At 67.6% G+C, this 114,584-nt stretch carries 106 protein-coding genes and 1 tRNA gene (1 of these 107 only partly in view); 55 read left to right on the forward strand and 52 right to left on the reverse strand.

Annotated elements, in window-relative coordinates; all coding sequences use genetic code 11:
- Nucleotides 1-241: 241 nt before the first annotated feature.
- Complete coding sequence (locus ACWGID_RS15845) at nt 242-1,978, reverse strand: ABC transporter ATP-binding protein (protein ID WP_452197197.1); 1,737 nt, start codon at nt 1,976-1,978, stop codon at nt 242-244.
- Nucleotides 1,979-2,196: 218 nt separating this feature from the next.
- Between ACWGID_RS15845 and ACWGID_RS15850 the strand changes: the two genes are divergently transcribed.
- Nucleotides 2,197-2,817, forward strand: a complete 621-nt coding sequence (locus ACWGID_RS15850; protein WP_452197198.1) for a response regulator — start codon at nt 2,197-2,199, stop codon at nt 2,815-2,817.
- A 7-nt stretch (nt 2,818-2,824) separates the two neighbouring features.
- Here ACWGID_RS15850 and ACWGID_RS15855 read toward each other — a convergent pair whose 3' ends face one another.
- The 3 genes from ACWGID_RS15855 to ACWGID_RS15865 form a co-directional block, all read right to left on the reverse strand.
- Nucleotides 2,825-3,466 (reverse strand): TMEM175 family protein, encoded by a 642-nt coding sequence (locus tag ACWGID_RS15855; protein WP_452197199.1) that lies wholly within the window; start codon nt 3,464-3,466, stop codon nt 2,825-2,827.
- A 25-nt stretch (nt 3,467-3,491) separates the two neighbouring features.
- Nucleotides 3,492-4,991: an arabinosylfuranosidase ArfA gene (gene arfA / locus ACWGID_RS15860; RefSeq protein ID WP_452197200.1), complete on the reverse strand. Its 1,500-nt coding sequence runs from the start codon at nt 4,989-4,991 to the stop codon at nt 3,492-3,494.
- 69 nt (nt 4,992-5,060) lie between these two features.
- Entirely contained in the window at nt 5,061-6,062 is a 1,002-nt protein-coding gene (locus tag ACWGID_RS15865; RefSeq protein ID WP_452197201.1) for a LacI family DNA-binding transcriptional regulator, read from the reverse strand.
- A 162-nt stretch (nt 6,063-6,224) separates the two neighbouring features.
- Here ACWGID_RS15865 and ACWGID_RS15870 point away from each other — a divergent pair, with 162 nt between their 5' ends.
- Nucleotides 6,225-6,914 carry a glycoside hydrolase family 75 protein gene (locus tag ACWGID_RS15870; protein WP_452197202.1) on the forward strand — a complete coding sequence of 230 codons (690 nt, stop codon included), beginning with the start codon at nt 6,225-6,227 and terminating at the stop codon, nt 6,912-6,914.
- A gap of 4 nt (nt 6,915-6,918) precedes the next feature.
- Here ACWGID_RS15870 and ACWGID_RS15875 read toward each other — a convergent pair whose 3' ends face one another.
- The gene (locus ACWGID_RS15875) at nt 6,919-7,959 is read right to left on the reverse strand and encodes an aldo/keto reductase (protein WP_452197203.1); all 1,041 of its coding nucleotides are present in this window, start codon (nt 7,957-7,959) and stop codon (nt 6,919-6,921) included.
- A 125-nt stretch (nt 7,960-8,084) separates the two neighbouring features.
- On the opposite strand from ACWGID_RS15875, the gene ACWGID_RS15880 reads away from it, so the two are divergent.
- Nucleotides 8,085-9,134, forward strand: coding sequence for an aminotransferase class V-fold PLP-dependent enzyme (locus tag ACWGID_RS15880; RefSeq protein ID WP_452197204.1), 1,050 nt, complete (start codon nt 8,085-8,087; stop codon nt 9,132-9,134).
- 41 nt (nt 9,135-9,175) lie between these two features.
- Nucleotides 9,176-9,604 (forward strand): MerR family transcriptional regulator, encoded by a 429-nt coding sequence (locus ACWGID_RS15885; RefSeq protein ID WP_452197205.1) that lies wholly within the window; start codon nt 9,176-9,178, stop codon nt 9,602-9,604.
- Nucleotides 9,605-9,617: 13 nt separating this feature from the next.
- Here the strand turns inward: ACWGID_RS15885 and ACWGID_RS15890 are convergent, their stop codons facing one another.
- The 12 genes from ACWGID_RS15890 to ACWGID_RS15945 form a co-directional block, all read right to left on the reverse strand.
- Nucleotides 9,618-10,112 carry an SRPBCC family protein gene (locus ACWGID_RS15890; RefSeq protein ID WP_452197206.1) on the reverse strand — a complete coding sequence of 165 codons (495 nt, stop codon included), beginning with the start codon at nt 10,110-10,112 and terminating at the stop codon, nt 9,618-9,620.
- Complete coding sequence (fdhD, locus tag ACWGID_RS15895; protein WP_452197207.1) at nt 10,109-10,966, reverse strand: formate dehydrogenase accessory sulfurtransferase FdhD; 858 nt, start codon at nt 10,964-10,966, stop codon at nt 10,109-10,111. Before fdhD ends, ACWGID_RS15890 begins: the two co-directional genes overlap by 4 nt.
- The gene (locus tag ACWGID_RS15900) at nt 10,954-12,348 is read right to left on the reverse strand and encodes a molybdopterin molybdotransferase MoeA (protein WP_452197208.1); all 1,395 of its coding nucleotides are present in this window, start codon (nt 12,346-12,348) and stop codon (nt 10,954-10,956) included. Before ACWGID_RS15900 ends, fdhD begins: the two co-directional genes overlap by 13 nt.
- A gap of 89 nt (nt 12,349-12,437) precedes the next feature.
- On the reverse strand, nt 12,438-12,659 hold the full coding sequence (locus ACWGID_RS15905) for a formate dehydrogenase subunit delta (RefSeq protein WP_452197209.1): 222 nt from the start codon (nt 12,657-12,659) through the stop codon (nt 12,438-12,440).
- Nucleotides 12,656-15,496, reverse strand: a complete 2,841-nt coding sequence (gene fdhF / locus ACWGID_RS15910; protein ID WP_452197210.1) for a formate dehydrogenase subunit alpha — start codon at nt 15,494-15,496, stop codon at nt 12,656-12,658. Before fdhF ends, ACWGID_RS15905 begins: the two co-directional genes overlap by 4 nt.
- Complete coding sequence (locus tag ACWGID_RS15915; protein ID WP_452197211.1) at nt 15,493-17,001, reverse strand: formate dehydrogenase beta subunit; 1,509 nt, start codon at nt 16,999-17,001, stop codon at nt 15,493-15,495. The genes fdhF and ACWGID_RS15915 overlap by 4 nt, the downstream gene beginning before the upstream one ends.
- Nucleotides 16,998-17,492 carry an NAD(P)H-dependent oxidoreductase subunit E gene (locus ACWGID_RS15920; RefSeq protein WP_452197212.1) on the reverse strand — a complete coding sequence of 165 codons (495 nt, stop codon included), beginning with the start codon at nt 17,490-17,492 and terminating at the stop codon, nt 16,998-17,000. The genes ACWGID_RS15915 and ACWGID_RS15920 overlap by 4 nt, the downstream gene beginning before the upstream one ends.
- Nucleotides 17,493-17,563: 71 nt before the next feature.
- The gene (locus ACWGID_RS15925) at nt 17,564-18,184 is read right to left on the reverse strand and encodes a M15 family metallopeptidase (protein ID WP_452197213.1); all 621 of its coding nucleotides are present in this window, start codon (nt 18,182-18,184) and stop codon (nt 17,564-17,566) included.
- Complete coding sequence (locus tag ACWGID_RS15930; RefSeq protein WP_452197214.1) at nt 18,181-19,146, reverse strand: D-alanine--D-alanine ligase family protein; 966 nt, start codon at nt 19,144-19,146, stop codon at nt 18,181-18,183. Before ACWGID_RS15930 ends, ACWGID_RS15925 begins: the two co-directional genes overlap by 4 nt.
- The gene (gene alr / locus ACWGID_RS15935; RefSeq protein WP_452197215.1) at nt 19,143-20,279 is read right to left on the reverse strand and encodes an alanine racemase; all 1,137 of its coding nucleotides are present in this window, start codon (nt 20,277-20,279) and stop codon (nt 19,143-19,145) included. The genes ACWGID_RS15930 and alr overlap by 4 nt, the downstream gene beginning before the upstream one ends.
- A 159-nt stretch (nt 20,280-20,438) precedes the next feature.
- Nucleotides 20,439-21,584, reverse strand: coding sequence for an ROK family transcriptional regulator (locus ACWGID_RS15940; RefSeq protein WP_452197216.1), 1,146 nt, complete (start codon nt 21,582-21,584; stop codon nt 20,439-20,441).
- Nucleotides 21,585-21,734: 150 nt separating this feature from the next.
- Nucleotides 21,735-22,433 carry a GAF and ANTAR domain-containing protein gene (locus ACWGID_RS15945; protein WP_452197217.1) on the reverse strand — a complete coding sequence of 233 codons (699 nt, stop codon included), beginning with the start codon at nt 22,431-22,433 and terminating at the stop codon, nt 21,735-21,737.
- 113 nt (nt 22,434-22,546) lie between these two features.
- Between ACWGID_RS15945 and nhaA the strand changes: the two genes are divergently transcribed.
- The 3 genes from nhaA (at nt 22,547) to ACWGID_RS15960 (ending at nt 25,933) form a co-directional block, all read left to right on the forward strand.
- Nucleotides 22,547-24,433: a Na+/H+ antiporter NhaA gene (gene nhaA, locus ACWGID_RS15950; RefSeq protein WP_452197218.1), complete on the forward strand. Its 1,887-nt coding sequence runs from the start codon at nt 22,547-22,549 to the stop codon at nt 24,431-24,433.
- Nucleotides 24,434-24,521: 88 nt separating this feature from the next.
- Nucleotides 24,522-24,983 (forward strand): rhodanese-like domain-containing protein, encoded by a 462-nt coding sequence (locus tag ACWGID_RS15955; protein ID WP_452197219.1) that lies wholly within the window; start codon nt 24,522-24,524, stop codon nt 24,981-24,983.
- Between the two features lie 107 nt (nt 24,984-25,090).
- On the forward strand, nt 25,091-25,933 hold the full coding sequence (locus tag ACWGID_RS15960) for an SAM-dependent methyltransferase (protein WP_452197220.1): 843 nt from the start codon (nt 25,091-25,093) through the stop codon (nt 25,931-25,933).
- Here ACWGID_RS15960 and ACWGID_RS15965 read toward each other — a convergent pair.
- Genes ACWGID_RS15965 through ACWGID_RS15980 form a run of 4 tightly spaced genes read right to left on the reverse strand, consistent with a single transcriptional unit; the run spans nt 25,930 to nt 28,117 of the window.
- On the reverse strand, nt 25,930-26,433 hold the full coding sequence (locus ACWGID_RS15965; RefSeq protein WP_452197221.1) for a tetratricopeptide repeat protein: 504 nt from the start codon (nt 26,431-26,433) through the stop codon (nt 25,930-25,932). The genes ACWGID_RS15960 and ACWGID_RS15965 overlap by 4 nt on opposite strands.
- Nucleotides 26,434-26,440: 7 nt before the next feature.
- Nucleotides 26,441-26,800: a DUF1622 domain-containing protein gene (locus tag ACWGID_RS15970; protein ID WP_452197222.1), complete on the reverse strand. Its 360-nt coding sequence runs from the start codon at nt 26,798-26,800 to the stop codon at nt 26,441-26,443.
- A 16-nt stretch (nt 26,801-26,816) separates the two neighbouring features.
- Entirely contained in the window at nt 26,817-26,972 is a 156-nt protein-coding gene (locus ACWGID_RS15975) for a BBE domain-containing protein (protein WP_452197223.1), read from the reverse strand.
- Nucleotides 26,969-28,117: an FAD-binding oxidoreductase gene (locus ACWGID_RS15980; protein WP_452197224.1), complete on the reverse strand. Its 1,149-nt coding sequence runs from the start codon at nt 28,115-28,117 to the stop codon at nt 26,969-26,971. Before ACWGID_RS15980 ends, ACWGID_RS15975 begins: the two co-directional genes overlap by 4 nt.
- 81 nt (nt 28,118-28,198) lie before the next feature.
- Here ACWGID_RS15980 and pdxR point away from each other — a divergent pair, with 81 nt between their 5' ends.
- Together pdxR and ACWGID_RS15990 are read left to right on the forward strand one after the other, a co-directional pair.
- Complete coding sequence (pdxR, locus tag ACWGID_RS15985) at nt 28,199-29,596, forward strand: MocR-like pyridoxine biosynthesis transcription factor PdxR (RefSeq protein ID WP_452197225.1); 1,398 nt, start codon at nt 28,199-28,201, stop codon at nt 29,594-29,596.
- Nucleotides 29,597-29,651: 55 nt separating this feature from the next.
- Nucleotides 29,652-30,395 carry a GNAT family N-acetyltransferase gene (locus tag ACWGID_RS15990; protein ID WP_452197226.1) on the forward strand — a complete coding sequence of 248 codons (744 nt, stop codon included), beginning with the start codon at nt 29,652-29,654 and terminating at the stop codon, nt 30,393-30,395.
- Here ACWGID_RS15990 and ACWGID_RS15995 read toward each other — a convergent pair.
- Entirely contained in the window at nt 30,385-31,293 is a 909-nt protein-coding gene (locus tag ACWGID_RS15995) for an MBL fold metallo-hydrolase (protein ID WP_452197227.1), read from the reverse strand. The genes ACWGID_RS15990 and ACWGID_RS15995 overlap by 11 nt on opposite strands.
- Nucleotides 31,294-31,432: 139 nt before the next feature.
- Between ACWGID_RS15995 and ACWGID_RS16000 the strand changes: the two genes are divergently transcribed.
- Together ACWGID_RS16000 and ACWGID_RS16005 are read left to right on the forward strand one after the other, a co-directional pair.
- Nucleotides 31,433-32,308: a LysR family transcriptional regulator gene (locus tag ACWGID_RS16000; RefSeq protein ID WP_452197228.1), complete on the forward strand. Its 876-nt coding sequence runs from the start codon at nt 31,433-31,435 to the stop codon at nt 32,306-32,308.
- Entirely contained in the window at nt 32,305-33,177 is an 873-nt protein-coding gene (locus ACWGID_RS16005; protein WP_452197229.1) for a serine hydrolase, read from the forward strand. Before ACWGID_RS16000 ends, ACWGID_RS16005 begins: the two co-directional genes overlap by 4 nt.
- 9 nt (nt 33,178-33,186) lie before the next feature.
- Here the strand turns inward: ACWGID_RS16005 and ACWGID_RS16010 are convergent, their stop codons facing one another.
- Nucleotides 33,187-33,573 carry a RidA family protein gene (locus ACWGID_RS16010; RefSeq protein WP_452197230.1) on the reverse strand — a complete coding sequence of 129 codons (387 nt, stop codon included), beginning with the start codon at nt 33,571-33,573 and terminating at the stop codon, nt 33,187-33,189.
- A 61-nt stretch (nt 33,574-33,634) separates the two neighbouring features.
- Here ACWGID_RS16010 and ACWGID_RS16015 point away from each other — a divergent pair, with 61 nt between their 5' ends.
- Nucleotides 33,635-35,500, forward strand: coding sequence for a DUF6807 family protein (locus ACWGID_RS16015; protein ID WP_452197231.1), 1,866 nt, complete (start codon nt 33,635-33,637; stop codon nt 35,498-35,500).
- Here ACWGID_RS16015 and ACWGID_RS16020 read toward each other — a convergent pair.
- Nucleotides 35,475-36,248, reverse strand: a complete 774-nt coding sequence (locus tag ACWGID_RS16020) for a thiazole synthase (RefSeq protein WP_387766253.1) — start codon at nt 36,246-36,248, stop codon at nt 35,475-35,477. The two genes, ACWGID_RS16015 and ACWGID_RS16020, sit on opposite strands and share 26 nt — an antisense overlap.
- 1 nt (nt 36,249) lies before the next feature.
- Complete coding sequence (thiS, locus tag ACWGID_RS16025) at nt 36,250-36,453, reverse strand: sulfur carrier protein ThiS (protein WP_452197232.1); 204 nt, start codon at nt 36,451-36,453, stop codon at nt 36,250-36,252.
- Between the two features lie 169 nt (nt 36,454-36,622).
- Here thiS and ACWGID_RS16030 point away from each other — a divergent pair, with 169 nt between their 5' ends.
- Nucleotides 36,623-37,630 (forward strand): LacI family DNA-binding transcriptional regulator, encoded by a 1,008-nt coding sequence (locus ACWGID_RS16030; protein ID WP_452197233.1) that lies wholly within the window; start codon nt 36,623-36,625, stop codon nt 37,628-37,630.
- On the opposite strand, the gene ACWGID_RS16035 is transcribed toward ACWGID_RS16030, so the two are convergent.
- Together ACWGID_RS16035 and ACWGID_RS16040 are read right to left on the reverse strand one after the other, a co-directional pair.
- Complete coding sequence (locus ACWGID_RS16035) at nt 37,627-40,173, reverse strand: glycosyl hydrolase (RefSeq protein WP_452197234.1); 2,547 nt, start codon at nt 40,171-40,173, stop codon at nt 37,627-37,629. The two genes, ACWGID_RS16030 and ACWGID_RS16035, sit on opposite strands and share 4 nt — an antisense overlap.
- 101 nt (nt 40,174-40,274) lie before the next feature.
- Entirely contained in the window at nt 40,275-41,219 is a 945-nt protein-coding gene (locus ACWGID_RS16040; protein ID WP_452197235.1) for a DUF5937 family protein, read from the reverse strand.
- A 78-nt stretch (nt 41,220-41,297) separates the two neighbouring features.
- On the opposite strand from ACWGID_RS16040, the gene ACWGID_RS16045 reads away from it, so the two are divergent.
- Both ACWGID_RS16045 and ACWGID_RS16050 read left to right on the forward strand, forming a co-directional pair.
- A complete protein-coding gene (locus tag ACWGID_RS16045) occupies nt 41,298-41,702 on the forward strand; it encodes a pyridoxamine 5'-phosphate oxidase family protein (RefSeq protein ID WP_452197236.1) in 405 nt (134 codons plus the stop codon).
- Nucleotides 41,703-41,733: 31 nt separating this feature from the next.
- The gene (locus ACWGID_RS16050) at nt 41,734-42,243 is read left to right on the forward strand and encodes a YceI family protein (RefSeq protein ID WP_452197237.1); all 510 of its coding nucleotides are present in this window, start codon (nt 41,734-41,736) and stop codon (nt 42,241-42,243) included.
- A gap of 21 nt (nt 42,244-42,264) precedes the next feature.
- On the opposite strand, the gene ACWGID_RS16055 is transcribed toward ACWGID_RS16050, so the two are convergent.
- The gene (locus ACWGID_RS16055) at nt 42,265-42,948 is read right to left on the reverse strand and encodes a G5 domain-containing protein (RefSeq protein ID WP_452197238.1); all 684 of its coding nucleotides are present in this window, start codon (nt 42,946-42,948) and stop codon (nt 42,265-42,267) included.
- Between the two features lie 109 nt (nt 42,949-43,057).
- Nucleotides 43,058-44,041, reverse strand: a complete 984-nt coding sequence (locus ACWGID_RS16060; RefSeq protein WP_452197239.1) for an ArsR/SmtB family transcription factor — start codon at nt 44,039-44,041, stop codon at nt 43,058-43,060.
- Between the two features lie 166 nt (nt 44,042-44,207).
- On the opposite strand from ACWGID_RS16060, the gene ACWGID_RS16065 reads away from it, so the two are divergent.
- Nucleotides 44,208-44,280, forward strand: a tRNA-Lys gene (locus tag ACWGID_RS16065).
- A gap of 55 nt (nt 44,281-44,335) precedes the next feature.
- Here ACWGID_RS16065 and ACWGID_RS16070 read toward each other — a convergent pair.
- From ACWGID_RS16070 to ACWGID_RS16085, 4 genes are all read right to left on the reverse strand, one after another.
- Nucleotides 44,336-45,202, reverse strand: a complete 867-nt coding sequence (locus ACWGID_RS16070) for a tyrosine-type recombinase/integrase (RefSeq protein ID WP_452197240.1) — start codon at nt 45,200-45,202, stop codon at nt 44,336-44,338.
- 642 nt (nt 45,203-45,844) lie between these two features.
- On the reverse strand, nt 45,845-46,504 hold the full coding sequence (locus ACWGID_RS16075; protein ID WP_452197241.1) for a hypothetical protein: 660 nt from the start codon (nt 46,502-46,504) through the stop codon (nt 45,845-45,847).
- The gene (locus tag ACWGID_RS16080; protein ID WP_452197242.1) at nt 46,470-47,204 is read right to left on the reverse strand and encodes a hypothetical protein; all 735 of its coding nucleotides are present in this window, start codon (nt 47,202-47,204) and stop codon (nt 46,470-46,472) included. Before ACWGID_RS16080 ends, ACWGID_RS16075 begins: the two co-directional genes overlap by 35 nt.
- A gap of 502 nt (nt 47,205-47,706) precedes the next feature.
- Nucleotides 47,707-48,543 carry a hypothetical protein gene (locus tag ACWGID_RS16085; protein ID WP_452197243.1) on the reverse strand — a complete coding sequence of 279 codons (837 nt, stop codon included), beginning with the start codon at nt 48,541-48,543 and terminating at the stop codon, nt 47,707-47,709.
- 692 nt (nt 48,544-49,235) lie between these two features.
- Here ACWGID_RS16085 and ACWGID_RS16090 point away from each other — a divergent pair.
- Complete coding sequence (locus ACWGID_RS16090) at nt 49,236-51,044, forward strand: ATP-dependent nuclease (protein ID WP_452197244.1); 1,809 nt, start codon at nt 49,236-49,238, stop codon at nt 51,042-51,044.
- A gap of 454 nt (nt 51,045-51,498) precedes the next feature.
- Entirely contained in the window at nt 51,499-53,100 is a 1,602-nt protein-coding gene (locus tag ACWGID_RS16095; RefSeq protein ID WP_452197245.1) for a helix-turn-helix domain-containing protein, read from the forward strand.
- Here the strand turns inward: ACWGID_RS16095 and ACWGID_RS16100 are convergent.
- Nucleotides 53,016-53,234, reverse strand: coding sequence for a DUF3024 domain-containing protein (locus tag ACWGID_RS16100; RefSeq protein WP_452197246.1), 219 nt, complete (start codon nt 53,232-53,234; stop codon nt 53,016-53,018). The genes ACWGID_RS16095 and ACWGID_RS16100 overlap by 85 nt on opposite strands.
- Nucleotides 53,149-53,355 (reverse strand): DUF3024 domain-containing protein, encoded by a 207-nt coding sequence (locus ACWGID_RS16105; RefSeq protein WP_452197247.1) that lies wholly within the window; start codon nt 53,353-53,355, stop codon nt 53,149-53,151. The genes ACWGID_RS16100 and ACWGID_RS16105 overlap by 86 nt, the downstream gene beginning before the upstream one ends.
- Before the next feature lie 261 nt (nt 53,356-53,616).
- Between ACWGID_RS16105 and ACWGID_RS16110 the strand changes: the two genes are divergently transcribed.
- The 3 genes from ACWGID_RS16110 to ACWGID_RS16120 are packed head-to-tail and all read left to right on the forward strand — an operon-like array spanning nt 53,617 to nt 55,646.
- A complete protein-coding gene (locus tag ACWGID_RS16110; RefSeq protein WP_452197248.1) occupies nt 53,617-54,564 on the forward strand; it encodes a type IV toxin-antitoxin system AbiEi family antitoxin domain-containing protein in 948 nt (315 codons plus the stop codon).
- Nucleotides 54,467-55,165 carry a nucleotidyl transferase AbiEii/AbiGii toxin family protein gene (locus tag ACWGID_RS16115; RefSeq protein ID WP_452197249.1) on the forward strand — a complete coding sequence of 233 codons (699 nt, stop codon included), beginning with the start codon at nt 54,467-54,469 and terminating at the stop codon, nt 55,163-55,165. The genes ACWGID_RS16110 and ACWGID_RS16115 overlap by 98 nt, the downstream gene beginning before the upstream one ends.
- Complete coding sequence (locus ACWGID_RS16120) at nt 55,113-55,646, forward strand: DUF5753 domain-containing protein (protein WP_452197366.1); 534 nt, start codon at nt 55,113-55,115, stop codon at nt 55,644-55,646. Before ACWGID_RS16115 ends, ACWGID_RS16120 begins: the two co-directional genes overlap by 53 nt.
- An 11-nt stretch (nt 55,647-55,657) precedes the next feature.
- Here ACWGID_RS16120 and ACWGID_RS16125 read toward each other — a convergent pair whose 3' ends face one another.
- On the reverse strand, nt 55,658-56,185 hold the full coding sequence (locus ACWGID_RS16125) for an SAM-dependent methyltransferase (RefSeq protein ID WP_452197250.1): 528 nt from the start codon (nt 56,183-56,185) through the stop codon (nt 55,658-55,660).
- The gene (locus ACWGID_RS16130; protein ID WP_452197251.1) at nt 56,182-57,594 is read right to left on the reverse strand and encodes a hypothetical protein; all 1,413 of its coding nucleotides are present in this window, start codon (nt 57,592-57,594) and stop codon (nt 56,182-56,184) included. The genes ACWGID_RS16125 and ACWGID_RS16130 overlap by 4 nt, the downstream gene beginning before the upstream one ends.
- Nucleotides 57,595-57,691: 97 nt before the next feature.
- On the opposite strand from ACWGID_RS16130, the gene ACWGID_RS16135 reads away from it, so the two are divergent.
- The 11 genes from ACWGID_RS16135 (at nt 57,692) to ACWGID_RS16185 (ending at nt 70,838) form a co-directional block, all read left to right on the forward strand.
- Nucleotides 57,692-59,080, forward strand: coding sequence for a hypothetical protein (locus tag ACWGID_RS16135; RefSeq protein ID WP_452197252.1), 1,389 nt, complete (start codon nt 57,692-57,694; stop codon nt 59,078-59,080).
- A 10-nt stretch (nt 59,081-59,090) separates the two neighbouring features.
- Nucleotides 59,091-60,044, forward strand: coding sequence for a phosphotransferase (locus ACWGID_RS16140; protein WP_452197253.1), 954 nt, complete (start codon nt 59,091-59,093; stop codon nt 60,042-60,044).
- Nucleotides 60,045-60,329: 285 nt separating this feature from the next.
- The gene (locus tag ACWGID_RS16145) at nt 60,330-60,527 is read left to right on the forward strand and encodes a hypothetical protein (RefSeq protein WP_452197254.1); all 198 of its coding nucleotides are present in this window, start codon (nt 60,330-60,332) and stop codon (nt 60,525-60,527) included.
- A 568-nt stretch (nt 60,528-61,095) separates the two neighbouring features.
- Nucleotides 61,096-61,305 carry a DUF397 domain-containing protein gene (locus ACWGID_RS16150; RefSeq protein WP_452197255.1) on the forward strand — a complete coding sequence of 70 codons (210 nt, stop codon included), beginning with the start codon at nt 61,096-61,098 and terminating at the stop codon, nt 61,303-61,305.
- A gap of 123 nt (nt 61,306-61,428) precedes the next feature.
- The gene (locus ACWGID_RS16155; protein WP_452197256.1) at nt 61,429-63,057 is read left to right on the forward strand and encodes a hypothetical protein; all 1,629 of its coding nucleotides are present in this window, start codon (nt 61,429-61,431) and stop codon (nt 63,055-63,057) included.
- Nucleotides 63,057-63,641 carry a hypothetical protein gene (locus tag ACWGID_RS16160; protein WP_452197257.1) on the forward strand — a complete coding sequence of 195 codons (585 nt, stop codon included), beginning with the start codon at nt 63,057-63,059 and terminating at the stop codon, nt 63,639-63,641. Before ACWGID_RS16155 ends, ACWGID_RS16160 begins: the two co-directional genes overlap by 1 nt.
- A gap of 119 nt (nt 63,642-63,760) precedes the next feature.
- Nucleotides 63,761-64,510, forward strand: coding sequence for a hypothetical protein (locus ACWGID_RS16165; protein WP_452197258.1), 750 nt, complete (start codon nt 63,761-63,763; stop codon nt 64,508-64,510).
- 76 nt (nt 64,511-64,586) lie between these two features.
- A complete protein-coding gene (locus ACWGID_RS16170) occupies nt 64,587-64,946 on the forward strand; it encodes a hypothetical protein (protein WP_452197259.1) in 360 nt (119 codons plus the stop codon).
- 118 nt (nt 64,947-65,064) lie between these two features.
- Nucleotides 65,065-66,570 (forward strand): N-6 DNA methylase, encoded by a 1,506-nt coding sequence (locus ACWGID_RS16175; protein WP_452197260.1) that lies wholly within the window; start codon nt 65,065-65,067, stop codon nt 66,568-66,570.
- A gap of 43 nt (nt 66,571-66,613) precedes the next feature.
- On the forward strand, nt 66,614-67,762 hold the full coding sequence (locus ACWGID_RS16180) for a restriction endonuclease subunit S (RefSeq protein ID WP_452197261.1): 1,149 nt from the start codon (nt 66,614-66,616) through the stop codon (nt 67,760-67,762).
- A gap of 1 nt (nt 67,763) precedes the next feature.
- Nucleotides 67,764-70,838, forward strand: a complete 3,075-nt coding sequence (locus ACWGID_RS16185; protein WP_452197262.1) for a type I restriction endonuclease subunit R — start codon at nt 67,764-67,766, stop codon at nt 70,836-70,838.
- Between the two features lie 261 nt (nt 70,839-71,099).
- Here the strand turns inward: ACWGID_RS16185 and ACWGID_RS16190 are convergent, their stop codons facing one another.
- Nucleotides 71,100-71,273 (reverse strand): hypothetical protein, encoded by a 174-nt coding sequence (locus tag ACWGID_RS16190; protein ID WP_452197263.1) that lies wholly within the window; start codon nt 71,271-71,273, stop codon nt 71,100-71,102.
- 1,059 nt (nt 71,274-72,332) lie between these two features.
- Here ACWGID_RS16190 and ACWGID_RS16195 point away from each other — a divergent pair.
- Complete coding sequence (locus ACWGID_RS16195; RefSeq protein WP_452197264.1) at nt 72,333-72,467, forward strand: hypothetical protein; 135 nt, start codon at nt 72,333-72,335, stop codon at nt 72,465-72,467.
- A gap of 4 nt (nt 72,468-72,471) precedes the next feature.
- On the opposite strand, the gene ACWGID_RS16200 is transcribed toward ACWGID_RS16195, so the two are convergent.
- A complete protein-coding gene (locus ACWGID_RS16200; RefSeq protein ID WP_452197265.1) occupies nt 72,472-72,885 on the reverse strand; it encodes a hypothetical protein in 414 nt (137 codons plus the stop codon).
- Nucleotides 72,886-73,199: 314 nt separating this feature from the next.
- Between ACWGID_RS16200 and ACWGID_RS16205 the strand changes: the two genes are divergently transcribed.
- Nucleotides 73,200-73,724, forward strand: a complete 525-nt coding sequence (locus ACWGID_RS16205) for a hypothetical protein (protein ID WP_452197266.1) — start codon at nt 73,200-73,202, stop codon at nt 73,722-73,724.
- Between the two features lie 52 nt (nt 73,725-73,776).
- Here ACWGID_RS16205 and ACWGID_RS16210 read toward each other — a convergent pair whose 3' ends face one another.
- Entirely contained in the window at nt 73,777-74,505 is a 729-nt protein-coding gene (locus tag ACWGID_RS16210; protein ID WP_452197267.1) for an IclR family transcriptional regulator, read from the reverse strand.
- Between the two features lie 181 nt (nt 74,506-74,686).
- On the opposite strand from ACWGID_RS16210, the gene ACWGID_RS16215 reads away from it, so the two are divergent.
- The 6 genes from ACWGID_RS16215 to ACWGID_RS16240 are packed head-to-tail and all read left to right on the forward strand — an operon-like array spanning nt 74,687 to nt 79,207.
- Nucleotides 74,687-75,226, forward strand: a complete 540-nt coding sequence (locus tag ACWGID_RS16215) for a tripartite tricarboxylate transporter TctB family protein (RefSeq protein WP_452197268.1) — start codon at nt 74,687-74,689, stop codon at nt 75,224-75,226.
- Nucleotides 75,227-75,229: 3 nt separating this feature from the next.
- Nucleotides 75,230-76,732 carry a tripartite tricarboxylate transporter permease gene (locus ACWGID_RS16220; protein ID WP_452197269.1) on the forward strand — a complete coding sequence of 501 codons (1,503 nt, stop codon included), beginning with the start codon at nt 75,230-75,232 and terminating at the stop codon, nt 76,730-76,732.
- Between the two features lie 29 nt (nt 76,733-76,761).
- Nucleotides 76,762-77,469 carry a Bug family tripartite tricarboxylate transporter substrate binding protein gene (locus ACWGID_RS16225; RefSeq protein ID WP_452197270.1) on the forward strand — a complete coding sequence of 236 codons (708 nt, stop codon included), beginning with the start codon at nt 76,762-76,764 and terminating at the stop codon, nt 77,467-77,469.
- Nucleotides 77,370-77,762, forward strand: coding sequence for a tripartite tricarboxylate transporter substrate-binding protein (locus ACWGID_RS16230; RefSeq protein WP_452197271.1), 393 nt, complete (start codon nt 77,370-77,372; stop codon nt 77,760-77,762). Before ACWGID_RS16225 ends, ACWGID_RS16230 begins: the two co-directional genes overlap by 100 nt.
- Before the next feature lie 10 nt (nt 77,763-77,772).
- The gene (locus tag ACWGID_RS16235; protein ID WP_452197272.1) at nt 77,773-78,408 is read left to right on the forward strand and encodes an RraA family protein; all 636 of its coding nucleotides are present in this window, start codon (nt 77,773-77,775) and stop codon (nt 78,406-78,408) included.
- A 25-nt stretch (nt 78,409-78,433) separates the two neighbouring features.
- Entirely contained in the window at nt 78,434-79,207 is a 774-nt protein-coding gene (locus tag ACWGID_RS16240; protein ID WP_452197273.1) for a DUF1932 domain-containing protein, read from the forward strand.
- Between the two features lie 15 nt (nt 79,208-79,222).
- Here ACWGID_RS16240 and ACWGID_RS16245 read toward each other — a convergent pair whose 3' ends face one another.
- Nucleotides 79,223-79,735, reverse strand: coding sequence for a peptidoglycan-binding domain-containing protein (locus ACWGID_RS16245; protein ID WP_452197274.1), 513 nt, complete (start codon nt 79,733-79,735; stop codon nt 79,223-79,225).
- A 351-nt stretch (nt 79,736-80,086) separates the two neighbouring features.
- Between ACWGID_RS16245 and ACWGID_RS16250 the strand changes: the two genes are divergently transcribed.
- A complete protein-coding gene (locus tag ACWGID_RS16250; RefSeq protein ID WP_452197275.1) occupies nt 80,087-83,350 on the forward strand; it encodes an NACHT domain-containing protein in 3,264 nt (1,087 codons plus the stop codon).
- A gap of 27 nt (nt 83,351-83,377) precedes the next feature.
- Here ACWGID_RS16250 and ACWGID_RS16255 read toward each other — a convergent pair whose 3' ends face one another.
- Nucleotides 83,378-85,009, reverse strand: a complete 1,632-nt coding sequence (locus ACWGID_RS16255) for a glycosyltransferase family 4 protein (RefSeq protein ID WP_452197276.1) — start codon at nt 85,007-85,009, stop codon at nt 83,378-83,380.
- Between the two features lie 718 nt (nt 85,010-85,727).
- The gene (locus tag ACWGID_RS16260) at nt 85,728-86,336 is read right to left on the reverse strand and encodes a dihydrofolate reductase family protein (protein WP_452197277.1); all 609 of its coding nucleotides are present in this window, start codon (nt 86,334-86,336) and stop codon (nt 85,728-85,730) included.
- Nucleotides 86,337-86,585: 249 nt separating this feature from the next.
- Here ACWGID_RS16260 and ACWGID_RS16265 point away from each other — a divergent pair, with 249 nt between their 5' ends.
- The 5 genes from ACWGID_RS16265 (at nt 86,586) to ACWGID_RS16285 (ending at nt 94,538) form a co-directional block, all read left to right on the forward strand.
- Nucleotides 86,586-87,947: a BTAD domain-containing putative transcriptional regulator gene (locus ACWGID_RS16265; RefSeq protein ID WP_452197278.1), complete on the forward strand. Its 1,362-nt coding sequence runs from the start codon at nt 86,586-86,588 to the stop codon at nt 87,945-87,947.
- Nucleotides 87,948-88,037: 90 nt separating this feature from the next.
- Nucleotides 88,038-90,380 (forward strand): fibronectin type III domain-containing protein, encoded by a 2,343-nt coding sequence (locus tag ACWGID_RS16270; protein WP_452197279.1) that lies wholly within the window; start codon nt 88,038-88,040, stop codon nt 90,378-90,380.
- The gene (locus tag ACWGID_RS16275; RefSeq protein WP_452197280.1) at nt 90,380-91,378 is read left to right on the forward strand and encodes an AAA family ATPase; all 999 of its coding nucleotides are present in this window, start codon (nt 90,380-90,382) and stop codon (nt 91,376-91,378) included. The genes ACWGID_RS16270 and ACWGID_RS16275 overlap by 1 nt, the downstream gene beginning before the upstream one ends.
- Nucleotides 91,375-92,502 carry a DUF58 domain-containing protein gene (locus ACWGID_RS16280; RefSeq protein WP_452197281.1) on the forward strand — a complete coding sequence of 376 codons (1,128 nt, stop codon included), beginning with the start codon at nt 91,375-91,377 and terminating at the stop codon, nt 92,500-92,502. Before ACWGID_RS16275 ends, ACWGID_RS16280 begins: the two co-directional genes overlap by 4 nt.
- Complete coding sequence (locus ACWGID_RS16285) at nt 92,499-94,538, forward strand: transglutaminase family protein (RefSeq protein ID WP_452197282.1); 2,040 nt, start codon at nt 92,499-92,501, stop codon at nt 94,536-94,538. Before ACWGID_RS16280 ends, ACWGID_RS16285 begins: the two co-directional genes overlap by 4 nt.
- Before the next feature lies 1 nt (nt 94,539).
- Here the strand turns inward: ACWGID_RS16285 and ACWGID_RS16290 are convergent, their stop codons facing one another.
- Complete coding sequence (locus ACWGID_RS16290) at nt 94,540-96,204, reverse strand: protein kinase domain-containing protein (RefSeq protein WP_452197283.1); 1,665 nt, start codon at nt 96,202-96,204, stop codon at nt 94,540-94,542.
- A 118-nt stretch (nt 96,205-96,322) separates the two neighbouring features.
- Here ACWGID_RS16290 and ACWGID_RS16295 point away from each other — a divergent pair, with 118 nt between their 5' ends.
- Both ACWGID_RS16295 and ACWGID_RS16300 read left to right on the forward strand, forming a co-directional pair.
- Entirely contained in the window at nt 96,323-96,910 is a 588-nt protein-coding gene (locus tag ACWGID_RS16295; protein WP_452197284.1) for a hypothetical protein, read from the forward strand.
- Nucleotides 96,907-97,473: a hypothetical protein gene (locus ACWGID_RS16300; protein WP_452197285.1), complete on the forward strand. Its 567-nt coding sequence runs from the start codon at nt 96,907-96,909 to the stop codon at nt 97,471-97,473. The genes ACWGID_RS16295 and ACWGID_RS16300 overlap by 4 nt, the downstream gene beginning before the upstream one ends.
- A 36-nt stretch (nt 97,474-97,509) precedes the next feature.
- Here the strand turns inward: ACWGID_RS16300 and ACWGID_RS16305 are convergent, their stop codons facing one another.
- From ACWGID_RS16305 to eccD, 7 genes are all read right to left on the reverse strand, one after another.
- On the reverse strand, nt 97,510-99,159 hold the full coding sequence (locus tag ACWGID_RS16305; protein WP_452197286.1) for a right-handed parallel beta-helix repeat-containing protein: 1,650 nt from the start codon (nt 99,157-99,159) through the stop codon (nt 97,510-97,512).
- Entirely contained in the window at nt 99,156-100,187 is a 1,032-nt protein-coding gene (locus tag ACWGID_RS16310; RefSeq protein WP_452197287.1) for a LuxR C-terminal-related transcriptional regulator, read from the reverse strand. Before ACWGID_RS16310 ends, ACWGID_RS16305 begins: the two co-directional genes overlap by 4 nt.
- A 277-nt stretch (nt 100,188-100,464) precedes the next feature.
- The gene (locus tag ACWGID_RS16315; RefSeq protein ID WP_452197288.1) at nt 100,465-101,202 is read right to left on the reverse strand and encodes a type VII secretion protein EccE; all 738 of its coding nucleotides are present in this window, start codon (nt 101,200-101,202) and stop codon (nt 100,465-100,467) included.
- A gap of 290 nt (nt 101,203-101,492) precedes the next feature.
- Nucleotides 101,493-102,728 (reverse strand): hypothetical protein, encoded by a 1,236-nt coding sequence (locus ACWGID_RS16320; protein ID WP_452197289.1) that lies wholly within the window; start codon nt 102,726-102,728, stop codon nt 101,493-101,495.
- A gap of 14 nt (nt 102,729-102,742) precedes the next feature.
- Nucleotides 102,743-103,069 carry a hypothetical protein gene (locus ACWGID_RS16325; RefSeq protein ID WP_452197290.1) on the reverse strand — a complete coding sequence of 109 codons (327 nt, stop codon included), beginning with the start codon at nt 103,067-103,069 and terminating at the stop codon, nt 102,743-102,745.
- An 87-nt stretch (nt 103,070-103,156) separates the two neighbouring features.
- Nucleotides 103,157-104,572 carry a type VII secretion protein EccB gene (gene eccB / locus ACWGID_RS16330; protein WP_452197291.1) on the reverse strand — a complete coding sequence of 472 codons (1,416 nt, stop codon included), beginning with the start codon at nt 104,570-104,572 and terminating at the stop codon, nt 103,157-103,159.
- A 3-nt stretch (nt 104,573-104,575) separates the two neighbouring features.
- The gene (gene eccD, locus ACWGID_RS16335) at nt 104,576-105,916 is read right to left on the reverse strand and encodes a type VII secretion integral membrane protein EccD (protein WP_452197292.1); all 1,341 of its coding nucleotides are present in this window, start codon (nt 105,914-105,916) and stop codon (nt 104,576-104,578) included.
- A 115-nt stretch (nt 105,917-106,031) separates the two neighbouring features.
- Between eccD and eccCa the strand changes: the two genes are divergently transcribed.
- From eccCa to ACWGID_RS16360, 5 genes are all read left to right on the forward strand, one after another.
- Entirely contained in the window at nt 106,032-109,916 is a 3,885-nt protein-coding gene (eccCa, locus tag ACWGID_RS16340; protein WP_452197293.1) for a type VII secretion protein EccCa, read from the forward strand.
- A gap of 12 nt (nt 109,917-109,928) precedes the next feature.
- Nucleotides 109,929-110,309, forward strand: coding sequence for a hypothetical protein (locus ACWGID_RS16345; RefSeq protein WP_452197294.1), 381 nt, complete (start codon nt 109,929-109,931; stop codon nt 110,307-110,309).
- Between the two features lie 9 nt (nt 110,310-110,318).
- The gene (locus ACWGID_RS16350) at nt 110,319-111,773 is read left to right on the forward strand and encodes a hypothetical protein (RefSeq protein WP_452197295.1); all 1,455 of its coding nucleotides are present in this window, start codon (nt 110,319-110,321) and stop codon (nt 111,771-111,773) included.
- A 128-nt stretch (nt 111,774-111,901) separates the two neighbouring features.
- Nucleotides 111,902-112,216, forward strand: coding sequence for a WXG100 family type VII secretion target (locus ACWGID_RS16355; RefSeq protein WP_452197296.1), 315 nt, complete (start codon nt 111,902-111,904; stop codon nt 112,214-112,216).
- A 15-nt stretch (nt 112,217-112,231) separates the two neighbouring features.
- Nucleotides 112,232-112,531 carry a WXG100 family type VII secretion target gene (locus tag ACWGID_RS16360; protein WP_452197297.1) on the forward strand — a complete coding sequence of 100 codons (300 nt, stop codon included), beginning with the start codon at nt 112,232-112,234 and terminating at the stop codon, nt 112,529-112,531.
- Nucleotides 112,532-112,587: 56 nt separating this feature from the next.
- Here the strand turns inward: ACWGID_RS16360 and mycP are convergent, their stop codons facing one another.
- A complete protein-coding gene (gene mycP / locus ACWGID_RS16365; RefSeq protein WP_452197367.1) occupies nt 112,588-113,778 on the reverse strand; it encodes a type VII secretion-associated serine protease mycosin in 1,191 nt (396 codons plus the stop codon).
- Nucleotides 113,779-113,893: 115 nt separating this feature from the next.
- Between mycP and ACWGID_RS16370 the strand changes: the two genes are divergently transcribed.
- Nucleotides 113,894-114,244: a YbaB/EbfC family nucleoid-associated protein gene (locus ACWGID_RS16370; protein ID WP_452197298.1), complete on the forward strand. Its 351-nt coding sequence runs from the start codon at nt 113,894-113,896 to the stop codon at nt 114,242-114,244.
- Nucleotides 114,237-114,584, forward strand: the 5' portion of a protein-coding gene (locus ACWGID_RS16375) for a hypothetical protein (RefSeq protein WP_452197299.1). The gene runs 30 nt beyond the window's last position; 348 of the gene's 378 nt are visible here — the first part of the coding sequence; its start codon is at nt 114,237-114,239; the stop codon falls past the right edge of the window. Before ACWGID_RS16370 ends, ACWGID_RS16375 begins: the two co-directional genes overlap by 8 nt.

The following is a 114,584-nucleotide window of genomic DNA, read 5'->3' on the forward strand; positions in this document are numbered from 1 at the left end:
TCCCACCTCGCCACCCCGTCGTCCGGGTCCAACAACTGCTCCATCCATCCTCCTGGGGCGAGGGTGTGCGGCGGTGGCCGGCGGGGTAACCCGGACGCCCGCGGGTCACCTGGTCAGCAGCGGCTGCGACTACGGCTCCTACTGCGGCTTCTGCTGCGAGAGCGGCTGTGCTTCCGATGCTTCCTGTGGCATCGGTTGGACATCAGCGGTTCGATGCGTGCCATGGTGTTCACCCCCCTTCTCATCCTGGTCTGTGCTCCAGGTCTGTGACGATTGACGACGGCCGGTGCTGGTCGGGGCGGGTCAGGGTGACCACCCGGTCGGCGATGCTCGCCAGCTCGCGGTCATGGGTGACGATCAGGACAGTGCGATGCGCGGTGGCGCTCTGGATCGCCTGCACCACACCTGTGGCGGACCGTGGATCGAGCGATGCCGTCGGCTCGTCGAGCAGGACCATTGGCGCGTGCGAGACCACCGCCCTGGCGATCGCGATCCGTCGGCGCTGGCCGCCGGACAACCGGACGCCGTTCTCGCCGAGCGAGGTGTCGTAGCCGCGTGGTAGTCGGCCGATGAACTCGTCGACCAGTGCGGTCCGGCCGGCTTCGAGGACATCGGCCCGGGTGGCCGCAGGATTGCCGAAGGCAATGTTCTGCGCCACCGTCGCGTCGAGCAGCCAGGGGTCCTGCGGGACGTAGGCGAACCGGTTCCGCACGGTGAGCTGCTGGCAGTAGCGCACGTTCACGCCGTCGATCAGGACGCGGCCGGCGTCGACGTCGTACAGCCGGAGCAGCAGGTGCAACACGGTGCTCTTGCCGACGCCGCTCGGCCCGATCAGGCAGACCGTCTCGCCGGCCGCGATCCGGAGGTCGAAGTCGTCGAGGACGGATTGACCGGACTCGTACTGGAACCCGACCCTCTCGAAGCGCACGCCTCTGACCAGCGGCGGCGCGACCCACGCGCCGGGCCGATCGTTGACGGCCTCGGTGCAGTCCAGCACCTCGCGCACCCGGCCGGCGCTCGCACCGGCCTTGGCCATGACCGCCGACAGCCTGGTCAGCCCGCGGATCGGGGAGTACAGGTCGCGCAGGTACGCGGTCACCACCAACAGCCCACCGACGGTCAGTCCGCCGTGCAGGACGGACAGCCCGCCCACCACGAGCACGAGCGCGGAGCCGACCGAGAGCAGGATGTCGGCCACCGGGGCCCAGCGCGCGTCCACTCTGACCGCGCGCAGTTCGACGTCCAGGACCGCGCGGTTGCGCCGCTCGAACTCACCGGTGGCGTGATCGATCCGTCCGAACGCCTGTACGGCGCGCACGTTGCGCAACAGGTCGACCGTCGACGCGGTCATCCGCCCGGACTCGGCCCGCGCATCCAGTTGCGCCGCTCGGATCCGGGCCCGTTGCCGGACCGCCAGCCCACCGAGCACCGGCACGACGGTCAGTCCGATCAGGAGGAGACCCGGGTCGAACGCCAGCAGCAGAGCGAGTACGCCGACCAGCATCACCGCGTCGGGCAGGAACGACGTGGTGATCGCGACCACGCCGTCCAGGATCCGGCCCACGTCGGTGGTCAGCCGGGACACGAGTTCGCCGCTGCGCATCCGGTCGTGCCACCGTAAGGAACGTGTCATCGCGCGCTCGAACATCAGCGCCCGGAGTGCCGCGCCGATGCGTTCGGCCGCGCCCTCGGCGGTCCGCATACTCGCCATCTCGAGGAGTCCGTCGACGGTCACGAGGACGACCGTGGCGGCGCCGGCCAGGACGAGCAGCTGCGCCGGCGACAACCCGTCCAGGGCTGCGAACCGCCCGGTGAGCGGCTTCGACCCGAGCGCGTGGTCGACCGCCAGCGCCAGGGGCCAGGGGCGGAGCAGCGCGACCCCGACCTGAAGGATGACGAGGAACGCTGCGCCGGCCAGGGCCAGGGAGTGCGAGCGGACCGCGGGGGCCGCCACGCTGAGGCTCAGCGGCGCTTTCATCATTCAACAATCGCGGCCACGACAGCCCCGCCGCTATTGCACTTTTGGGCTAGCACTCCCCGGTCGCTGGCCGTCAAACGTTTGTCGCAGTCGATGACGAAAAGCGGTTGAGACCTGCTCACGCAGTGCAGATCGACCTATCATCCACAGTGGGGGGGACTACAGATGTGGGGCTACGGGGATCTGCGTCGAAACAAGCGGGGACAGCGGGCGACCGGATGATCCGGGTGCTGGTGGTCGACGATCATGACATCGTGCGGACCGGGCTGTGTCAGCTGCTGGCAGCCACCACCGATCTGGTCCCGGTGGGCAGCGCGGCCAATGGCGCAGAGGGAGTGACGCTGGCCGCGCGATTGCTCCCGGACGTCGTGCTGATGGACCTGTCGATGCCGGTCCTGGACGGGATCGCCGCCACCGAACGCATCGTCGCGGCGAATCCCCGGGCCCACGTCCTGGTACTGACGTCGTTCAGCGACCGCAACCGCATCGTGGCCGCACTGGACGCCGGCGCGGAGGGGTACCTGCTCAAGAACAGTCCGACCGAGGCGATCCTGACGGGCATCCGGCAGGTGGCCGCCGGCGGCTCGCCGCTCGATCCGCTGGTGGCCCGGGAGTTCCTCACCAGCCGACGACTGTCACCGCGGGACATCACCTTCACGAGTCGCGAGCTGGAGGTTCTGGAGATGCTCAGCGGCGGCCTACCGAATCGAGCGATCGCACAGCGGCTAGGGATCAGCGAACGGACTGTGAAGGCCCATCTGACCAGCATCTTCCACCGGTTGGGCGTCGCCGACCGGACGCAGGCCGCGCTCTGGGCCCAGCGGCACGCCAATCACTGAGCGCCATTCACTGGGCGCCGGGCACCGGTGTGGAACCGCGGGTTCTGACCTGCTCGAACGCGTAGTACACGGCAAGCAGGAACACCACGAGCAGCGTCAACTGCGCGGAGATGAACGAGATGCCGATCGTCGCGCCGTAGATCACCGTGCCCATCGAGTAGCGGATCACCGACCTGCGGGCCTGGCGCTTGGTCATGTCGTGCTCGACCAGGTGGTTGCGCAGGACGTACCACCAGATCAGGCTGAACGCGATCGCCGCCAGGGTCAGGTTCGCGCTGTAGACGGCGGCCGCGACGTTCGCGTTGATCGAGTCGTCCTCGAGGTGCTCCGCGAACAGGCTCGTCGGGAACGGCAGCAGCGTCGCCCAGAGCAGCAGCAACAGGTTCAGGAACATCAGCCCGCGGTCGGCGCGCTTGATCTGCCGGAACATCGAGTGGTGGTTGACCCACATGATGCCGAGGATCGCGAAGCTGGTCAGGTACGCCGCGAACTGCGGCCACTCGTCCAGCAACGCCGGCCACAGGCGTTCACCATCCTCGAGCTTCGGGCTGTGCAGTTCGAGGACGAGGAGGGTGATCGCGATCGCGAAGACGCCGTCACTGAAGGCTTCCAGGCGCGCGGTCTCGGCAAGGTCGGACGAATTACTCACGGCCACATAGTCTGAGCCAGCGCTGTCAATCCGTCGACAGAGAAACCGCTGTCCAGCTGATCGCCGGGAGCGTAATCGTCAGCTTGCCGTCCCGCAGCCGGGCGTCCGCCGGCTGCGGGGTGACGCGGTCGGGCTGCGTGGCTGTGTTGGTCGCGAGCGGGTCGGCGTCGTGGATGAGGACGGCCTCGTCGATCGTGGTGACGCCGGCGCGGCTGACGTCGACGGTGACCTCGACCGGGCCTTCGGTCGAACGGTTGACCGCGAAGACGGACAGACGGCCCTCGTCGTACGTCGCCACGGCGTCGACCGCCGCCACGTCGCCGTACGCCGCGGTGGTGACCGTCGGCGAATCGGTCTGCAGGTGCAGTACGTCGCCGGCGGCGAGCCGCGAGGTGATCGCGAACGGGTGGAACGTCGGCTGCTTCCACGCCGCGCCGCCGGGCTCGGTCATGATCGGCGCGATCACGTTCGCCAGTTGGGCCAGGCAGGCGACCGCGACCCGGTCGCTGTGCCGCAGCAGCGAGATCAGAAGGTTGCCGACGACAACGGCATCGGTGACGTTGTACTGGTCCTCGATCCGCCGCGGCGCCACCTCCCACTGGTCGCCCGGACCGTCGGTGCTGCGCGAGCGGTCGGAGTACCAGACGTTCCACTCGTCGAACGAGATGCCGATCTTCTTGCTGCTCTTGAGCTCCGCGCCGACGTGGTCCGCGGTGGCGACGACTGAGTCGATGAAGTGGTCCATGTTCACCGCCGACGCCAGGAACGAGGCCGTGTCGCCGTCCTCGTTGCCGTAGTACGCGTGGCAGGAGATGTAGTCGACGAACTCGTAGGTCTCCCGCAGTACGTCGCGTTCCCAGGTCCCGAACAGCGGCATCTTCGATGACGACGAGCCACACGCGACCAGTTGCAGACCGGGCTCGATCATCCGCATCGCCCGCGCCGTCTCGGCCGCGAGCCGCCCGTACTCCGTCGGCGTCTTGTGCCCGACCTGCCACGGACCGTCGAGTTCGTTGCCGAGGCACCACAGCTTGATCCCGTACGGCGACGCGCCGTGCTGCTCGCGCAGATCGGACAGGGCCGTGCCGCCCGGGTGGTTGGTGTACTCGAGCAGGTCGAGCGCCTCCTGGACGCCCCGGGTGCCGAGGTTGATCGCCATCATCGGCTCGACGCCGGCCTTCGCGCACCAGCGGCTGAACTCGTCCAGACCGAACTCGTTGGTCTCGATGCTGTGCCAGGCCAGGTCCAGCCGCCGCGGCCGCGACTCGCGCGGGCCGACGCCGTCCTCCCAGCGATAGCCGGAAACGAAGTTTCCGCCGGGGTAGCGGACCACGGAAACGCCCAGCTCACGGGTCAGTTCGAGGACGTCCTTGCGGAAACCGTCCTCGTCCGCGGTGGCGTGGCCGGGCTCGTAGATGCCGGTGTAGACACACCGGCCCATGTGCTCGACGAAGGTGCCGAACGTCCGCCGGTTGACCGGCGCGATCCGGAAAGTGGGGTCCAGGGTGATGGTGGCAGCGGTCACGGGGGAGACCCTTCTACATCGGTGTAGTACATCGATGTAGAAGATCATGGGGGCCGGAGCGGTGGTCGGTCAAGAGGTCGATTCGCGAACGTGCAACTCGTACGGCGCGACGATTTCCTCCGGGGTGGAGTCGTCACCACTCATCCGGCGGACCAGCAGGTCGACCGAGGTCCGCGCGATCTGCACCCGCCCGGCGTCGACCGTGGTGAGCGTCGGACTGCTGAACGCCGACTCGTCGATGTTGTCGAAGCCGGCCACCGCGACGTCCTCCGGAACACGGATTCCGCGCCCGGCGAGCGCGCGGATCGCCCCGAGCGCGAGCAGATCGTTCAGCGCGAACACCGCGTCGAACTCGACCCCCCGGTCGACGAGTTCCGCGATCGCCTCGGCCCCGCTCGACCGGCGCCACGCCCCTCCGGAAACCGCGAGCTCCGCGGCAACGGGGACGCCGTACTGCGTGAGTGTCTCGGCGTAGGCGCCGTACCGGATGGCTGCGGTGCCGACCTGCTCGCCGGGGCGGATGCCGAGTACGGCGATCCGCCGGCGGCCCTGGTCCAGGAGATGGCGTACGACGGCCTTCGTACCCTCGACGTTGTCGATCATCACGTGGTCGACCGGGCCGTGGAAGATCCGCTCGCCGAGCAGCACGATCGGCGTGGAGGTCTGCAGTTCGTCGACGTCCTCCGGGCCCAGGCCGAGCGGGCTGTAGAGCAGTCCGTCGACGAGGTGGCCGCGTGGGCGCGCCAGCGCGGTCAGTTCGCGATCGCGGTCGGCGCCGGTGGTCTCGATCATCACGGTGAGGCCGTGCTCGCCGGCCGCTGCGATCACCTCGTCGGCCAGCTCCGCGAAGTACGGGTTGCTGAGCTCGGGGACGGCGAGGGCGATAACGCCGGTCCGGCCGGACTTCAGGTTCCGGGCGGAGATGTTCATCCGGTAGCCGAGCGTGTCGATCGCGGCCAGCACCCTGGTCCGGGTCTCCTCGCGGATGTACGGGTAGCCGTTCATCACGTTCGAGACCGTCTTCGGGGACACGCCGGCCGCGCGCGCCACATCGCGCATGGTCACCGCCATCACATCACCCCTGGCCGCCGGTCGTTGGGCAGCCACGGTAATGCACCCGCGCGGCGCGGTCATCGTTGCTGCCCGCCACGATTCGGGGTGTTAATTAGTAACTACTGTCTGTACTGTGATGGGCGAAAACCTTCATCTTCCGTTCGCCCCCCGGAGGTTGCGATGGTTCGCCGATTGACCGTGGTCTGCCTGGCGCTGGCAGTGGCCGGCCTGGCATTAGTGGTGCCGCAACGAGATTCCCAGGCCGACGAGCTGGCCGGCCCGACCGCGGACCAGCTCCGCATTCGGGCCTCCTGTGAGTCGCAGCTGTCCAACGGGAAGTACGCCCCTGACGAGGACGGATCCGCGTCTGTTGCCGTGTGCAAGTCCGGCGACGCGGTGCACTGGACCGCGGACCTCGACATCGATTGTGACGGGCAACGAACGACGCAGTGCAGCGAGGACACCGACCCGTCGTTCCAGCCCGACACCTCGTTCCATCAGTCCGACGGACAGCCGCTGAACTCGGCCGGGTTGCCGTTCATCGTCGTACCGCTGCCGAGCTCGATCTGGAAGTACGGGTCGGCCGGGATCGCTGGTGGGACAGTGGCTGCGGTCGTCTATCAGGACAAGGTCGCGTACGCCGTGGTCGGTGACGAGGGTCCGACCGGGATCATCGGCGAGGGCTCGTACAAGTTGGCGCAGCAGCTCGGGATCGACCCGGACCCGGCGTCCGGTGGTGTGGACGGTGCGGTCGTCACGTACATCCTGTTCCCGGGTGTTACGGCCGCGCCGATCGAGAGCGCGGCCGATGCGGTGAGCAAGGGTGAGACGGCTGCGAACGCGTTCGTGAACGGTGCTACAGGCCAGTAAGCAGTCAGCGGTCGGTCAGGGCGCGGCGCCGCTGGGTGACGTCGGTCAGGGACTGGGGTTGCCAAGCGGCGTCCGCGCGGTACACGTCGGTGCCGGGCGGGACGATCTCGTCGATCCGGTCGAGGGTCTTGTCGTCGAGCGTCAGTTCCGCCGCCTTCAGCAGGCCCTCGAGCTGCTCCATCGTGCGCGGACCGGAAATCACCGACGTGACCGCCGGATGCGTGGTGACGAACGCCATCGCAAGCTCGGGCAACGTCGTACCGATGCCGTCGGCAACCTCGACCAGGTGCTCGACGGCGTCGTACTTCGCCGCGTTCGCGGGCAGCGCCGGGTCGAACCGATCGGGCGCCAGCGCGGCGCGACTCGAGGCCGGGTCCAGCGGCTGGCCCTTCCGGAACTTTCCGGAAAGGAAACCGAAGGCGAGCGGGCTGTAGGTCAGAACGCCCATTCCGAGTTTCCGGCAGGTCGGCAGCACGGAACGCTCGATGCCGCGGGCCAGCAGCGAGTACGGCGGTTGGTTGGTCCGGAAACGCCCGTAGCCACGGGTTTCCGAGACGTGGCTCGCCTCGACGATGTCCTCGGCCGGAAACGCCGAACAGCCGAACGCCCGGATCTTTCCGGCGCTCACCAGGTCACTCAGCACCCACAGCGTTTCCTCGATATCCGTGGTGTGGTCCGGCCGGTGCACCTGGTAGAGATCGATCCAGTCCGTGCCGAGGCGGCGCAGGCTGTCCTCGACGGCGCGGGTGATCCAGCGCCGCGAGTTTCCGCTCCGGTTCCGGCCCTCGCCCAGCGGAAAGTGCACCTTGGTCGCGAGGACGACGTCGTCCCGGCGGCCCTGGAGTGCCTTTCCGACGATTTCCTCGGACTCGCCGGCGGAGTACATGTCCGCGGTGTCGACGAAGTTGATCCCCTGGTCCAGCGCGTGGTGGATGATCCGGACGCAGTCCTCGTGATCCGGGTTTCCGACCGCACCGAACATCATCGCCCCGAGACAGTGCGTACTGACCTCGATCCCGGTCCCACCCAGCGTGCGATAGCGCATGACAGCAGCTCCCTAGCGTTCCGATCCGTGATGTCCCGCACGATAGTGTCCTGAGTCGGACGTTCGACTCAGGACACTAGGAGCTAGAGCGCTGTCTAGGTCAAGTGCTGCCTACAGTGGGCGCCATGGACATTGCTGGGCTGGATATCGCTGGATTGTGGGATCCCGAGCCGGGGTGGCTGAACACGGCGTCGTACGGACTGCCGCCGAAGCCGGCCTGGGAGGCGTTGCAGGCGGCGCTCGCCGACTGGCGGGTCGGTGCGACGAGTTGGGAGCCGTGGGACGAGTCGACCACCCGCACGCGCGCCGCGTTCGCCCGGCTGGTCGGGGCCGAGGTCGCGGACGTGTTCGTGGGCAGCACGGTGTCCGCGGCGGTGGCTCCGATCGCGGCCGCGTTGCCCGACGGGGCGAAGGTGCTGACCGACGACGTCGAGTTCACGTCCAACGTTTTCCCGTGGGAGGTGCACGCGGACCGGGGCGTCGAGCTGATCGCCGTACCGGGTGATCAGGTGCTGGCGGCGATCAAGCCGGGGATCGACGTGGTGGCTGTCAGCGCTGTGCAGTCGGCGACCGGCGCCGTCCTCGACCTGCCCGCGGTAGTTGCCGCGAGCAAGCAGATCGGTGCGCTCGTGGTGATCGACGCGTCCCAGGCCGTGGGCTGGCATCCGATCACCGTCGACGGTGTCGACGCGCTGATCGTCCACAGCTACAAGTGGTTGATGGCGCCCCGCGGCGCGACGGTCGGCTACCTGTCCCCACGCCTGCAGGAGCGCTGCCGTCCGTCGGCGGCCGGTTGGTACGCCGCCCGCGACGTGCACGGTTCGTACTACGGCCCGGTGATGGAGCTCGATCCCGGCGCGCGCCGGTTCGACCAGTCACCGGCCTGGTTCAGCTTCGTCGGCGCCGCGCCGGCGCTTGAACTGGTCGAGCAGATCGGGGTCGACACCATCAACAGGCACAACCTCGCGCTGGCGAACGACTTCCGCGCCGGCCTCGGCCTCCCGCCGTCGAACAGCGCGATCGTCAGCACGAGCCTCCCCGGCGCGCAGCAAGCGTTCGACGCCGCCGGAATCCGCGCCGCGGTCCGCGACGGAAAACTGCGCGCGTCGTTCCACATCTACTCCACGAACGACGACGTACAACTCGCCCTCGAGGCCCTCAAGCCGCTGTTGTGAGGCCCTGGAGGATGGTCCAGGCGCGGGTTAGGGTGCCGCTCATGGGTGGTGGACTGAGTATCGGGCAGGTGGCCGAGCGGACCGGGCTGAGTGTGCACGCGCTGCGGTTCTACGAGCGCGAAGGGCTGCTGGCGGATCCGGTCCGGCGGGAGTCGAACGGGCGGCGCGTCTACACCGAGGACGACGTCGACTGGCTGACCATGTGCATCAAGTTCCGCTCGTCGGGAATGCCGCTGGACACGATCCGGAAATACACCGATCTGGTGCGCCAAGGACCCGGAAACGAGCAGGAACGGTTGGCCCTGCTGCGCAGCCACCAGGACTACGTCAGCGCCCAGATCGCGGAGCTCAACGAGTGCCTGGGCGTGATCACCCACAAGGTCACGATCTACGAGGAGCACGTCGACGCCGGCACCGCCGACTGCCTGTGGGTGAGTCCGTCCACACAGACAGCCAGCGAAGCCTCCTGAGCACACCGCCGGGCTAGGCCCGCATGGCCGATTCCATCGCGGCCAGGGTCGTGCGCATGTTCGCCGCCAGCTGGTCGAGCCGGCCCTGGATGACCTCCGCGGCCCGGTCCGGGTGCTCGACGGCGCCGATCCGCATCCCGCTGTTGGCGGGTCCGTGCGTGAAGGTCTGCCGGACGAGCGTCCGGGACCCGCGGCGCTCCAGTTCGTACTCCCAGTGCGCGAACGGCTCCTCCTCGCCGCCGTACACGTCCCACCCGAAGCGGTACGGCGCCTCCGCGACGGTGACCGTGCAGGTCACGTATGTCTCGAACCCGTCGGCGAAGCGGTTCCGCGCCTCGAAGCGGGCGCCTTTCTCGATCGTGTCGTCGAGCCAGGCGCCGTAGTAGCACTCCGGGCTCCACTCGCCGTACCGGTCGATCGCGGTGATGCCGGACCAGAACTCGTCGATCGGCAGGTCGATCAGGACCTCGACACCGGTGGTCGCACCGGTCACTCCGTAGTCGTTCATGCCCGGTACGTCGGACGCGCCGCGGCGGGCTCGACATTTACGCGATCCGGGCGGCTGTAGAGATTCAGGCTCCGGTTGCGGATGAAGCCGGCCAGTGTCAGACCGGACTCAACGGCGAGGTCGATCGCGAGTGAACTCGGGGCCGAGACCGCGCCGAGAACCGGGATGCCGGCCATCACCGCTTTCTGGGCGAGCTCGAACGACGTCCGGCCGGAGACGATCAGGATCAGGCCACGGGCCGGGACGTGGCCGTTGAGGAGAGCCCAGCCGATGACCTTGTCGACCGCGTTGTGCCGGCCGACGTCCTCCCGGACGACGAGCAGGTCGCCTGTCGCGGTGAAGAGCCCGGCCGCGTGCAGGCCGCCGGTGCGGTCGAAGACCTGTTGCCTGGCGCGGAGAGCGTCGGGCAGCGTCGCGAGGACGTCGTACGCGATCTGCACGTCGTCGGCTGCCGGGGAGTACCGGGTCTTGGTGCGGACCGCGTCGAGGGAGGCTTTGCCGCAGACACCGCAGGACGACGTGGTGTAGAAGTTGCGCTCCACGCCCGTGACCGGGGCCGGGACGCCGGGGGCGAGGCCGAGGTCCAGGACGTTGTACGAGTTGCGACCCTCGTCGTCGCGGGAATCGCAGTACCGGGCGTCACGAATGTCATCGGGTTTTCCGATCACGCCTTCGGTCTGCAGGAAACCGTGTGCGAGTTCGACGTCGTGACCGGGGGTTCGCATGGTGACTGCGAGAGGCTTTCCGTCGACGCGGAGTTCGAGCGGTTCCTCGACGGCGATCGAATCCGGGCGTGAGCGCTCGCCGGCGGGGCTGAGCCGGACGACCGGGCGGCGGGCGATCAGCCGCCCCACGGACGTGCCCCTGGGTCGAGCGGCAGCAGGCGGGCGGCGATGGCTTCGGACGGGCCCGGCGCGACCACGGCGAGCGCGTCGGCGCCGGCGGGACCGCGGAGCATGGCGGCACCACCATGACCGATCGGTACGGCGCCTTGTGGCGTGAGGCGGACCGGGACGAGCCGTGTGCTGGTCGGGTGGCACGGGATGCCGCCCGGGACGGCGATGTGCGTGAGCTCGGGGAGCGGGAGGCCGCGCATCCGGCTGATGGCGGCGCCACCGAGCGTCAGGAAAGCAACGAGCGCGGCGAACGGGTTGCCGGGGAGACCGAGCACCAACCGTCCGTCGGGCAGCTGCGCCAGCGCCTGCGGATGACCGGGGCGGCAGGCGACACCGTCGACGATCAGTTCGGCGCCCAACTCGGCGAGCGCGGGCCGCAGATGATCGGCCGGGCCGGCGGCAGACGACCCCGACACGAGAATCAGGTCAGCCTGACTCTCACGCAGAGCGTCGATCAACTCAGCCCGTGAATCTCCCAAATGCCGAACCGCACCAGGGCCCGCGCCGGAAGCCGACGAGCCGCCGAGGGCGGCGGGCGAGGCGGGGGACGGGGGCGAGGCGGGGGACGCGAGGCCTGCGCAGGCGGTGGTTGAGGCGAGGGGTCTGGCGCCGGCTTGGGTGATGAGGGTGGGGAGCATGGGGCCGATGGCGTCGCGGACTCGGCCGGGGGTGGAGGGGCCGCGGTGGACCAGTTCGTCGCCGGTGACGAGGGCGGCGACGGTCGGGGGCGGGATGACGGTGAGGCGGTTGAGGCCGACTGTCGCGGCCAGGCCCAGGACGGCGGGGGTGACGACAACACCCGCGGGGAGCAGTTGGTTGCCGGGCGTGCACTCCTCGCCCGCTCGGCGGATGTGCCGACCGTCCTCAGCCGGCCCCTCCAGCCGGTCCCCGGTCACACCCGCGTCTTCCGAGCGATCCGTCGACGTCGCTCCCGCGTTCTCCGAGCGATCCGCCGGCGTCACGACCGCGTCTTCTGAGCGGACCACCGATGTTGTGCCTGCGGGTAGCGTGGCGCCGGTGACGATGCTGGTCGCCTCGCCGTCCTCGAGTGCTCCCGGATCTGCGGCTCCGGCCTGCACGTGGCCGATCACGCGCCACGGTCCGGCGCCGCGGACGGCGTACCCGTCCATCGCTGCTCGGTCCACGGGTGGGACGGCCACCGGGGACACCAAGGGGGTCGCCAGTACGCAGCCGCCGGCCGTGTCCAGGCCGCGGCTCGCCGCCTTCCCGACCCGCGCCGCCGCGTGCGCCAACCGCCGAGCCACGTCCCACGGCACGACATCCCGCTGCGCCCGGAGACCACGGCCTCCGGAGGCTGCACCACCCGGCCCGTCCTCCACCGGACCACCCTCTCCAACCCGCCCCGGCTTGTCGAACCGGTCCCGTTCCCCGGACGTGCTGCCAGGGTTCGGCTGGGCTGTGGGATGGGTCACTGGGTGGCCCGAAGGTGGCGGGCGGCCGCGGCGGCGGCCGGCACCAGGTCGGTGGCTCCGGAGTCGGCGTGGGCAATCAGGGCCTGCTTCATCCGCGGGTCCCAGGTGGCCTTCAGGTGGTTGGCGATCGCGGTGGCGGCGTCCGCGGGCGCCCGGTGCGCAAACTGCGCGGCGATCTCGTTCGCCAGCCGCACGTACGGCGGCACGCCGCCACTCACCGGTTGCCTCCGGCAATGACAGGTTGACGGTCGGCTGCCGGCTCCTGGGTGGAATCGGTGGTTACGGATTCCGGAATCAGGTCGACCTGAACGGCGGTCACCTTGTACTCGGGGCAGTTGGTGGCCCAGTCCGAGTTCTCCGTGGTGACGACGTTGGCTCCGCTGACCGGGTGGTGGAATGTGGTGTAGCAGACGCCGACCGGCATCCGGTCGGAAATCTTCGCCCGGAGCTCCGTCCGGCCCACCCGGCTCGACAGCGCGATCAGGTCGCCGTCGGTCACGCCGCGGACCTCCGCATCGTGCGGATGCAGCTCGAGCACGTCCTCGGGATGCCAGGCCACGTTCGCCGTACGCCGGGTCTGTGCGCCGACGTTGTACTGCGACAGGATTCGGCCTGTCGTGAGGATCAACGGGAATTTCCGCGTCGACCGCTCCGACGTCGGCACGTACACGGTTTCCATGAACCGGCCCTTGCCGCGGGTGAACTCGTCCTCGTGCATGATCGGCGTTCCCTCGGGGTGCTCGACGTTGCACGGCCACTGGATCGAGCCCAGCTCGTCGAGCTTCGCGAACGACACCCCCATGAACGTCGGTGTCGTCAGCGCGATCTCGTCCATGATCTGCGCGGCCGACTCGTAGTGCATCGGGTACCCCATCGACTGCGCGATCTCGCACACGATTTCCCACTCCTGTTTCCCGGTCCGCGGCGCCATGATCGGCCGGACCCGGTTGATCCGCCGCTCGGCGTTCGTGAACGTTCCGTCCTTCTCCAGGAACGACGTTCCGGGCAGCAGGACGTGCGCGAACTTCGCGGTCTCGTTGACGAACAGGTCCTGGACGACGAGCAGGTCGAGCGCGCCGAGTGCGGAAAACACATGCTGCGTGTTCGGATCGGACTGCGCGATGTCCTCGCCCTGCACGAACAGGGCCTTGAACGAACCGTCGATCGCGGCGTCGAACATGTTCGGGATCCGCAATCCGGGCTCGTTCAGGATCGGCGTACCCCAGAGTTTCTCGTAGATGTCACGGACGTCGTCGTCGGAGACGTGCCGGTACCCGGGCAGTTCGTGCGGGAAGGAACCCATGTCGCACGATCCCTGGACGTTGTTCTGTCCGCGCATCGGGTTCACCCCGACGCCCGGCCGGCCGATGTTGCCGGTCGCCATCGCGAGGTTCGCCATCCCCATCACCATGGTCGAGCCCTGGCTGTGCTCGGTGACGCCGAGACCGTAGTAGATCGCCGCGTTCCCGCCGGTCGCGTACAGCCGGGCCGCCGCGCGGACCTTGTCCGCCGGTACGCCGGTGATCTCGGCCACCGCCTCGGGGCTGTGCTCGGGCTGCCCGATGAACGTCTCCCACGCCGCGAAGTCCTCGCACCGGTCGGCGACGAACTCCCGGTCCACCAGGCCTTCGGTCACCACCACGTGTGCGAGTGCGTTGACGATCGCGACGTTCGTCCCCGGCCGGAGCTCCAGGTGGTACGTCGCCTCGACGTGCGGCGTCCGGACCAGATCGATCCGCCGCGGGTCGATCACGATCAGCTGGGCACCCTGCCGGATCCGCTGCTTCATCCGGGACCCGAACACCGGGTGCGCGTCGGTCGGGTTCGAACCGATCACCAGGATCACGTCGGACGCGTCGACGGAACGGAAATCCTGCGTTCCGGCGGATTCCCCGAAGGTCTGCTTCAGCCCGTATCCGGTCGGCGAGTGGCAGACCCGCGCGCAGGTGTCGACGTTGTTGTTCCCGAACACCGCCCGGACCATCTTCTGGACGGCGTACACCTCCTCGTTCGTGGTCCGCGAGGACGTGATCGCGCCGATCGACCCCGGCCCGTACGTCGCCTGGATCTCGCGCAACCGGCGCGCGGTGAACCCGATCGCCTCGTCCCAGGAAACTTTCCGCCACTCGTCCGAAAGCGTGTTCCGGACCATCGGCTCGAGGACGCGATCCGGGTGGCTCGCGTACCCGAACGCGAACCGGCCCTTCACACACGAGTGCCCCTCGTTCGCGCCACCGTTCTTGTACGGCACCATCCGGACCAGCTCGTCACCTCGCAGCTCGGCCTTGAACGAGCACCCGACCCCGCAGTACGCGCAGGTCGTCAACACCGTCCGGGTCGGCATGCCGAGATCGACAACCGACTTCTCCTGCAACGTCGCGGTCGGGCACGCCTGTACACACGCGCCGCACGACACGCAGTCGGAGTCGAAAAAGGACACGCCCGCGCCCGCGGCGACCTTGGAGTCGAACCCGCGCCCCTCGATCGTCAGCGCCAGCGTCCCCTGTACTTCGTCACACGCCCGTACGCACCGCGAGCACGCGATGCACTTGGACGCCTCGAAGTCGAAGTACGGGTTGGAGCTGTCGGTCGGTAGGTCCATGTGGTTCGCGCCGGCCTCGACGCCGGATCCGTACCGGACCTCGCGGAGCCCGGTGACTCCGGCCATGTCCTGCAGCTCGCAGTCCCCGTTCGCGGAACAGGTCAGGCAGTCGAGCGGGTGGTCCGAGATGTACAGCTCCATCACGCCGCGGCGCAGTTTCCCGAGCCGCTCGTTCTGCGTCCGCACCACCATGCCGTCCGCGACGGGCGTCGTACAGGAGGCCGGCGTACCCCGCACACCGTCGATCTCCACCACGCACAGGCGGCAGGATCCGAACGCTTCGAGGTTGTCGGTCGCACACAGCTTGGGTACGTCGACGCCCGCCTCCTTCGCCGCCCGCATCACCGACGTACCCGGTGGGACCTGCACGGGCACTCCGTCGACGGTCAACTCGATGGTCGCCGCGCCGGGGCGGGCGGGGGTGCCGAAGTCGGGTTCCTTGAGCAAGCTCATGCGCCGAAGTCCTTTCCGAAATGGCGGACGGCACTACGTACCGGCATGGGGGTGAGCCCGCCCATCGCGCAGAGCGAGCCGTCGGTCATCAGTTCGCAGAGGTCGTCGAGTACGACGAGGTTCTTCGCGCGGTCCTCGTCGGCGACGATCCGGTCGATGGTCTCGACGCCGCGGACCGCGCCGACCCGGCACGGTGTGCACTTCCCGCACGACTCGGCGGCGCAGAACTCGAAGGCGAACCGCGCCATCGCCGCCATGTCCACGGTGTCGTCGAACACCACGATCCCGCCGTGCCCGACCATCGCGCCGGCCGCGGCGAACGCCTCGTAATCCATCGGCAGCTCGAACTGCTCGACCGGGAGGTAGGCCCCGAGCGGACCGCCGACCTGCACGGCCCGGACCGGACGCCCGGACGAGGTGCCGCCGCCGAACTCGTCGACCAGCTCGCCGAGCGTGATCCCGAAGGCGGTCTCCACGATCCCGCCGCGGGCCACGTTCCCGCCGAGCTGGAAGACGCTGGTGCCGAGCGAGCGCCCGGTCCCGTACGCCGCGTACGTCGCGGCACCGTCCGCCAGGATCGTCGGAACCGTTGCCAACGACAACACATTGTTCACGACGGTCGGACGGCCGAAAAGCCCTTCCAGCGCAGGGATCGGAGGCTTCGCGCGCACCATGCCGCGCTTTCCTTCCAGGCTCTCCAGCATCGAGGTCTCTTCGCCGCAGATGTACGCACCCGCGCCGACCCGGACCTGCAGGTCGAAGCCGAACCCTGAGCCGAGGATGTCCGGCCCCAACCAGCCTTCCGCGCGGGCCAGCGCGATCGCGGCCCGCAGCGTCGCGACCGCGTCCGGGTACTCCGATCGCAGATAGACGTACCCTTCCGACGCGCCGACGGCGTACGCGGCGATCGTCATGCCCTCGATGAGCCTGAAGGGGTCGCCCTCGATCAGCATCCGGTCCGCGTAGGTGCCGGAGTCGCCCTCGTCCGCGTTGCAGCAGACGAACTTCAGATCGGCGTCGGCGCCGAGCACCGTCCGCCACTTGATCCCGGTCGGGAACCCCGCACCGCCGCGGCCCCGAAGCCCGGAGTCCACAACGGTCTCGACCACGTCGACCGGCGCCATTCCCAGCGCGGTCCGGAGTCCAGCGGTCCCGCCGTGGTTGACGAAATCCGTGGTCGACAGCGGATCGACAACGCCGACCCGGCGGAACGTCAACCGCTGCTGCCGTTTCATCCACGGCAGGTCGTCCACCACCCCGAGGTTGGGTCCCTCGCCCCGCAGCATGCCGGCCGCGATCAACCCGTCCACGTCCTCCGGAGCCACCGGGCCGTACCCGATCCGCCCCGCGGCCGTCTCCACCTCGACCAACGGCTCCAGCCAGAGCATTCCCCGGGACCCGGTCCGCACGACCTCGACGGTGCCGGAAACCGCGGAAATCCGTTCCGCAACCTCGTCGGCACCCACCGACCGCGCGGCGGAATCTTTCGGAACGTAAACCCTCACCGGACCTCCCCGAGCAGCGCGTCCAACCGGGTCGGCGTCACCCGGCCGTGCAGCTTTCCGGAAACTTGCACGGCCGGGCCGAGCGCACAGTTTCCGAAACAGAACACCTCGTCGAGCGTGATCCGGCCGTCGGCGGTCGTCTCACCGAACCCGCACCCGATGCTGCGCCGGGCATGCTCGGCCAGCGCGACGGCGCCCACCGAGCGGCACGCCTCGGCCTGACAGATCGACACCGTGGCGCGCCCGGCCGCGGTACGCCGGAAGTTCTTGTAGAACGTGACGACCCCGTGCACCTCCGCGACCGCGAGGTTCAGCACGTCCGCGATCACGGGGACGTCGGGCTGATCGACGTACCCGAGTTCCTCCTGGACCGCGTGCAGGATCGGGATCAGTGGACCGCGGAGGCCTTGCAGTTCCTCGGCGATCCGGCGCACGCGTTCGGCACGCCCGGGGACCGGGACGGGGACGGAGGCCAAGACGTCACTCGTCATGTATACAATATTCCGTCGCCACAGCGGCACGGTCAAAGCAATGCTGCCTATCACCTGATAGGCAGCAGCTATCAAGTCAGGCTGTACGCCGGTCCGTAGACAGCAGTCGGCCGCTGTTCGAGGAACGCCCAGTAGCGGTCGCCGTAGGACCAGTGCCACCACTCGGTCGGATAGTTCACCAGACCGGCCGCCGTCAGTACGTCGGCCAGCAACGCCCGATGCGTCCGCGCCTCCCGGCTGATGTTGGCTGCCGCGAAGAAGCAGGCCCCGTTGCTCTGCTCGGGGGTCGCGTCGATCGGCGTACCGAGGTCCAACGGGCCGTGTGCGCCCACCAGGGTGAGGTCGACCGCCGCACCCGCCACATGCGACGCGACCTCGACCGGCGACACGAAGCGGCTCGCCAGCACGTGCACGTCGTGGTCCGAGATGCCCGGATGCAGGCGCTCGAGTTCGGCGCGGTAGCCGTCGTAGATCTCACGCTGGCTCTCGATCGGCCGCAGTCCCTCGACGACGTGCAGCCGGATGCCGGCGGGTAGGAACGTGTCGGCCAGCGCGAGCCGATCGGCGACGCTCTCGCGGGCGAACTGCCGGCCGGTCGTCGCGATGTCGCGGGTGAACAGGTCGACCAGCGGCTCGCAGTTCTCGATCGCGGGGATGGCGGTGATCCGGTCGTCGCTCAGCAGGACGGTCATCCGCGCGCCACCGCCGTCCGGATCAGGGTGTTGACGACTTCGGCGTACGACAACCCCGCCGCGGCCCACATTCGCGGGAACTGTGATGCGGGCGTGAACCCGGGGAACGTGTTGATCTCGTTGACCACCAGCTCACCGTCCCGCGGCACGAAGAAGTCCACCCGGGCCAACCCCGCGCACCCGAGGACTTCGAAGACGTCGAGCGCGGTACGTCGCAGCTTCCCGGCCAGCCCAGCCTCGAGCGGCGCCGGTACGACGAACCGCGTGGCACCGCTGTCGTACTTCGCGGTCGCGTTGAAGAACGGCTGCTCCGGATCGGCGTGGATCTCCAACGCCGGCGCGGTCTCGACCCGCCCGTCCGGGAACTCCAGCACCGCGAGATCGATCTCCCGCCCGACCATCTCGCGCTCGATCAGGACGTGCGGATCGATGATCGCCGCGTCCGCGATCGCGGCCTCCAACGACGTCCGGTCGGTCGCCCGCGTGACGCCGAAACTGGACCCGCCGTTCCCGGGCTTCACGAAGACCGGGAACTCGAGTCCGGCCGACTTGAGCTGCTGCAGCGCGGCCTCGGTGTCGATCAGATCCGGACCGCGCAACGTGACGCCGGGGGTGACCGGGATGCCGTGCGCCCCGAGAACCGCCTTGGTCAGGTGCTTGTCCAGCCCCACCGCGCTGGCTGCGATCCCGCTGCCGACGTACGGGACCTTCAGTTGCTCGAGAAAGCCTTGCAGGCGGCCGTCCTCGCCGCCTTCACCGTGCAGCGCCGGGATCGCCACCGCGCACGCCTGCAGGATCTCGACCGCCTCGTGCTGCCCGTCCATCCAGTTGCCGTCGGCATCGATGACCAGCGGGATCGCCGTGTGGCCGAGGAGTTCGACCGCCTTCGCGATTCCCTTGCCGCTGGCCAATGACACCTGGTGCTCCGGGCTGTTGCCGCCCATCACCACTGCGACCTTCATCGGTTGCCCTCCTCGTACCGGCGCGGCACCCGGCTGCCGATGCCGCAGTAGATCTCGTGCGGAATGGTTCCGGCCCACGCGGCCCAGTCGGCCGCGGTCGGCTCACCCGCGGAGCCGTCGCCGAAGATCGTCACCGGCGCACCGGGTTCGACCGCGAGGTCACCGGCGTCGACGACGAACTGGTCCATCGCGATCCGGCCGATCACCGGCATCCGGACGCCGTGACACCACACACTCGCCTGCTGTCCGGCGACCCGCGGGATGCCGTCGGCGTACCCGATCGGGACCAGGCCGATCGTGGTGTCCCGGTCGGCGACGAAGTCGTGCCGGTACGAAACACCTTCTCCCGCGCGGATCCGGCGTACCTGGGCCAGTGTGCTCACCAGTCGCATCGCCGGTCGCAGCCCGAGGCCGATCTCGTCGATCCCGTACAGACCGGCGCCGATCCGGACCAGGTCGCAGTCCGGCGCGTCCAGGGTGATCGTCCCGGCCGAGTTGGCCAGGTGTACGACGCTCGGGCGTAGACCGGCCCGTCGCGCGAGACTCACCCCGGTCCGCAGGAGCTGGAGTTGCCGCGTGCTCTGGACGGCGTCGACCGCGTCGCCGTGCGAGAGATGCGACCAGATCCCGCGGACCGTGACGGCGCCGAGCGCCTCGTAGTGCGCCGCCGTTCGGGTGAGCTCGATCCACTGATCGGGCGCGCTGCCGGCCCGATGCAGTCCGGTGTCCAGTTTGAGGTGCACGAACTGGACGCCCGGAGTCGACGCGACGCGCTGGAGTTCGGCGACGGTCGAGACGCTGACATCCACGTCGACATCGCCGAGCAGCATGAGTTCGGCCGCGTCGTACAGCCAGGCCAGGATCGGTGCGGTCAGGCCGGCGGCGCGCAGTTGCAGCGCTTCGTCGGCGTGCGCGACGCCGAGCCAGGTCGCTCCCGCCTCGACCGCCGCGCGGGCGACCGGTACCGCTCCGTGGCCGAAACCGTCGGCCTTCACGACGGCCAGCACGTCCTGGGACACGCGTTCGCGAAAGGTACGGACATTGGCGCGGATCGCGGACAGGTCGACGACGGCCTCCGTCAATCCGGCGATCCCACGGGCAACCGGGCGGTGGCGGGACTGGACCAGGTACATGCTCGCTATTGTTGTTTCCGGCAACGATTGCGATCATCGGAGCGCGGACGGATGTGTGCGTGCGGCGACTACGACCCTGGTATGACGGCCCTCATCCCGATGAATGAAATTCGTTCGCGACGGTGAACTTTCCGGCTCCGCCGGGGGGAAACTTCCCCGCTACTCGGTGCCGAGGACGAACGTCTGGATCGCGACCACGGCCGCGCCGCGGGCCCATTCGCTGAAGTCCGCGGGCTGCAGGACCATCGGCAGCTCGGCCGCGGACGGGTGCCGATCGGCGTGCAGGCCGGCCAGCAGGTCCTCGTGCGCGACCTCGGCGAGCCGGATGCCTTCGCCGCCGAGCACGACCAGCTCGGGCAGGGTGAAGTTCGCGGCCGCGGCGATCAGTTTGCCGAGCGCGCGACCCGCCCGGCCGACCACCGCGGCGGCGGCCGGGTCGCCTTTCGCCGCCAGGTCGAGAGCTTCGTCGTAGTCGACCGGCCGGCCGAGCGCCGTACCGACCTGATCGGTGACGGCGCCGACGGTGAGCAGACTGAGGGCGCAGCCATGGTGGCCGCGGTCGCAGCGTGGTCCGTCGGGAATGAGCGGGAAGTGGCCGACCAGACCGAGCGTGACGTCCGGGCTGTCGACCGTTCGGTTGTGGACGACGAGGCCGTAGCCGACCCCCGCGCCGATGGTGACCAGGATGAACCGGTCCGAGTTCCGTCCGGCACCGAACCAGTGGGTGGCCTCGGTCAACGAGGTCAGGTCGTTCGCGATCACGATCGGGACGCTGGTGTGCGCGGCGAGCAGTTCGCCGAACGGGACGTCGACCCAGTTCAGGTACGGGCCCCAGCGGACCTCGGAACCGTCCGCGACCCGGCCGCCGATCGAGATGCCGATCCCGGTGAGCGCCGTACCGCCGGGGACCTGGACCGCGAGCTCGTCGGTGAGTTCGAGGACGAGCTCCGCGACCGCGGACGGTGTCGGGTCCGGGATCGGGCGCTCCACGCTCGCGAGCACCTCCGCACGCAAGGTGGTCAGGACGCCGATCGCGGAGTCCCCGGTGAGCTTGATGCCGACGAAATGGTGCGCGTTCGAATCGAGGTCGAGTGGCTGCGACGGGCGGCCGACCCGCGCATCGGTGGGGCCACCCTCGACCTCGACCAGCAGGCCGGACTCGACCATCGGCTTCGTCAACCGGGTCAGGCTGCCGGGGGACAGGCCGACGCGACGCGACAACTCGGCCCGCGACAGCGGCCCGTCCAGCAAGATCTCCAGCGCCACCTGCCGCGAGGGCCCTGCCAGCGGCCGCCACTCACCCATCCCGAAAGGGTAACCGGGGAGACGCCGGGGCGTGACCCGGTCCGCGGTTCTGGCCGCACAAACCCCGGCGTCAGGCTCATCTCGCAGTATGCAACGGTTTCCCGCGCCTGGCTTGGCGACAACGGTGTCAGATCTCAGTCAATATCACCGTCAGTGCGGGAGCTTGCGGGTATCGATCAGTTGCTGCGCGACGTCGCGCAGTTTGGTGTTCGTGTCCTGCGAATAGCGCTTCAGGATCGCGAACGCGCGGTCCCCGTCGACGTCGAAGCGCTCCATCAGGATGCCCATCGCCTGACCGACCAGCTTCCGCGCGTCGACGGCCTGCGCCATCGTCTCCTCGTGCCGGGCGGAGGCCACCGCGACCGAGGCGTGCTGCGCAAGGATGTGTGCGACCGCCTCGTCGTCCGCGCTGAACGCGTCCGGCAGGGGGCTGTACAACCCCAGCACACCGACGTTCGGTCGCGACGCGTCACCGGTCGCCAACGGTACGTCGAGAACGCTGCGGACCCCGAGTGCTGCAACCTTGTCCGCCCACTCGGGCCACCGGTCGTCGGTGCCGGTGTCGCGGATCAGAACGGTCGTGCGATCACGCAGTGCGGTGACCAGCGGGCCACTCTCGGTGCTGATCTGCAGTGCGTACACATCAGCGACGACCGGGTCCGTGACCGCGGCGATCTCGGCCTGCGAACCACGGGTGTACAGCGCCACTCCGGCGTACGTGCAGTTCAACGCCTGGAGGGCGAACTGGACGACGGCGTCGATGGTCTCCTCGACGCCCGGGGCGTCGTGCAACTCGATCGCCAGACGGGCAAACATGTCCGCCGAATTGGCGAGGTCAGGCTCGGTCACGGAGGCTCCAGGACAAGGACGCGCAGTAGGGCACGCACATCATGCAGCCACAGGCCTGCTGAGTGTTAGCCGGAGGGCGCGGTTGGCGGCCCGCGCTGGTTACAGTGATCCGCATGACGGACTTCTCCGGCCTGTGGAGCGGCCGGACGAACTGGCGGCGGGAGTTCGCGGCACCGATGCGTGCCTTCCTCCGGACCGAGGCGGGGAGCTCCGGAGTACTGGCGGCTTCGATCGTGCTCGCGTTGCTGTGGGCCAACATCTCCCCGGGAACGTACGACGAGTTCTGGCGCACCGAGTTGTCGATCGGGCTCGGTCACGACGTGCTCAGCCTGGACCTGCGGGAGTGGATCAACGGCGGGCTGATGACGCTGTTCTTCCTCGTCGTCGGGCTGGAGGCGCGGCGCGAGTTCGATCTCGGCGACCTGCGTGAGCGCAGCCGGTTCGTGCTGCCGATGCTGGCCGGGATCAGCGGGATGGTCGTGCCGGTGCTGATCTACCTGGCGTTCAACGCCGGCGGACCGGGATCGCACGGCTGGGGCGTCGCGATGTCCACCGACACGGCGCTCGCGCTCGGGTTGCTCGCGCTGGTCGGGCGCGGCGTACCGGATCGGGTGCGGGTGTTCCTGCTGACGGTGTTCGTGGTCGACGACCTGCTCGCGCTGGTGGTGATCGCGGTCGTCTACAGCGAGGACATCCGGCTGATGCCGCTGATGCTGGCGATCGTCGCGTTCGTGATCGTCCTGGCGCTGTCGCTGTTTCACGTCCGCAAGGCCTGGATCTACGTCATCCTCGGCGTCCTGATGTGGGCCGCGCTGCTGCAGAGCGGCGTGGACCCGGTGGTCGCCGGACTCGCGATCGGCCTGACCGCACCGGCGTACTCGCCCGGACGGGAGGAACTCGAGGAGGCGACCGGCCTGTTCCGGCTGTTCCGCGAGCAGCCGACGCCGGAGCTGGCGCGGTCCGCGACCGTCGGACTGACCACCACGATCTCGCCGAACGAGCGCCTGCAGTACCTCTACCACCCGTGGACCAGCTACCTGATCGTCCCGCTGTTCGGTTTGGCGAACGCCGGCGTGACGATCGACGCCAAGTTCCTCGCGCACGCGTTCACTTCACCGATCACCCTCGGCATCCTGACCGGGTACGTCGTCGGCAAGCCGCTGGCCGTGACGACCGTGTCCTGGCTGCTCGAACGGCTCACCGGCGGGCGTATCCGGCCCGGTGTCGGGTGGGCCGCGGTCGTGGGCAGCGGAACGATCGCAGGGATCGGCTTCACGGTCTCGTTGCTGATCGCGACGATCGCGTTCGACGGGGCGCAGCTGGCCGAGGCGAAGGTCGGTCTGCTCTCGGCGGTGATCGTGGCGTCCGCGCTGACCTGGGCGGTGTTCCGCGCGGCCAAGCTGCTGTCGCCGCCGAAGAAGGCGCTCGCGCTGCTCGGTGACGCGGAGCAGCTGGTCGACCTGACCGACCCGGTCGATCCGGAGCGGGACCACATCCGCGGTCCGGAGAACGCATCGGTCACCCTGGTCGAGTACGGCGACTTCGAGTGCCCGTACTGCGGGATGGCCGAGCCGATCGTCCGGGACGTGATCCAGGACGACGACCTGCGCTTCGTCTGGCGGCACCTGCCGCTGTCCGACGTCCACCCGCGGGCGCAGATCGCGGCGGAGGTCGCGGAGGCGGCGGCCACGCAGGGCAAGTTCTGGGAGATGCACGACCTGCTGCTCGCGAACCAGGAGAACCTGCAGCCGAAGGACCTGATCGGGTACGCCGAGCAGCTCGGGCTGGACGCCGATCGGTTGCACGACGACGTCAAACGGCACGTGGCGGCCGCCCGGGTGGCGCAGGACGTGGAGTCCGCGGACACCAGTGGCGTCTCCGGTACGCCGACGTTCTTCGTCAACGGTCAGCGGCACTACGGCGCGTACGACGTGGACTCGCTGAAGGCGGCGATCAAGGTCGCGCGGGCGCGGGCGAAGATCAGCACCCGGCGTGGCTGAATCTTGATGAACTAGGTCATTTCTGCCACTGTCGCCGTCCCCGCGGATCGCCGACGCTGGTGCCTCCCGATCCTTGAGGAGGCATCGCATGAAGACGTCCGCCGTGTTGAGTACCCGCGCCGCCGACCAGGCCGCCGCGGTCGCGCATTTCGCCGGCCGGCTCTCGTTCGAGGTGGACGCGGCCGACGTCGCCGCGGACATCGGAGCCGGCGTGACCGGCTGGGTGCTGGTCGACAGCCGGAGCCAGGAGAGCTGGGACCAGGGGCATGTGCCGGGCGCGATCCACCTTCCCCATCGCGAGATCGCGGAGCGCGCGCGGAGCATCGTACCGGAGGGTGTGACCGTGGTGACGTACTGCTGGGGGCCGGGGTGCAACGGGGCGACCCAGGCGGCGCTGGCGTTCGCGCGGCTCGGGTATCCGGTGAAGGAGATGATCGGCGGGTTCGAGTACTGGGCGCGCGAAGGTGGGCCGATCGAGACCGCGGCGGGGATCGAACGGCGGGCGCAGGATCCGTTGGTCGCGCCGCGCGGCGTGGCCTGCGCGTGCTGAAACCCCTGTGAATGTTGAGGTTTTACACAGATCGAACTCGCCGTGGTGAAACGCTGACTCTCCGTACGTTACCCTCGAAGTAGGGGTCCGACCGCGAGGGAGACAGTGTGACCGATCAGCCGAAGAACGACAGCGGGCTGGTCGCGTTCGGGATCGACACCACACGTCCGAGTGTCGCGCGGGTCTACGACTACTTCCTCGGCGGCAAGGACAATTACGCCTCCGACCGCGAGCTGTACGAGCAGATCATGAAGATCGCGCCGGAGGCCCCGGAGTGGGCGCGAGCGAACCGGCGCTGGCTCAGCGAGGTGATCACCTGGCTGGCCGAGGAGGCCGGCGTCCGGCGCTTCATCGACGCGGGCTCCGGGCTGCCGACCGCCGAGAACACCCACCAGATCGCCCAGAAGGCAAACGCGAGCGCCTCGGTGGTGTACATCGACAACGACCCGTCCGTGGTCGCCCACGGGCGGGCCCTGCTGCTGGACAACGACCGGACGCAGTTCACCGCCGCGGACCTCACGAAGCCGGACGAGGTGCTGGCGGATCCGGCGGTCGCCGAGATCCTGGCCGCCGGCGAGCCGGTCGCGCTGGTGATGGCGCTGATGCTGCACCACATCTCCGACCTCGAGGAGACCCGGGCGGTCGCGGGCAAGTACCTCGAGGCGCTGCCGCCGGGGTCCTACCTGGCGATCACGCACGCCTGCAACCCGGGCGACGGCGGTCCGGTCGACGTCATGGTCACCGAGCTCGCGGAGAACGTCCGGCACGCCTTCCCGAACTTGGCGTTCCGGTCGGTCGAGGAGATCTCGTCCCTGTTCGGCGACCTGGAGATCCTTGAGCCGGGCGTCGTCCGGCTGGCCGAGTGGCACGTGCCGGGCGGCCGGATCACCGAGGACCCGACGATCGGCGTCCGCGACGCCATCTACGGCGGCGTCGCCCGCAAAAGCTAGCCCAGGTTCGCCAGGTAGTCGGCGTTCCCGCGGATCGCGGCCTCGTAGCGCTTGATCTCGGCGGAGTCGACCTTGTCGGCGATCAGCAGCAGGAGCGTGGCCAGCGCCTTGTCCTGATTCCCGGCCGCGTGCAGGGTCAGCGCCTTGAAGACCCGCAGCGAGTCCGACTCGGGGAACTCGGCGCAGGCCCCCTTGAACACAGCCAGCGACTCGTCGAAGCGGTTCAGGTTGCGCAGCGTGCTGCCGTACTGCAGCAGGCACTTGCGGCGGGTCTCCCCGGTCAGTCCGGGCAGCGCGCGCTCGTAGTACCCGACAGCTTTCTCCTCCAGACCGGCGGTGTCGTAGGAGCCGCCGACCTCGTAGAGGACGTACGGGTTGTCCGGGTGCTCGGTCAGCAGCTTCTCGAAGAAGTCGATCGTCGGGCCCATGTTCGCGCGGTCCCGGCGGGCGAAGGCTTCCTCGATGGTCGCTGCGAGTTCCGGGGTGAGTTCGGTTGTCACGTGTCCATCATGCCGCGTCGGACCGGTCGGTCCGGTGTTGCTGCCACGGCCAGGCGCCGGAGATCTCCACCTCGAGCGCGAAGCTCAGCACGGTCCGGATCACCACGATCAGTCCGAGCACCACGACATTCTCCAGGGTCGTCGCGACGATCACGGTGCGGATGATGTCGCCGACGATCAGGATCTCGAGGCCGAGCAGGATGACCCGGCCGAGATTCACCCGGACCTGCTGGTAGCTGCCGGCGCCCTTGCGAATGACGTCGTACACGTAGCGGAGCAGGACGACGGCGAGCCCGACGGCCATGATGGCCACGCCGACGCTCTCGATGACGCGCGCGACATCCTCGAAGACCTGCTCGAAGTGCACCCTTCATGGGTACCAGTCAGAGCGTGGCGGCGCTGCTCGGCTCGCCGGGCCGGATGTTCTGGTTGAGGTGGAAGACGTTGCCCGGGTCGTACGCCGTCTTGAGCGCGACCAGCCGGTCCAGCGTGGCCGGCGGGAACGCACGCTGGATCGGGTCGTCGGTCAGCACGTTCACGTAGGCGCCGCTCGCGTACGGCGCCAGCGTCGCGGCGTACCCGCGCAGCTGATCGATCCGCGGCTCGTCCTCGGCCGGTCCTGCCAGCGCGTGGCGGTGACGAGCTCGAACATCGTGTCCCGGCGGCTGAACGCCGTCTCGTCCGCCGGTACGTCGGCGATCGCCCCGCCGTACGCCTGCAGACTCGCAGCGACGCCGGGGATCTCGGGTGTCGCCAGCAACGCACGGATCGCGTCGTCGGGCAGCGCCTCGAAGTAGTGCCCCTTCCAGTACCGGCGGAAGCGATGGCCCTGCACGGAATCGTCCCGGGTCTGCAGTTTCAGGTACGTCGTCTCCTCGAGGACCTCACCCACCACGGGGCCGAGCGCGCGGAACGCCGGCAGCAGGTCCTCCCCGCTTTCGCCGACCCACACGTACCCGACCGTCACCGTGCCCGCGTCGCCCGACGTGAGATGTGCGGTGAAGGTCGCCTCCCGCGGTGCGTCGGTGTTCAGGTCGCGCCAACCACGCAATACCTCGAAGGCCGCCGACGCCGGGTAGGTCAGCTCGACGATCAACGCCCGCGTCCCGATCTGGTGCAGCTGGAACTCGAAGCTGGTGACGATTCCGAAGTTCCCGCCGCCACCGCGCAGGCCCCAGTACAGCTCGGCGTTCTCGTCCGCGCTCGCGCACACAATCTGACCGTCGGCGGTCACCACCTCGTACGACACGACGTTGTCGCAGGCCAGCCCGAACCGGCGCGCCAGCCAGCCCATGCCGCCGCCGAGCGTCAGCCCGCCGACGCCGGTGTGCGAGACGTTGCCCGCGGTCGTCGCGAGACCGTACTCCTGCGATGCCTGGTCGAGCTCGCCCAGCAACGCGCCGCCCTGGACCCACGCCCGTTGCCGAGCGGGGTCCACCCGGACCGTGTTCATCGGCGTCAGATCGATCATCAGGCCGCCGTCCGGTACGGCGAGACCGGCGATGCTGTGACCGCCGCAGCGGACCGCGATCTCCAGGCCGGCGTCGCGGCCGAAGCGGACGGCCTCGGCGACGTCCGCGGTACTCGAGCACTGGGCGATCGCGGCCGGTCGGCGATCGATCATCGCGTTCCAGACTGTCCGGGCCTCGTCGTACCCGGCGTCGCCGGTGCGCAGCACGATCATCGGTCTCAACTCCTCGTCGGTCGGTGTTCACCACCCTGACAGCGAAGCGGTCCTTCGATAAGGTCCAGTTGTGTGAGCCGAATGAGGACCAGTTCCGGAGCCGGCGAACTCCTCGTCGAGCTCCAGCGTGACAGCGGCGTCCCGCTGCACCAGCAGCTCGAGAGCGGGATCCGCACCCGGATCCGGGTCGGCCTGCTGCGGGCCGAGACCGTGATGCCGTCCACCCGGGCCCTCGCGCAGGACCTCGGCCTGTCCCGCGGCGTGGTCGTCGAGGCCTATCAGCAGCTGGTCGCGGAGGGGTACCTCGTCAGCCGCGGCGGCGGGTACACGCAGGTCGCCGACATCGCCGTGGTCGAGCCGACGGCCGCCCTCAAGTCCATCAGCGGGCCACCGCGGATCGACTTCCGCTACAGCCGCCCGGACGTCTCCCAGTTCCCCCGCGCGGCCTGGCTGCGATCGATACGCCGGGTGCTGAACGAGACGCCGTACCGGAGTCTGGCGTACATCGACGGGCGCGGGACGATCGAGCTGCGGACGGCGCTGGCCGACTACCTCAACCGGGTCCGCGGTACGGCGGCGCGCCCGGAGGACATGCTGATCTGCAACGGGTTCGCGCAGGGCTCGCGCTTGCTGCTCCAGGTGCTGGCGGCGCAGGGTCGTCGGCGGCTAGCGGTCGAGGACCCGTCCGACAACGACCTGCGGGACGTCGCGCGCGCGGCGGGACTCGAGGTGATCGGCGTACCGATGCTGGAGTCGGGGATCGATGTCGCCGCACTGGAGGCGTCGGGTGCGGACGTCGTACTGGTGACCGCCGCGCATCAGTTCCCGACCGGGGCCGTGGCGTCGGCGGAGACGCGGGCCGCGCTGATCGCGTGGGCGACCGCGCGCGACGGGCTGGTGATCGAGGACGACTACGACGCGGAGTACCGGTACGACCGCGAGCCGATCGGTGCGATGCAAGGGCTCGCGCCTGATCGGGTCGCGTACGCCGGGACGGCGAGCAAGACCCTCGCGCCCGGGCTGCGGCTCGGCTGGCTGATCCTGCCGTCCTGGCTGGTCGAGCCGATGGCGCAGGCGAAGCTGATGGACGACCGTGGGTCGCCGGTGTTCGATCAGTTGGCGTTCGCGGACTTTGTGGCGCGGGGGGAGTTCGACCGGCACCTGCGCCGGATGCGGCCGCGGTACCGGGCGCTGCGAGACACGTTGGTCGAGCGGTTGGCCGCGCGCGTACCGGAGCTCGAGCCGGTCGGGGTGTCGGCCGGGCTGCACGTGCTGACCTGGCTGCCGCCCGATCTGACCGAGGACGCGCTGCAGGCGGCGGCGCGGGAGCGCGGGCTCGGCGTGTACGGGCTGGCGCCGTACTGGGTCGCCGGATCGGGGCCGGCCGGGCTGGTGTTCGGGTACGGGTCGCTCACGCGGAAGGACGTTGTCGAGGGCATCGAGCTGCTCGCGGACGTGGTTGCCGCGCTCCGCGGCTGATGAATAACTATCCATTTCATTGCAATTTGATTCGGCCAGTTCTACTCTTGGTGGAGTGATCGCCGCAGCTCGCATCGACTCCCTGATGAACCAGGGCTGGCCCGCAGCCCACAGCACCGAACTCGACGGCTGGCTGGTCCGCCACAACGCCGGTGTGACCCTGCGTGCCAACTCGGTGCTGCCCGCGAGTGCCCCGTTCGACCTCGGCCGCGCCTTGGATTACGTCGAGAACCTGTACGCCGCGCACGACATCGCACCGTCCTTCCAGGTCGGTCCGGCGGCGCAGCCGGGTGATCTCGACGACCGGCTCGCGGCGCGTGGCTACGAGGTCCGGAACCCGACGCTGGTGATGTGTGCCGAGGTCGCCGACGTCCTCGCGAACCTCAACGAGCCGACGACGCCGGTGAATATATCCGCCGCGCCCAACGACTCCTGGATGGACTTCTGGTGGGCCGTCGACGGCCGCGGCGGATCTGCCGCGCAGGCCGCCGCCCGGCAGATCCTGAATCGCGCCCGCGCGCTGTACGCCGTGATCCCGTCCGGTGAGCCGGTCAAGGCGATCGGGCGGCTCGCGCTGGTCGACGACTGGGCCGGGCTGTACTGCCTTGCCGTCGACCCGGCGCACCGCCGCCAGGGCCTCGCCCAGGCGGTCATCCACGGCTTGTTGCAGGAGGCAACAACCCTCGGCGTCCACCGGGTCTGGCTCCAGGTCGTCGAGAGCAACGCGCCGGCCCGTGCCCTCTACGACCGGCTCGGGTTCCACACCGCGTCGCGGTACCACTACCGCGTCAAAGCGTGATCTTCTGCAGGTGATCCACGATGACGAACTCGGCCCCCGTCTTCTCGGCCGATGTCCGCAGCGGTGTCAGGTCGGTCCACGGGACGCCGGGCTCGGCGAGTGGCTTGTCGAAGTCGTCCCAGTGCGTGGCGATCACCTTCTTGACCGGCTTGATCGTCCGCAGCAGCCGGTCCGTGATGCCGGGTTCGCCACCCGGCGCCGCGAGGACCACGTCGACCTGCAGGTCGCGCAGGGCGTTCGGGTCGAAGTTCGCCGTACTCAGGCTGAGGATGCGCAGGCCGCCGATCGTGATCACGAAGGCGAGCGTGCCGCCCTCGACCAGGTCCTCGATCACCCGCGGGCGCGGCGGGACGGCGTACCGGTAGCCCGGGAACGCGTAGTCGTGGCGTTTGCCGCCGCAGGAGTGCAGCGACGGGAAGACCTCGATCGTGAAGCCGTCGAACGGGAGGTACTCGCCGCCGCGGACCGGTGAGAGCAGGTCGTCCGGCGTCTTCATCGCGCGCAGCAGGTTCGCGTGCGTCTCGGTGCAGAACACGGTCGCCTGGGTCTTCTGCGCGACATACGGTACGTCGGCCATGTGGTCGTAGTGCCCGTGATGGACCAGGATCGCGTCCGCCGCGCCGAGGTGCCGGTCGATGACCTTCCGATCGATCACCAGCTTGGTCTTCGGGTCCGCGCCCTCCGGCGTGAACGTCCCGGTGTGGAACCGGGTCAGCCACGGATCCGTGAGCACGACGCTCTTCCCGCAGCGGATCTGCCAGGCGTGGTTCCCGAACCAGGTCAGCTCGACCGGCTTCCGCTCGCTGTTGGTCGTGGCGGCTTCGCTGCGGCCCTCGAGACCGACCACACTGGCTGCCCCGACCGCCGCCGCTCCGACGGCCGCCGCACCGGTCAACATCCCTCTCCGACTCACCTTCACGCTGTCTCCTCTCGTCGTCCCTGGACCTGCAGTCAAGGCGAGGGTGAACGTCCCTGTCGAATATGCTCTTGAGCATGAGGCGATTGTCTGGAGATATAACCGCAGGTCAGCAGGTTCCATGCTGACTGAGAGGCATCTGCAGATTTTCATTGCGCTGGCCGAGGAGCAGCACTTCGGGGATGCGGCGCGGGTTGTCGGCATCACGCAGCCGCCGTTGTCCCAGGGGCTGCGCCGACTGGAGGCGTTGGTCGGGGCGAAGCTGTTCGAACGCGGCGCGGGCCGGGTCGAGTTGACGCCGGCCGGGGCCGCCCTGCTGCCGTACGCGCGGCGGGCGCTGACGTCGATCGAGGAGCTGCACCAGGCGGCGGTCGCGCGTGATCCGGAGGGCCCGGAGATCCGGATCGGGCTCGCGCCAGAGGTTCCGCCGTCGGCGGGCGCGGCGGTGGCCGCGGCGTGTGGGGCGGTGATTCCGGGCAGCCGCGTGACGGTCGTGACCGCGCCGACGAGTTCGCTGGTGAATCAGGTGAGTACGGGCCGCTTGACGCTGGCCGCCGTGCAGCATCCCGCCGTACTGGATGGGCTAGAGGCGGGGCCGGTGTCGTTGCTGCCGACCTGGGCACTGGTGCCTGCGTCGATGGCGAAGGACGACGTTGTGGCTTTGCGCCAGCTGAAGGGGCTGCCGGTAGCAGTACGGCCGCGGGCCGAGGCGCCGGCGGCGCGGGACCTGTTCCTGGACACGTTGGCGCTGCATCGGCCCGATGGCGGGACGGTCGTGGTGACCGACGAGCGGGCCGGCTTGGCGATGGCGGCCGCCGGTCAGGCGATCGTGGTGACGGCCGACCCGGGGCTGACCGCGCCTGGGGTCGAGCGCCGTCGCCTCGCCGACGACCCGCTGCCGCTCCGCCTCCGCCTGGTCTGGTCGAGAACGCGGACGCCGTTCCTCCGCCCGAACGACGTGATGGCGCAGCTCACCGAAGCGCTGGTGGCGTCATGAGCGCCCGGATCCGCGGGATCTTCGAGGACGCCGGCGTCCGTGGCTGGATGCACGCGGTGTCGCTCGACGAGCCCGAGCGGACGGTCGAGCTCGACGCGGATGCCGTCGTGCCGATGGCGTCGGTGTACAAGCTGCCGTTGCTCGCCGGGTTCTGCCGGTTGGTGGACCTCGGGGAACTCGATCCGCGCGAGCGGGTGACGCTCGAGCCGTCGGCGCGGACGGCCGGACCGACCGGCCTGTCGGCGTTCGCGGACGCGGTGACGGTGTCGTTGCGCGACCTCGCCCTGTCGATGGCGACTGTCTCGGACAACGCGTCGGCCGACGCCCTCCTGGACATCGTCGGGCTCCGGCGGTTGGCCGAGATTCTGCAGTCCTTCGGCCTGCGTCGCACCTGGGTACGGCGGGGTTCGGCGGGCAACCTGCGGGACCTGCAACGCCGTACAGGCGCCCACGACCCGGACGCGGCGCTCGCCGTACTCGCGGACAACGACCGGACCGATCCGGCCGGGGTGTACGAAGCGGCGAACGGGTCGGCGAGTTGCGCGCGGGACATGACGTTCCTGCTGCGGCGGCTGTGGGCGGGGGAGTTGCTCTCGCCGGAGCAGACCGGTTACCTGAAGACCACGATGCATCGGCAGATCTTCCTGCACCGGCTGGCGTCCGGCTTCCCGCACGACGAGGTGCGTGTCGCGGGGAAGACCGGCACGTTCGGCGCGCTGCGGCACGAGGTCGGCGTGGTCACCTTGCCGGGTGGGGCCGCGTTCGCGATCGCGGTCTACACGCTGGCCGCACGCGGCGATTTCCGGCAGCCGCGGGTGGACGCCGCGATCGGTGAGGCCGCCCGGGTCGCCGTCGACCTGCTGCGCTAGTCGACCTGCTCAGATGACGGCGTACGCCTCGATCTCGAGGAGGGCGTCCGGGCTGAACAGGGCGGCCACCTGGACCGCCGAGCTCGCGGGCTTCGGGCCGGGGATGTAGCGGTCGCGGACCGGGCGGACGGCCGGCAGGTAACCGATGTCGGTGACGAAGAACGTCAGCTTCACGACGTTCTCGAAGGTCGCGCCGGCGGCCGTCAGGCACGCCTGCAGGTTGGCGAAGACCTGCTCGGCCTGCGCTCCGGGGTCACCGAGGCCGACGAACTTCCCGTCCGCGTCCAGGGCGACCTGCCCGGAGATCGCCACCCACTGTCCGTGCCCGGTCACGACGTGGCTGTAACCGTTGCCCGGAGCAACACCGTCGGCCTGGGGATATTCCAGCTCGCTCATGCACCAGATATACCGTGGACCGGGGTTGAGAAACCGCTTTCCAACGGGAGAAGATGTCGCTGTGGGACGGACGCCGAAGGACTCGATCACGATCGCCGACGTCGCGCGGGCGGCGGAGGTGTCGCGGGCGACCGTGTCCCGGGTGATGAACGGGCGACTCAGCGTCGCACCCGAGATCGTCGCCCGGGTGCGCGCCGCCGCGGATCGGCTGAACTACCGGCCGAGCGACCTGGCGCGCAGCCTGTCGCTCGGGCGGACGAACATGGTCGCGCTGGTGGTCCCGGACCTCGGCAACCCGCTGTTCCAGCAGATCCTCCGCGGTATCACGAACGCCTCCGCGGCGGCCGGGTACCAGGTGCTGGTCGCCGAGACCGACGAGGACCCGGCGGCCGAAGCGGCGATCGCGATCGAGGCGCGCCGGCGCTGCGACGCTCTGATCATGGTCTCGCCGCGGCTGGACGAGGAGCGCCTGCGCGAGCTGCTGCCGCAGGTGCAACCGGTGATCCTGGTCAATCGCCAGGGCCCGCGCGATGTCTCGTCGGTGGTGGTCGACTACGGCCGCGCCGTACGGATCGTCGTCGATCACCTGGTCGGGCTGGGGCATCGCCGGCTCGCGTTCCTGTCCGGTCCGGCGGCGAGCGCCTCGAACGCGCTGCGGTTGCAGGCCCTCGAGATCGCCGAGCGGGAGATCCCGGGGCTGGACCTGGTCCGGCTGGAGTGCGGCCGCTCGATCGAGGACGGGTACGCCGCGGTGGAGCCGGTGCTCGACTCGCATGCCACCGCGGTGGTCGCGTTCAACGATCTGGTCGCGTTCGGGCTGCTGGCGAGGCTCAACGAGGTCGGGGTCGCCGTACCGGCCGATCTGTCGGTGACCGGGATGGACGACATCGGGCTGGCCCGGTTCGCCGTACCGTCGCTGACCACGGTTCGGGTCCCGCAGAAGGATCTCGGGGAGCTGGCGTGGCAGCGGTTGCACGCGTCGATCGAGGCGCCGAGCGACGCGGCGGACGACGTACCCGAGCTGCGGCTGGCGGTGCGGGCGAGCACCGGGCCGGTGCCGCAGGAGCCGCGGTTGCAGGGCGCGCGTCCGGCGGGTCAGGTCGGCTGGCAGCAGCAGGGGGACATCTTCGCGCTCGAGAGTGACGCGGGGCTGCTCGCGCGGTACGAGTTCGGCCGGCGGATGCCGCAGGTGCATGCCCCGCGGCCGTACCTGCATCCCGTCCGCACGCTCGGCGGTCATCCGCTGACCGAGGTCAGCCCGGTCGACCACCGGCACCACTACGGTGTCTCGCTCGCTGTCCCGCAGGTCAACGGGACCTCGCACTGGGGCGGCCGGACCTACGTCCGCGGACAAGGGCCGTCCTTGCTGACCAACCACGGCCAGCAGCGCAGCCGCGGCGTCACCATTGAGGACGGCCGGACGCTCAACGACGACATCACCTGGTACGACGAGCAAGGCCGGCCGCAGCTCGTCGAACGCCGGCGCCTCACGGGCGACCTGGCCTTCGGCGGCTGGCGACTCGACTGGCGCAGCGTCCTCACCACGCGCTACGGCCCCATCCGCATCGAGAGCCCCGCGACGAACGGCCGCGCGGGAGCGGCGTACGGCGGACTCTTCTGGCGACTGCCGTCCGCCGAGACGACCGTGCTGACCGACCACGGCGACGGTCTGGACGCCGCGTTCGGCTCGACCAGCCCCTGGCTCGCGTTCGTTCAGGGCGACGTCACGCTGCTCCTGCTGCAGCACGACGACGTACGGCCGTGGTTCCTGCGGACCGGCGAGTACGTCGGTGCATGCCCGGCGCTCGCCTGGGACAAGCCGTTGGTGCTGCAGCCGAACCAGGAACTGCAGCTGTCGCTGACCGCCCTCTTGCTGGATCGGGCGGTCGACGCGGCGGAGGCTAAAACGCTGGCAACCCAGTTGTAGGCGAGGACGCGAGCGCCGACTGCCAGCGGCGCGGCACCCGGCCGGCGAGACGCGCGTTCCGGCCCGCGGAGACGGCGTCGCGCATCGCGGCGGCCATCAGCGCGGGCTTCTCCGCACGAGTCACCGGAGTCGCGAGCATTACCGCGGCACACCCGAGCTCCATGGCCAGCGCGGCGTCACTCGCCGTACCGATGCCGGCGTCGACGATCACCGGGACGTTCGCGGCCTCGGCGATCAGCGCGATGTTGTGCGGGTTGCGGATGCCGAGCGCGGAACCGATGGGTGCGGCCAACGGCATCACGGCCGCGCAGCCCGCCTGCTCGAGGCGGCGGGCCAGGATCGGGTCGTCGTTCGTGTACGGGAGCACGGTGAAACCGTCGGCCACCAAGGCGTCCACGGCGTCCAGCAGCTCGACCGGGTCCGGCAGCAGCAGGTGGTCGTCGGCGACCACCTCGACCTTGATCAGGTCGGTCTCCAGCGCCTCGCGGGCGAGTTTCGCGGTCAGTACGGCCTCGGCGGCGGTGTGGCAGCCGGCCGTGTTCGGCAGTACGTCGATGCTGTGCTTCTTCAGCACGTCGAGCACCGAGCCCTCGTGACCGGTGCCGAGCCGGCGCATCGCGACCGTGGTCAACTGGGTGCCGGAGGCAATCAACGCCTCCTCCATCACTTCCAGATTGGCCGAGCCGCCGGTCCCCATGATCAGGCGGGACGTGTACGTGCGGCCGCCGAGCTCCAGTGGGTCGTCCATCTCAGCCTCCCTGCGTCGCGCTGACGATCTCGACCCGGTCGCCGGGCCGCAGCGTGGTCTGCGCCCACTCGGCCCTGGTCAGCACGTTCTGGTTCACTGCCACCGCGATCCCGGTGGCGCGATCGGAGTACTCCGTGATCAGCTCGGCCACCGACTTGCCGGTCGGTACGTCGACCGCCGTACCGTTCACCCACACGGATTCCATCGCTCTCCTCCCTACGCCGGAATTACCCGATTCAGGTTCGGCGGTCGGTGACGGTCCGGTCACCCTCTCAGCCCACTCCCTGCGAGCTCCCGCGGACGGTTCGACTCTAACTCACGGCTTCCGTGGAAGCTAACGCAGTATCGTGCTCTGAACTGTCCCGAGGAGGGTCGTGGCTGCTGGTCGGCGGGTCGCTATCTCGGACGTCGCGGCGCGGGCCGGGGTGAGTCCGACGACGGTCTCGCACGTGTTGTCGGGGCGGCGGCCGGTGTCCGCAGCGACGCAGGCCCGGGTGCGGTCGGTGATGGACGAGCTCGGCTGGGAGCCGAACGAGGTCGCGCGCAGTCTGCGGACCCAGCGGACGCAGACGATCGCGCTGATCGTGCCGGACATCACGAACCCGTTCTACCCGTCGGTCGCGCGCGGGCTGCTCGATGTCGTCAGCGAGCCCGGGTACCAGGTGCTGATCGGGAACACCGACGGCGAACCGCGGGCCGAGCGGGACCTGGTGGCGCGGATGGTCACCCGCAGCGTCGACGCGATGGTCTTCGCCGGGTACTACAGCAAGGCCGCCGACGTCGCGGCCGCCGTCGCCGCCGGGATCCCGGTCGCGCTGATGGGCGGTCGCCGGGCCGCGCCGGGAATCGACGTACTGTCGTCCGACGACCTCGCCGCGGGCGAACTCGCGACCAGCTACCTGATCGACCGCGGCTATCAGCGGATCGGCTTCGTCACCGGGCCGGCCGGCGACGGTCCACCGGCTGATCGCGTCCAGGGGTACCGCCGGGCACTCGCCGCCGCTGGTCTCCGCTTCGTTCGGCAGCTGATCGTCCGCGAGGAGTTCTCCCGCGCCGGCGGTACGGCGGGATTGCACGCGCTCCTCGACTTGCCGCGACCGCCCCGCGCCGTCCTCTGTACCAACGACATGGTCGCGATCGGTGCCCTCGACGCCGTCCGCGACCGTGGCCTGCGGGTCCCGGACGACGTCGCCGTGATGGGTTTCGACGACATCGAGGCCGCCGCGCTGGTGTCGCCGTCGCTGACCACGGTCTCCGGCGATCCCCGCGAGCAGGGCCGGGCGGTCGGCCGCGTCCTGCTCGGCCGGCTGGAGGGGACGGCCCCCAGCCGGCCGCAGCGCATTCTGTTCGCGCCGTCAGTGGTACGCCGTGACTCGGCCTAGGGGGTCGTCACCGAGGTCACCGTCGCACCGGAGATGTACGTCGGCCAGACGCCGACCGTCACGCTGATCTGACCGTTGGCGTCCGGAGTGAATGTGCTGGACAGACCGTAGAGGCTGGTGACCTGGACCGGTCCGGTCGCGTTCACCGTCACGGTCGTGTTCGACCCGCTCGCGGCCCAGATCGCGCGGAACGGCGTACCGTCGTTGGCCGCGTAGACCTGGTCGATCAGGCCGTTGCCCGGGAACTCCTTGCCGAGGAACGTCGCGCCGCGGAGCTGACGAGCGGCGGTCGCGTAGGCGACGTACGACGGTTTCGGGGTGTACTTGCCGAGGGCATCGGTCTCGTGGTGGATCAGGCCGAAGTTGTTCTCCTGCGCGGCCGGGTCGATGCCGTCGTTCTTGAAGTCGTACATGTAGAACCGGTCGACGTCGTGCCCGGGCACGTTGAGCATCGCGCGGGCCATGTACATCGCCTGCGTCGGTTCGGTGACCGGTGCGGCGCTGCCGGAGCCGGTGTACCAGCCGGCCTCGGTGATCCAGATCGGCTTGTCCACGCCACCGTTGTACTGCCGGATCGTCGCGCGCACCTGATCGATGAAGGTGCCGAGGCTCTCGGGCGCGTGCAGGAAGTTGTACGGGTGGACGGAGACCACGTCGAGGTACTTCAGCCCGCCGAGCTGGCAGAACTGCTGGAACCAGGCCTGCTGCGTCACGTCGGTGTCACTGCCGCCGACCACGGTCAACCCCGGGTGGTTCGCCTTCAGCTTCGTATAAGTTGCCTGCAGCAACGCGACGTACGCCTCGGGGGTCTGGTACGCCGCGCCCTCACCGTTGATGTCCCACTCGTTCCAGACCGCCATGTTCTTGATCTGCGGGTACTGCGTCGCGACCTTGTCGGCGTAGTTCGCGAAACCCGTGCGGCCGGCGTCGGTGGTCGGCGGCTTGAAACTGTCGTAGAACGGGTTGCCGCGATCGGCGATCAGCAACGGGTCGAGACCGTTGCTCTGGAACGCCTGCTGGTAGTTGGTGATCTTCGCGGGGAACGAGTACGTGCCCTGCGTCGTCTCGATGTCCTGCCAGTAGGCCTCGTCGCGAGCGGTCCCGGCGCCTGACTGCTTCACCAGCGGAATCACGTCCGGGTTCCACGACTGCGCGAAATGCGTTCCGGTTCCTTGGTACGTCGGGGCCGTGGTCGCGGCGACCGCGTCGACGTTGGCACTGGCCGACGTTCCCCCGTTGATGATGGAGCTCTTGTCGAGGGTCAGCATGATCGCCTTGGCGGGGCCGTGCCAGATGCCGTCGTCGGCGCCGCCGAAGTGCAGGTATCCGGTGCCACCGTCGAAGCGGGTGACGGTGAGCTGCTGCCACGCGGTGGAGCCGGTCAGGGTGAGGCGCTGCTGGTGGACCTGACCGGTCGCGTCGGTGATGCGGAGCCCGAGCGCGTTGATCTGGCTCGTCCTCACCCACAGACTCAGGGACTTCAGGTCGATCGGGACGAGATTGCGTTGCAGCGCGACGTAGTTGCCGCCACCGGTGAAGTCGCCGCTGAGCTTGGCGGACTGGGCGCCGGCGTGCGGGGAAGCGGTGTCGTAAGCGAGGCCGCCGGTCGCTCCGGGGAACTCGCTGCCCGGATAGAACGACCAGCCCTCGGCGGCGCTGTCGTAGTCGCCGAGCGGTGTCGTCGGGGTGCTCGCGAGGGCGTTCAGAGTGAAGTCGTCGAGGCTGACGCTGCTGCTGGTCGCGCCGCTGATCGCGCCCTTGTCCAGGACGACCTCGATCTGCTTGGCGGGACCGTGCCAGACCCCGTCGTTCGCGCCACCGAAGTGCACGTACTGCTTGCCGCCGTCGAACCGGCTGACGGTCAGCGGCTGCCAATCAGTTGCCCCCGACAACGTCAGGCGTTGCTGGTGCACCTGGTTGGTCGAGTCGGTGATGCGGAACGTCAGGAAGGAGAGGTTCGGCGACTTCGCCCAGAAACTCAGACTGGTGGCCGCGACCGACGGAACCGTGCGGTTCACGCTCACGTACGCGCCGCCGGCGCTGAAGTTTCCGGAAAGCTTTCCGGAACTGTTTCCGGAATGGTTGTCGGTGCTGTCCAGCGCGAAGTTTCCGGTGGCTCCGGGGAACTCGCTGCCCGGGTAGAAGGTCCAGCCTTCCGCGGCGTTCTCGAAGTCACCGACGCGGTTGGTGGTGAGGCCCGCGACCGACGCCGTACTGAGCGGGCTGAGGATCGCGAACGTGGTCTTGGCGGTCAGCGTGCCCGCCTGGACGGTGAGCTGGTACCAGCCGCGGTTGGTGACCGAGACCTGGAGAGTGCTCGCGGCTGCTTGGCTTCCGGTCGCGACCACGGTGCCGTTGACATCGGCGGCGGACCAGGTGACGGACGCGGCGTCGGTGCTCAGACCGACGGTGACCGACTGGCCGTCGGTGAACACGTTTCCGAGGGTGATCGGGGTGAGGGCGAGGGTCGCCGCGTGGGCGGGGGCGATGGTGCCGATGCCGAGGAGGAGAACTCCGAGAACGAGGGCAAGGGTACGTCTCATGCCGACTCCTTGAATCAGGGCGGTGTGGGGTGAGACGTCGGCTGCCACGACGTTACAAATCGATTTGTACTATCGCTGTGGGTGATCGGGCTGTCAACAGCTCAGGCGAGATCGGTTCCGGTCAGCAGAGCGGCGAGCTCGGTCGGCCGGTAGAGCACCTGCTTCCCGGTCCGTTGCGGTTCGACGAGGCCGGTACGACGAAGCAGTTGAAGGTGCTGACTCACTGCGGACGGTGTCACTCGGAGCTCGCCGGCCAGATCGGTCGTCGTCCGGGGATGTGTCAGGAGCTCGAGGATGCGCGCACGCGGCGTACCGATCAACTGGGCGAGATCTTGCCGGGACGGTGGCTCGACGACCGACCACAGGTTCGCCTGACCGCGCGGTGGATAGCCGAGCAGCGGATCGGCGCCGGGATCGAACGGGATGACCGCGTGCGGTCCGAACAGCGTTGGTTGCAGGACGAGTCCGCGACCGTCGACGGCCTCGGTCCGGCTCGGGTTCGCTACCCGGTCGACCTTGAGCTCGCCGTCCGCGTAGCTGATCGCGGGTCCGAGGTCGTTGAGCATCGCGCCGGTGCCGTGCTGGGTGAGGACGTGACCGCGGTAGCTGATGTCCGCCGACAGCAGCGTCCGCATCCGGTTCCAGTACGGCGCCATCACGGCGTCCCAGTACTGGCGTAGTACTTCGACGACCTTGTCGACGGTCAGGTCGTCGGGGAGTTCGCCGTTGACCGCGACGATCTGACGCTCGAACGTGGCGCGGTCCACGGAGGCGATCACGTCCAGTTCGTCGGTGAGTTGGGTGAGCGGCGAGGTGGGGCGGGGCGTCAGGAAATCGGGGCTGCCCATGGTGTCGTTGACGAGCCGGCGCAGGACCGTCCAGTCGAGGTCGGCGAGCTGCGGCTGCACGGCCCGCACCCAGCCCAGCTGCAGCGGGAAGCGGCCCGGATCCCGGAGCGCGCGCATCGACAGCACCATCTCCGCGACCGGCGACACCGCGAACCGGACATCGGCCAGGTCCTGCGAGTTCAGCAGGTAGGTCAGCACCTCCGGTCCCTTCCTCGTTGTTGGCCGATCCTAAATGTCGGTGGGCCGTGGAATGGTCGGTGCATGGGGTTCCGAACGATGGATGACAAGGAAGCAGCCGAGTTCCTGGCGCAGCCGCTGGTGGCCGTGCTGGCGATCGACGACCCGGGGTGGTCGCCACATGTGACGCCGGTCTGGTTCCATCACCTGCCGGGCGAGAACAGGTTCCAGGTGATGACGCCGGCCAAGTCGAAGAAGGCGAGACTGCACCGGACCGGCTCGGGTGGCCTGTCGCTCTCGGTCCAGACGGCCGACGGCCCGACCGCGAAGTACCTCAACATGCAGGGCGAGGCGCGGTTGCTGCCGCTCAGTGACGACCTGCTGAACGCGATGGTGGTGAAGTACCTGCCGGAGGAGTTCCGCGCGGCGTACCTGGCCGACCCGCCCGAGGACTCGATGTTCGACATCACCCCGCGACGGATCACCACCGGCGTGATCGGCTGACAGTTCGCCGCGCTGCCCCGTCGTACCGGGTATGACGAAGCTCGCGGAGTTGCAGGGAGAGTACGTACTCGACGGCGAACGGACCCGGATCGGTTTCCTGGCGGCGCATCGCGTCGGGAGCAAGGTGCGCGGGCGGTTCGCGGAGTTCGACGGTGCGGTTCGGTTGGACAGCGCGGATCCCGCGGCGTCCTCGGCCTGGCTCACCGTGCGGGTGGCGAGTGTCGAGACGGGCGACCGGCGGCGGGACGCGCAGTTGCGCAAGGATTTCTTCGGCGCGGCGACGTACCCGGTGCTGACCTTCGTGTCCACGGATGTTGTGCAGGTGTCGGAGCGGCGGTACGACGTGACGGGTGAGCTCACGATCCGTGGTACGACGCGGGCGGTGACCGTACCGTTCGAGCTGACCGAGGCGGGGCGTTTCACGGCGGCGCTGACGGTCGATCGGCAGGAGTGGGACGTGAACTGGAACGTGTTCACGACCGCGCTGGTGCGGGCGGACGTCGTACTCGAGCTCGATGTGGCGGTGAGCCGCAACAGGTGATGGTGCGGCTCACCTGGCCGGCTACTCGCAGGCGATGCCGTCGTGGTCGGCGTCGAGTCGGTAGATGTCGTTGCCGATGACCTTGATCGGGCCGTCGACGTACTCCGGTCCGTTGCCGCTCCCGCCGGAACAGTCCACGTCACTGGCGATCGGGACGCAGCCGGAGTAGTTCGGGTCGCAGCCCGAGGACTGTTTCGGTTCGTCGACCTTCGTACCGACGACGGTGATCTGGGTCCGCGGCTGCTTCGCGACTTCCTCGCGGAGCAGGTGCTTGGTGGTCTGTACGCCGTTCACGAACGTGACGCGGTACGTCAGGCGGCGGGTGCCGTTGACGCCGGTGGTGCGGACCGTTCGCTCGCCCTTCGGCAGCGAGCTGTCGGTGACGGTCTTCTTCTTGAACGGGATCGTGCTGAACTCCACGACTTCCTTCGTCGTGGTCTTGGGTTTCGCCGGCGTGACGCTGGCGATCTTGGCCGGCGCGGTGGTGCTCGTCGCCGGCCCAGTGGGTGTGTCTGTGGGTGTGCCTGCGGGTGTCTCTGTGGGTGTCGGTGTGGGTGTCGCGGTCAGCGTGGTGGTGACGTGGACGGTGGCGATGGCGGCCGGTTCGCCGACTGTCGTCGTACCGGAGTCCGCTCCACAACCGGCAGCGAGTGCGCCGACGGCCAGACACGCGACCGGAACCAGCGCAGCACGGAAGAAAGACACGTTTGTCCCCCCAACCCGCCGTCGGTTCCCCCCGCGGCGGGATTGTCAGCGCCCGGACCTCCCGGGCGAACACCGATCTGTACCAGCCGCGCTCAGAGACCTGCAAGCCTCAGAATTGCGCGCCAGTGAGGATGTTGGCGCCGATCGGGCTGATCGTGTGCCGGACGGCGCCGCCCGCGCGGCGGGTCGTCACCAGGCCGGTGCGGTGCAGGACGCGGGCGTGCTCACTCGCGGACGCCAGCGAGATCCCGGCACGGGCAGCCAACTCGCTGGTCGAACACGCCTGCTTCGAGATGGTCCGCAGCACGGCGGCCCGCGTCCGCCCGAGCAGGTCGGCGACCGCCCGCTCCGGATCGACGCACCGCTCGGCCCACGCCGGGTCGTGGTGCACCGGGTAGACGAGGACCGGCGTACGCTCCGGATCGGCCGGCATGATCGGATGCCGCCAGCAGAAGTACGACGGCACCAGCCGCAACCCGCGCCCGTCGAGATCCCGGTCGAGATCGACGTGCCCCATGTCGACGTGCAGGTACGGCGGCTCCCACTGCAGCACCGGATGCAACGTGCCCGCGAGCGACTCGAACCCGCCGGTCGTCACGGTATCGCTGTGCACCTTCACGTCCCGGCTGATCATCGCGGTCATGATCGGCATCTGCGGCGCGATGTGCGTACGGTGGAACTGCCGCAGCCCATGACACAACTTCGCCAGTACTGCGGGATCGCCGGCCGCGAGGCGACGGGTCCAGTTCGGCAACCGCACCTGCTCCTGATCCGCCAGCAGCCCGAGTTCGCTCTCCAGTTGCTGCTGCGGAGTCGCCGCGATCGCGCTGAGCCCCGCCTCCAGCCCGTCGACGGTCTCCGCCGGCGTCAGAAAGTCCGGCGAGTACCCGACCGGCGGCGCCAGCACCAGCAACTCCCGCTCGAGCGGCGTCAACCGCGCCCGCGTCCGCTGCCGCCACGCCCCGAACACTTCCGGCTCGTCATCGGTCTGCACCATGTGCATCCCGAGCAGCACTTCCCACAACGGATCCGGCTCCCGACAGATCGTCGTACGCGCCAGATCAACACACCCGAACCGGATCCGGAAACCCATCGCCTTGTCCTCCCCCGAGGAAGCAGAACGCCGAAACCCACCCCGACGTCACCACCGACCACCACGTAACTACACACCGTAAGCGCCAAGAGGGTCACCCCCGCCCCCTCACCCCGCCCAAGCAAACCCCCGCCAAACCTGACACACTGTTCCCTCACCCCCTCAGGGGCCTCTAGCTCAATTGGCAGAGCAGCGGACTTTTAATCCGCGGGTTGTGGGTTCGAGTCCCACGGGGCCTACAAAACCCCAGGTCAGAGAGCTGACCTGGGGTTTCGTGTCTTTCTGGCCCATGGTTTACCCCATGGTTTTGTCCTCCGGACCAGCGTTGAGAGCCCTCTCCAGAGCAATCGCCGCAGCCGGATTCTTCGCCTTCCGACCCATGTACACGTCCTGCGTCATCGACGGCCGCGCGTGCCCGAGCTGGTCTGCGATCTGCCGCGCGCTTTGCCCTGCGTCGTCGAGGATCGTTGCTGTCGTCTTCCTGAACACGTGGGACGTGAGCCACGAGAATGCGTCAGCCTCGCTTGGCGCCGAGGCTTCATCAACCAGGCGGAGCAGGGTCGCCCGCTCCTGACCTCGCAACCGATACAGATCCAGCAGCGCCGCTGCATCCTCTCGCGTGACCTTGAGCCGAGCGCGCTCGATCAGGCTGATTCGCGAGCTGGACCAACCGAGGCGCTTCGTCACCTCGGGTTGCGTTATGCCGGCGTCTGGCCTCGCCTTGCGCAGTTGATCGCTCAGCGCCCGCCGAACCTCACCACCGATCGGAGAGCGCGCCTTCCGTAGATCCCTGTTGACGTTGGACGGGTCACGGAATCCGCCACGCGAGTCGGGGAATACCGCTTGTTCCAGCCGAACGCCCTGTGCCGCTCTGGACAGCAGCATCGAGAGACACCAGGAGGGCACGACCAAGACGCGCTCACCTGCACGGGATTTGGTACGCGTTCGGATCAGCCCATCACCCGTCACTCGGATGATCTGGTGGGTGATTTCGATCTCGCCTGTCTGGAGATTCACCTGTGACCACAGCAATCCGAGCGATTCGCCGATTCGGACGCCGGTCGCGAGCATGAACGTGGTCAGGTCTGGAAGGTCCGCCCGTACAGCAGCCGGATCCTTACTGATCTGAGCGAACCAAGCTTCCCGCTCGACCTGTGTCAATGCTCGGGGCCTCCTCTTTGGCTGTCCCTCGATCCGCTCGACATCGCGAACCGGGTTGACCGGTAGCGCGCCGTACCGAACAGCCAACCCCAGGATTCCGGAGATGATGCTCCGGCAGCTCCGTCCTGTGGCAGGCCCGACCTCATCTCGAATTGCACAGATGACTTTGTCAATGAGCGGGGTGTTCATCTCGCCAAGGCGAACATCTCCCAGCCCAGGTAGAAGAGTCCTGTCCAAGTGGCACCGGTAGGTGTCGAGACTCCCAGCAGAACGCCTCCCGTCCTTCACCATCTGTCGGAACTTCTCAAGCCACAGATCAGCAGCAAGCGAGAACTTGTCTGACCCCGTGAGTTTGCTGCCCCGACCGCCGTTGCGACGCTCGATCAGCTTCTCCTGCAGGTTGTTCTCTGCAGCGGTCTTGGATGATTTGGCCGGCCATCCGGCATGGTTGGCATCCTTGGCCGTGCTTCGCTACGCAGGCATCAGAATTATCGATCCACACGATGGCTCGGTTTCGTCCCTGGCGCCGATCCGATCAGGAACCGGCGACGTGGTGTCTCAAGGCTTCGATTGGGCTTGGGTCTTCGCGCGGCTACAGAACGGGCGAGATCGTGCACGATGAAGAGGTCTCGATACCGTAGATCAATCGCGATCTGTTCGATCTACCATGACACTTGCCATCGGAATCAGGCGATATTCTTCAACCCATTCGACTGGCTCAGGACCATCGTAGAGTTCTACGAAGTGCGCCACCGTCTGTGGTATCGTCGCATCTTTGAGGAGATCCTGTCTCATGTCATCGAACGTCTCACGCATTCTCCGCGGGAGTCGCGAAGCATCGAAATCGACCTGCGCGGCGAGGCAAGTAGCCCGATCATGGAGGCACCAGTAAACCGTATTCTCATCAAATACTGCATACAAATACGAGTTCTCTAGCGATGGCACGCGGGGAACGTCCCTATCAGCTCGGCAGCGCGACAGACATGCGCGCCATCTTTGGAGCGCCTCAGTCCAAAGAACTTCAGAGGGATCTTGAAGTACTTCGCTAAGTGAAAGTGGAAGGCTGTCCATTCGCCTGGCAAATCCATCTTGGCCAAGGAACATCCAGGCGGTGCGCGGATAGTTCTGCACCTTAGCGACCAGCAGGTCTCCGATGTAGGTTACCAAGCCTTCCAGCGCATGCAACGCGCCTTCAGCCTCATGTCGGTCTGGCATGTAGCCGGAATGCATGATCTTGTTTCTCGGACGAGTAACGTGCTTGAACCAGTCACTTACCGGTCCAGACGAATTCTGCTGGATCACCCCAACTTCCGCCGAGACGGGGAGGATAGAGAGTCTTAACTCGCTTTACGATCGACATATTGTTCGTGAAGTCGGAGACGCAATCTTCGGGTCGTCGCCCCTCCTCCCACATCATGCTCTGCAAAACCTCATCCAGAAGAAGCTCAGCGGCGGTGGCGGTCCAGGTGATGGAGGCGCGATAATCGCCAGTCAGCCAGAATGCGACTGAGGCCTCGCGACGAAACTCCGTCAGCGCCTCATGCGGTCCGTTCTCCGCTACGCGCTGAAGGCTGATGTCCAGTCGTTCAGAGTCTATTACTTCCTGTCCAGCGCCTGGGAGGCCAACCCATTCATGAAGATTAACGGCGACGAAGAATGGACCATCCGCCAGCGTGTATGGATCATCAGGATTCGCGCCGGTCTCCGCGAACTCTCGCACGAACGCCGGAACGAGCGCCGGAAGACGCTCGCGTGTAACTAGGGTGATTGGCTCATGACATGCCCGATGGTATGCCCTTTGAATCAGTTGAATGGCATCGATCGCCAGAGAGAGGGCCACGTCGCCAATCTCATCCTCGTCCCGATCCGCCAACAACGGGACCGCTACTTCCAAGACCGAGTACTCGACCAGCACCGAGTCTTCCAGCACTTGCCCCTTGGGCGCGTTGCCGAATCGCCCGCGCCCAATCCTGTGCACGGTCTGAGCTGCAATATCGAGCATGTCTAGACCACGAGGTTTGGCTGACTCGAGGTGGTGGACTATTCGAGCGGCGAATATGTCGTCATATGGCCGAGGGATCAACTTGGGAGCGCTGTCGCCGACACCGATAGCCTCCGGCTCTGCCTGCGGCGGAAGAACGAAGCTATCCACATTTCTCGGTGCATAGTCGCTACGGAGGTTCAAGTCCCACCCATCCTCAAGCCCAAGCCGCTCGGGTAGGACGATGGCGAAGTGAACGATCCGTTCTGGCCATGCGGTTCGTGACTGACTGGCCGCTTTTGCCTGCTGCTCTTGAGACTCCACCATTCCCCCTGGTTCGCAGGCGCATCAGTCTGCCAGCTCGGACGTCCGGCGGCCAACGGGACCGCGCAGATCGCGCAGCCGGCGGTATGCAAGGTCCCAGCTCGTCATCGCTGGCTCCTCGCACCTCACATCGTCTCAGCACGTCAGGACAGCTATCGGCACAGCAACAGCCAACCTCGTCCTCGCAGAATAGCCTTTCCTATCTGCTCTCACTCATACGTTTCAGAAAGCGGCGCAAGACGGCTAGCAATTCTTCGTGGCTGTCCAACGCTTCCACCGGAATTCGATCGACGAAGGCAGCGCCTGCATCCCTATACAGATGATCGCGCGTGCCATCAAAAGCTCGGCGCCGATTATGATGCGGCCCGTCGACTTCAATAATCCCAGCTCGTCCTTTATAGGCGATCAGCAAGTCGGGCTCCCACGTGTGATCTCGCAGACGCAATCCAGGAAGCGGGGCAATAGAAAGTGTCTCGTCGGTCGGCATCTCCTTTTGCTGAATATGTTTCAGCGCTCGATATACCTTGAGCTCGCCCGGGTTCGTGAAGGCAAGATTGTCTTCGATATGCCTTGGGGGACCAACGCGGACACGCCGCCCTTGATTCGAAACTTTCTTGCCCGCCAACTGCTCACGAAGTTGCTCGCGCCAGGAGGGCCCCACCGGCGGTAGACTCTCGCGGACTGAGATCCATTCGACTCCGTAGCCTTTTCTTCGAGATACCTCCACGCATGCGTCTTTGATCTGATCTACGACGTCGCTAGAAAAGCGGGGCCGGTCCTCAGGAGCGACCTCAAGCCAGAGATCTTGGGAACGATCTTCAGGGTCGTACTCCAAGACAGCCTTCTCCACATCAAGCACCAGTCCGGCAACGTCGCGCTCACCCCGCTGTAAAAGAAGAATTGCAGCGCCGCCAAGGATCGCATCAGCTATGATGCTCTCCTTTTTCTCACGGTCCTTCCAAGGATCGCCGATGAGATCGTCATAGCTCGCTGGGCGCTGCGACTCTGCGACCGCCCATGGATCATCCTCGACCACTTCGAGACCTCCGCCTTACTCTGCCGGTTGGTTACCGCATGACGACACACCTTAGGTCAGGGACACCAGAGTTGGTTCGAATGGTGAGCACCATCAAGCTTGACTGCTGTGCTTCTTGTACCGCAGCGATGTGTCCCGGGCCTTCGTCTACACCTCCGGCGCCCGTCCCGCCTCGCGACGCAGTGGAGAGGCGAGGCGCCAATCACCACGAACGACGACCCGAGGTCCGCCACGAGGCCGTCGACGTTGTTGCGGTTAGCTGTCCCACGTGTCCCACTGTCCCAGTCAGCCTTCTGACCTGCGGAAACTCTCGCCGAGGCCGAGACCCATGTGTCCCAGGTCCCAGCTTTCGTCGGCCCGCTACGTTCCAGCCCTCAGCTCGGCGGGCTGGGATGTCGACATACAGCCAGTCCGGGGCCGGCCGGTGTGGCGTACCGGGACTGAATCCCGGCATCCGGGGCGACAGCAATGGCGGCGGGCCGAGATCGCCGATAGGGGTCTGCGCCAGGAGTCTCGGGTCTGCCCGCGCACTGACACGGGCAGACCCGGGCGACAGCCATTAGGCGTGTTTGTCCCGCCCTGTCCGACACGCTCATGAGGTGATGATCACGATTCGGCCTCGACCCCGCTTCGGGCGGTAACGAAGTACTCCGGCGAGAGATGTGAGTCACGGGGATGAATCAACTCACGCGGTGAACCAGGGGGATCTGCAGATGCCACCACGCTTAAAGAGCTTAACTATCGAGAACCTGCGCTCGGTCGCAGATCCGGTCCGAATCACCTTCCCAACCGACGGTCCACTCGTCCTGCTCGGTGAGAATAACGCCGGGAAGAGCAACATCACTCGGGCGATCGACATTCTCTTTGGCGAGCGGTGGCCGACGACCCACTCTATCGAAGATCACGACTTCCACGGTCGGGACTCCGATGGGATCGCCATCAAACTCAACGCAGACGTCGAGGGCTTGACGTGTAGTTATGATTCCGTGGGATCAATCGACCACATCCGGTGGATCTATGACACCCAGCGGTCTGGGGATCCGATCGATTACTCGATGCACTGCGATAGATGCGCGAAGACGTTTGTCACGAAGGCAATTCGATCCCCCCTCTTCGCAATGCGGATTGATGCCGACCGCCGGCTGTCATATCAATTGTCGTATACGAGCCAGTGGACGCTGCTGTCGAAGTTGATGCATCGATTCCATAATCGTCTTCTCTCCACACCTGGACGCAGGGCAAGACTGGAAGCCATCTTCGAGGAGCTCGTCGGACAGTTCTCTGAGGTTGCTGAGTTTCAGAAGTTCCGTGAGCTTCTGACGGCCACAACTGATGATTTCGGACAAAACCTGTCATATCGGCTCGACATCGATTTTTCGGCCTACGACCCTAGCAACTTCTTCCGATCCCTCCGTGTTCATCCAAAGCTCGATGGCGCTGTCCGGTCATTCGACGAGCTGGGAACGGGTCAAGAGCAGATTCTCGCACTGGCATTCTCGTACGCGTATGCACGTGCCTTCGGCCAATCTGACGGCATGATCCTCGTCGTCGATGAGCCCGAATCACACCTGCACCCGCTCGCCCAGCAATGGCTTGCCGGCCGACTCGGCGGCATGGCGACAGATGGCTTGCAGGTTGTCCTAACTACTCACAGTCCGCACTTCGTCGACATGTCTCGACCCGAGAACCTTGTAGTAGTGCGCAAGTCTCACTTTGGGGCGACGAAACTAACTCAGGTAGATCGCGACGAGCTTGCCACCGAAATGATCGGCATGGGAGCGGACCCCACGCGAACCACGCCGACAACCATCGGCAACTTCTACGAGGCCAGCGCGACAACGGAGATCAAAAGCGCCCTCTTTGCGCGTCTTTGTGTATTGGTTGAAGGTGACACCGAAGCACTTGCGCTGCCCGAGCTCCTACGCCTCGTAGATTTTGATCCGTTGCGGCGCGGCGTGGCTGTTGTCTCCGTTAATGGGATCGGAAATATTGCGAAGTGGGTGCGGATGTTCGCCGCATTGGGAACGCCGGTTTACTGCGTCTTCGACACGGACACCGATAAGGTAGCAACAAAGGAAGTCGAAGAGCTCCTTGGCAAGCGGAAGGACATTTTCCGCGCCCTCGGTGAAAATCCAGCGGGCGCCGAGACAGACAACCTCAGCCACGAGTCTTTACATGTTGAAAACAATTACGCGACCCTGCGTCATAACTTCGAGCACTCGGTTGGGGCCCTCTTTGGTTCCGTTTGGTCCGACCTGTACGCCGAGTCAGCCCCAGTCGTTGGCGCGTCGTCGAAACCACTGCGCGCCCGATACGCCGCGCGCGGTCTACGGGATCATGCGCTGCCGACCGCGGCAACGCTTGCACTTCAGGCGCTCGCCAGCGCTTTGGCAGGGCATCTAGCGGACTCCAGCGCCGCGTCATCAGATGCGGCTGCCGCGCCGGCCGACCTTGACTTGGCTGACGAACTCGACGACTGGGACGGACAACCACCGTTCTAGGGCGGCCTCGCGTTCGGCTCGAGCTGCTGGAACATGGGCATGGCTTACCCCATGGTTTTCGACAGGAGGCGACCGGAACTGTTGAGGGCTGATGGCGATCCTGATCGCGCATACCTGCAGGTCAGCAGCCAGATCAGGAAGCAACGGGGAACGTCGCGACGCAAGCTGGGGGAATCCGCGGGTTGTGGGTTCGAGTCCCACGGGGCCCACTGCTTTCCGCAGGTCAGGCGCAGATCGGCGCCTCGGCCGGGATCGTCGGGTCTGCGTTAACTCTGCCAATACTCACGGTGGCCGATGCATGCCCGTCTGAGGGGGATCGGCGGCTCCGCGCAGCCAGCTGGCTGCGCGTTGCTGAGCGACGTATCGCGTCCTGTCGCACTGCTCTCGTTTCCTCCGATCACCAGCCCGCCGAGCCGTTGAGTCGCCACGTGCTGTTGGACTGTGGAGGGCTGAGATGAGCAGACCGCACCTTCCGATCGGAACGTGGGGCAACGTCCGATCCCGTGCTGAGAGGAAAGACGCCGAGGGCAAGGTGGTCTCCTGGCGCGCGTCTGCGTACTTCCGTGACCACGACGGACGTACCCGTGAGGTCACCGCGTCTGCCAAGACCAAGGGCGCAGCCGAGCACCGCCTACTCACGAAGCTGCGAGACCGGGCAAAGATCACGCAGTACGGCGAGCTGAGCCCGACCGACAAGATCAACGACCTCATCGACCTGTGGATCGAGAAGTTAGAGGAACGCATCGAAGACAGCCGGCGATCACCGACGACGCTGACGACGTACCGGACAGCCATCAAGAACTACGTACGCCCTGCCCTCGGCGAACTCCTGATCGGTGAGGCAACCACACCACGCATCGACAGAATCATCGGAACCATCAAGCGCACCGTCGGTCGATCCACAGCGAAGACCTGCCGCGCGGTCATCTCCGGCATGATGCAACTCGCCGTCCGGTACGGCGCTCTCATCGTCAACCCGGTCCGCGAAGTCGAGGCGGTCGAGGCCCGCCCGAAGGACCCGCCCCGAGCACTCACCAACGAAGAGATCGCCGGCCTACGGCAACTCCTGACCACCGACGAAGCCGCCGTACGAGCCGACCTTCCTGACCTGGTCCTCTTCATGCTCGGCACAGGCGTCCGAATCGGCGAGTCGCTCGCCGTCCGCTGGTCACAGGTCAACCTCGAGTCCGGCGCAATCGAGATCACTCACACCATGGTTCGCGCCCCAGGCCAAGGCTTGATCCGCAAGGCCCCTAAATCCAAGGCCGGCGAACGCGCCCTACCTCTCCCAGGCTGGGCCGTCACCATGCTCCGCCGACGCCACGCAGCCGGCATCCTCCCCGACGAACCCATCTTCGCCGACTCCCTCGGAGGCTTCCGAGACCCCTCCAACGTCCGCCGAGCCCTCCGCCGCGCACTATCCCCCGTAGCCAGCACCGCCCGCCGCGACCTAGGCGAGACTCTCCGATCCGCCCGCCTCCAAGCCGGCCTCACCCGCAAACAGGTCGTCACGAAACTCGGCTGGCCCAAGACCAGGCTCGAGCTGATCGAGAGCGGCCGCATCAAGCTCGACCGCGAACTCGTAGCCACCCTCGTCAAGACCTACCGCATAAACCTCGACGCATCCCCCACCCTCAGCGCCCAAGTCGACCAAGCAGCCCAGCCCTCACCCTCAGACGCCCTCACCTGGATCCGCTCCCACACCTTCCGCAAAACCACCGCCACCGCCCTAGACCGCCGAGGTCAATCCGCCCGCCAAATAGCCGACCACCTAGGCCAAGCCCAAGTCTCCATAACCCAAGACGTCTACATGGGCCGCCGAATCCACAACCCTCCGCCGCAGCCGCCCTGGACCAGGAGTTCGCGGATCTCGACCTCTGGTGAGAGGCCAGTTCGAACGTGCGACGCAGTGCTTAGGAAGATGAAGGCACAGAGGGATGCACGACCGACCAACTTGGCCGACCATCGCGGTCATCCCCAGAAGATGCTCGTCGGGTCGCGGTCGATCTCGGTCAGTAGGTCGTCGATACTCTGCGATGGGGCGAGTCTGTCGTAGGTATGGAAGCGCTGGTGTCGGTCGACCCAGTACAACGTCCAGGACTTGTCAGTGGCGTTGTAGCGCAAGCGAGCGATTGCGGAGCTGGTCCAATCCGCCTGGATGTCGTCGTGCCAGGGCGGGCGCCGGCTCAACGAGTGTCAGGTGGCGTGGGGCGACTTCGCACTCGATACGCAGTTGGTCGCGAGCGTGCTCCGGAACCCGTGTGGCGCACCATCGCTGTACGCGTTCGACATCCAGTTCGGACAGAGCCATTCAATTCACCAGTCGTGAGGCGACCCTGAGCTGTGCCGATCTGGTCAGCAGCTTGGCCGGTCGGGCGTGCGGAGCAGGCGGTGGGTCGACCTTCTTGACGGAAGTGCGACGCCGTACCTCAGACCCTACCGACCGGCGGCCGGTCGGACCTGGCCGATCGCCTCATGCAGCGGCCTGGATACTTGAAAAGTGACGTACTCATCGCTGTAGAGCTTTGAAAGTAACGCTTGGATGTTACTCTTGAAGAGAAAGGAGGTGAGAATGATGCGTGCGGTCGACGTGTTGGAGTCGCTGGAACTGGTTGGTTCCAGCCAATGGGGACTGGTGACGACGGCCCAGGCCCACGAGGCAGGTGTGTCCAAGATGCATCTTTCCCGCCTTGCCGAGCGCGGAACTGTGCACCGTGTTCGTCATGGCGTCTACGCACTCCCTTCCGCCGACACCGGACCATTGCAGGGGCTGCGCGCAGCCTGGCTAGCCACCGGCAGCCAGCCCACGGGCAACCAGAGACTGGCCGTGGTGTCTGGTGAGTCCGCGGCAGCCGTGCACGGCCTCGGCGACGTGCTGGCTTCCAGGTACGAGTTCACTACCGCAGTACGTCGGCAGACCACGCAGCCGGACATCCGGTATCGCAAGCGTGACCTGCCGGACGGAGATGTCGCGTGGGTCGATGGGCTGCCGGTGACTTCCGTCGCGCGCACTGTCAACGACCTGGCCACCGGCGGTACCGACTTTGACCACCTCGCTGCGGTGGTCCGCGATGCAGTCGCCACAACCGACGTCACGTCCGGTTCCCTCGTACAGGCGCTCGAGCCGGTGGCTGAGCGGTTCGGATCTCCGGACGGCCACGCCCTGCTCGCGGCGCTCCTGAAGGCAGCTGGTTTCCGACCTGACACCGGGCTGCTGGAGTTGGCGGTCCCTGAGCTGCGGGAGAAGTTCTTCCGAGCACTCGCGCCCCAGTTCGAAGACATCGTCAGCCGGGCCGTTGACGAGCGACTTCGCCAATTGGGGCAGGGGATCGCCTTCACCTCGGCGACTCAACACGTAGTCAACGCAGCACGACCTGACGGAACACGAGATGCCACAAGCCGGCAGAACAGGAAGATCGACGATGGCGGAGCCGCTGACTCGGCTGGAAGCGAACCGGCTGCGACAGTCCTTGGGGGCCAAGCTGGCCAGCGAGGCCAAGAGCCGCGGCGTCGCGGCTGACCCGATCCGCAAGCAGTACATCTTCACGATCTTCCTCAGCCGCATCTTTCAGGACCCCGATGCCCCGTGGGTGCTACTGGGCGGCAACGCGCTACTGATCCGAACTGGAGGCGGCCGATTCACCCAGGATGTCGATCTTGCTCGCGAGACACCGTGGACCAGTACCGAAGACGCCTTGTCAGAATTGCGGCAGCTGTCCAGCCGTCGGCATCACGGAGACCCGTTCGAGTTCGAGCTGTACTCGATGACCATCCAGCGAGAGGTCGACCCCTATGGTTATGGCGCCGAAACCGCCAAGGTGAAGGCGCGGGCCTTGCTGGGCGGTCGAGAGTTCGAGTCCTTCAGCATCGATCTCACGACCCGGCGACACCTCGATGCCGCGGTCGACCATGTGCCACTCAAACCGATCATCGACCACGAGACCCTGCAAGACCTGCCGTCGTCAAGGCGCGCACCAGCGCCGCGTCGGCTACGCCGTACACCTTGCATGCCTGCTCGACGTCCAGGCTCCGCACTGGAGACTCGCCGTTCTCCAGTCGCGAGACCTCATCCCCGGCCTGTTACAGACTCGCGACTACGCGAAAAGCATCATGGGAGATGAGCGCTTCACCCGCTCGGACATCGATCCTGATGTGCTCGAACGCCGGTTAGAGATCCGGCTCAACCGGCAACAGATCCTGGACCGCGAGTCGGGCGCGCCCAGACTCGCCGTCGTACTGAGCGAAGCAGTGGTCCGCCGGCGTGTCGGTGGTGCCGAGACGATGGCAGAGCAATTGACCCACCTACTGGATATGGCTCAGCGCCCAGATGTTGCGATCAGGATCATGCCATTCGACGTTGAGGAACACGCCGGCATGACGACCGGGCCGTTCGCCCTGCTGGGCTTCCCGTCCCGCGGTCCGCTGGTCGAGTGGTCCGGTGCCTACGTGGACGGCTTCCTCGGGTTCTTCTGGTCGGACAAACCAGACGAAGTCGAACTGCTTCAGAAGGCTTGGGCGAATCTGTGGGAGACCGCCCTCGACGACGCGAAGTCCGCTGAATTCATCAAGCACAGACTCAGCCAACTCCAACCGAACGCCTGATTCCAGCTGGGTCAGCGCTGGTCGGCGGGCGCGAAGTAGTTCGTGAGCATGTCGGTGGTCCAGGCCGGTTGGTGGGTCTCGCCCCGCGGCCCGAACTCATCGAACCAGGGCTTGATGTCGATGACAGGCGTTCCGTCGACAGCGTCGAGATCCTCGACGTGCAGGTCGAGCCCATCGACCTTGACAAGTCGGCAGCGAGAGATGCCGAGCCAGTTGATCCTGCGCATATTGCGGTGACCGAACGCACCAACCTCGGGCCAGGCTGGGTTGTCTCTGGGGCGGCGGGCGCCGAGGTTCAGATCGGTCTGGTCGGAGAGGTGAAAGAAGAACACGACCTCGAGGTGTGAGAACGCTTCGAGGCCGGCGGTGGACCGTTCGTCGAACCGCTCGTTGTTGATGCGCAGGATGGAGCGGGTACCGCCCCAGTAGTCATCGGTAGGTTCGCTTCGGCCACCGATCACCTGGGCAACGGGTTCGACCGTGAGAGGACTCGGCGTCATCGGGACGTCCTTTGATCGGTGAGTGGTGAACAGGGTCATCTCGGTGCGGAGGCGAGGTAGCGTGCGGCGCGATGATCGAGCTCGGCAGCGGCTGGGATGCCGCGGACCCGGAACGGCGACAGCGCCGATCGCATGTCGACGACAGTTTGACGCGTGCGGCCAGAGTGCACGCCATCCATGGCGTCAAGAGCCGCCGACCAGGTTGAGCAGGCTTCGTCGATCGCACCCTGGCGCGCCTGAACTGCTCCGAGGTACCCCAGGGTCACAGCGTGCGTCCGGGTAAACGTTGCCGCCTTCCGCGTACGGACGCTGCGTCTGAACTGGGCGATCGCCGCGGCCAGATCGCCGAGGTCGCGCAAAGTACACGCAGTTTCGTGGGCAAGGCTGGCCTCGCCGAAGAAGAAGACCCGGCCGGGCTCGTCGTCACCAGAGCCAGCGGCGGTCAGGTTGTCCTCGGCGCGCAGGAGCGCTTTCGTAGCCGCGCTGCCTTGACCGTCAGCCGCAAGAGCCCTGGCCTGGACGACCTCGAGCAGAGCGCGTTCCCTGGGACTAGCCAATGTCGATCGTGTCCCCGACAGCGACGCCTTGGCCAATTGCACTGCTTGTCGTGAATGGCCGAGGTCCACAGCCTGGTGTGCCATCGCGCGCAGGACGTGGCCGGCCAGGGGTGGATCGTCGGCCTCTGCGGCGAGTTGGACGGCGACGGTGAAGTACTTCTGCGCGGTCGCATGCTCGGCGTTGTCGAACGCCATCCAGCCACTGAGGTACGCAAGTTCGCCCGCCGTGGCGAACAGACCGCGGCGAATCTCGGCGCTCGCGTGGGCGGCTCTCAGCGCGCTGGCGACGTCAGATGTCAAGTACTGCACGACTGCTGTGCGCGCGTGCCCGCCGCCGCGGCGCTGGTCGATTCGGGTGAACATCTGCGCCATCTCTCGGATCGCTTCCAGGTCACCGGCGCCGATCAACCGGCCGCTGCGCGCAGAGCGCTGGGCTCCTCGGCGCGCCATGGTTTCCCACCAAGCCTGTGGAGGAACCGCCAGTGCGGCCACGGAGTAGCCGGCGGCTCGCAGGACTGACCTGCGCTCGATGTCCACGTTGCCCCTTCCCAGATCGGCGAGCGCTGTCAGCGTATCTGCGGACCAATCCGGTGCTGCAGGTGCCCGCGGACCGGACAGGCCGATCTGGTCGAGAGTGACGACCCTGCCGAGGCGGCGTGAAAGTGCCTCCACCAAGATCGCCGGCGCGTCACCCGACGGGGTCGACCCCGCGACCCAGTGCGAGACGTGGGACCTGCCCACCGAGACGAGGCGCTCGTTGCCGGATTCGGCGGCCACCCGGCCTACCGCCAGTGCGAGTTGGGCATGCGACCAGCCTGCCTCCGCTATCGCTGCGGCGAGCTTGGAGTTGCGGCGCGTTCCGGCGCTCGACGTTCCCGTTCGCTCGTTCACCACTTTCACCACTCTCGGCCCCAGAACCGGTGTCCCACCCACGGTAGCTAGTGATTCGCTCATCGTATCCGCACCGAAGCAGCAGGAGGGCCCGAGAGTGCAGTCAGAGCACGTTGCGCGGCACGTGGTACGACCAGATCCGCAATGGTGGACCTCGGGCGTGCACGCGGGCCGGCTGCTGCGTGACTGCTTGGCTGAGCAGGACATTCGGACGCTGTTCTTGTTCCTGCGCGATCACGGCTACAGCAGGAGCGCCCTCGCTGCTGCGTCCGGTCTCGCGGAAACCCGGGTCCGGAGTATTTCCCAGGGCAAGCAGGTGGTGACGTCGTACGACGTACTGGTGCGTATCGCGGATGGGTTTGGCATCGACCGCGGTCTGCTGGGTGTGGGGTCTCATGTGCGGAGCGGTGAAGCCAAGAGCGATGGCAGATTGCGCGACCCGGGCGCAGCGCCAGGGTTCGTCGGATCGCTGGCCGCCCTGGCTGTTGGCCCGGTCCCGGCCGAGCTGAATGGATACGTCGCCTCCAAGCAATCCACCGCGACCAGCGTTCCATCGCGGGTGACTGCAGCCCACGTCGATCTGGTCCGCGTGGTTCGTGACGAACACAGACAGATCGATGCCGCCCATGGCGGCGGGTCCTGCCGGGACTCCGCGGTCAGCTACCTCGCATGGGCGAATGGCATGCTGGCCAGCCGGTTCGAGACGGAACGAACCGAGACAGACTTCAAGGCCGCACTGTCCGACATGTACCAGGTTGCCGGATGGGCAAGTCACGACCTTGGGGACCACGGAGCGGCCCGTCACTACCTAACTGCTGGGCTTGTCCTTGCGCGGGAGATCAACGAACTCGCTCTGATCGCTGGTGGTTTCTACCGCCTTGGCCGCGTCTCGATCCACCAAGGTCGGGCCCAGGAGGCGCTGCGGCTATGGCAGCTCGGACAGATCGTGGCCCAAGACAGCGGAAATCTCGCAGCAGTCGCTGTCTTGCACGCGAATGAAGCCTGGGCCTACGCCATGCTTGGCGCTGCGGACAGGGTCTCCGACTCACTTGCACGTGCTCAGGAGGAACTCGGACGAATTGACGAAGAGACGGTCCCGTCGTGGGCTCGATTCTTTCTTGCACCTGCAGACCTGGACGGTATCTCGGGGGTCATCTACGCCTGCCTGGCCTCCCATGTAGAGCATCGGACCCGGTTTGCGCCACGCGCGATCGAACATGCTGAGCGCTCGTACGCGACCAGGGGCGCTGGGGAGGAGCGGAGCCGCACGTTTGACGCGATCAGCATTGCCACCGGCTACGTCCTCGATGCGCAGCCAGACCTTGCGGCGGCGGCCGGTCATCAGGCCGTCGACATGGCCATGGCCACTGACTCGGTTCGCGCCGCCGATCGGTTGCAGGCGATGGTGTCCCTGGCTCGTCCGTACACAACCCACGACGGGGTGAGCGGGGTCCTCGAGCGTGTTGGTGCATTGATCAGCGGCTAGCTTCTACGGCGTGACAACTCTCAGCAGTGGCGAACGCGACCGTCTCGATACTGCTCTGCGCGACATCGCCAGCGCGGCAGGGATCGACCCCGCGGGCGCCGTACTGCTCCGCTACACGATGAACGCCGTCTACAAACTCCCCGCCGCCAACCTGGTGCTTCGTATCGCCCCCGCAGCCAATCGTGTCACCGTCCACCGCGTCACCAAGATCGCCCACCGGCTGGCTGAACTCGACCTGCCTACCGTCCGGCTGGCGCCCGGACTGCCAGAGCCGATCGAGACCCCAAGCTGGGCTGCCACAGCTTGGACCTACCTCCCGCAGACCTCCGCGCAACGTCACCGGCAAGCCGAACTTGCCCGTCCGCTGCTGGCATTCCACTCGCTCAACGATCTCGGATTCTCCCTCCCGCAATGGGATCCCATCAGCCGCGCACAGTCCCGCCTCGAGACCGCTGCGGCAGCTCGGGACGGGGACCTGGACTACCTGCGGACATGGGCATCAGACCAAGTCGGGCTCGGATTGAGCGATCTCGTCGGCTGGCTGCGAGACCGCGTCCGCTCGGTCCGGGCCGCTGCCGAGTCGACCGAGTGGCTGCTGCCCACGGCCGTTATTCACGGTGATGCCCACGTCGGCAACCTGCTCACCGACGCTCGCGGCCAATCTGTGCTTTGCGATCTGGACTCGGTGAGTATCGGCCCGCCTGAGTGGGACCTCGTCCCGGCTGCCCACGGCGTGGAGCGGTTCGGAGATCCGCGTGAGCAGTACGACGATCTCCGTGCGGCGTATGGCTTCGACCTGCTCTCCTCGCCCACTTGGCCGACCCTGCGGTCGATCCGCGAGCTCCAGATTGTCACCAGCGTGATCGGCGGGCTGCCCGGCCGGCCCTACGTCGCGGAAGAGCTGGCTCACCGGCTACGCAGCCTGATCGCAGGCGATGCGGCTACTTGGCACCGCTACCAGTAAGGCGGTGCAGCGGTGGGGGTACATCGTGGACCCCCACGCTGGGCTGAACAACTCCGCGTGTGCCGGTCGAAACTCGGTGATGTAGGCAACGAATCGCCCAAATGGGCTGGGGCTTCAGCCTCACTGCCCTCGCCCGAGACCCATTCGACTGAGAACGGGGAAGTTCATGATCGGCTGTTGGCTCCTAACGCACGCGCACACGACGGTCCTGTACGGCCTCATCGGCATCGCGGTGGCTGCGTACTCCGTGATGCTCCGCGACGTCGCGCAGGAGGTCCGCGGGTGATGACAATCACCGAGCCCTTGGCCGATCCCAGGCCGCAACGTCGTGTGCGGGTCTGGTTCGGCGATCATGTGATCGCCGACTATCTGGTCGCCCCCAAATTGGCTGAGCGGTACGCCGCGGCATCCTCCAGGCGATTCGGTCTGCCAGTGACGGTCGACCTCGTGTCCGGGCCGATCCGGCTCGACGGCGGGCAGTGAGGTGACCGGCGCTGCCCGACCGGCCATGCTCGGCTACTTCGTCGAGACCTTCCTGATGACGCCGACCGAGCAGGACCGAGCTCGCAACCTGCTGCTCGGGTTCGCAGACCGCGCGGGTTCACAGATGACGGCGATATACATGGAGGCGCTCGACTCGCAGCCAGCGGCAATCGAGGCTTTGATCGAAGCAGCGCGCCGAGGAGACGTCTCGGCGGTCGCAATCACTGCCGCCGATTCAATCGCAGCGCAGTACCGCCGTGAACTCGAGGACGCCGGAGTCCGACTCCTGATCGCGCGCGACTCGCCCAGAGCAGGCGAGGCCGAGGCTCCTCAATGCCTCCTCCCTGCGGCCGACCTCACGACCGCGGGTAGGCCTCGGCCTCGCCACTGTCCGGAGTTCCTCGGTCCCGGGATCCCCGCACGCCCCTGTGCACAAGCCCGGGACCGAGGACTCCACCTTGAACCGGCTGGCTCCCGTCGTGAACACGGCCTGCGGGAGCCAGCCGTTCCAACCCCGAGTCAGCCGGGTTCCTGGCTGGCCTGCCCGCCCCGAGCGAAAGAGAAGCAAATGACCGACCTCACCACCGCCGCCCGGCGGAAAGCTTCCCGCAGCAACAACAGCAACAACTGCGTCGAGGTCGCGCTCATGCCGGACGGCGGTGCGGCGGTCCGCGACAGCAAGGAACGGGGCTGCGGCCAGATCCTGCGCTTCACCGCCGGCGAGTGGGCGTCATTCACAGAAGGCATGAAGGCGGGAGAGTTCGACCCTCGTGCCTGATCGCTCAGTCGCGCGGCGTGTCTATCCGCACCGGCGAGCACTGCCCGTGTGGGCCTCGCGGCGGATACTGTTCGTGATGGTCCTGCTACTTCGGGTTTGCGTTGGCGTGGATAGGAGACGGCTGTGTCCGAGCTGAGAGGTCGTCGCGGCGGCGACGACCCGAGCAAGGGCAACACGCCAGGGAATCAGGCTGGCGAAACCGGGCGTCCTGAGAACGAGACGTCTCGGCAGTCCGACGACGGCGTGCGTGATCAGCAGACAAGCCGTACAGATGCTCCGACGCCGGATCGCCACGACGCCACACATCACGAGGCGCTGCGTCCGTTGCCTGCTCGCGAGAAGTCCGAGCAGCGCCTCGATGACGTCTACTGGCCGGGCAACGCGCGCGGGACCTCGGCTGAGCAACGTGACGACTCAACCGCCCCGAACTCCTCCACTGTCGTGTCCCGCGCGTCGGAAAGCAGGCAACAGGACTCGCGGGCGTCCGCTGACCCTCGGCTGAGGGAAGTGCAGGCATCCGAGGCGGACTCAATTGACGAAGACCAGACCGCGGACCGTCGATCCTCACAGCCACTGACTGCTCGCGAAAAGCTCGAGCAACGTCTCGATGAGATGTACTGGCCGGGGTACTCCAAGTGGTCGTCAGCCGAGCGGGGCGATGACGAGTCGGCCGAGCGACGACCGGTCGATCCTCCCTCGGCCCCGGCGGCGGCGCCGGTCGATGATCGATCCGAGCCGGAGGACCCGTTCGCCTCCTACTCACCAGAGCTTCGGGCGCACATGCTTCACGACGACACCTTGGCTCGCCTCCAGTACATCAGCCCGCCCGCTCAAGAAGCCGAGACCACCTCCCACGACGCAGATCCTCCCAGTCTGGTTGAGTCGCCTGGTGCTGACGAGCGAACGTCAGAGGTGGAATTGCGTGACGACGTAGCGAGCGTCGCGTTGACGGCGGACGACAGCACCGCGTCGACGTCACGTCTGGCCAGCGAAACCGGCGATCAGCCCGCTGCAAGTTCGCCTGACCACCCGCCCACCGACCTCGAGGCTGCCGCAGGCAAGGATCAGAAGCTCGCCGTCGACAGCGTTCCGGCCGGTGGCAACGACTTGCTCGAAACCGATGACGTTGCTGCTGGCATCGATTCCGAACCAGGGTCTGTTGCCGGCGTCGACGAGGTCGCCGAGCTGGAGCACGAGTTCGTGGATGATGCCACCTCGGAGGAGATGGACCAGTACCGCCGAATCCGGGAAGCTGACGACGTCGACGCGCTCGCGGATCACAGCGGGATGCCGCGTGAGGTCATTGAGGAGGCAAAACAACACCTCTTCCAGCGCCAGCACGACGTGGCAGTTCGCCCAGGCGAAATCAGGCACGGCTACTTCACCCCGGACGCGTTGTACGGCGATCTCTGGGAGCGAGTCGCGTCCGGTGCGGAGTTGACTGACAAGAATCGAGTGGAGTTCTGGTCGTTGCTGGCGCACGAGTACGTCGAGTCAAGGCTCATGGCGGCCGGACTGCCGTATCGGTCGTCAGATCCTAGAGCCTGGGACCAATCGGGGACGCCACTGGCCACCTCTGATTATCCGTCGGCGCACAACACGGCACCATTGAGTGCGCGGTCATCGAGGATGGACTTACTGATTCTCTGGGATTCGTCGTTGGACATACCGAGGGGCGACCTTCGGGTCGCGGAGGACCTGTCGAATCTTGACGAGGTGGTACGCGTGGCGAAGGAAGGGCTGGGATTGTGATGGATGCAGGAGCGTGCGAGCGGCTCTTGATGCGTCTTGCGGCGGCGAGCTGGGACAACCATGAGGCCGAGGAACGGCACTCTAGGTCGCGAGGTCTGCTTGCGCAGGAGTATTTGCGGCGGATGGCGATCTGGGCCGAGGCGCTTGGTGTGCCGAGGCAGTGGCCGGTCTTCGAGTTGGCGATGGTGTTCGATCCATCGGTCGAGACTGACGAAGGCTGGCTACTGCGCCTGGAGGCTGAGGTCGGGCGTGAGCTCGGGACTCGGACGGAACAGGTGCTCACCGACATGTTCCGGTGGGCTTCTTTGGGCGAGCGTCCGAAGGAGCGGTTTCCTGAGTTCGAGGATCCGTATGAGCCGATGGTGCAGGTGTTCGAGCGCGGCGGCGAGATCTATCCCGGCCATGGATCTATCGAGCTCCTCGCTGCCTCGGTTCCATACCTCGGCATCACCGAACGCCTTACTCAGCCTCCGTTCCCGATCGACGCCGCAACCTTGGATGAGGTCGACGAGAAGGAACGGGTCAGGGTCGAGAAGTCACGCGCACGCCGAGCGGCCAAACGTGCGGAGCAAGAGCCCACATAACAAGCTGGCGAGGCCGAGCAACCGTCAACTGACTCGTGATCGAAATGCGCCGTGTGGACCGGCCGTGGTCCGTGCGGAGGTCGGCGGGTGGTATCGGCGCAAGGGGAGGGATCGGTGCTTTGACCACTTTGGTCGCCTGTGAGCGACTGCTGGCACGGCTGACGGCCGCGAAGTGGGACGATGACGACGCTGAGGATCGCCACGTTTCGTCACGGGGGCGGTTGGCGGTTGAGTACATGCGGCGGATGGCCGTCTGGGCCGATGCGCTAGGCGTTCCCGGGCAGTGGCCATTCTTCGATCTTGCCGTGATGTTCGATCCGTCGGTCGAGAACGATCCGGTGTGGATGGAACGCCTGGAGGCAGACAGCGGACACAAGCTGTGGACGAGGTCCAGGCAAGTCGTTGCCGACATGTTCCGTTGGGCTTCTCCTGGCGATCGTCCAAAGGAACGGTTTCCTGAGTTCGACGACCCGTACGAGCCGATGATCCAGTTGCTTGAACGCGGTGGCGAGATCTGGCCGGGCCACGGCTCGATCGAGTTCTACCTAGGGTCCGTGCCGTATCGCAACGTTGCTGACAGGCCCTCCCAGCCCCCTCTTCCGATCGATCCGGTCACATTGGATTCCTTGGACGAGGACTACCGGCCTCAGGGCCGAGGGATCCCGTGCCCGTGCAGCCGCCCAGCGAGCAGCCGAGTCAGTGCAGCCACCCACGCGAGAGGTGCAATGACGCGGACGCAGCCTGGCCGACCCTTCCAACGCCTCGACTGGATGCGCTACGACGACTGGGCGATGCCGAACAGGAGGCACGCTCCAGGGTGGCTGGTGCGTGCGCCGGCCACCGCCACGATGCTCAACTGTTGCGCTTGAGCGAAGACGTCGCGGCCCGCCTGTCCGTCGATCGCTCGCCGCTATAACCCTCGTCCCGTCCAAAGGAGCAAGGCTGTTGTCGAACGAACAGGGCCGCATCTTCCGTGAGGCATGGATCGCAGGCGTGACGAAGCACTACCCCGGCGAACCAAAGCCCGGGTATGTCGCACCGTGGGATGAGACACCCGATTGGGAGCGGGAGAGCGCGGCGGCGGTCTATGAGCAGGTGCGGGGGTTCGTCGAGGTCTCTGGAGGAAACACGAGCAAGCTCAGCCGGGAGCAGAAGGGCCGGTTTGTGGCGCTGTGCTGGATCGCGCAGATCTACCGTCACATCCCCGACCCCAAACCCAGCTACGTAGCCGACTGGGACGATATGCCAGCCTGGCAGCGAGAGACTGACGCGGACATCTTTGAACGGATCGAACGCGAGAGCTGACACCCGGGTCTGCTGAGTGACACGTAGTGGCCGCCGGCCGCGGCGTCGATCTCCCGCGTCATGTCGGTCCTCTCCTCCATAATTGAGGTACCGACTCACCACGAAGGACCTCATCTCTGTGACGATCACTCAGCAAGAGCTCGAATCCCGGCTGTGGGCCGCTGCGAACGCCCTCCGCGGCCCTGTCGACCCGGCGGACTTCAAGACGTACGTCTTCCCGATGCTGTTCTGGAAGTGGATCAGCGACACCTGGGTGTACGAGCACGATGAGGCGCTCGACGAGTACGGCGACGACCTCGATGACGAGATCGAGGCGGACTTTCACCGGTTCGAGCTGCCCGAAGGCACGCTGTGGTCGGAGACGACCGAAAAAGTTAAGAATCTCGGCGCAGAGATTGCAAAGACATTCCAGCGAATCGAGAAGGCGAACCCGCGGTCGCTGTCAGGCGTGTTCGGAGACGCTTCTTGGGGCAACAAGGAGCGCATCCCGGAGTCGGCGCTGCTCGCCCTGATCAAGGCGTTCAACGCGCTCCCGCTCGACCCGTCGACGGTCTCCCACGACCTTCTCGGCGCAGGCTACGAGTACCTGCTGAAGAACTTCGCCGACGAGTCCGGCAAGAAGGCAGGGGAGTTCTTCACGCCGCGCGAGGTCGTTAGCCTGCTCGTCGGGATTCTCAGGCCAGAGCCTGGTGAATCCGTCTACGACCCGACCTGCGGTTCAGGCGGCATGCTGGTATCGACAATCAACCAGCTGCGGGAGTCAGGCAAGGATCACCGCACGTTGCGGCTGTACGGCCAGGAGATCAACTTGACCACTGCCTCGATCGCCCGGATGAACCTGTTCCTGCACGAGATCGAGGACTTCGACATCAAGCGCGGCGACACACTCCGTACACCGGCGTTCAAGTACACAACCGGCGCCCTTCGCACCTTCGACACAGTCATTGCCAATCCGCCGTTCTCATTGTCGAACTGGGGAGCCGACCGGTGGGCATCCGACCCGCGAGCGATCTGCGGGGTACCGCCGGCGAGGAATGGCGACCTCGCCTTCGTTCAGCACATGGTCTCGTCAATGAAGTCGGGCAACGGCCGCGTCGGCGTCGTCATGCCTCATGGCGTCTTGTTTCGTGGCGGCGCTGAAGGCCGGATCCGGCGTTGCCTCATCGAAAAGGACCTCCTCGAGACCGTGATCGGGCTGCCACCGAATCTCTTCTACTCGACTGAGATCCCGGCCTGCCTGTTGATCTTCCGTGACCAGAAGCCAGCTGGGCGCAAGGACCACGTCCTATTCATTGACGGGTCCGCCCGATTCAAGAAGGCCGTCAACCGAAACACGATGTCCGAGGAGGATATTCGAGTTCTCATTGAGACGTACAGCGCCCCGGATGGCCATGGCGGCGCGAATGTGCGGCTGGTGCCGTTCGACGAGATCAGTGACAACGGTTTCGACCTCAATATCGGCCGCTACATCAAAATTGCGGCTGCGGAGACTGCTGATCTTGGTACCGCACTCGTTGAGTACGCGGACGCGAGGCAGCAGCGAATCGATGCAGAGTCTGCAATGTTCGCGCGGCTGTCCGCGGCTGGAATCGATCTGAGTATGTTTGACGTGGCCGATGAGTGAATGGACTCGCGCGCGCCTTGACGAGGTCGCAGACCGTGTCACCGTGAAGAACTCGACCGGAATCCAACGCGTTATGACGGTGTCGGCAGAACACGGACTAATTGATCAGGATGCTTTCTTCAGCAAGAAGGTCGCGAGTGCGAACCTTGAAGGCTACTGGGTCATCAATCCGGGGGACTTTGTGTACAACAAAAGCTCCTCCAAGGGTGCCCGGTGGGGTGTCGTCGTCCGCTACGACGGGGATGGTCCCGCGGTCGTCACACCGCTCTACATCGTCTTCCGGCCTCGGTCCGAATCCATTGACCCCGACTACCTTCGATTGGCCTGCAACGGCTTGGACTTCTTCGAGTCCCTCGCAGGCCTACTCAGGGAAGGCGCACGTTCACATGGCCTTCTCAACGTCCGGCTGCCGGAGTTCTTTTCTGCGTCTATCCCTGTAGCTCCGCCTGCGGTGCAGAGACGAATCGCCGACCTGGTAGGTTCCGTCGACGCGCACATCGGACAGTTGGGTTCGGAGTGTCAGCGCCTCGAAGACTTGGTGAGGCAGCGCCGTGAGGCGATCTTCCAGGAGATCGCGGGTGGTGGCGAGTACGTCCGACTCGGCGATCTGCTCGTTGAGGTCAAGAGGCCCGTTCCCGTCGAGCGAACGGACAAATACTTCCAGATCGGTGTCCGATCTCACGGGCGTGGCATCTTCACCAAGGACGCGGTCACAGGTGATGACCTTGGATCCAAGAAGGTCTTCTGGATTGAGCCCGGAGACTTGGTGATCAACATTGTGTTCGCCTGGGAAGGGGCAGTGGCTGTTGTTCCCCGTGGGCTGTCGGGCTACTGCGGATCGCATCGCTTTCCAACGTATCGTCGTACCGACGACGGCGATGTTGAATACTTCCGTTCGTACTTGGGCACGAGTGCAGGTTTGGCACTGCTTGGAACATGCTCGCCAGGCGGAGCAGGACGCAATCGCACTCTGAACCGCCGCCGCCTGATGGACGCCCAAGTACCTCTGCCGAGTCCTGAGGTCCAGCAAGCTACTGTGGACGAAATCGGTGCGCTGGAGTCCATGGCAGATGCAGCGCGCATTGAACTCGCTAGCGCCCGCGCCTTCCGGTCCGCTCTCCTGACCGATCTGATGAGCCAAGAGATCGAGATCTCCGACTCCTACGATGTCCTCCTGGAGAAGGTGTCCTGACATGGGATGGACCGAGGCAACCACAATTCAGGCGTCCCTCATTGATTGGGCCGAGGAAGCTGGCTGGGAGACTGTTCGTGGGACCGACCTTCCACGTGACGAGCACGACGTCGTCATCGAGAGCTGGGCGCGTGAGGTGCTGCTTGCTCTGAACCCTGAGCTCGTGGAGGATGCGGAGTCCGCAGACCTGGTGCTTCACGAGCTGAATCAGGCTGTCCTTGACGCGAACAACGGTCTGGTCGCTGCCAACGAGCGACTGACGGTGATGCTGCGTGGGGACCACTCGTTCCCGACGATCGATGGCAGGCACGTGCCCCGTCGGCTGATCGACTTCGAGGACTTGGCGAATAACCGCTTCACCGTCGCGAGCGAGGTCACCATGGCAGGTGCGTTCAAGCCGCGCCGGTTCGACGTCGTCTACTACGTCAACGGGTTCCCACTCGTGATCGCTGAGACGAAGACGCCAGTGAGACACGCGGTCTCGTGGGTGAATGCCGCCAAGGACATACACGACGTCTACGAGGAGGAGTACCCGAACTTCTTCGCGACGAGCGTCTTCAACGTTGCTACTGAGGGCCTCAACTTCCGGATGGCTCCCATCCGCGCTGTTCCGGATCCTGACTCGGAGATCTGGGCACCGTGGGGGTCGACGGAGGACGATCCGAAGAAGGTGGCTGGGCCTGCGCGTGTGGAGCGTGCTGCGCGGCTCTTGCTGCGGCCGGAGACGGTGCTTCCGATCCTCAAGGATCTGGTGATGTTTCGTCATGCACGGGACGCGTCCGAGGTTGATGTGAAGTTCCTGCCGCGCTACCCGCAGTTTGAGGCGGCTCTTGCGATCCACGCCAAGGTGCTTGCTGGCCGGCCGGGTGGGTTGATCTGGCACCACCAGGGGTCTGGGAAGACCGAGCTGATGGCATTCGCTGCGGCTCGTCTGTTGCGCGACGACGCGGTGACGGCGAAGTTCGGCGGCGCGCCGACGGTGATTGTGATCGCTGACCGCAAGGATCTGGTCCGGCAGACCGCGGAGATGTTCGAGACGGCCGGTATGCCGCGCATGACGGTGCCTAGTAACAGGCGTGAGCTGCACGCGTTGCTCCGCAGCGGTGAGCCTGGTGTGGTCATCACGACGGTGCACAAGTTCGCCGAGGCCGGCCATCTCAACGACCGGTCGAACATCGTCGTTCTCGTGGACGAGGCGCACCGTTCCCAGCAAGGGAAGCTTGGCGACGCGTGGCGCGCGGCGGTCCCGAACGCGAAGTTCTTCGGCGCGACAGGTACCGCGATCGAAGACAAGGACCGGTCGACCTTCAAGCTGTTCGGCGACCCGTCAGATCCGGATTTCGTGATGTCGCGGTACACGCCGGAACAGTCCATCGCCGACGGATTCACGAAGCCTGTCATCGTCGAGGGCAGGGCGGTCGGGTTCAGCCTTGACAAGGAGGCTTTGGACGAGGCGTTCGAGGAGTTGGCGGCCGAGGAGTACCTGGACGAGGACGACAAGGTCTATCTGTCCGGCAAGGCTTCGCACATCGAGACGATCCTGTCCAACCCGGAGCGCGTCGCTGCCGTGTGTGCCGACATCGTTGACCATTTCCTGACCTACGTCGCACCGCTTGGGCAGAAGGCGCAGGTGGTGGCCTACAACCAGCGCCTCGTAGTCGCCTACGCACACGCCATTCAGGCTGAGCTGGAGCGTCGATCAGCGGTGATGCCCGACGGTCGGGCGCGCGAAGTCGGCGTCGTGATGCACGTCGCCGACTCCAAGGACACGCCGAAGGAGTACAAGCCGTACCTGCTCACGCCCGAGCAGGAAGAGGCTGTGAAACGCCGCTTCAAGAAGGTCGACGACCCGATGTCGTTCGTCGTTGTCACCGCGAAGTGGATGACCGGGTTCAACGCGCCGATCGAGGGTGTGCTGTACCTCGACAAGCCCGCCAAAGAGACGAATCTTTTTCAGACCATCACGCGCCCCAACCGGCCCTGGAAGAACCCGATCACGGGCCAGCGCAAGGACTACGGTCGCGTGGTCGACTACATCGGCCTTGCGAAAGCCATCGGTGTTGCGATCGCCGGACCGAAAGTGGGTACAGGCGAAGAGGACGAGCTCAACATCACTGATTCCTCGAAGCTGGCAGGCAAGTTCGTCGCCGACCTCACGCGCCTGCTGCACCTGTTCGAGGGAATTGACACGACGGACGCGTCGTTTGAATCACTCGCCGAGGCGTACGAGCGGATCCCGGAGGGGAGTGCCCAGCGTAGCGACTTCATCGAGACCTACGTTGCGTTGCAGACTGTGTGGGAGTTCCTCGACCCACATCCGATGCTTGCTCCGTTCAAGCAGCAGTACCTCTGGCTCGCGAAATTGTACGAGTCGATCCGGCCAAAGGACGTCACCAAAGCGTTCCTGTGGGCTCGTCTCGGCGCAAAGACCACCGAGTTGATCCACGGCTACATGTCCGAGGTCGACGTGAAGTCCATGCCGTCGAAGACGGTCACACTCGATGCCGCTGGCCTGGCGCTGGTGAAGCGGATCGCGGAGCAGCTGAAGCTTCCGGAACGAGAGTCGCCAGAGCAACAGGAAGGCGACATCTACCAGGAGGTGCTGGACTCGATCGAGGCTCGACTCAAGCGCCGCCTCGCCGAGACCGAGAGCCCGGTGTACCAGTCGCTGGCGGAGCGCATCGAGAAGCTGCGCACCAAGGCGATCGAGAACGTGGAAGATTCACTGGCATTCCTGGAGGAAGCGCTGCGAATCGCTCAGGATGTCGTCGCCGCCGACCGGGCCTTCGAGGCAGGTGACGAGGATGCCCTTGAGAGGCTGGCGGATCCGAAGAGTGGGGCTCTTACCCAGATCGTCGAGGAGAATACGCCTCCGGGGTTGCACAAGATCGTGCCAGATATCGTCTTTCGCATCGACCGCATTGTCGTCGAGGTTGCCTACACCGGATGGACTGACAGCGACGCGGGTGACAAACGTGTCCGCCGAGAGCTCCGAACCGCCCTGAAGGAGTACGGTCTCCCGGTCAAGGGGCAACTGTTCGACAAGACCTATGCGTACATACGGGAGAACTACTGAGCCGTCCGCCAAGAGCGCTCGGGCCCACGCCGCCTGCGGTACGCCGCCTCGACCATGCCCTGGGGCTGACGCGACCATGACCCATCGCTGGCATCCTGATTCCATTTGCAGCGATGCCCGCGCTGGAGAACTTGAGGCTTGGCGTGAGGCAAGCAAACCGAGCGGTGAACGAGCGTCCCCAACGTCGAGCAATGTCCGGGTCGTTGCTCATGCTGTGTCCACGGGTCCCCCGGGGCCAGCGTGGTTCACACCTCTGCCCGTCTACCGAGACCGCTCATGCTCGGTGAGCACTGTGCTGCCGCCGTGCCACCATGTGCCACACGTCGGGCACTTGATTTTCCAGTCGTCCGAGCCGGGGATATCGATCATCAGCCCGACATTCTCACCGCTGGACGGGCAGCGCCAGCTTGCATCGCCCTTGGTCTCGTCGCTCATTGTCGTATCTGCCTCTCCGTAACGATAGCTACGACTGCGTAGCGTAGCGTCCGCCCTGGTCCGGACTGCCATGGCTAGCATCAGCAGCCGCGATGACCAATCTGGCCGAACCTCAGAATGTACGCCGCCACCACCTACAGATGCCTCTGATGTCGCTGATCCCGATCAGGCTGGCTTCCGCGAGGCATCGCGCAATGTGCTGGTCAGGATCGTGGACATCAGGAAATCCGAGCCGATCGGTAGGGCCGTTGAGGTAGATCCGTTGAACTAGGTACGCCATCAACTTGGCGGGTTCTCGTCGACATTCAGTATGCCTACGACGGCGATGAAGTGCTCGCCCGCGAGGCTGGTTGGGAGCCCGACTTCTGGAGCCGATACGGCTACCTTTGCATGGGAATCGTCGGCGCGGCGGCCGGGACGGCAGTTCTCCTTACAAGCTCGCGTCGCCGAGCGGCGGCTGACGGGCGGTGAGACAATTCCCGCCATGTCCACATGAAGGGATTGGCGCGATAGCCCTGGTACTTCGTGGTGGGTGGTATCGCCGTCGTTGTCGGCGCCTTCATCGCTATCGCCGGTGACGGCGCGATCTCGGACGGGATTCGATGGCTCGCAGTTGCTGGCGTCGTGGTAGCTGTGGTGAGTCCCGCTGTCGTGGTGTGGCGAAAGTGTCTCCAGGTGGACGCGGCCAGCGCGATCCATGGATCCGCGACCGGTTCCAACGAGCTGAAGATGTCCTGGACGAAACCCGTCCCATCCGGCCCGCTCTGCCTCTCTCCCCAGCCGTCCCAACAACCGCGGATCCGCGTAAGCCCCGTTGAGCGGGACATCCAATCCGAACCGCATCGCACTCCTCCTCTGACCCGACCTGCTGGCCCAGATCGTGCGGCGTTGCCGTGCCGCGCGTGCTGGTTTGGCCGTGAACGCGGCGACCGCTCGAAATCGGCGACGGCAACCAGCGCTGAGTCATCCGCCACCACCACGCCTCGAGCAACTTGCCGACCTGGCCGCGGACACCGCCTCCAGAGCCGGAACCACAGACGAATAGCGCACCCGTCGAATATGTACTCGTTGCCGGTCGAACGGTTCTGCACCGAACGCGACACGCTGCTGAAGGTCGAGGAGGTGGTCGTGGTCGCGTGGCCGCCGTACGGCGCCACCCGGAGCGGTGTGGCGCCGTCACAGCTGCTCGGGTGATCGATCAGTGATCGTTCAGCCAGGCGGCGCCGTTGCAGTACCCCGCGTACAGGTGGTCGTCCCCGCGACAGATCAGGAAGTAGATCTTGCGTTCGGGAAGGTTGTACTTCCCGCCCATGCTGGCCCGCACCGTCGTGCAGTTGCCCTCACCACCGGCCCGCAGCCAGTACAACTGCCGACCTTCCCGGCTCCCGTCGAAAACGGTGAGATATGCGGCGTCGCCGTCAGCGTCGTTGTCGCACAACTTGACGATGTCACCGTGCTCGGTGAACTCGACCTTCCCACCCGGATCCTCAAAGGGGGAGAGAACGTCGTTGGTGTACATCCGGTGATCCGGAGCGGCGAAGGCCTGCGGGACGCCGACCAGGCCGAGCGCAACAGTCGCGACGGCGATTCCGACAGTCTTGCGGTATCTCATGAGTTCCTTCCTCAATGATCAACAGGTTGCCCGCTACCGAGGCAATCCAGGGCGCCCACGAACGCGAATCCCCGGATCGCAGGTTGCGGGTTCCACTCTGGACACGCCTCAGCGCCCGGCTGTGACATGACTGAATCACATCGATGCGGCCGGAAGACGGATCCTGCGCACACTTCGAATGTGAGGGGTGCTGAGACGCCGGACGTCGACTCCCTCGCCGGACAGCACCTGCCGCACCAGGTGGCCACTGTCGGCAGCGCCGACCCGGCCAGCGACACGAGTGCGCTCACGAGAGACCCGGAGGTAGTTCAGCTGTGCAGCAGCCCGGATACGCGATTTTTCTCAATGGTGGATACGGCGCTGGCAAGTCGTCCACGCTGGAGCATGTGGGGGACTTACTGGCGGCGGCGGAGCGGCCGTTCAGCCTGATGGATGTCGACTGGTTCCATCGGTCGTGGCCGCCTGCCGAGCAGGACAATGCATTGGTCGAGGCTCAGAACATTGCTGCGGTGTGGAAGAGCTACCGCACGGTGGGGCCGCGCCAACTGGTGATGTCTGGGGTGATCAGCACGTCTGCTGATCGAGATCGGTACGCGGCCGCGGTTGAGAGCCAGGTGCGGATGGTTCGTCTGACTGCGCAGCCCGACATCGTCAGGAGACGACTGCGGGGTAGGTACAGCGCCAGTCAGAAGTCAGCGTTGGATTGGCATCTGGGGCGCTGTGATGAGATAGCTTCTCGCCTGCAGGCCGCGAACCTGGACGAACTGGTCATCGACACCAGCACGCTTGCTCCGCAAGAAGTAGCTGAACGGGCGCTACGACACTTCGGACTCCTGTAGGACCCTCTGGCGATCTTGCGGGTCGGGTCCGCGCCTGCGGTTGTGTAGGGAGTCAGATGCGGCGGCTTAGGGAATCGGCGGCGTTGCGGACTGTGCTGGTTAGGGATTTTAGGCGGCGGGACGGGAAGGTTTCCTCGTTGCCTGCGACCTGGATCGCGGCGATCGCCGCGCCGTCTTGGCCGAGTACGGGTGCGGAGACCGAGCGGCCGCCGAGGACGCGTTCGTCTCGGGAGACCGCGAACCCGGAGGTGGCGATGTCGCGTAGTTCGCGGCGGAGCATGGCGGCTGTCACCTCGCGACCTCCTGCCGTGGTGAACGGGGTGACCTCGGCGATCAGCGGCTCAAGTTCGTCGTCGGGCAGTTGGGCCACCAGGACCTTGCTGGCGCCGAGATGCAACGGAAGGCGCTCCCCGACAGGTAACTCGTAGCGCAATGGGTTGGAGCCTTCGACGCGGGCGATGACGGCGCGGTGCGCGCCGGCGCGGACGAAGACCGACGACGTCAGACCGGTGTCGCTCGCGAGGTCCTGGAGGACGGAGCGGGCCGCGAGTACCAAGGGACTCGTCGTGAGGTACGCGTGCGCGCCGAACAAGAGCCGCACGCCTGCCCGGTAGTGGGTTCCGTCGTGCTCGACGCGGCCACGTGCCTCGAGCGTGGTGAGGATGCGCAACGTCGTGGCGACATGGAGGTTCGCGCGGCGGGCGAGCTCGCTCAGGCGTAGGCCGCGCGGTGCGTCCTCGAGGACTTCGAGTACGTCGATCGCGCGCTCGAGCGACCTCATGTTGCTGCTGGCCGGTGCCCTCAAGGCCCCACCCCTTCCGTCGGTGCACGACAGAGTTTGGCACACGCTGAAAACCGTGCCGGCCAGCGGTTTGCCCCCAACCAGGGCGTGGCGACCTCTTGACGGGGGTCGTCCGGGCGGGCAACCTACCCGTGCATCAAGTGATAGCTAGTTTCACACAATGAAAGACAGGTTCTCCATGGAGGCAGTCACCGACGCTCGGTCCACCGAGCAGGACCCCGAGTCGAAGCACCGGCGGCCCGTCGGGACCTGGGCCGTTCAGGCCGTGCTGGCAGCGATCGGCGGGTACGTCGCGGTCAGCGCGCGCGGCCTCGGGATCTGGCTGCCCGAAGGTCCCGGCCCCGGCTTCTTCCCGCTGGTGCTCGCCGGCGCGTTGATCCTGCTCAGCGTCGGGTGGTTCTTCCAGACGCCGCGGCTCGAGCCCGTGCCGGCTGACGACCGTCACGCCGTTTCGCGCGCGGCCGCGGTCACCATCGCGAGCCTGATCGTCCTGGCCCTGCTGCTCGGGGTTCTTGGCTTCCAGGTCTGCGTTTTCGTGTTCCTGATGTTCCACCTGCGATGGATCGGCAAGGTCCGTTGGCTCACCGCGTCGGCCGTCGCGGTGGCCGGCAGCGTCGGCGCGTTCCACCTGTTCAGCGACCTGCTGCTCGTGCCTCTCCCAGTGGCTGTGGTGCCGCCCCTGACCCTGATCGGCATCTGACCCATGGACGTCCTCAACGAACTGATGGGCGGGTTCGCCGCCGCCCTGTCACCACAGAACCTGCTGTTCGCCTTGATCGGGTGCCTGGTGGGCACCCTGATCGGGGTGCTGCCGGGGATCGGGCCGGTCGCCGGCGTCGCACTGCTCATCCCGCTCACGTTCAATCTCGAACCTGCCAGCGCGATCATCATGCTCGCTGCGATCTTCTACGGCACGGCGTACGGCGGCACGATCACCAGCGTCCTGCTCAACACACCGGGCGAGGCCGCCTCGGCGATCACCACGATCGACGGCTACGAGATGACGAAACGCGGCCGCGCCGGGGCCGCCCTGACGACAGCGGCGATCGGCTCTTTCGTCGGCGGCGTGATCGCCACCATCGGTCTGGTGATCGCCGCGAAGCCCTTGGGTTCGCTCGGTCTGAAGGTGGGACCGCCGGAGTTCTTCGCCCTCATGGTCGTCGGCATCTCGCTACTGGTGGCGCTGGCCGGAAAGAGCATGGTTCGGGCCTTGATCTCCGGAGTCGTCGGCCTGCTGATCGCCATGGTCGGTATCGACCCCGTGGCCGGAGCACCCCGCTTCACGTTCGGCAGCGACCGGCTCCTCGACGGTGTCAGCTTCGTCGCCGTCATCGTGGGCCTGTTCGGTCTGTCGGAAATCCTGATCAGCAAAGCAGGCAAGCGATCCACACACCCGCAGACGCCCGGCCTGCGTGGGCTCTTGCCCAGCCGCACCGACCTGCGCCGCAGTACGCCGGCAATCGCGCGCGGCACCGGTATCGGGTTTCTGCTCGGCCTCATTCCCGGAATGACCGGCTCCGTTTCCTCGTTGCTCTCCTACGGTGCGGAACGCAAGTTCTCGAAGTACCGCAACGAATTGGGCAGCGGCGCGATCGAGGGCGTCGCCGGTCCCGAGACGGCGAACAACGCCCACGCCAACGGCGCGCTGATCCCGCTGTTCACCCTCGGTGTCCCCGCATCTCCCACGATCGCCGTCCTGATGGGTGCGTTCCTCCAGCAGGGACTGACCCCGGGACCCACCCTCTTCACCGAGCACGCCGAGGTCGCCTGGACCATCATTGCCAGCCTCTTCATCGGCAACGTCATCCTGCTGATCCTCAACGTGCCGCTCGTACGGGTGTGGACCGCGATCCTGCAGGTTCCGCCGCCGATTCTGACGGCACTGATCCTGCTGTTCCTGGTCGTCGGGTCCTACACCATCAACTACAGCGTTTTCGACGTCTTCGTCATGATCGGGTTCGGCGTCGTCGGGCTCGTCCTGCGGTACTTCGACACTCCGCTGGCCCCGTTGGTTCTGACGCTCGTCCTCGGACCGCTGATGGAACGGTCGCTGCGGGAGTCCCTCGACATCTCCCAGGGCAGCTTCTCGATCTTCCTGACCCGCCCCATGACCGTCGTCCTGCTCGCGGTCGGTCTCCTCATTGCCATCAGCCCGCTGTTGCGACTCCGCAAGCCGGCCGCCCTCGACGACGACCCCGAGACATGAGCTCGCACTTCACCCCAAGGAGATATCTGATGCACCGCCGTGCCCTTCTCACCGCCGCGCTGGCGACCCCTGTCGCCGGCGTCCTGGCGGCCTGCGGACCGAACACCCAAGCATCGACGAAGAACGCGCAAGCCTGGCCCCGTAAGGGGAAACCCGTCCAGTTGATCGTCGCGTTCGCACCCGGCGGCGCCGTCGACACCGCGGCGCGCCTGGTCGTCCCGGTCCTCGAGAAGGAACTGGGGATCACCGTCGAGGTCGTCAACAAACCCGGTGCCGGAGGGCAGGTCGGATACACCTTCCTCACCAGTGCCAAGCCCGACGGGTACACCATCGGCGCGACCGGCTCGCCCTCGGTCGTGGTGTCACCGCTCGACCCCGCCCGTGGAGCGAAGTACGACCGGCAGAGCTTCCAGCCGCTCGGGATGCAGGTCATCGACCCGGCCGTCATCGGTGTCGCTCCGGACAGCCCGTACTCGAGTGTCAAGGATCTGGTCGACGCGGCGAAGGCCAAGCCCGGCACGATCACGGTGAGCACCACCGGTCTGCAGACAGGTGAGCACTTCGCCGCCGCCGACATGGAGCAGAAGAGCGGGGCGAAGTTCGCGCTCGTGCATTCTCCGAGGGATCGTCGCAGGCGATGGCCGCCTTTCTCGGCGGCCACGTCCAGGTCTACCTCGGCAGCGCGAGCGACGTCACCGACATCGTCAAGCAGAAGAAGATCAAGATGCTGGGCGTGATGGCGGACGAGCGCAGTACCTTCCTGCCCGACGTGCCCACCTTCAAGGAGCAGGGCGTCGACGTGAAGTCGGCGACCGCTCGCGGGTACTCCGCACCCGCCGGGCTGCCCGCCGACGTCAAGGCCAAGCTCGAGGCGGCCTTCGCGAAGGCGATCCAGGACGCCGAGGTGCGGGACCGGATGACGAAGCTCGGCCTGCAGACCCACTATCTCGACGCTGCTGCCTACGAACAGTTCTGGGGCGAGCAGGAGACCACCATCAAGGGCGTTCTGCCGCTCGTCATCAAGAAATGAAGGGGATCCGATGCACAGTAACGTCACCATCGCAACGCCCGACGCCGTTTTCGATCGCCCACCGAGCGACGTGATCGAGAAGCTCGCCGGACTGCCGGTCGCCAACATCGGCGACGCGATGGATCGGCTCGGCATTCTCGACTCCGGGATCCAGGCGATCTGGCCCGGTGCTCGCCTCGCGGGTACGGCGCTGACCGTGTGGACTCGCGCCGGGGACAACGCGGCCATCCATGAAGCGCTCGCGATCGCGCGAGCCGGTGACGTCATCGTCGTCAACGGACAGGGCGACGAGAGTCGAGCGCTGATCGGCGACCTGATCGGCGCGCGGGCGCTGGCCAGAGGCATCGCGGGGTTCGTCATCGACGGCGCGGCTCGGGATGCCGACACCCTCGGGGAGCTCCACATGCCTGTGTTCGCAAGGGCTTGTACGCCGGCGGGACCGTACAAGTTCGGACCCGGTCGCGTCGGCGTCACCGTCGCGGTCGGCGGCGTGGCGGTGAGCCCGGGCGACATCGTCGTAGGTGACGGAGACGGGGTCGCGGTCATTGCGCGAGACCAGGCCGCCGCCGTCGCCGCGGCCGCGCAGTCCGTGTTCGACGACGAGGCCGATCGGCGTCGGGCCATTCCCGCGCCCCTGGCCATCTGACGATCAGAGAACAAAGGAACATCTCATGAAGTGCACTGTCATCGGGCTCGGCGAGGCCGGCGGTTCGTACGCCGCTGCGCTCGTCGACGCGGGACATACCGTCGTCGCCACGGACCCGGCTCCCGTCGCAACGCCCACTGGGGTGACGAGGATCGACACCATCGCGGACGCGGTGGCCGATGCGGACATCGTGCTCGTTCTGACGAGCGCCGCGGTGGCGCCCGCCGTCTGCGAGGCAGCCCTCGGCCATCTGAAGCCGAACGCCTGTTACGCCGACTTCACCTCGTCATCGCCGACCGTGATGCGCACCTTGGCGGATCGTGTCATCGCGCGCCACGGCGTCTTCGCCGACGTTGCGATCCTCGGACCAGTTCCCTGGCACGGGGCGCGGACCCCGCTGATGGTCAGCGGTGTCGGCGGCCCGGCGGTCGCTCAGCTCCTGCGACCGCTCGGCGCTCCGGTCGAGATCCTTGACGAGCCGGCCGGGTCGGCGATGGCGCACAAGTTGCTGCGGAGCGTCTTCATGAAGGGCCTGGCTGCCTTGATCACCGAGGCTGTCGCAGCCGGGCGTGCTGCGGGGTACGAGACCTGGATCCGGGAGCAGATCGCTGACCAGCTCGCGGGCGACGGGCATTCGGTGGTGAACCGTCTGCTGACCGGCACCCAGACCCACGCTCGGCGCCGGGCCCACGAGATGTACGACGCCGCTCGCTTCCTGGCCGACCTCGAGGTGCCGGCCACGATGAGCACGGCCACGTACGAGAGCCATCAGCGCATCGCCGAGAGTGCGAGCGACTGATCGACGAGGACCGTGTCAGCTGCAGGTGCGGGTGTTGTAGGTCGCCGATTTCCAGCCGGTGCCGAAGCTGAACTGGTAGTTGCCGGCGGTGCTGCGGCGGACCTTGATGGCGTGCTTGGAGCCGGAGTAGATGCCGTTGGACCAACCGGCGGTGTCGACGGTGTGGGAGACGCCGCCGGCGGCTGCCCAGCTCTTGCGGCCCGCGGAGCCGTCCGGGGAAAGGCCGTTGGCGCGCTGGAACGCCCGGGTGGCGGCGGCGGTCCGGTCACCGAAGACGCCGTCGATCTCGCTCTTCGGCAGATAGCCGTTGGTCCAGAGGATCGCTTGCCACAGGCAAGTGGCGTTCGACGACCGGTGGACGGCGACACTCACCACGCCCTCGTCGCGCCAGTCGTCGTACATAATGCCGGCGCCGGCCACGTAGGCGCGGCCGGTGTAGCTGCCGTTGGCGTGCGCCGGAGCTGCCGCCAGCAATCCGCCGAACAGTGCGGAAATCCCTGCCACGGTGGCGAAAACGCGCGTCTTCACTGATCCTCCAGAAAGATGTCATCGAGCCGCTGAACGCGTGCTGACGGTATCCACCGGCCCTGACACTTCGCTGCCCGTACCGCGCCCGTACTGCGAGTCGGATCACGTCGCCGAGAGCAACATCAACCTCGATGAATTCCCTGAAGAGGTCATTCACCGTTGCTTGTGGAGGGCAACCAGGATCTGCTCGAAGCCAGTAAAACCTGGGCCTGTGCGGTGTCCGGCCAATTTCGAGTCTCCGGCGTACGTTAAGTCTCGTAAATTCTCTTGCGGACAAAAGGTGTTACTTAAGCGGTTTTATACAGTACTGTCTGCAATTGTGGGGTAGTGGAACTGTAGTGGGGGCGCCGAATGGTGAACAATGCCGAGCGGCCGGGGGACTTCGGGGACGGCGGGATCGTGGCGAGGGTCGTTCCGATCCTGATCGCTTTCGGGCCGCCGGTGGCTGTCAGCGGCTGGTTGTGGTCCAAGGTCCAGCAGAATCCGGTGGTCAGCGTAGTCGTTCTGATGGGCTATTGGTTCCTGGTCGCGGTCGTACGGTTCGTGTTCCGGGTCAGCCGTGAGGTCGGGGATTTGTGGATTCCCCGGACCGCCGCGGCCGTCGACCGGAGGGTGAGTGCGTTCCTGAAGAGCTACCGCGCGCGCTATCTGAGCCAGTTGCTCGCCAGCGTGCGTGATGTCGAATTGCTCGGCATGGCCACCCAGGGAGAGTTCTCCCTCCAGCTCCGGCATGTGTATGTCGACGTCAGCCTCGCGCCGTCACCGTTGCAGACGACGACGCACACGCCGTTCGTCGGAGCCGAGATTCCGGCCGGTGAACGCCGGTCGCTGGACTCGTTCCTGGACAGCCGCGAGCCGAGGGTCTTCGCGGTGATCGGTGGCCCCGGTTCGGGTAAGACGACGCTCTTGCGCCGGACCGCGATCACACTGGGAGAGCGGCGCCGGCACAAACGCGGGCTGCCGGTGATCCTCTACCTGCGCGACCACGTCCAGGAGATCATCCGCGATCCCGGGGTGTCGATTCCCGAACTGATCGCGAGCGTTACCTGGCTGAAAGGTACGGTCACGGCGGACTGGTTCGAGCGCGGCCTGACGAAAGGCCGCTGTGTCGTCATGCTGGACGGTTTGGACGAGCTCGCGGTCGAGGAGCAGCGCCAGTTGACGTCCACCTGGGTGCAGGACCAGGTCGCGCGCTATCCGGCCAACCACTTCATCCTGACGTCGCGGCCGCATGGCTATCACTCGAATCCGGTCCGCGGCGCCGACGTACTGCAGGTGCGGCGGTTCACCAGCGACCAGATCTTCAAGTTCGTGCACGGCTGGTACTACGCCATCGAGTGCCGCAGTACCGGCGAGACCGGCGAGCGGACCCGTGCGATCGCGAAGGATCATGCCGCCGACCTGCTCCGTCGTATGCGTCTGCAGCCGGCGCTGTACGACCTGGCGGCCAACCCGATGCTGCTGACGATGATCGCCAACGTCCACAAGTACCGCGGCGCGCTGCCTGGCAGCCGGTCGGCGTTGTACGGCGAGATGTGCGATCTGCTGCTGCACCGGCGGCAGGAGGCGAAGAACCTGTCCGCGGGATCACGACTGAAGGCCGAGCAGCGGGCCAAGGTGGTGCGCAAGTTGGCGCTGGCGATGATGACCCGCGAGGTCCGCGACGTGACGCGGGAGTCCGCGAGTGACATCGTCGGGCCGACGCTGGCGAGGATCCCGCGGGCTGCCACGGCCGAGGTGTTCCTTGACGAGCTCACCACGAGTGGTCTGTTCGTCGAACGCGAGGTCGGGATGTACGCGTTCGCGCACCAGACCTTGCAGGAGTACCTCGCGGCCGCGGAGATCCATGATCATCCCGAGGCGAACGCCCTGGCGACGATGGTGGACATCGCGTGGTGGCGCGAGACGATCCTGCTGTGGGCGGCGAACGCGGACGCGTCGCCCGTTGTCGAGGCGTGCCTGAAGTCAGGCACGGTCGGCGCCCTGGCGCTGGGCTTCGACTGTGCCGACGAAGCCCGCGAGGTCGACGTGGACCTCGTCGAACGCCTGGATGCGCTGCTGGATTCGGATCCGCCGACATCCGACACCGTGGCACGCGACGCGCATCGCCGGCTGATGGCCGCGGTTCGCGCGTCGCGAAGCCTTCGCAACACAGTGACCCTCAGCAATGGCTCCGTGGCGTGCGCGCAGCCTTTCCCGCAGTCGCTGTATCGCCTGTACCTCGACCTGTCGGGCGACCCGGGCAGTTCGGTTCGCAAGCCCGCGAAGGACGACAACGCGGAGGCGGTCGGGGTCTCGGCCGCTGAGGTCGAGAAAGTCGTCACGTGGGTCAACGGCCTGTTCGACGACGGCACCGCCTACCGGCTGCCGGTACGCCGCGAGCTCGCCGATCAGATCACCGGCGTCATCGTCGACCTGACCCGCCGGACGGTGTGGTACGCCGAGGACCCGCTCGCGGTCACGCCGGCGGGAGCCGATCCGCTGCCCGCGGTCCGCACCTGGCAGCGGTACGCCGGGCCACGGCTGTTCGTGCCACCAGGGGTCTCGCATCCGTACGTCGCGAGCGCCGACCTGCTCGCGGAGACCATCCGGCACGATCTGCGTTCCGTCGTCGGTGCGCTGCCTTACGTCCTCAGCCTTGCTGTCGAGCGGGATCTGGAGCGGGCCCGGACCCACGACTTCAAGGCGACCCTCGATCGGCTCGACCTGCTGAACCACAGCATGACGCCGGCTCTCGTCAAGGACGCGATCCACATTGATCGGGCGCTTGCGCGCAGTCGTGGCGGAGATCTGTCGCAGGATCGCGACCTGCACCGGCGGCTCGAGCGCCTCAGGGATCTGGCCGGCGGTCTAGCGGCGGTCACGGATTTCCCTGTCCCGCCCGTGCTGGTCCGCGAGTTCCGGCGTACCCTCCGTCGCGGGCGAGCCGTCGACGAAGCGATCAGTCAGGCACTCGACATCGTCCTGACGCACTCGTTGATGTCCGACGACGTCGCCATGCTTGTCCAGGAACTACAGGACCCGGCGACGTTGCCCACCACCGCGCCGGCGGGGCGAACCGTGTTGCAATGGGCCCCACCACGCATTCATCGCGATCAGTTCGAGCTCGCGGTCGTGGCGCTCAGCGTGCTGCTGTCGCTCTGGGAGCCGCACAAGACGAAATACCGCCACGGGCAGGGGTGGCTGCAGTTCGAGCGGTTCCTTGTCGACCTGCTCTCGGCGTCGAGCGAAATGACACCGGCCATTCCCGACGAGGTCGAAGCTGTCCTGCGCCGGCTCCAGCCGTTGTTGCTCAATGCAACCTGGAGCAGCGGGTCGACGTTCGCGGGAGCCGACTCGGGCCGCGACGAGCAGTGCTGGCGGATCCTGGCCCGGCGGATCGCGGTCGTGTCCGCGTCGATGATCGCCGCGACGGTCCAGCATCCCGAGGCGCCGTACAGCAGCCTCCCGGCGATCCGGCTCGGTCTGCTCGCGGCCGCCTGTGTCGCGGACCGATTCACCGACGTCGCGATCGCCCAAAACCTTCGCGGACTGCACAGCAGCCTCACCTCCCTCGACGCCCGCCTCGACGACCCCAGCCTGCCGTCGGAGGTCTTGCTCCTCATGCGCGCGTGAATGCGGGCGTGAACGGGCCCCAGGCAACTACATCCGCGTCTGCTCCCTGAACGCGCGCCACTTGGTCTCCGGCAGCTCCGGTGGGCCGGGGAGGAGCTTGTGGACGATGGTCGCGTTCGGGGTCCAGGCGGCGTCGGGCAGTTGACCGAGTACGTCGGCGTACACCGACCGGATCACTTCGGCCTGGGCCGACCAGGAGAAACGGTGCAGCAGCTCGGGGTCGTCGGCGATGCGCTTGGCGATGCGGTCGCGGTCGGCGAGGACCGTCAACACCGCCTGCACGAAGGCCTCGACATCGCCGGCGGTGTAGACCGCACCGAGATCGAGCTCGGTCACGAGGTCGGCCTGCGCCGGGGTGTCGCTGGTGATGATCGGCAGGCCGGCGGCGATGTACTCGCAGAACTTGTTCGTCACCGCAATGTCGTGGTTGGGCGCGTGCAACAACGGGCTGAGGCCGATGCTCGCCGACCGCAGGTACAGCGGTACGACCTCGGCGGCGACGAACGGCGCCAGGTGCACGCGATGGCTGACGCCCAGTTCGGCGGCGCGAGCCTGCAACTCGGCGGTGACGGAGTTGGCGCGCGCGACGATCGCGAGGTGGACCTCGGGAAGGAACGGCAGCGCCTCGACGACCGTCCCGACGCCGCGGGCGCGGTTGACTCCGCCGCCGTACACGAGGAGCGGGACGTCCTCGGTGAGCTGCAGTTGTTCGCGCAGTGTCTTGACGTCGGCGTCCGCCGGCGGCTCGACCGGTGCGTTGAGTACGACGTCGGGCAGCTTGGTCAGCTTGTGGTCGCGCTGCAGCCAGTGCGCCAGCGGTTCGGACACCGTGATGACGCGATCGGCGTCGCGAATGAACTCGCGCTCGAGATCGGTGTACGCCGCGACTCGGCGCGGGGCTACCACTGGTACGCCGGGGATGTACTCGTGCGCGTCGTAGATGATCTTGATGGTGCGCCCGTCCAGCGCCGCCCGGTGCGCCGCGCGCGCCGCGATGCCGAGCATGAACACGTCATGCACGTGGATGACCTCGATCAAGAGCCGGTCGAGCAACGGGCCCAGCGTCAGCTCCTGGTCGACCAGCTCCGGCATCACCCGCCGCCAGCGGGCGGACGGCAGGTAGCGGTAGAGGGCGAGCAAGCGCTGGCGCCGCTTGCCGATGCCCAGGTCGTTGAGATCGACGGTCCGCTCGGCCCGCCGGGCGAAGTACATGCGGGCCTGCAGGACGGCGCGGTGCAGCCGCAGTGAACGCCAACGCGCGGCTCGTTCCAGCCGGCCGAAGACGGATCGCCGCAGTGTCTCGAGAACAGGGCGCCCGGGCGCGCTGCCGGTGCGTTCGCGGTCGCGCCGGTCGCGGCCGCGATCCCCGCGGAGTTCGCGGCTCGCGTACTGCCAACGCCCGTACGCGAGCATGTACTCGCTCTCGGTCCGGAACCACGGATTGAGGTTCACCTTGACGTTCGCCCACCGCTTGCGCCACCCGGTCAGCAGCACCCGCGACGGGATCATCGGACACAACACCTGCACCTTGCCGAACTGCCGGACGCCCCTGAGCCTGCGTCCGGGGATGCCGATGCACGTGACGTCGAGATCCCAGTTCGCCACCGTCTGCGCGTACTTCAGTACCCGCGCGTCGCTGACGATGTCGTTGCCGGCCATCATCACGACCTTCGACCGCGCGGGTGGAATTGCGCTCGAGCAGTTCGACGGTCTCGTCGTCGAGGTCGGGGAACGGTGACCAGGGCTCGGTTTCGGCATGCCGGCTGGGGATGCGGACATCGGAGCCATGGGCAATGAGGCCGACCTGCAAGCCCTTGGTGAGCATGTGGGGGATCTCGTACGACCCGTCCGGACCGTGCAGCGGGCCGAAGATCGGTCGAGCCGCCTCGAGCAGCACGTGCGTGTAGTTGCTCACGACATGGTTGTAGAAGTTCAGCCGCCATCGGGCGTTCCGGCGGTACGTGCGCGCCGGTACCCCGTAATCGACCGGGTAGTCGAGGACTCCTCTGAAGAACGCGAACGCGGTCGCCTTCGTCGTCGGCACCCGCTTCTCCAGCGCGCGGGCCCAACGGGTTCCCTGACCCGCGAAGTTGGCGGGTCCGACGAGCAGCCGCACGGGCGCGTCGAGCCGTTGCGGCAGGCCGTCTGTGTTCCGATCCACGTGTTTGTCCCCCCACGGACTCACAAGGCTGCTCAGCCCTTTCCCGAACGTGGGCAGGGCTGAGTCATCTCTGGACTGCGTCATGTCCGGAGGGCAGGGACGCGTTCTCAGACCCCCCGATCTGAGCACCGTTCAGCAGATTTCCTGCGCGCCGGTTTGCGCACTATACCGGAATGATCTGACGGCTGGTCCAACAAATTGCAGCTTTTGACATCGTCATCCGGCCGAGACGTACTGCGGCCGGCCGGCGGGGCGGTAGGTCTGCAGGGTGATGCCCTTGGGGAAGGCACGCGACTCGATCAGGTCGAGCGCGAGGTCCGGGCCGTCGGCCGGGAACAGGTGGGTGCCCTGACCGACGACGACCGGCATCACGAGCAGGGTCAGCTCGTCGACGAGGTCGTTTGCGAGGAGCCAGCGGACGAGAGCGCCGCTTCCGTGCACCTGCAGTTCGCCGTCCGAGCTGCTCTTGAGGTCGCGGAGTTCTCCGGCGACGTCGCCGGACAGGACCGTTGTCTTTGGCCAGCTGCCCGCGGTGAGTGTGGTGGACGCGACGTACTTCGGTTTGGTGTTGAAGGAGTCGGCGATCGGGCCGCTGCCCGGCTCCATCACGCCCCAGAACTGCGCGAACATCTCGTACGTCCGGCGCCCGAACAGGAACCCGTCGGCGCGCAGGCAGAGGTCGTTGACCCACGCCGTGGCCTCGTCGTCGAACGGCGGCAGCGCCCACCCGTCCCGCTCGAACCCGTCGTCGCGGTCCGCCTGCGACGGCCCGTTGCCCTGCATCACCCCGTCGACCGAGACCTGCGTAATCGTCGTCAGCTTCATCGCCCAGCTCCCTTCCGTTGTCCCAGCGTGCCGCGCAGCTCTTTCAAAGAGCTTTCACAGCCGCCCGCGGGTGTCCATGGCTGACCCTCCGGCTCGGTTTGATGGGTGGCGACACTTGGTGTTGGGTAATTACCTTCAGTAGCGGAACATAGGCAGCGGGTGTCGGAACCGGCTTGCGGGTCGTTGCGTCGGAGTGATTCGGTGAAACGGCCCTGCTGGGCAGTGAGCGCGTGTGGAGGTGGTGCGGCGGTGTTGTTCCGGGTGCTGGGGCCGGTGGAGATCGATGGCACCGATGCGGTGAGCTATATCCGAGCCGACAAGCCCCGGGCGTTGCTCGCGCTGCTGTTGGTCAAGGCGAACACCTGGGTCGCCGTCGGCGAGATGATCGACGCGGTCTGGGCCGGGCAGACACCTCCGGTGTCGGCCGAGCGCAACATCGGCACGTACATCTGGCAGCTCCGCAAAACGCTCCCACCGCTCGGTGAGCAGGGGCAGCGGATCGAGAGCCGCTCCAAGGCCTACCGGATCCGGGTGGAGCGCGGTGAGCTCGACTCCGACCGGATGCAGGCGCTGCTGGCTGCCGGCGACGACGCACTGGCCGCAGGTGACTCGGGTACGGCGCTGACGCACCTGGAGTCGGCGCAGTCGCTCTGGCGAGGTACGCCGTACGAGGGGCTGGTCACTGATGGGCATCAGCCCGAGGTGGCGCGGCTGGCGGAGCTGCACTGGTCGGTGCGCGAGCGACTGGCGGACGCACTGCTCGGTACGGCGCGATTCGCCGACGCGATCGCCCTGTCCAAGAGCCTCACCACCGAGGACCCGCTGCGCGAGAAGAACTGGGCGCGGCTCGTGATGGCGTACCGGGACGCGGGACGTCGCGCCGACGCGCTGGCGGCGTACCAGAAGGCCCGGACTGCTCTCGTGGACGAGTTGGGGACCGAGCCGGGGCCGGAGCTCCGCGCGTTGCAGCAGGAGCTGCTGACCGACCCACCGGAGGAGGCTGCGCAACCGGTGCCCGCCCAGCCGGAGCCCAGTGGACCTGATGCGTACGTGCAGATGGTGCTGGAGGCCTCTGCCGCGCTGGCCGGCCCGCATGCGGCCGAAGCGCGCGACTGGTTCGCCGGTCGGCACGCTGAGTTCACCACTGCGATCACGCACCTGCTGGCGGCCGACGACGTGTCCAATGCGTGGCTGCTGACCAGTGCGGTTCACCAGTACCTCGAGACCGGTGGCGACATCCCGGGCTGGGATCCGCTGGTCGCTGAGGTCGCGGCCGCGACCCGTGCCGACAAGGACTGGTACGGCGAGCTCATCACGCGCAACATCCTCGGGATCGCGCAGACCCGCTCGGGCCGAATCCACGAAGCGCGTTCGGCGTTCACCGCGGCCCTGAGCATCGCTTCGGTGCACAACGACCGGGACGCCGAGGGCACGGTGCTGGTCAACCTCGCGCTGGCCGAGGCGAGTGGCGGTGCCCGCCAGCAGGCCGCGGAGTACCTGCGGCGCGCGCTCCGGCTGCTGCCCGGGACGGCGACCGCCCAGGAGGCCCGCCAGACGCTCGCCGAGCTCGGCGAACCGGAGGACCCGGCGAGCGCCTCGGTCGCCTCGTGACGGCCCGGCAACGACCGCTTCCGGACGACTCGTGGCCGGATGTATCGCCGCTGTACCGCAGCTGGACAGTCGAAAGGCACGGTTAGCCGCATGACTCGCATTGCCCGCGCGATCCGCCGCCCCGTCGCGTGGTGGACGGTCGCGGCGCTCATCCTCGGGACCTTCGTCGGGTACTCCGCGCTCGGCCGCGGCGCGCCCGCGGTGGCGTTCCAGCAGGCGGGCCACTGGGTCTACAACGCGACCCTCGGCGCGGTCTTCCGGGTCGACGGCGGCGGCAAGAACGTCAACGCCGAGGTCCGCGGCGTCCAGACCGAGGCCGGCAGCCAGGTCGTCCAGGGCACCACCAACGGGTACGTCGTGAACTCGGACGGCGTGATCGTGTTCGGCAAGTCCGACCTGACCGTGAAGAGCACCATGCGGATCGGGATCCCGGAGGAGCCGATCGGCATCGAGGCACAGTCCGGACCCTACCTGGTGTACCGGAAGCACGGTCAGATCGTCCGGCTTGGTGACCAGCAGCAGACCGTCACTGTAGGCAGTGTGGTGTCCAGTGCGATCGCCACTGCCGACGGTGCGCTGTGGCTGCGGGACGCCGACCACTTCTGCAAGCTGGCGCCTGCGTCGACCGAGCTGGCTTGCACGCTGCCGGCGCAGGCCGGTGACACTGGTTCGCTGCTCAGCGTGGGTGGCAAGCCTGCCTTCGCCAACCTGTCCAAGCGCACCTTGACGCCACTGACCGGTGACGCGGCTGGCCGCGCTGTGCCGATGTCCGTGGGCGGCACGCTGCCGACCGACTCGGTGGTCGCACAGGCCGACGTCGGCGGCCGCATCCCGATTCTGGCCGGTCAGCGACTGCTGCTCGTGGACGCTGCCGGAGCGAAGGCCGCGGAGAGTGTGACGCTGCCGCCGGGGCACTACGACTCCGTCGCCGCGACCGGGGCCGCAGTCGCCGTACTGGACGCGGGCAAGCGGGTCGTCCGGACGTTCGCTCCCGATGGCAAGCCGCTGCACACCCACGAGCTCGGCAAGAAGAAGGCCGGGAACCTCAAGGGTGGCCCGCGGGTGACGGCCGGTCAGGACGGCCGGATCTACATCGACGACGAGACCGGTGAGGTCGTGACGGTCGTCGACGGTGACGGAACGGTCAGCGAGGTGGACACCGACGGCGGCAACAAGCCGGTGTCGCCGACCGCCAAGGAGAAGCCGACGCCGAGCAGCACGCCGACCCAGCCGACGCCGAGCAGTACGCCGACCTCTACGCCGCCGTCCACTCCGGCGTCGACGCCACCGCCGCACCGGCCGATCCTGCCGCCGATCCACGTGACGGTGGGTCCGGAGAAGCCGCAGAGCACCGAGACGGTGCCGCCGGAGCGCAAGCCGAAGCGGACCGAGACCACCAAGCCGACCCCGCCGCCGAGCAAGCCGACGACCACCAAGCCGAGCAAGCCGACGACGACCAAACCGACCACCCCGCCGGCCGCGGCGCCGGGTGCGCCAGGTGCGGTGACCGCCAAGCCCGGCAACGGCAAGGCGACGGTGACCTGGAATGCGGCCCGAGCCAACGGCGCTGCGATCACCGGTTACAAGGTGAGCTTCCGGATCGCGCCCGGCACCTTCGTCGTCGGTCTGCCGGAGTCCGGCACGGCCACTGTCTCCGGCAGTTCCCGCAGCCACAGCTTCGGCCAGCTGCTGAACGGTGGCGGCTACATCTTCACCGTGTCCGCGACGAACCGGGTCGGGACCGGGCCGGCCGTGGACACGAAGGCCACCACGATCAACGGGCAGGCCGGGCCGCCGAGTGCACCGACGAAGGTCAGCGCCGCGACCAAGCCCGACGGATCCGTCACGGTGTCCTGGGCGTCGTCGGCTGCGACGGACTACACGCTGACCGGCTACACAGTGGTCGGCTCGGACGGTTCGTCGACCGCAGCGCAGGCGTACGTGACCTCGGCGACCGTGAAGCCGACGCTGGGCAAGGCTGTCAGCTATCGGGTCACAGCGAAGAACAATGCGGGCACTTCACCGCGCTCTGCCGCCACACGGACCGTCTACCCGTACGGACCAGCCGCAGCGCCGAAGGTGACCGCCACTCCGGGCAAGGGCTCCGTGTCGCTGAGCTGGACCGCACCGAACCTCGGTGGAGGCCAGCTGGTGCACTACGTGGTCTCAGCGACCGGCCAGCAGGACCGAACCGTCACAACCACCAGCACTCGCTACACCGGTCTGTCTTCGCTCCAGTTGACATTCACGGTCAAGGCGATCACCCGCGAGCGCAACAACGCGAGTAGTACGACCGCCACCGGCACAGCCGGGAGTACGACGGCCACGCCGGCCGCGGGCGCTCCGGCGCTCCCTCCGGCCAGTGCGCCGGCCGGAGCGGTACGACGTACCGCTCGGCGACGTAAGAGTGCACGGAAGGGTGTGGAGTGGTGATGCGGGACTCGGGGCGCGGGATGGAACCGCAGCAGGCGTACGAGCTGATCGCCGCGAACGTCCAGCGGGTGATCCGCGGGAAGCCGCAGGTCGTCCGGCTGGCGATCGCGACCCTGTTCGCCGGCGGGCACCTGCTGATCGAGGACCTGCCCGGGCTGGGCAAGACCAGCCTGGCTCGGAGCCTGGCGCGCAGCATCGGCGGCCGGTGGAGCCGCATCCAGTTCACCCCCGACCTGCTGCCCGGCGACATCACCGGTGTCGTCGTGTACGACCAGAGCAAGGGCCGCTTCGTGTTCCACCCCGGTGGCGTGTTCGCGAACATCGTGCTCGCCGACGAGGTCAACCGCGGGACGCCGAAGACGCAGTCCGCGCTGCTCGAGGTGATGGCCGAGCGGCAGGTCACTGTGGACGCGGAGACCCGGCGCGTGCCGGACCCGTTCATGGTTCTCGCCACGCAGAACCCGATCGAGATGGAAGGCACCTACCGGCTGCCCGAGGCGCAGCTGGACCGCTTCCTGCTCCGGATCGAGATCGGCTACCCGGACCATGACGCCGAGGTCGAGGTGGTCGCGCTGGACGGCGCCGGTCCGACACCGGACGATCTCGAGCCGGTGATCGACCCGGAGACGCTGAGCGGTGTCGTCGCCGCGGTCCGATCGGTGTACGTCGACGAAGCGGTGATGGCGTACGCGGTCCGGCTGGCCGCCGCGACCCGGCTGCACAGCGCGGTCCGGTACGGTGCGAGCCCGCGCGGCAGCATCGCGCTGGTGCGTGCGGCGCGCGCGATCGCCGCGACCGACGGGCGTTCGTTCGTGACGCCGGACGACGTGAAGAGCATCGCCCGTCCGGTGCTCGCGCATCGCCTGGTGATGACCGCGGACGCGACGCTGGCCCGGCGTACGGCGGAGAGCGTGGTGGACGACGTACTCGAAGACACTCCGGCGCCGGGCAATCCGGTGCGGCGCGATCTCAAGCGGGCTCTTGGCGTCGTGTCATGAGGACCAGGCTCACGCTGCGAGCCTGGGGACTGCTGGTCGGCTCGGTCGCGCTATTGGTCGCGGGTCAGCTGCTCGGTTACCCGATGCTGCGGGTGCTGGCCGGAGCTGGTCTCGCTGCGGTGCTGATCAGCGTGCTGACCGTCGTACGGCGTCCGAAGGTGACGGTTGAGCGCGTGTTGTACCCGGACCGCGTCGAGTGCGGTCAGCCCGCTCTGGCGCGGCTCATGGTGCGGAACGAGTCCACCCGACGGCAGCCCGCGTTCGTTGCCGCTGACACCGCTGGACCGCATCAGTCCGAGGTGTCCGTGACCGCACTCGCGCCCAGCGGAGTCGCGACGTACCACTATGAGCTGCCGACGGCGCGGCGTGGACCGCTGGCCGTCGGGCCGTTGCTGTTGCGCCGATCCGATCCGTTCGGGCTGGTGTCGTGCCAGGTATCGATTGGGGAGGCAGCGACACTCCTGGTCCACCCGAAGCGGTACGCCGCCCGGACAGCGACCGGCATCCGGCAACGGCACCACTTCGAGGGGCCGGTGTCCGCCGGTCCGTTGCGCGGCTCGATCGACCTGCGCCGACTGCGGGAGTACGTACCTGGTGACGAGGTCCGCCACGTGCACTGGAAGGCGTCAGCGCGAGCAGGCCGACTGATGGTGCGTGAGTACGTCGATCCGGACCAGCCGCGCCTGCAGGTGCTTCTGGACACGCGGACGACGGCTCTGACACCGGACCAGTTCGACACGGCCGTTTCGGTGGCGGCGTCGATCCTGGTGGTCGCCGCGCAGTCCGGTCAGCGTCTTCGACTCACCACGCCCTGCGGTACGGATCACGACGTACAGTCCGTCAGCGATCTGCTCGACGAGCTCGCCAGAGTGGAGCAGTCGACCGAATCGACCAGTCTGCTGGAGTCTCTGCCGATGGGACGTGACGGTGGAGCGCTGGTCGTGCTGACGGGCGACACTGCCGGTTTGGCCGAGGTACCGAATCTCAGGTCGAGCTATCGGCCGGTGGTGTGCGTCGACCTGACGCATGACGAGCCTTCGCTGCACACCGCGGCTGGAGTGCACGTTGTCCACGCTGACAGCGCACAGAGTGCGGTCGACGCCTGGAACGCCGTACCCGCATGAGCCGACGGCTGCCGATCCTCGGAGTGCTCGCTGCCGCAGTGGTAGCGGGCCTTCTCTTCGCACCGCTCTTCGGTACGTCGGCTGTACTGCTGCCGATGCTGGCTGTTGCCGTTGTCGTGTATCTGGTGGAAGAAGCGATTCTGCGCCGACCACAGCTGGCTCGGTGGCGGGTGCCGTTGACGCTGGTTGGTGGAGTCGCCGCACTGCTCGCGGTGATTCCCGGTGCGGCACGGCGTCCGGTGTCCTTGTGGGAGGCAGTGACTTCCGGTTGGCGTCGTGCGCTCGAGTCGACGTGGCCGGCCAGTCCGTCGGCGGACCTGGTGGCGTTCGTGCCCTTGCTGGTGCTGCTGGCCTGTTTGGTCGGGGTGCGGGTGCTGCAGCGTTCTCGCCTGCTGGCGGTGCTACCTGCGGTCGTAGTGGCCGGACTGTCTCAGGCCTACGTCACAGTCACCGGAGTAGACGCAGTACTGGTCGGACTGGCTCTTGCTGGTTGCTTTGCTCTTGTACTGCTGCAGTGGCCTGGGGACCGGGCGGCGTGGGCTCGTCTGGTTGCCGCACTCGCAGCGATGGCTGTTGGCGCGTCCACTCTCGGACTGGCGTTGCCGACGCCCGGAGCGGTCCACCTGGCGAAGCCGAGTCCACCTGATTCGCCCACAGTGCTGAGCAATCCACTGACCGAGATCGCCGAGCGGCTGCGCTCACCGGACACTGTGGTGTTCACTGCACGCGCTGATGGTCCAGTGGACCGCTGGCCGGTGATTGCCTTGGACAACTTCGACGGAGTGACCTGGACGGCCACACCGAAGTTCCAGCGTCTCGGTCGGGAGCTGCCCCTCGATTCACACGTGACGGTGCCAGTACGGCGCCAGGCGGCGGACGTCGCGCTGGCGGACTGGTCACTGCCGTGGTTGCCCAGTCAGACCAGGACGCTGTCCGTCGTGGACGACGTACCGCTGCTGGTCGATCCGACGTCTGGTGCGTTGCTGTCCGAGCAGCAGCGACCATCGCAGTACCGCGTCAATTGGGCCGAGCCGGCGGTGGACACCGACGAACTGGCCTCTGCGGGTGTCGACTCGGATCTGAGCAGCGGCGCCGATCTCGGAGAGGTACCGGTCGGGATCGATGACCTGGCGCGTCAGATCGCCGGTGACGTCCGTCCGTCGTTCCAGCTGGCGCTGGTGCTCGAGAAATACCTGCGCACCAACTACAAGCTCGCGACCGGCGAGAACCTCCCGACCGGCCACGGCTACGCGCAGCTCAACCACTTCCTCCTGAAGAGCAAGCGCGGTACGTCGGAACAGTTCGCGGCCTCGTACGTCGTGATGGCCCGGCTGCTCGGACTACCGGCGCGACTCGTGGTCGGGTTCAAGCAGCCCGACGAACCGAGCCCGGACGGCACGTACGTGATCCGCAACCGCGACGTCCTCGCCTGGCCCGAGGTCGCCGTCCGCGGCGTCGGGTGGGTCCCGCTCGACCCGACCGGGACGGCCACGTCCAAGGCCGGCGGCGGCGGTCTGGCCGGCGCTGCGGAGGCTGTGCGGAAGCAGTTGCCCTCGACGAAGGAGATCGAGCGCGAGCACCAGTCCGAACCGACGCTGCCCGCGGCGGATCCGAAGACAACGCATCACTGGCCGGGCTGGGCCGCACTCGTCGCAGTCGCCGGCGTGATCGTCGTACTGCTGCTGTTGTGGGTCGTCGGCGTACCCCTGGCCAAAGCGGTACGCCGTCGGCGGCGCAGGCGGCACGGGACGGTGGGCGCCTGGGCCGAGGCCCGTGACCTGCTACGGGACCACGGGATGCGCGTGACGCCGGCCGCTACCGCGCGGGACCTGGCACGAGAGTCGGACGGGCCGGTGTCGCAGGCGATGACGTTGCTGGCCGGGTGTCTGGACCGGGCGTTGTGGTCGGGGCAGGACTCCGATCCGGACCGTGAGTTCGCTTGGTCCGCCGTACGGAAGGCCCGGCGCGGGTTGGCCGAGGGACGATTGTCACAACGGATCCGGACAACGTTCAGCGCCCGCAGCCTGATCGGCTAACTCAGCGGCGCTGGCACTGGGCGTCGCGGATCGGGCGGGCCGGGGTCTCCATCCTGTTGACACCGTCGGTGGCCTGGATGGCGAAGCAGTACTGAATCCCCGGGACCACCGCGACGCGGTACTTGGTCTGCTTGAAGACCAGCCTGGTATCCGCCGGCTGCCCCGCCTGCGCCACCACGACCGCATAGTCCACGTCCGAAGGCCCGCTCCACGTCAGCACGACATACGTACTGTGATCAGCCGGCGGATCCAACCTGACAACCAACGCAGGAGTAGACGCCTGAGTCGGAGTCTGCCCGGCGATGGGCGGCTGGTCGGCCTGGCCCTTGTGGTTGACCAGTGCAAGCGCGGTGATGACTACGGCGGCGACTACGACACCTCCTGCAGCGAGCAACCAGTTGCGGCGTTTGCCCCCCGAGTGTGCGGGCTCAGCTGCTGCCGGAGCCTGCGGCTGGGCCGGCGCAGGTGGTGTCGCGGTGGAAGGCGCCGGTGTGACGGCGGGTTGGGTCTGTGTGCCAGGACCCGCATGCGCTGCGGCCGCTGCGCCCGGTGCGGGCTGACCCAGCGCAGGCTGACCCACCGGAGGTTGCGCTGCAGCGGGCTGAGCCGGCGCGGGCTGAGCCGCCGCGGGCTGCGCCGCCGCGGGGTGCACCGGCGGTGCGGCAGGAGGCGCGCTAGGCGGTGCGGTAGGCGGTGCTGTAGGAGGTGTGGCAGGCGGTGTTGCCGGGGGCCACGACTGGAGGTGTTTGCGGGACAGCCGAGCCGGTCGGGGCAGCTGGGGCGTCGCCCCGCGGCCCGCTGCGGGCGCGGTCTTCTTCGCCGACGTGGACGCGGGTGCGGCAACCGGACGGACTGCCGGGATCGGCGGGATGGTCAGCGCGGCGAGCGACGTGGCGACACCTTCGGCGGACGGCGGACGCTGCCCGGGGTCCTTCTCGAGCAGTCGGGCGATCAACGCCGCGAACGAGTCCGGCAGTACGTCGAGACGCGCGGGCGGCTCGTTCAGCACGCGAAGGATGTGTTCGCCGGCGGTCTCGCCCATCCGCGCCGCCAACGGGGGCTTTCCGCTGACGGCAGCATGCAGCACAGCGCCCAGCGCATAGAGATCCGATGCGGCCGTCAGCGTCCCGTCCCGCAGTGTTTCCGGTGCGACGTACAGCTGGCTCGGCGAGTTCAGCGCGGCGTGCCCGGTGTGTTGTCCGAGCCCGAGCGTGAGGGCAGACACCTGCGGACGCCCGTCCGGCAGCAGCACAACTGCCCCTGGTGTCAGACCGCCGTGAATCAAGCCGACCGAGTGCAGCGCACCCAGCCCTTCCGCCAACTGCCGACCGAGTACTGCGAGATCAGCAGGTGAGCGCAGATGGTCGCGCATCTGCTCCGTGAGCGTCCCGTTGTCCGCAGTGCTGATCAGGTACGGGTAGCCGTCCGCAAGACCAGACTCGAGGACCGGCGCGACATGCGGGTGGTTGACGCCCTGCAGTGCTTTCACCTGCTTGTGGAACGCCGTCGCCGTACCTGCGTCGACGCGCACCGGGTACACCAGCGCGCTGACCGCAGTCCCTTGCCGCAGGCACCTGTACACCCTCGGGATGCCGGACCGGATCAGGACGAGGTCCGTACAGCCCGGGAGCGCCGGGACGGAGTCAGGACCTGCCGTGTCTGTCACAGCTCCATCTTCCCGTGTGAACAGGTCGTCCGCCGCGACACCGGCTCCTGTTGCCACACACTGGCCACATGCTGCAAGGGTCGTCCGAGCGCGAGCGGCGGCTGCCACCGTGAAGACCATGACCACACTGATGTTCCCGATCGGCCACTGCGTCGGGCCGTACTACTCGGGCTCCGCGGACGATCACGTCCAGCAGGTCCGTCTCGGCGGGGAGATCGTCGAGCTGACCGACGAGGACTTCGCGGTCTGGACACTCGCCCACGGTCTGACGGCCGCCCCGCACACGTCCTGGAGCCGCGCCACTGTCGTCGCCTTCGCCACCGGCAGCGGGCTCGCGGACGCCGACGCGGTGGTCGATCGTCTGTTGACCAGGCAGCTGCTGGCCGAGGTCGACACAGACAGCACAGACAGGACGGCCAGTCCGGTCGACTTCGCGGCAGGTCATCGACTGCTGCCACTGCACCTCGGGCTGGGGAACGCGTCGCCGGATGATGCGATGTTCAGGTCGGGCACCACCGAGATCGCACTCGCCGGTATGACCCGCACCCTCTACGACCTCTGGCTGTGGGCTCATCTGTCTCCCAACCTCCTGGCCGCCTGCAAGGAGCACGAGATCGACCTCACCGCTGTGTTGAGCACTCTGCACGCGCTGCTCGCCCCCAGCGCCACGTGTATCGATCTCGCCGCACCGGAGTACCGGCCATGAGTACTGCGATCTTTCCCGTCGGCCACGGCGCCGGTCCGCTCGTGTCCGCGGACTCGACGCACCACGTGATCCGTGTTGGCCGTACGACGGAGCAGCTGAGCGAGTCCGAATTCGGTGTGTGGACACTCGCGCACCGCGCGATGGGCCTGCCCGATCTCCTGGACCAATGCCTCGATGCTGAGATCGACGACGCCGAGCGCCATGTGGACGTGTTGCTGAGCCGTGGCGTGTTGGTCACGGCAGATGATCCCGCCGGCTTTGCGAAGCAGCACCGGTTGTTGCCGCTGTTTCTCGGACTCGGCAACCGCCCCGACGTACCGGACCTCTTCGCCATCGGCGTTCCAGGGCTCGAACCATTGGCGATCGTCGGTGCGACGACGTACGAGCTCTGGCAGTGGGGCTGGGTCGCACCGTCGCTGTGGGCGCACTGCGAAGTGCTGGCGACGATTGCCGAGCAGACCGAGGGCGAGCCGGGCACTCCAGGTGCCCAGCTCGGCCTCGTGCTCGACGGGGTGTCCGAGCTGCTGGCCGGACTCGTCGTCGCGCTCGACCCGGTCTCATGACATGGCGCTAACGACACAGCGCTATTGACCACGGCCCTATGAAACAGCGGCGGTCACGTCGTCGATCAGCAGGGTGCGCAGGTCGTTGACGTCGGGCATGCCGCCCCGCCGGCGCAACCGTTGTGACTGCGCCGTCTTGACCCGGTCGAACAGACGCCGGGCGTCACGGGCGTTGCCGAAGTTGGTGACCTGAGAGGCGATCGCGAAGTGTCGTTCCAGCACGGGTTCCGCTGCCGCGTCCAGGTCGTACTGGTTGGCGGCGACCATCCGCTGCACGATCAGGGTCAGCTCATCAGGAGCGTAGTTCTCGAAGTCGATGGTCTTCGTGAACCGGGAGGCCAGGCCCGGGTTGGCGTCCATCAGCCGCAGCATCTCGTTGTCGTACCCGGCCACGATCACCGCCACGTCGTCGCGGTTGTCCTCCATCAGCTTCACCAGGGTGTCGATCGCCTCCTGGCCGAAGCTGTCGTTCTCCGCCCCGGCCCGGGACAGCGTGTACGCCTCGTCGATGAACAGCACGCCGCCGATCGCCGCCTCGAACAGCACCGTGGTCTTCTCCGCGGTGTGACCGACGTACTGGCCGACCAGATCCCGCCGTCCGACCTCTCTGAACTGGTTCTTCGGTAGTACGCCGAGTGCCGCGAGCAGCTTCCCGTAGATGCGAGCCACTGTGGTCTTTCCGGTGCCGGGCGCGCCGGCGAACACCAGGTGGTGGCTCAGGCTGCCGGTCGGCAGCCCGGCCTTGCGCCGCCACTCGTTCACCTGGAGCTCGTCGATCAGGCTGTGCACCTCGTCCTTCACCCCCGGCAGGCCGACCATGGCGTCCAGCTCCGCCAGCAGGGACTCCACGTCCGCAGCGGCCGGCTCGCGGGCGACCGTCCGTGACTCCGCTTGAACGGCGGCGGTCACGGACACCTGGTCCGGATCAGCAATCTCCAGTGCCGGCTCGGCGGTGTTCTCCCACCGGCACGACACCACCTCGCCCTGGCACCGGCGCCCGAACACGACGGCCGGTCCGCCGGCGTCGCGGACGAACGAGTGACGCAGTACCGCGGTGGAGTCGTAGGCGACGAGGATGCCCGCCTCCGCCGTACCGGTCACCTCGCAGCTCTCGATGGTCGACCGGCCGTACTGGTACGCGTAGACACCTCGACGTCCGCAGTCGGTGATCTGGCAGTCCCGCAGTACGACGGTCGCGCCCAGGCGGACGATGACGCCGTCCGCGGACACACCGCTGATCTTGGTGTGCTCGATCGTGGCGGTGCAGTCCTCCAGCACCAGACCGTGCTCGCCGCCGTCGAGCCGGCAATGCGACAGCGACACCTCGGCCGGACCGGTGACGAGTAGTCCGGGACCGAAACCGGCCGACACTGTGCAGCGTTCGGCGCGCAGGGTGCCACCGGTGAGCTCGACGGCCGGAGCGTCGCCGGCGCGGATGGTGAGCTCGCGGAGTTCGAGCTGCCCACCCGATGCCCGAAGCACCGGGGTCTGTGCCGACGTGGCGTCGATGACCACGTCACCTGCGTCGGCGGTCAGGGTGACGGACCGGTCCGCCAGGTCGATGGTCTCCCGGTACACACCGGGTGCGATGGAGACAACAGCGCCGTCCGGTGCGTCGAGAACGGCGGCGCCGATGCTCGGGTAAGCACCCGGACGATCCGGTGCCACCAGGAGGGTGCGGCTCATCGCGTCCCCACCCAGCCACGCTCGGCCGCCTTGAGCCCGGCCTGGAATCTGCTCTGCGCCCCGAGGCGCGCCATCATCTCGGACACCATCCGCCGTACGGTTCGGACGGATACCCCGAGCTGTGCGGCCGCCGACGCGTCCGTGCCGCCGTCACTGAGCAGCGAGAGTACTTCGCGTTCGCGGACCGTCAGTCCGGAGGCGTCACCCAGACCGGTCGGCTGGCGGAGTGGTGTCGCAGCGTGCCAGACGCGTTCGAACAGCTCGGTCACCGCGCCGACTGCAGCGGCCAACCGGAGGATGCTGACCGCGCCGCGACCGGTCCGGTCAGCGGGCAGGGCGACCGTCGCTGTGTCGACGATCATCGCGCAGAGCGGGACGCTGGTCGCCGTACGGACCTGTGCGCCGTTGCGGGTCAGTTGCTGCAAGCGGCGAGCCAGCATCGGGTCGGTGCGAGCAGCGTCGGGGACCAGGATGCGGTAGCGGACCGGTGCCAGGACTCCAGTGCCCAGCTCACGGAGGCCGGCGATCGGGTCGGCGAGTGCGGCCGTCGCCGGCGTACTCACCAGCACCTCACCGGACGCTGACTTCAGCAGACCTTCGAGGGTGCGCTGCGCGGCCGCTGGGCTGGCTGCCCAGTCCAGCGCGCCGCTGCTGTCACCGAGCGGCGCCGGGTGCCGGCGGGCGAACTCGCCGGCAATCTCGGCCGCAGCGACCCGGCTGCGTTCCAGGTCGCGGGTGACGCGGGCCAGGTCGGCCTCGCGTTCGGCGAGCAGGGCGGTCAGGCTCAGCCGCGGGTTGAGCGGGCGGACGACCTCGCCGGACCCGTTGCGGGCCAACAGGCCGAGGCTGGTCAGGTGCTGGATCACGTCCTGGGTGGCGGCGACGTCCAGACCGAGTCGCTCGCCGAGCTCGGCCGGGGTCCAGGAGGGCCGCTCGAGCACGACCAGGTAGGTGCGCTCGGCGGTCGGGTCGACCCCCAGATGAGCCAGCCGCAGTCCGGTGGTGCGGACCTGCGGGGTGGACTTCACGGCACGCGGGTAGCGGACCGCACGGGGGTACGAAGCGCCTTCGGTGGGCTCGGAGTGGTACACGGGACACCTCGCTCGATTCGATGAGTCGGTGCGACTCGGGGTCAACACCAGAACCATCGCGGGCCGCCGTCCAGCGGGAATCTTGCGCCTGTCCACGCCTGATACAGCCGATACAGCGGCTGTCCAGCGGGCCTGATCCACGCCTGATCCACGCCTGATCCACGCCTGATCCCCGCCTGGAAAGCTGCTGGAACACGGCTCGAGCGCGGCTGGATCAGGGCAGAGCGGCGACGAACGCGGCGCTCTGGCGACCGGTGCGTGAGACGGCGACCGGGGCCTGCGGGGCGTCGGCGTGAGCCAGAACAAGCGCGTGGTCCAGATCGCTGGCGGTGGTGACGGCGATGGCGCCGGCCTGTTGCAGCGCGAGCGACACGGGTACGGCGTACATCCGGTAGCGGCCGGTGCCGAGGCGGAGGGCGTCCCAGTCCTCGGTGACGTGCTTCGGGGTGAGGGTGCCGAGGAGGTGGGTCAGCTCGTCCGGGGCGACCGGTTCGGCGCGGAGACCGCGGCGGCGGAGGCGCTTGGTCAGCCGGCGCACGGTGTTGGCGAGCAGCAACTCGAGCTCGGTGTCCTGGTGCCGCTCGGGCGACCGGAGCGCGGTGACCGCGATCCACGCCAGCCCCGGCCGCCGCAGCAGTTTGATCCGCAGCCCGGCGAGGTCCTCGATCAGCTCGCCGGCCGCGACATCCGGCGGTACGTCGGTCTCGAGCAGCACCGTCACGCCATCCGCCCGGACGATCGTCCCGGCGTCCACGTCACCCACCTCGAGCCATCCGCGATGTCCCTGGACCGCCACGAACCGCGGCCCGCGCACGACGTACCCACCGGCCAGCCGGAGCCACTGGAAACACCACAGCCCCCGCCACCAGCAGCCGGTCGCTCCCAGCACTCCGAGTCCGACCACGCCGGCTATCAGCGCGGCCGCCCATCCCCGGCCGACCAGTCCCGCCATCAGGCCAACCGCGACCTGCCAACAGACCACCTGCCCAGTCACCACCCTCGGCCTTGCGCGTCCGACACCCGCCGACGGAGGGGTCGGAACGGACGCTGCCGCCGGCGCAGCGACGGCCGGCCGGACGCTGGTCGCCGCCGCGACTGCGGGCGCGGGGGCGTGAGCAGCGGGAGGTGTAGGCGCGGCGACGGCCGCCTGCTGTCGCGGCGGAGCGACCGTAGTGGTCACTGGCGCGATGGCGGTCTGCGGCGCGGTCCGCTGAGCGAAGGCCGGGGTAGCCGGTGTCGTCGTCATGAGCGGTGGTCGAAGACTTCGTCGTCGAGGACCGGACCGGGGGTACGGCGGCGTGTGGTCGGCAACGTGAACTGGCTGGTCGACTCGTGGGCCGCGCGGCCCTGGAGCTCGGACTGAACGCCGGTGCGGCGGAGCACGTCTTCGGAGTCGCTGGCCGACCGCTTGCGTGCCCCGGACCGCGACTCGTTCGACCCGCCGCCACCGGATGCACCGGACATCGGTGGTGCGATGGTCGGCATCGACTTGCCGGCCGCCGCCGCGGCTCGCGCGGTGCCACCGGCCAGCGCCGGCTCGCTCCGCGCCGCGATGCGGGCACCCGCGGCTCCGGTACCGCCGGGCACCCCCGCGACAGCCGGAGTACCGCGCAACGAGTTCGTCACTGCCCCGAGCGTCCCGGCGAGCACCGCAGCCGGGATCCCACCTGGCGATCCGCCCGGCACCGACGGAGTACCAACAGAGGGGATGGTCGGCACCGCAGTACTCCCGCTGACCCCGCCGGCCAGTGTCGGCAGGTCAGGGTGAATCACCGTGCCGGGCAGGTCCTTGAACTTCGGCAGCTTGGTCAGTGCGTCCTGTGCGTCGCCGAGGCTGCCCGACTGCGCGAGCCCGGTGACGGTCTGCACCAGGCTGGCGCCCTTCTCCATCGCGCTGAACAACTTGTCGGTCGCGTCCAGCACATCGGTCACCGGTACGGCGGGCACGGGAGACGCCGGCGGCGGCGCGCCACCACCCGGCCCCTGCCACCCCTGAGTCGGCGGCGGTACGGCGGTCGGCGCCTGCATGACCACCCCGACGGCCTCCATCATCCCGGCACCCACCTGCTGCAGACCGACCGCGACCTGCGCCGCGAACGGCCCGATGATCGGCACCCCACTCAGCGCGACCGCGGTGTCGTACCCGCTCTGCAGCGCCGGCATCACCGCCTGCGCCGCGTTCAGCGCCGTACCGCCGAGCCGCAGCGCCGCGGACATCGCGCCGGTGTACGCCGACCACTCGCCGAGCGATGCGAGACTGCCGATCACCTGACCGCTGAACGCCATCTGCGACGCCGAGCCGACGCTCATCGGCCAGGTGGTGACGGCCGCGTTCGCGGCGCCGAGGTCGCCGTGGGTGGCGAGCAGTTGCTGACAGGCCGAACCCCACAGATCGGCGCCCGCGTGCCACGGCTCGGCGCGCTGCCCGTAGAGCATCGTCGCCATCGCGTTCAGTTCCATCCCGAAGTACGCACCCATGGTCGCGGCCCCCGTCAGTCCGTTGCCGTCGTCGGCAGTTCGTCGTCCAGGCCGCGGTGCGCGACTGCGCTCGCCTGGTCGGCGGACTCGAAGCGGCTTGCGACCGAGAGCGCGGCGTCGATCAGCGACGCGATGCCGTTGGTGGCCTGCAGCGTGACGGTGCCGGTGTGCTCGACGCAGAACCGGACGTGCGCCTCGACGGTCGCGCTCTCCGGCATCGCGCCGGCCAGCGGCGGTGTCGACTGCACGGTGCCGGAGACCGGGGTGACGGTCGCCAGTGGTGCCAGTACCGCGAACTGACGTAGTTCGTCGGGCACCACTGTCAGCGTGCCGATGTCCATACTTCCTCCTCGGGTTCGTCTTCTGCACCACATCAGGGATCCGGTACGGGACCGGCGGGCGGACCGCATCAGGCCACCGAACGTCAGCTACGGGCCGATCGGGTAGGTCGCGGTGGACGGGTCGAGCGCGTGCCCGGCAGGCAGCCGGCTGATCAGTCCGGCCGGCAGCCGGACCACAGGCGGTTGGTCATAGCCGAGAACGCCGAGTACGTCGTGATTCGCCAGTTGGTACCGCCGGCCGAGATCGCTCACGAACGACAACGCCCCGGACCCGGCCGGCTGACCAGGCGATGCCATCGACTCCACAACGGCGCCATGACCCGGTGGTACGACGACCTCGTCGGCCAGCGGCAGTCCGCCAGTTCCACGTCCCGTCGTCGCACCGGAGTCCCCGCTCGTCGGCAGCGACCCGGCCAAGGTGAACCGCGGCTGGAAGTCGCCGCCAGAGAACACCGCGCACACCGAGTCCACTGACGACTCCGGCCGCGCGAACGTCGGCCGGGTGGTCGGCAACGCCGAGTCCGTGGTCGAGGTGCCCACACCACCGGACACCTGCGCCACGACCGCCGGATCCAACGGCACCGCCTGTGGGACCGCGCCCGGGTACGCCTGCCGAGTCGCGGGCGCCGTGCGCTGGACGTCGTACTGGAGCGAGCTGATCGCGACCAGACGGTCCCGCTGCAACAGGTAGTACTGTCCCTGCCCGGTCGACGTCTGTACGACGTACAGCGTCCCGACCCGTCCTGGTTTGAGCAGACCGGAGGGCGTTCCAGCACCCGGCACGGAGATCGGACCGAGCGGTGGTCCGGACGGTACGAGGTCCAGCCAGACAGACGGCACCTGCAGCCACGCCTCGTTGTTCAGAGCGAGTGCTGCGGCGACCGTGGCCTGCTGCTGGATCAGGTGCCGGTAGCCACGCCAGATCAGGTAGCGCCGGCCATCGGGCCCGACAACGAGCAAGGAGTCTGCCTGCGCACCGGACTGCTCTGTTCCCACGAGCAGAACCGACCGCACCACCGGACTGCCCGACGAATCGACAGTCGGCTGCGCGCACATCGACCACCCGCTGCCGAGCAGCCGCCGCTTGTCGGGCAAGGAGTCCGGTGCGTCCGGGATCCCCACCCGTTGACCACGCGGTACGCCGAGCAACGACCTGGCCGACACCATCAGCGGCGCGCTGTACTTGTTCGCGAGCAGCAACGCCGACACGTAGTTCGCCGCGGGATAGAGGACTCCGTCGCGATACACGTACCGCGTTCCGGTCTCCTTCTCGACGATCACCCGGTCGCCGGACTTCCACGAGGTCTTACCGCCTGGCGACAGTTGCCCGTACACGCCGGCACCGGCCAGCACCAGGACGGCGAGCCCGATACCGACCAGCATCGCGACGATCCCGCGGCGGAACGGCGGGTGCTCGGGATCGGTCTCGCGCAGCAGCAGCGCATGGGTCATCCGCTGCTGGACGAACTGGTGCGATTGCAGCTGATCCCGCTTGGAAGCCATCGGTCACCCACCCAGCCCGCGCACGTACCCGTACAGTCCGAGAACCCACAGCACAACCGGCACCACCAGGAGAACCAGGATCAGCTCGGCCACCTCGGCGTACCGAGCCAGGTACGCGCCCGGCCGGCGTGCCGCGTACCAGAGCCCCAGGAACCCTGCCAGGCCGGCGAACAACAGCAACGAGTACGGCGTGAGCACGAGCAGCCAGCCGAGTCCGAAGAGCGCTGCGACGATCAGGCTGAGCCGGTGCGCCACCACTGGTAGCAGGCGTGCGCGCAGCAGGCAGATCCCGACGACGAGCATCACCAGCAAACGTCCGGGCGTCGAGGTGGACCGTGCCAGTACACAGAGGCAACAGGCCAGTCCGAGACCCAGTCCGGCGAGGATTCCGGTGTAAAGCGCCGCCGATCGCAGCACTGCGGCGTACACGATCCGGCGTGGTGGTTGAGGCGGGTCGGCGAGCAGATCGGCTGTGCTCGTGGGCAGCACGGGCTTGGGCAGTCGACCGATTCGCATCGCGAGTGGCGCGGCGACCGGTATCAATGCCACCGCGAGAGCGGCGACCACAGCAGCGGACCGCGGGGCGTCCAGCGCGCCGCCGAGTGCACCCGCGACCAATGCGAGCACGCCGGCAGTCACCGAGGCCGCGAACACCGCGGTATGGCGGGCGATCCCGACGTACCCGATCAGTCCGGACAGCAGCAGTGCGGCGCCGCCTGCGGTCAGTTGCGGCGCGCCGAGCTCCGTCAGCCGAAAGGTTGCGGCAGGCAACAGTGCGCCGCCGGTGAAGGCGAACACCACGGAGACTGAGCCGGCGGTCGCTGCGGAGGCCGCATCACCGAGCGCTCGCGACAGAACGACTCCGGCCAGCATCAACACGCCTGCCGTGGCCAGGGCGAACAGCGCCACGCCGTTCCACGGCGGGCCGCTCCGGAGCTGCAGCGCGAGGCCGGTCAGCAGAGCTGCGGTCGCGGCGACCAGCCCGGTCCAGCGCGTCATACCGGGCGCCCACGCGCGTCCGCCGGACCGAGCGTCGGTGGCGATCGCGTCGACCAGATCGTCGTACTCCAGCTCCGGCCAGTGTTGGTGCGCCGGTGCGAGGTGCAGGATCTCGCCATCCCGGACGTCCTGACCGGCGAGGTCCCGGTGGGTGTCCAGTGCCTCGCCGTCGGGACGTCGGAGGATCCAGCCGCCTTGTAGTGCGCCGAAATCGGCGAGGCCGTCACCGGCGTGCCGGAGGATGCCGGGCAGCACCTCGGCCACCGTCGACCGTTCCGGCAGTGCGAGGTCGATGCGGCGTTCGGGTGCGTCGATGGTGACCTTGACCAGTCCACGAATGCTCACGTTTGCCACCGTGGCACGCGGATCGTGGCACTGGGCCGGGGCTTGCAGCTTGTGGACAGTCAGCTAGTGGCCGCCGTCCGCTCTACTACGGTCCGGCCGCCTAGCGTCCTGGAACATGTCGACAACCATCGTCAGCAGGCCACCGCGTCGTGACGGCCCGGCGTTGCCCACCGGCGACGTCACCCTCGACCCGCCGCCGGCGCTGCCACAGCCCGCGGCCAAGCAGCTGTCGCAGTACGTGATGATGGTGCCGATGCTCGCGGGTGGTGCCGCGATGGCGTTGATGTACTCGACGCTCGGCGGTGGCGGCCGGATGAGCTACATCGTCGGCGGTCTGTTCGGTCTCTCCGCACTGGGCATGGCGGCGGTCGCCTTCGCCGGCCAGGGCGCACCACGTCGCGAGATGGCCCGCGCACGCCGCGGATATCTCCGGCATCTCTCCCAGCAACGCATTCGAGCCCGGCGGGCCGTGGCCCAGCAACGGACGGCGTTGTCGTACCTGCACCCGGACCCGACACAGTTGTGGACGCTGGTGGAGAGCTACCGCCTCTGGGAACGCCGCCGCAACGACGCAGACTTCGCCATCGTCCGCGTCGGTACAGGAGCGCAGCCACTCGCCACTCCGATCGCACCGCCGGACACAGCACCGCTAGAGGAGCTGGAGCCCCTGTCAGCCGGTGCACTGCGTCGCTTCATCACGACGTACTCGTCGGTCCCCGGACTCCCCGTGGCGATGGCTCTACGCGGCTTCGCTCGCGTGTACGTCGATGGTGATCCGGACCGTGCTCGTAGCCTGGCACGTGCTCTCGTAGCGCAGCTGGCGACGTTCCACTCACCCGATGACCTCCTGGTGGCCGCGGTGATCGGCCCGGACACCAGAGCGGAGTGGGAGTGGCTGAAATGGCTGCCACACGCCCATCACCCGGAGAAGTCCGACGCACTCGGACCGATTCGCCTGATCAGCAAGAGCGTTCCGGATCTGGAGTCGGTGCTCGACGATCTGCTCGCACAGCGACCACGCTTCGATCCGGCTGCCACTGGTCGCGTGGACGGTCCGCACGTCGTCGTACTGATCGATGGCGGCGACGTAGTCGGCTCTGACCACCTGATGACCGGTAGCGGCGTGGAAGGCGTCAGTGTCATTGACCTGACCACACAACCGCCGAGACTGCTCGACCGCTCCACAGTGCTGCTGGACGTTGCCGACGACGGCACGCTGACCAGCGTTACCGCTGAAGGCGAGTCCGAGGTCGGTACGGCGGACAGCTTCACCACCCAGGACGCGGAGGCCCTGGTCCGCCTCCTCGCACCACTGCGGTTGTCGGCCGGTACGGACGGCGACGAGAGCTTCGCCTCCGCGTTCGGCCTGACTGACCTCCTCAGCCTCGGCGACCCCTACGACTTCGATCCCGCACGGCACTGGGGACCCAGGCCGAACAGGGACCGGTTGCGTGTGCGTTTCGGTGTCACCGCTGACGGTACGCCGGTCGAGCTCGACCTGAAGGAGTCCGCCCAGGACGGCATGGGACCGCACGGCCTGCTGATCGGTGCCACCGGCTCCGGCAAGAGCGAACTGCTCCGAACGCTGGTCCTCGCGCTGGCCGCGACCCACCCGTCGGACAGCCTGAACTTCGCCCTGGTGGACTTCAAGGGAGGCGCCACGTTCACCAAGCTGGACCGGCTCCCGCACACCAGCGCGGTGATCACGAACCTGAACGAGGAGTTGACGCTCGTCGATCGGATGTCGGACGCGCTCACCGGTGAGTTGGTCCGCCGGCAGGAGCTGCTCCGGCGGGCCGGCAACTACGAGTCCATCCGGGAGTACGAGCTCGCCAGGGCCGCGGGTGCCGACCTGCCCGAGGTACCCACCCTGCTGGTGATCTGCGACGAGTTCTCCGAGCTGCTGTCGGCCAAGCCGGACTTCATCGAGATGTTCAACCAGATCGGTCGACTCGGCCGAGCACTCGGCGTACACCTGTTGCTGGCCAGTCAGAAACTGGAGGAGGGGCGGCTGCGCGGGCTGGACGGCCACCTGTCCTACCGGATCGGTCTGCGGACGTTCTCGGCGATGGACAGCCGCGTGGTGCTCGGTATACCGGACGCGTACGAGCTGCCCCGGGCGCCTGGTCACGGCTTCCTGCAGATCGGCACCGAGACGCTGGTCCGGTTCCGCTCCGCCTACGTGTCCGGCGTGCACCGCTCAGCCGTCAGTTCGGTTGCTACAGGCAATGACGTGGCCGACGACGTTGCGGAGTACACCAGTGCCTATGTCTCGCTGCCCGCGTCGGCTGACGAAGCCGAAGAGGAGCCGGAGGAGGACGGTGTCGGCGAGAAGCTGCTCGACATCCTTGTCGACCGCTTGGCGAACAAGGGCAAGCCGGCCCATCAGATCTGGCTGCCGCCACTGGACGCCCCGCCACCGTTGACCCAACTGCTGCCCGCGCTGACAGTCGATCCGGACCGAGGACTGACTGTCGCCGCCGCCGGTGCGTGCGGAGGGCTTCGAGTGCCGATTGGTCTGGTCGACAAGCCACGCGAGCAGCGGCGAGACCCGCTGGTGGTCGACCTGTCCGCCGGCGCCGGTCATGCCGTGATCGTCGGCGGGCCGCGCAGCGGGAAGAGTACGGCGGTCCGCACCCTGATCTCGGCCCTCGCGCTCACCCACACCCCTCGTGAGGTGCAGTTCTACTGCCTCGACTTCGGCGGCGGTTCGCTCACCGGGCTCCGCGACCTGCCGCACGTCGGCGGTGTCGCTTCCCGGCTGGACGTCGGAGCCGTACGCCGGACGGTCGCGGAGGTACTGCAGTTGCTGACCAACCGGGAGCGCGTCTTCGCCGAACACGGTGTGGAGGGAATGGCGGCGTACCGGGAACGGCGGGCCGCCGGCGAGTTCGCAGGTGACCCGTGGGGCGACGTCTTCCTGATGGTGGACGGCTGGTCGGTTCTGCGCTCCGACTTCGAAGAGCTCGAGATGACCCTGGCCGAGATCGCCGGCCGTGGTCTCGCGTACGGCGTGCACGTGGTCGCGACCTGCTCGCGGTGGTTCGACCTGCGCGGCACGATCCGCGACCTGTTCGGCACCAAGGTCGAACTGCGGCTGGGCGACCCGTCCGACTCGATGGTCGACCGGAAGGCCGCGATGAGTGTGCCCGCCGAGACGCCAGGTCGTGGCCTGACCGACAAAGCGCAGCACTTCGTCGTCGCCACACCGGACGCCGACCTCGGTCCAGAGCTCGCTGCCGCGTGGCCGGTGTCGGGAGCACCGCGGGTGCGTCTGCTCCCCGTGCAGCTCGAGGAGTCCGAGCTGGCCGCCGTACTGCGTCGCTGCAAGGACGCCGGTGACGAGATGCCGGCCGGACTGCCGGTCGGCTTGGCCGAGCGCGACCTCGGACCGGCGTACGTCGATTTCGAGGCCGACCCGCACCTCCTGGTGTTCGGCGACACCGAGAGCGGTAAGACCGGTCTGCTGCGTTGGATCGCCCGATCGCTGACGACCCGCTACGAGCCGACGGAGGCACGGATCATCCTGGTCGACTACCGCCGATCGGTGGCTGTGCAGGGGACGCACGTCATGGGCACGTTCACGGAACCGCGCAGCGTCGAGAAGATGGTTGCCGAGCTCGGCCCGGTCCTCGACCGCCGCCTGGGCGGGGAGTGGACCGGACCGCAGATCCACATCTTGGTGGACGACTACGACCTCGTCGCCGGCCAGACCGCCAACCCGCTCAACGGCCTGGTCGACTATCTCGCCCACGGCCGCGACATCGGCCTTCACCTCGTCGTCACCCGTCGTACCGGCGGTGCCGGCCGCGCGATCTACGAACCGCTGATTGCCCGCCTTCGCGACCTCGGTACGCCGGGTCTACTGCTCAGCGGCGACCGATCCGAAGGCCCGCTGCTCGGCACCGTCCGCCCGCAGCCGCTACCCCCGGGCCGCGCCCAGTTCGTCACCCGCCGCGGCGACGCCAACCTCATCCAACTGGTCAATTGCTCGATCTGACAGGAGCCACAGATGGTCCAGGTCTCACCGCAGGAACTACGGGACTTCTCGGCGATGCTGCATCCCGCGAACTTCGCCCCGCTCGCCCAGGCGCTGCCAGGTTTCGAGCTGGGCGGCGGGATGCCGGACGCCGACAAGCTGCGCGAGTTCGTCAAGCAATGGGCTCCGCAGGTAGCCGGCTTCGGCCTCGACCTGGGGCGCGGTATCGACGCCTTCGGCACCGTCGCCCGAAACGCCGCTGACGCGTTCGAGACCACCGACCAGGTCGCCGCCGGCCGCTTTCAGACCACGGACCAGCACGCTGTGGACATCGTCGCGGATCAGCTCGGTCAGGTCCGCACCGGCGGCGGCTGGACAGATCCTGCCGAGCCGCCCAAGGCCCCCACTCCCTAGGAGCGCACGATGGCTGACTACAGCAAGACTTCGATGGCGGAAATGGTCCGTCAGCTCGCCGGGCTCAACGCGAGCGGTTGGCTGCAGGCGGGTGAAACCTGGTCGGTGCTGGCGACCGACCTCCAGACGACGCAGGACAACCTCCAGCACGCCTGGAACAACACGCGGCTCTTCCACGAGAGCCTGACGTTCGACAGCATCGCGAACGAAGTCACCGCCAGCAAGACATCGGTGGACGCCTGGCGGCCGTTCGTCGAGCGGGTCGGCACCCAGTTGTCGAGCATCGGCTGCACCATCCGCGACACGCAAGCCGTCGTCGGCGGCCTGACAGGGCCGTACCAGGACGCCGAACGCCGGTTGATGTCAGCGATGGATGCCAACGAGGGCAAGGCCGCGCAGCACGAGATGGACGACATCACGGCCATCGCGGCCAACATGATGGGAGTGCTCTCGTCGGAGATGCAGCAGGCGATGGGGCGTATCCTCCCCGTTCCCCAGAGCAAGTACGGCGGCCCGATGGCACCAAGCCGTGGCGATCAGCAGGCCGCCGACGACCCGGACGCGAAGGCAGATCCCAGTGCCGGCGGCCCCCAGCCGGGTGACGCCGGCGGTGTCCCGGGCCAGACTCCCGCGGTGGCGCCTGCGGCCGATCCCGCGTCGCCGAAGGCGCCGGAGGCCAAGGATCCGTGGGACGAGGCCGGGAAGGTCATCGACGTGATCAGCAAGGGCACGGACCTGATCGGGAAGGTTCCGGAGAACCTCGACAAGTGGGTGACCCTCTTGCAGCACGGGAAGGACCTGGCCGGCGGGGACACGTCGACGGCGACCACGCCGGACCTGAGCAGCGTGACACCCCACGGTCCGCTGTCCGACGAACCCGCGCTCGCCGGTGGCGCCAGCACGACACCGCCTACCTTCACCCCAACCCACTTCACTCCCACGACAGGCGGTGGAGGGGGAGGCGGCGGTGGCCTGCCGTCGATCGGCATGCCATTGGGCGGCGGGATCGGCGCAGGTCACACCAACCTTCCGACCAGCAGCACGGGTACGCCGGACCGCGGCGCGTCGTCGTTGCGATCGGCAACCACTGCGGGCGAGACCGGAGCCGAACCGTCGCTGTCCGGCAAGACATCGACGGGTCCGTCGACGGGCACGCAGTCGGCGTCCTCGCCGATGTACCCACCGATGAACGGCGCCGGTGCGGGCGCCGGCGCCGGCGCTGCCGCACGCAGCGAGATCCGGCCAGGCTCGGCGCCGTCCAAATCAGGCTTCACCGTGCCGACCGAGTCCACGGCCGCCGAGCGACTGCGCCGCCAAGGCGTGCAGTCCGATCTCCAGGGCCGGACCAACGGCGAACGACGGACACCGTCCGGGGCGCCGCCGCTGCGTAAGCGCAGTCGTCCCGCGCGTGCCCGCCGTACCGGCGGTGACGAGGTGCTGGACGAGGAGCTGTGGAAGCCCTGATCGCACAACTGGCCATTCCGTGGCCGTAACCGGAACGCGTCCGGAGGGCGCGGATCCCAGACCTAGCGTGACATCGACCGGTGATCACGCGCCGGCAACCCAGTAGAGGAGGACACACCATGGCCGGTGTGGAGACCGAATACGCTCGCATGCAGCAGACCGCGCGGGACGCGGCCGCGATCGGCGACAACCTGAAGACCGTGATGGTCAGGCTCGACAACGCGATGGGCGTTCTGGTCCCGATGGACGGAATGATCAAGAACGCCTTCTGGCAGGGCCATCGCGGCCATCTCGACGCGATGACCAAGCTCTGCAACCGCCTGCACCAGTTGGCGGACGGCATCGGTGATGCCAAGAGCAAGTACCAGTCCGCGGACGACGAGGGCCAGGTCGCGCTGAACCAGGCCGCCAACGTCCCCGTCCTCGACGCGACCGTCCTCTGAGAAGGGAACCCACTCATGCCCGGTGAACGCATCAACTACCCGTTCGGCGCGATGCTGCAGGCCTCGGTCGACATGGCCTCCGCCAGCAAGGAGGCGACCGAGCTGAAGACTCAGTTCGAGGCCGCCATGAACGCGCTGCTGCACACCTGGACGAGCGACGAAGCGGCACCCCAGGTCCAGCAGGTGCAGCGGCTGTGGGCCCAGGCAGCCGGGGAGCTGAACCAGCTGCTGAGTCGTCGGGGCACCGCAGTCGAGGACTCGATGCTGCGGATGCGCAGCACCGACCGCGCGGCCGCCATCTCGATCCAGGCCTGACGGACCAAAGAAGAACAGCCCGGCCCCTCGAAAGGAGGGCCGGGCTGTTCTGTGGTTCAGTGGCTGCGCCAGCCGCGGCGACGCCCAAGCGGTACGACGAACGCGGCGAGCACCACCAGCAGGGCGCAAAGCCCTGCCAGCAAGGCGATCCGGCGACCCTCACGGCCGGCGTCGCTCCACGCGGCGGTACGACGCTCCGCCGCCGGGTCCACCTTCGTGGGCTTCACCGGCGGGAGTACTGCGGGTTTCGCGCTACTGAGGACGTCTTCCACAGCGCGGTACGGGTTCACGACCCCGGCGCCGTACTGGTCCGTCGGACCGGGCGCAGGCGTTGCGGTGGCGATCAGCCGGGCGGCGACCGCTGTCGCGGGGAGCATCGGATCGGCCGAGCGGACGAGGGCCGCCGTACCGCTGACGAAGCCGGTCGCGAAGCTGGTGCCGTCGTAGTAGCGGTGGCCGCTGACGCGGGTCGCCGCCAGTACCCCGCCACCGGGCGCCGAGATGTCGACGTACGACCCGACCTGCGAGCTCGAGAGTCGGCTGCCGTCGATCGTCGTCGCACCGACGCCGAGCACACCCGGGTATGCCGCGGGGTACGTGACCGGATCCTCGCCCTGTTGACCGTGGGCGTTGCCGGCCGCGGCGACGATCAGGGCGTCGTGGCGCTGGGCGTAGCGGACGGCGTCGCGGACGGGTTTCTGGTCCACGTACAGCGACAGCGAGATGTTGATGACGGTGGCGCCCGCGTCGACGGCGTACCGGATGGCGCCGGCGAACACCGTCGCGTTCACCGCTTCGCCCTGCTGCTCGCTGGCGTCGCGTTCGCTGACCCGGATCGGCAGGATCCGCGCGCCCGGCGCGATCCCGCGGAACCCGATCCCGGCGACCGGTCGCGCGGCGATGATGCTCGCCACCGCCGTACCGTGCGAGACGCAGTCGAAGTCGGCCCGTCTGTCACCGGGGGTCAGGACGTCCTCGCCGGGCAGCACCGCGCCCGGCTCCCGGAGTTGTGGGTGGTCCGCGTCGACGCCGGAGTCGATCACCGCGACGGTGACGCCCTTGCCGGTGCTGATCGGCCAAGCCCGTTCGGGCGCCAGCCAGGTGGTTGCCCAGGGCATCTTGCTGATCGGCTGCCCACCGGCCTCGGCGGTCCGGCACTGTCCGGCCGGCGGAGCCGCCGATGCGGGTGACGTGGTGGCGGCCAGCGCCCCGAGGGCGACGGTCGCGGCTGCTGCTCTGACAGTCATCACGATCCGGACGCTACGGCGGGGCCAGATCTGGCCACCGGTTCTGACCCCTTGTGGCCAAGGACTGACCGGCACGTCACCGAGCACCGACGCTAGGTACTCGGAGGTGTCGATCATGGACATGTCGAAGTTCACCGCGGGTGAGACAGAGCTCAACCTGGCCAAGGAAATGGCGGCGCTCGGCCTGGACAGCGGCCTCGAGCAGCTGACCGATGCGGCGGGCGTGCTGGACCGTGCCTTCGACGAGACCGTCGCGTCCGCGGTGTCACCTGACCGCCTCGTCAAGGTCACGGTGACCGGCCGGGGCGAGATCCGTGCGATCGAGTTCGACCCCGGCATCTACCGCGACCAGGACCCACAACAGCTCGCCGCGACGGTTGTCGCGACCCTCGGCCAGGCCCACGCCGCCGCAGCCGCCAAGATGACCACGGCGTACGACACCTTCCGGGAGACCTTCGATGACTGACCGGATCGAGGTCGATCAGCTCGGGGTGGCGCGGGCGGCTGATATCTGCCGGACCACCGGGTACGACGCGGGTCGCGAGCTGTGGCGCCTGCTGGGCGGGTTGACCAAGGAGGTGATCGAGGCGGCCGCCGGGCACGACGACTACGGCCAGCAGATCAGCAGCGGCTGGGTGAACAGCCATGCCGACACGTTCGCGGCGTTCGGCAAGGCGATCGAGACCCACCTGGTCGGCCGCGGTGACCAGATGTCGGCGTGCGGCCAGAACGCGAAGGCGACCGACGACGACGCGTCCCGGCAGGTCCAGGGGACGGCGCTCGGACTCACCCGGACCGCCGAGGGC

The sequence above is a fragment of the Kribbella sp. NPDC054772 genome (assembly GCF_053611945.1).

Bases quoted from the DNA above. Each gene is read 5' to 3' on its own strand.
- ACWGID_RS15845 (WP_452197197.1), bottom strand. From the start codon at position 1,978: ATGAAAGCGCCGCTGAGCCTCAGCGTGGCGGCCCCCGCGGTCCGCTCG.
- ACWGID_RS15850 (WP_452197198.1), top strand. From the start codon at position 2,197: ATGATCCGGGTGCTGGTGGTCGACGATCATGACATCGTGCGGACCGGG.
- ACWGID_RS15865 (WP_452197201.1), bottom strand. From the start codon at position 6,062: ATGGCGGTGACCATGCGCGATGTGGCGCGCGCGGCCGGCGTGTCCCCG.
- ACWGID_RS15870 (WP_452197202.1), top strand. From the start codon at position 6,225: ATGGTTCGCCGATTGACCGTGGTCTGCCTGGCGCTGGCAGTGGCCGGC.
- ACWGID_RS15875 (WP_452197203.1), bottom strand. From the start codon at position 7,959: ATGCGCTATCGCACGCTGGGTGGGACCGGGATCGAGGTCAGTACGCAC.
- ACWGID_RS15880 (WP_452197204.1), top strand. From the start codon at position 8,085: ATGGACATTGCTGGGCTGGATATCGCTGGATTGTGGGATCCCGAGCCG.
- ACWGID_RS15885 (WP_452197205.1), top strand. From the start codon at position 9,176: ATGGGTGGTGGACTGAGTATCGGGCAGGTGGCCGAGCGGACCGGGCTG.
- ACWGID_RS15890 (WP_452197206.1), bottom strand. From the start codon at position 10,112: ATGAACGACTACGGAGTGACCGGTGCGACCACCGGTGTCGAGGTCCTG.
- fdhF (WP_452197210.1), bottom strand. From the start codon at position 15,496: ATGAGCTTGCTCAAGGAACCCGACTTCGGCACCCCCGCCCGCCCCGGC.
- ACWGID_RS15920 (WP_452197212.1), bottom strand. From the start codon at position 17,492: ATGACGAGTGACGTCTTGGCCTCCGTCCCCGTCCCGGTCCCCGGGCGT.
- ACWGID_RS15925 (WP_452197213.1), bottom strand. From the start codon at position 18,184: ATGACCGTCCTGCTGAGCGACGACCGGATCACCGCCATCCCCGCGATC.
- ACWGID_RS15930 (WP_452197214.1), bottom strand. From the start codon at position 19,146: ATGAAGGTCGCAGTGGTGATGGGCGGCAACAGCCCGGAGCACCAGGTG.
- alr (WP_452197215.1), bottom strand. From the start codon at position 20,279: ATGTACCTGGTCCAGTCCCGCCACCGCCCGGTTGCCCGTGGGATCGCC.
- ACWGID_RS15940 (WP_452197216.1), bottom strand. From the start codon at position 21,584: ATGGGTGAGTGGCGGCCGCTGGCAGGGCCCTCGCGGCAGGTGGCGCTG.
- nhaA (WP_452197218.1), top strand. From the start codon at position 22,547: ATGACGGACTTCTCCGGCCTGTGGAGCGGCCGGACGAACTGGCGGCGG.
- ACWGID_RS15955 (WP_452197219.1), top strand. From the start codon at position 24,522: ATGAAGACGTCCGCCGTGTTGAGTACCCGCGCCGCCGACCAGGCCGCC.
- ACWGID_RS15980 (WP_452197224.1), bottom strand. From the start codon at position 28,117: ATGATCGTGCTGCGCACCGGCGACGCCGGGTACGACGAGGCCCGGACA.
- pdxR (WP_452197225.1), top strand. From the start codon at position 28,199: ATGAGGACCAGTTCCGGAGCCGGCGAACTCCTCGTCGAGCTCCAGCGT.
- ACWGID_RS15995 (WP_452197227.1), bottom strand. From the start codon at position 31,293: ATGTTGACCGGTGCGGCGGCCGTCGGAGCGGCGGCGGTCGGGGCAGCC.
- ACWGID_RS16000 (WP_452197228.1), top strand. From the start codon at position 31,433: ATGCTGACTGAGAGGCATCTGCAGATTTTCATTGCGCTGGCCGAGGAG.
- ACWGID_RS16005 (WP_452197229.1), top strand. From the start codon at position 32,305: ATGAGCGCCCGGATCCGCGGGATCTTCGAGGACGCCGGCGTCCGTGGC.
- ACWGID_RS16010 (WP_452197230.1), bottom strand. From the start codon at position 33,573: ATGAGCGAGCTGGAATATCCCCAGGCCGACGGTGTTGCTCCGGGCAAC.
- ACWGID_RS16020 (WP_387766253.1), bottom strand. From the start codon at position 36,248: ATGGACGACCCACTGGAGCTCGGCGGCCGCACGTACACGTCCCGCCTG.
- thiS (WP_452197232.1), bottom strand. From the start codon at position 36,453: ATGGAATCCGTGTGGGTGAACGGTACGGCGGTCGACGTACCGACCGGC.
- ACWGID_RS16035 (WP_452197234.1), bottom strand. From the start codon at position 40,173: ATGAGACGTACCCTTGCCCTCGTTCTCGGAGTTCTCCTCCTCGGCATC.
- ACWGID_RS16045 (WP_452197236.1), top strand. From the start codon at position 41,298: ATGGATGACAAGGAAGCAGCCGAGTTCCTGGCGCAGCCGCTGGTGGCC.
- ACWGID_RS16050 (WP_452197237.1), top strand. From the start codon at position 41,734: ATGACGAAGCTCGCGGAGTTGCAGGGAGAGTACGTACTCGACGGCGAA.
- ACWGID_RS16060 (WP_452197239.1), bottom strand. From the start codon at position 44,041: ATGGGTTTCCGGATCCGGTTCGGGTGTGTTGATCTGGCGCGTACGACG.
- ACWGID_RS16080 (WP_452197242.1), bottom strand. From the start codon at position 47,204: ATGCTCGATATTGCAGCTCAGACCGTGCACAGGATTGGGCGCGGGCGA.
- ACWGID_RS16095 (WP_452197245.1), top strand. From the start codon at position 51,499: ATGAGCAGACCGCACCTTCCGATCGGAACGTGGGGCAACGTCCGATCC.
- ACWGID_RS16105 (WP_452197247.1), bottom strand. From the start codon at position 53,355: ATGGCTCTGTCCGAACTGGATGTCGAACGCGTACAGCGATGGTGCGCC.
- ACWGID_RS16110 (WP_452197248.1), top strand. From the start codon at position 53,617: ATGATGCGTGCGGTCGACGTGTTGGAGTCGCTGGAACTGGTTGGTTCC.
- ACWGID_RS16115 (WP_452197249.1), top strand. From the start codon at position 54,467: ATGGCGGAGCCGCTGACTCGGCTGGAAGCGAACCGGCTGCGACAGTCC.
- ACWGID_RS16125 (WP_452197250.1), bottom strand. From the start codon at position 56,185: ATGACCCTGTTCACCACTCACCGATCAAAGGACGTCCCGATGACGCCG.
- ACWGID_RS16145 (WP_452197254.1), top strand. From the start codon at position 60,330: ATGACAATCACCGAGCCCTTGGCCGATCCCAGGCCGCAACGTCGTGTG.
- ACWGID_RS16150 (WP_452197255.1), top strand. From the start codon at position 61,096: ATGACCGACCTCACCACCGCCGCCCGGCGGAAAGCTTCCCGCAGCAAC.
- ACWGID_RS16160 (WP_452197257.1), top strand. From the start codon at position 63,057: ATGGATGCAGGAGCGTGCGAGCGGCTCTTGATGCGTCTTGCGGCGGCG.
- ACWGID_RS16185 (WP_452197262.1), top strand. From the start codon at position 67,764: ATGGGATGGACCGAGGCAACCACAATTCAGGCGTCCCTCATTGATTGG.
- ACWGID_RS16190 (WP_452197263.1), bottom strand. From the start codon at position 71,273: ATGAGCGACGAGACCAAGGGCGATGCAAGCTGGCGCTGCCCGTCCAGC.
- ACWGID_RS16195 (WP_452197264.1), top strand. From the start codon at position 72,333: ATGTACTCGTTGCCGGTCGAACGGTTCTGCACCGAACGCGACACGCTG.
- ACWGID_RS16200 (WP_452197265.1), bottom strand. From the start codon at position 72,885: ATGAGATACCGCAAGACTGTCGGAATCGCCGTCGCGACTGTTGCGCTC.
- ACWGID_RS16210 (WP_452197267.1), bottom strand. From the start codon at position 74,505: ATGAGGTCGCTCGAGCGCGCGATCGACGTACTCGAAGTCCTCGAGGAC.
- ACWGID_RS16215 (WP_452197268.1), top strand. From the start codon at position 74,687: ATGAAAGACAGGTTCTCCATGGAGGCAGTCACCGACGCTCGGTCCACC.
- ACWGID_RS16220 (WP_452197269.1), top strand. From the start codon at position 75,230: ATGGACGTCCTCAACGAACTGATGGGCGGGTTCGCCGCCGCCCTGTCA.
- ACWGID_RS16225 (WP_452197270.1), top strand. From the start codon at position 76,762: ATGCACCGCCGTGCCCTTCTCACCGCCGCGCTGGCGACCCCTGTCGCC.
- ACWGID_RS16230 (WP_452197271.1), top strand. From the start codon at position 77,370: ATGGCCGCCTTTCTCGGCGGCCACGTCCAGGTCTACCTCGGCAGCGCG.
- ACWGID_RS16235 (WP_452197272.1), top strand. From the start codon at position 77,773: ATGCACAGTAACGTCACCATCGCAACGCCCGACGCCGTTTTCGATCGC.
- ACWGID_RS16240 (WP_452197273.1), top strand. From the start codon at position 78,434: ATGAAGTGCACTGTCATCGGGCTCGGCGAGGCCGGCGGTTCGTACGCC.
- ACWGID_RS16250 (WP_452197275.1), top strand. From the start codon at position 80,087: ATGGTGAACAATGCCGAGCGGCCGGGGGACTTCGGGGACGGCGGGATC.
- ACWGID_RS16255 (WP_452197276.1), bottom strand. From the start codon at position 85,009: ATGGCCGGCAACGACATCGTCAGCGACGCGCGGGTACTGAAGTACGCG.
- ACWGID_RS16260 (WP_452197277.1), bottom strand. From the start codon at position 86,336: ATGAAGCTGACGACGATTACGCAGGTCTCGGTCGACGGGGTGATGCAG.
- ACWGID_RS16270 (WP_452197279.1), top strand. From the start codon at position 88,038: ATGACTCGCATTGCCCGCGCGATCCGCCGCCCCGTCGCGTGGTGGACG.
- ACWGID_RS16275 (WP_452197280.1), top strand. From the start codon at position 90,380: ATGCGGGACTCGGGGCGCGGGATGGAACCGCAGCAGGCGTACGAGCTG.
- ACWGID_RS16280 (WP_452197281.1), top strand. From the start codon at position 91,375: ATGAGGACCAGGCTCACGCTGCGAGCCTGGGGACTGCTGGTCGGCTCG.
- ACWGID_RS16285 (WP_452197282.1), top strand. From the start codon at position 92,499: ATGAGCCGACGGCTGCCGATCCTCGGAGTGCTCGCTGCCGCAGTGGTA.
- ACWGID_RS16295 (WP_452197284.1), top strand. From the start codon at position 96,323: ATGACCACACTGATGTTCCCGATCGGCCACTGCGTCGGGCCGTACTAC.
- ACWGID_RS16300 (WP_452197285.1), top strand. From the start codon at position 96,907: ATGAGTACTGCGATCTTTCCCGTCGGCCACGGCGCCGGTCCGCTCGTG.
- ACWGID_RS16305 (WP_452197286.1), bottom strand. From the start codon at position 99,159: ATGAGCCGCACCCTCCTGGTGGCACCGGATCGTCCGGGTGCTTACCCG.
- ACWGID_RS16315 (WP_452197288.1), bottom strand. From the start codon at position 101,202: ATGGCGGGACTGGTCGGCCGGGGATGGGCGGCCGCGCTGATAGCCGGC.
- ACWGID_RS16320 (WP_452197289.1), bottom strand. From the start codon at position 102,728: ATGGGTGCGTACTTCGGGATGGAACTGAACGCGATGGCGACGATGCTC.
- ACWGID_RS16325 (WP_452197290.1), bottom strand. From the start codon at position 103,069: ATGGACATCGGCACGCTGACAGTGGTGCCCGACGAACTACGTCAGTTC.
- eccB (WP_452197291.1), bottom strand. From the start codon at position 104,572: ATGGCTTCCAAGCGGGATCAGCTGCAATCGCACCAGTTCGTCCAGCAG.
- eccCa (WP_452197293.1), top strand. From the start codon at position 106,032: ATGTCGACAACCATCGTCAGCAGGCCACCGCGTCGTGACGGCCCGGCG.
- ACWGID_RS16345 (WP_452197294.1), top strand. From the start codon at position 109,929: ATGGTCCAGGTCTCACCGCAGGAACTACGGGACTTCTCGGCGATGCTG.
- ACWGID_RS16350 (WP_452197295.1), top strand. From the start codon at position 110,319: ATGGCTGACTACAGCAAGACTTCGATGGCGGAAATGGTCCGTCAGCTC.
- ACWGID_RS16360 (WP_452197297.1), top strand. From the start codon at position 112,232: ATGCCCGGTGAACGCATCAACTACCCGTTCGGCGCGATGCTGCAGGCC.
- mycP (WP_452197367.1), bottom strand. From the start codon at position 113,778: ATGACTGTCAGAGCAGCAGCCGCGACCGTCGCCCTCGGGGCGCTGGCC.
- ACWGID_RS16370 (WP_452197298.1), top strand. From the start codon at position 113,894: ATGGACATGTCGAAGTTCACCGCGGGTGAGACAGAGCTCAACCTGGCC.